At 50.8% G+C, this 94265-nt stretch carries 73 protein-coding genes and 2 tRNA genes; 32 read left to right on the top strand and 43 right to left on the bottom strand.

Annotation, left to right across the window (positions count from 1 at the left end; translation table 11 throughout):
- The 3 genes from HOK28_18215 to HOK28_18205 form a co-directional block, all read right to left on the bottom strand.
- Positions 1–5891 (bottom strand): tetratricopeptide repeat protein (locus tag HOK28_18215; protein MBT6435038.1); only part of this gene is annotated, 5891 nt, incomplete at its 3' end.
- Complete coding sequence (locus HOK28_18210; protein MBT6435037.1) at positions 5875–6435, bottom strand: hypothetical protein; 561 nt, start codon at positions 6433–6435, stop codon at positions 5875–5877. The genes HOK28_18215 and HOK28_18210, both read right to left, overlap by 17 nt.
- The gene (locus HOK28_18205; protein ID MBT6435036.1) at positions 6422–9910 is read right to left on the bottom strand and encodes a hypothetical protein; all 3489 of its coding nucleotides are present in this window, start codon (positions 9908–9910) and stop codon (positions 6422–6424) included. Before HOK28_18205 ends, HOK28_18210 begins: the two co-directional genes overlap by 14 nt.
- Positions 9911–10044: 134 nt before the next feature.
- Here HOK28_18205 and HOK28_18200 point away from each other — a divergent pair, with 134 nt between their 5' ends.
- Positions 10045–10797: a hypothetical protein gene (locus HOK28_18200; GenBank protein MBT6435035.1), complete on the top strand. Its 753-nt coding sequence runs from the start codon at positions 10045–10047 to the stop codon at positions 10795–10797.
- Between the two features lie 19 nt (positions 10798–10816).
- Here the strand turns inward: HOK28_18200 and HOK28_18195 are convergent, their stop codons facing one another.
- The 11 genes from HOK28_18195 to pilM form a co-directional block, all read right to left on the bottom strand.
- A complete protein-coding gene (locus HOK28_18195; GenBank protein MBT6435034.1) occupies positions 10817–13414 on the bottom strand; it encodes a tetratricopeptide repeat protein in 2598 nt (865 codons plus the stop codon).
- Between the two features lie 63 nt (positions 13415–13477).
- Positions 13478–14038 carry an elongation factor P gene (efp, locus tag HOK28_18190; GenBank protein MBT6435033.1) on the bottom strand — a complete coding sequence of 187 codons (561 nt, stop codon included), beginning with the start codon at positions 14036–14038 and terminating at the stop codon, positions 13478–13480.
- Positions 14039–14077: 39 nt separating this feature from the next.
- A complete protein-coding gene (aroQ, locus tag HOK28_18185; protein MBT6435032.1) occupies positions 14078–14509 on the bottom strand; it encodes a type II 3-dehydroquinate dehydratase in 432 nt (143 codons plus the stop codon).
- Between the two features lie 4 nt (positions 14510–14513).
- Positions 14514–15056: a tetratricopeptide repeat protein gene (locus HOK28_18180; GenBank protein MBT6435031.1), complete on the bottom strand. Its 543-nt coding sequence runs from the start codon at positions 15054–15056 to the stop codon at positions 14514–14516.
- A 49-nt stretch (positions 15057–15105) separates the two neighbouring features.
- Positions 15106–16266: a hypothetical protein gene (locus tag HOK28_18175; GenBank protein MBT6435030.1), complete on the bottom strand. Its 1161-nt coding sequence runs from the start codon at positions 16264–16266 to the stop codon at positions 15106–15108.
- Entirely contained in the window at positions 16263–18047 is a 1785-nt protein-coding gene (gene aroB, locus HOK28_18170) for a 3-dehydroquinate synthase (GenBank protein MBT6435029.1), read from the bottom strand. The genes HOK28_18175 and aroB overlap by 4 nt, the downstream gene beginning before the upstream one ends.
- Positions 18048–18082: 35 nt before the next feature.
- Complete coding sequence (gene pilQ, locus HOK28_18165; protein MBT6435028.1) at positions 18083–21184, bottom strand: type IV pilus secretin PilQ; 3102 nt, start codon at positions 21182–21184, stop codon at positions 18083–18085.
- Positions 21185–21202: 18 nt separating this feature from the next.
- On the bottom strand, positions 21203–21793 hold the full coding sequence (locus HOK28_18160; protein MBT6435027.1) for a hypothetical protein: 591 nt from the start codon (positions 21791–21793) through the stop codon (positions 21203–21205).
- Between the two features lie 30 nt (positions 21794–21823).
- Positions 21824–22396 carry a type 4a pilus biogenesis protein PilO gene (gene pilO / locus HOK28_18155; protein ID MBT6435026.1) on the bottom strand — a complete coding sequence of 191 codons (573 nt, stop codon included), beginning with the start codon at positions 22394–22396 and terminating at the stop codon, positions 21824–21826.
- Positions 22397–22399: 3 nt separating this feature from the next.
- Positions 22400–22957 carry a hypothetical protein gene (locus HOK28_18150; protein ID MBT6435025.1) on the bottom strand — a complete coding sequence of 186 codons (558 nt, stop codon included), beginning with the start codon at positions 22955–22957 and terminating at the stop codon, positions 22400–22402.
- Positions 22957–24015: a type IV pilus assembly protein PilM gene (gene pilM, locus HOK28_18145; GenBank protein ID MBT6435024.1), complete on the bottom strand. Its 1059-nt coding sequence runs from the start codon at positions 24013–24015 to the stop codon at positions 22957–22959. The genes HOK28_18150 and pilM overlap by 1 nt, the downstream gene beginning before the upstream one ends.
- 281 nt (positions 24016–24296) lie before the next feature.
- Between pilM and HOK28_18140 the strand changes: the two genes are divergently transcribed.
- Genes HOK28_18140 through HOK28_18130 form a run of 3 tightly spaced genes read left to right on the top strand, consistent with a single transcriptional unit; the run spans position 24297 to position 26445 of the window.
- The gene (locus tag HOK28_18140) at positions 24297–24722 is read left to right on the top strand and encodes an Rrf2 family transcriptional regulator (GenBank protein MBT6435023.1); all 426 of its coding nucleotides are present in this window, start codon (positions 24297–24299) and stop codon (positions 24720–24722) included.
- Positions 24722–25699: a hypothetical protein gene (locus tag HOK28_18135; GenBank protein ID MBT6435022.1), complete on the top strand. Its 978-nt coding sequence runs from the start codon at positions 24722–24724 to the stop codon at positions 25697–25699. Before HOK28_18140 ends, HOK28_18135 begins: the two co-directional genes overlap by 1 nt.
- A gap of 11 nt (positions 25700–25710) precedes the next feature.
- On the top strand, positions 25711–26445 hold the full coding sequence (locus HOK28_18130) for an NAD-dependent epimerase/dehydratase family protein (GenBank protein MBT6435021.1): 735 nt from the start codon (positions 25711–25713) through the stop codon (positions 26443–26445).
- Here HOK28_18130 and HOK28_18125 read toward each other — a convergent pair.
- The gene (locus tag HOK28_18125; protein ID MBT6435020.1) at positions 26442–27323 is read right to left on the bottom strand and encodes a response regulator; all 882 of its coding nucleotides are present in this window, start codon (positions 27321–27323) and stop codon (positions 26442–26444) included. The genes HOK28_18130 and HOK28_18125 overlap by 4 nt on opposite strands.
- Positions 27324–27431: 108 nt before the next feature.
- On the bottom strand, positions 27432–28601 hold the full coding sequence (locus tag HOK28_18120; protein MBT6435019.1) for a protein kinase: 1170 nt from the start codon (positions 28599–28601) through the stop codon (positions 27432–27434).
- 145 nt (positions 28602–28746) lie between these two features.
- On the opposite strand from HOK28_18120, the gene HOK28_18115 reads away from it, so the two are divergent.
- From HOK28_18115 to HOK28_18105, 3 genes are read left to right on the top strand one after another with little or no spacing between them, the layout of a single operon-like run.
- The gene (locus tag HOK28_18115; GenBank protein ID MBT6435018.1) at positions 28747–31848 is read left to right on the top strand and encodes a hypothetical protein; all 3102 of its coding nucleotides are present in this window, start codon (positions 28747–28749) and stop codon (positions 31846–31848) included.
- A 3-nt stretch (positions 31849–31851) separates the two neighbouring features.
- Positions 31852–33270 (top strand): trypsin-like serine protease, encoded by a 1419-nt coding sequence (locus HOK28_18110; protein ID MBT6435017.1) that lies wholly within the window; start codon positions 31852–31854, stop codon positions 33268–33270.
- A gap of 18 nt (positions 33271–33288) precedes the next feature.
- Positions 33289–33822 carry a protoporphyrinogen IX oxidase gene (locus HOK28_18105; protein MBT6435016.1) on the top strand — a complete coding sequence of 178 codons (534 nt, stop codon included), beginning with the start codon at positions 33289–33291 and terminating at the stop codon, positions 33820–33822.
- A gap of 6 nt (positions 33823–33828) precedes the next feature.
- On the opposite strand, the gene HOK28_18100 is transcribed toward HOK28_18105, so the two are convergent.
- Entirely contained in the window at positions 33829–34218 is a 390-nt protein-coding gene (locus tag HOK28_18100; GenBank protein ID MBT6435015.1) for a hypothetical protein, read from the bottom strand.
- 447 nt (positions 34219–34665) lie between these two features.
- A tRNA-Ser gene (locus tag HOK28_18095) sits at positions 34666–34757 on the bottom strand.
- Between the two features lie 72 nt (positions 34758–34829).
- Between HOK28_18095 and HOK28_18090 the strand changes: the two genes are divergently transcribed.
- Positions 34830–34917: transfer RNA gene (locus HOK28_18090), tRNA-Ser, on the top strand.
- 157 nt (positions 34918–35074) lie between these two features.
- Here the strand turns inward: HOK28_18090 and HOK28_18085 are convergent.
- Positions 35075–37384 (bottom strand): FdhF/YdeP family oxidoreductase, encoded by a 2310-nt coding sequence (locus HOK28_18085; protein MBT6435014.1) that lies wholly within the window; start codon positions 37382–37384, stop codon positions 35075–35077.
- Here HOK28_18085 and HOK28_18080 point away from each other — a divergent pair.
- Both HOK28_18080 and HOK28_18075 read left to right on the top strand, forming a co-directional pair.
- Positions 37374–37886, top strand: a complete 513-nt coding sequence (locus tag HOK28_18080) for a hypothetical protein (GenBank protein MBT6435013.1) — start codon at positions 37374–37376, stop codon at positions 37884–37886. The two genes, HOK28_18085 and HOK28_18080, sit on opposite strands and share 11 nt — an antisense overlap.
- A 431-nt stretch (positions 37887–38317) precedes the next feature.
- On the top strand, positions 38318–40402 hold the full coding sequence (locus HOK28_18075; protein ID MBT6435012.1) for a hypothetical protein: 2085 nt from the start codon (positions 38318–38320) through the stop codon (positions 40400–40402).
- 9 nt (positions 40403–40411) lie between these two features.
- On the opposite strand, the gene HOK28_18070 is transcribed toward HOK28_18075, so the two are convergent.
- Genes HOK28_18070 through HOK28_18060 form a run of 3 tightly spaced genes read right to left on the bottom strand, consistent with a single transcriptional unit; the run spans position 40412 to position 41400 of the window.
- A complete protein-coding gene (locus tag HOK28_18070; protein MBT6435011.1) occupies positions 40412–40582 on the bottom strand; it encodes a hypothetical protein in 171 nt (56 codons plus the stop codon).
- 57 nt (positions 40583–40639) lie between these two features.
- The gene (locus HOK28_18065; protein MBT6435010.1) at positions 40640–41206 is read right to left on the bottom strand and encodes a helix-turn-helix domain-containing protein; all 567 of its coding nucleotides are present in this window, start codon (positions 41204–41206) and stop codon (positions 40640–40642) included.
- On the bottom strand, positions 41203–41400 hold the full coding sequence (locus tag HOK28_18060; GenBank protein MBT6435009.1) for a hypothetical protein: 198 nt from the start codon (positions 41398–41400) through the stop codon (positions 41203–41205). Before HOK28_18060 ends, HOK28_18065 begins: the two co-directional genes overlap by 4 nt.
- 266 nt (positions 41401–41666) lie before the next feature.
- On the opposite strand from HOK28_18060, the gene HOK28_18055 reads away from it, so the two are divergent.
- The 4 genes from HOK28_18055 (at position 41667) to HOK28_18040 (ending at position 47093) form a co-directional block, all read left to right on the top strand.
- Complete coding sequence (locus HOK28_18055) at positions 41667–42557, top strand: hypothetical protein (GenBank protein MBT6435008.1); 891 nt, start codon at positions 41667–41669, stop codon at positions 42555–42557.
- Positions 42558–42680: 123 nt separating this feature from the next.
- Complete coding sequence (locus HOK28_18050; protein ID MBT6435007.1) at positions 42681–44363, top strand: hypothetical protein; 1683 nt, start codon at positions 42681–42683, stop codon at positions 44361–44363.
- Positions 44364–44558: 195 nt separating this feature from the next.
- Complete coding sequence (locus HOK28_18045) at positions 44559–45305, top strand: hypothetical protein (protein ID MBT6435006.1); 747 nt, start codon at positions 44559–44561, stop codon at positions 45303–45305.
- Positions 45306–45533: 228 nt separating this feature from the next.
- Complete coding sequence (locus tag HOK28_18040) at positions 45534–47093, top strand: sulfatase-like hydrolase/transferase (protein ID MBT6435005.1); 1560 nt, start codon at positions 45534–45536, stop codon at positions 47091–47093.
- Positions 47094–47112: 19 nt separating this feature from the next.
- Here the strand turns inward: HOK28_18040 and HOK28_18035 are convergent, their stop codons facing one another.
- From HOK28_18035 to HOK28_18025, 3 genes are all read right to left on the bottom strand, one after another.
- Positions 47113–47373 (bottom strand): SUMF1/EgtB/PvdO family nonheme iron enzyme, encoded by a 261-nt coding sequence (locus HOK28_18035; GenBank protein ID MBT6435004.1) that lies wholly within the window; start codon positions 47371–47373, stop codon positions 47113–47115.
- Between the two features lie 160 nt (positions 47374–47533).
- On the bottom strand, positions 47534–48682 hold the full coding sequence (locus HOK28_18030; protein MBT6435003.1) for a hypothetical protein: 1149 nt from the start codon (positions 48680–48682) through the stop codon (positions 47534–47536).
- A 106-nt stretch (positions 48683–48788) separates the two neighbouring features.
- Positions 48789–51770 carry a tetratricopeptide repeat protein gene (locus HOK28_18025; GenBank protein ID MBT6435002.1) on the bottom strand — a complete coding sequence of 994 codons (2982 nt, stop codon included), beginning with the start codon at positions 51768–51770 and terminating at the stop codon, positions 48789–48791.
- A 603-nt stretch (positions 51771–52373) separates the two neighbouring features.
- Here HOK28_18025 and HOK28_18020 point away from each other — a divergent pair.
- Positions 52374–53012, top strand: a complete 639-nt coding sequence (locus HOK28_18020; protein MBT6435001.1) for a methyltransferase — start codon at positions 52374–52376, stop codon at positions 53010–53012.
- 1 nt (position 53013) lies between these two features.
- On the opposite strand, the gene HOK28_18015 is transcribed toward HOK28_18020, so the two are convergent.
- Both HOK28_18015 and HOK28_18010 read right to left on the bottom strand, forming a co-directional pair.
- Positions 53014–53547: a response regulator gene (locus HOK28_18015; GenBank protein MBT6435000.1), complete on the bottom strand. Its 534-nt coding sequence runs from the start codon at positions 53545–53547 to the stop codon at positions 53014–53016.
- A 75-nt stretch (positions 53548–53622) separates the two neighbouring features.
- Positions 53623–54030, bottom strand: coding sequence for a hypothetical protein (locus tag HOK28_18010; protein MBT6434999.1), 408 nt, complete (start codon positions 54028–54030; stop codon positions 53623–53625).
- 159 nt (positions 54031–54189) lie between these two features.
- Here HOK28_18010 and HOK28_18005 point away from each other — a divergent pair, with 159 nt between their 5' ends.
- Positions 54190–54687: a Cys-tRNA(Pro) deacylase gene (locus HOK28_18005; GenBank protein ID MBT6434998.1), complete on the top strand. Its 498-nt coding sequence runs from the start codon at positions 54190–54192 to the stop codon at positions 54685–54687.
- 3 nt (positions 54688–54690) lie between these two features.
- Here HOK28_18005 and HOK28_18000 read toward each other — a convergent pair whose 3' ends face one another.
- Positions 54691–54942 (bottom strand): hypothetical protein, encoded by a 252-nt coding sequence (locus HOK28_18000; GenBank protein ID MBT6434997.1) that lies wholly within the window; start codon positions 54940–54942, stop codon positions 54691–54693.
- 132 nt (positions 54943–55074) lie between these two features.
- Here HOK28_18000 and HOK28_17995 point away from each other — a divergent pair, with 132 nt between their 5' ends.
- From HOK28_17995 to HOK28_17965, 7 genes are all read left to right on the top strand, one after another.
- Complete coding sequence (locus HOK28_17995; protein ID MBT6434996.1) at positions 55075–56469, top strand: zinc dependent phospholipase C family protein; 1395 nt, start codon at positions 55075–55077, stop codon at positions 56467–56469.
- Positions 56470–56532: 63 nt separating this feature from the next.
- The gene (locus tag HOK28_17990; protein MBT6434995.1) at positions 56533–57780 is read left to right on the top strand and encodes an adenylate/guanylate cyclase domain-containing protein; all 1248 of its coding nucleotides are present in this window, start codon (positions 56533–56535) and stop codon (positions 57778–57780) included.
- A gap of 54 nt (positions 57781–57834) precedes the next feature.
- Entirely contained in the window at positions 57835–58740 is a 906-nt protein-coding gene (locus HOK28_17985) for a bile acid:sodium symporter family protein (protein MBT6434994.1), read from the top strand.
- A 68-nt stretch (positions 58741–58808) separates the two neighbouring features.
- Positions 58809–60701 (top strand): hypothetical protein, encoded by a 1893-nt coding sequence (locus tag HOK28_17980; GenBank protein ID MBT6434993.1) that lies wholly within the window; start codon positions 58809–58811, stop codon positions 60699–60701.
- Positions 60702–60840: 139 nt separating this feature from the next.
- Positions 60841–61329, top strand: a complete 489-nt coding sequence (locus HOK28_17975) for a hypothetical protein (GenBank protein MBT6434992.1) — start codon at positions 60841–60843, stop codon at positions 61327–61329.
- A 282-nt stretch (positions 61330–61611) separates the two neighbouring features.
- A complete protein-coding gene (locus HOK28_17970; protein MBT6434991.1) occupies positions 61612–63159 on the top strand; it encodes a hypothetical protein in 1548 nt (515 codons plus the stop codon).
- A 130-nt stretch (positions 63160–63289) separates the two neighbouring features.
- Complete coding sequence (locus tag HOK28_17965; protein ID MBT6434990.1) at positions 63290–64285, top strand: hypothetical protein; 996 nt, start codon at positions 63290–63292, stop codon at positions 64283–64285.
- 111 nt (positions 64286–64396) lie between these two features.
- On the opposite strand, the gene HOK28_17960 is transcribed toward HOK28_17965, so the two are convergent.
- Together HOK28_17960 and HOK28_17955 are read right to left on the bottom strand one after the other, a co-directional pair.
- Positions 64397–64690: a hypothetical protein gene (locus HOK28_17960; GenBank protein MBT6434989.1), complete on the bottom strand. Its 294-nt coding sequence runs from the start codon at positions 64688–64690 to the stop codon at positions 64397–64399.
- An 11-nt stretch (positions 64691–64701) separates the two neighbouring features.
- Positions 64702–65580: a TIGR02147 family protein gene (locus HOK28_17955; GenBank protein ID MBT6434988.1), complete on the bottom strand. Its 879-nt coding sequence runs from the start codon at positions 65578–65580 to the stop codon at positions 64702–64704.
- A gap of 315 nt (positions 65581–65895) precedes the next feature.
- Here HOK28_17955 and HOK28_17950 point away from each other — a divergent pair, with 315 nt between their 5' ends.
- From HOK28_17950 to HOK28_17940, 3 genes are all read left to right on the top strand, one after another.
- On the top strand, positions 65896–66465 hold the full coding sequence (locus HOK28_17950; protein MBT6434987.1) for a hypothetical protein: 570 nt from the start codon (positions 65896–65898) through the stop codon (positions 66463–66465).
- A 26-nt stretch (positions 66466–66491) separates the two neighbouring features.
- On the top strand, positions 66492–67280 hold the full coding sequence (locus HOK28_17945) for a hypothetical protein (protein ID MBT6434986.1): 789 nt from the start codon (positions 66492–66494) through the stop codon (positions 67278–67280).
- A gap of 213 nt (positions 67281–67493) precedes the next feature.
- Positions 67494–68177, top strand: coding sequence for a hypothetical protein (locus HOK28_17940; protein MBT6434985.1), 684 nt, complete (start codon positions 67494–67496; stop codon positions 68175–68177).
- A 6-nt stretch (positions 68178–68183) separates the two neighbouring features.
- Here the strand turns inward: HOK28_17940 and HOK28_17935 are convergent, their stop codons facing one another.
- Positions 68184–69197, bottom strand: coding sequence for an amidohydrolase family protein (locus HOK28_17935; GenBank protein MBT6434984.1), 1014 nt, complete (start codon positions 69195–69197; stop codon positions 68184–68186).
- A gap of 76 nt (positions 69198–69273) precedes the next feature.
- Between HOK28_17935 and ylqF the strand changes: the two genes are divergently transcribed.
- Both ylqF and HOK28_17925 read left to right on the top strand, forming a co-directional pair.
- Complete coding sequence (ylqF, locus tag HOK28_17930) at positions 69274–70167, top strand: ribosome biogenesis GTPase YlqF (protein MBT6434983.1); 894 nt, start codon at positions 69274–69276, stop codon at positions 70165–70167.
- Between the two features lie 156 nt (positions 70168–70323).
- Complete coding sequence (locus HOK28_17925; protein ID MBT6434982.1) at positions 70324–70842, top strand: hypothetical protein; 519 nt, start codon at positions 70324–70326, stop codon at positions 70840–70842.
- A gap of 64 nt (positions 70843–70906) precedes the next feature.
- Here the strand turns inward: HOK28_17925 and HOK28_17920 are convergent, their stop codons facing one another.
- The 6 genes from HOK28_17920 to HOK28_17895 all read right to left on the bottom strand — a co-directional run bounded on the left by HOK28_17920 (position 70907) and on the right by HOK28_17895 (position 78705).
- A complete protein-coding gene (locus HOK28_17920) occupies positions 70907–72277 on the bottom strand; it encodes a DUF1501 domain-containing protein (protein ID MBT6434981.1) in 1371 nt (456 codons plus the stop codon).
- Positions 72278–72290: 13 nt separating this feature from the next.
- The gene (locus HOK28_17915) at positions 72291–72917 is read right to left on the bottom strand and encodes a hypothetical protein (GenBank protein MBT6434980.1); all 627 of its coding nucleotides are present in this window, start codon (positions 72915–72917) and stop codon (positions 72291–72293) included.
- The gene (locus HOK28_17910) at positions 72914–74521 is read right to left on the bottom strand and encodes a DUF1585 domain-containing protein (protein ID MBT6434979.1); all 1608 of its coding nucleotides are present in this window, start codon (positions 74519–74521) and stop codon (positions 72914–72916) included. The genes HOK28_17915 and HOK28_17910 overlap by 4 nt, the downstream gene beginning before the upstream one ends.
- 12 nt (positions 74522–74533) lie before the next feature.
- A complete protein-coding gene (locus HOK28_17905) occupies positions 74534–75712 on the bottom strand; it encodes a hypothetical protein (GenBank protein MBT6434978.1) in 1179 nt (392 codons plus the stop codon).
- 79 nt (positions 75713–75791) lie between these two features.
- Positions 75792–77387 carry a murein biosynthesis integral membrane protein MurJ gene (gene murJ / locus HOK28_17900; protein MBT6434977.1) on the bottom strand — a complete coding sequence of 532 codons (1596 nt, stop codon included), beginning with the start codon at positions 77385–77387 and terminating at the stop codon, positions 75792–75794.
- Between the two features lie 136 nt (positions 77388–77523).
- On the bottom strand, positions 77524–78705 hold the full coding sequence (locus HOK28_17895) for a hypothetical protein (GenBank protein MBT6434976.1): 1182 nt from the start codon (positions 78703–78705) through the stop codon (positions 77524–77526).
- Between the two features lie 110 nt (positions 78706–78815).
- Between HOK28_17895 and HOK28_17890 the strand changes: the two genes are divergently transcribed.
- Genes HOK28_17890 through HOK28_17880 form a run of 3 tightly spaced genes read left to right on the top strand, consistent with a single transcriptional unit; the run spans position 78816 to position 82957 of the window.
- Positions 78816–79331, top strand: a complete 516-nt coding sequence (locus HOK28_17890) for a YkgJ family cysteine cluster protein (GenBank protein ID MBT6434975.1) — start codon at positions 78816–78818, stop codon at positions 79329–79331.
- Positions 79332–79389: 58 nt separating this feature from the next.
- A complete protein-coding gene (locus HOK28_17885; protein ID MBT6434974.1) occupies positions 79390–81867 on the top strand; it encodes a hypothetical protein in 2478 nt (825 codons plus the stop codon).
- A 58-nt stretch (positions 81868–81925) separates the two neighbouring features.
- Positions 81926–82957, top strand: a complete 1032-nt coding sequence (locus tag HOK28_17880) for a radical SAM protein (GenBank protein MBT6434973.1) — start codon at positions 81926–81928, stop codon at positions 82955–82957.
- 102 nt (positions 82958–83059) lie between these two features.
- Here HOK28_17880 and HOK28_17875 read toward each other — a convergent pair whose 3' ends face one another.
- The 6 genes from HOK28_17875 to recA all read right to left on the bottom strand — a co-directional run bounded on the left by HOK28_17875 (position 83060) and on the right by recA (position 93706).
- Positions 83060–84385, bottom strand: coding sequence for a hypothetical protein (locus HOK28_17875; protein ID MBT6434972.1), 1326 nt, complete (start codon positions 84383–84385; stop codon positions 83060–83062).
- Between the two features lie 13 nt (positions 84386–84398).
- The gene (locus HOK28_17870) at positions 84399–86687 is read right to left on the bottom strand and encodes a hypothetical protein (GenBank protein ID MBT6434971.1); all 2289 of its coding nucleotides are present in this window, start codon (positions 86685–86687) and stop codon (positions 84399–84401) included.
- Between the two features lie 408 nt (positions 86688–87095).
- Positions 87096–88391, bottom strand: coding sequence for a serine--tRNA ligase (serS, locus tag HOK28_17865; protein MBT6434970.1), 1296 nt, complete (start codon positions 88389–88391; stop codon positions 87096–87098).
- Between the two features lie 38 nt (positions 88392–88429).
- Positions 88430–91759 (bottom strand): tetratricopeptide repeat protein, encoded by a 3330-nt coding sequence (locus tag HOK28_17860; protein ID MBT6434969.1) that lies wholly within the window; start codon positions 91757–91759, stop codon positions 88430–88432.
- A gap of 106 nt (positions 91760–91865) precedes the next feature.
- The gene (locus HOK28_17855; GenBank protein MBT6434968.1) at positions 91866–92588 is read right to left on the bottom strand and encodes a CPBP family intramembrane metalloprotease; all 723 of its coding nucleotides are present in this window, start codon (positions 92586–92588) and stop codon (positions 91866–91868) included.
- Positions 92589–92695: 107 nt separating this feature from the next.
- Positions 92696–93706 carry a recombinase RecA gene (recA, locus tag HOK28_17850; protein ID MBT6434967.1) on the bottom strand — a complete coding sequence of 337 codons (1011 nt, stop codon included), beginning with the start codon at positions 93704–93706 and terminating at the stop codon, positions 92696–92698.
- A 235-nt stretch (positions 93707–93941) separates the two neighbouring features.
- Between recA and HOK28_17845 the strand changes: the two genes are divergently transcribed.
- On the top strand, positions 93942–94265 hold a 324-nt coding region (locus HOK28_17845; GenBank protein MBT6434966.1), incomplete at its 3' end, for a DNA primase.

Genomic DNA, 94265 nt, shown 5'->3' with positions numbered 1-94265 from the left:
GTTTGAGCTTTTTCGGGTTGGTCCATTCGGGCGTAGGTTAGGCCCATGTTTCGTAAAGCATAGGCGCGGCCCTCTAGGTTTTTCGCCCGGTCTTCTATGTCCAGAGCCGTTTCGTAGTATTCGATGGCCTCTTCATATTGGCCGCGTTCCCGTAAAACATTGCCGAGGTTGTTGGCCTGGATGGCAACCTCGCTCAGGCGGCCCGTGCGTTTGGCTAAGCCGAGTGCATCCATCATCGAAATCCGCGCCGTGTCGAGGTCTCCTAAGTTCATGGCAATGAGACCACCGAGGCTTCGTGCCTGTATCTCTTGAAACGTCCAGCCGAATTCCAACGCGATTTCGAGAGCATGGGTTTGTTCTTGGCGTGCCTTTGCGTAATTGCCCTGGTACCAGGCGACCTTGGCAATTTCGAGACGCAAGGTGAGCTTCTCGGCGGCGCTTAGATTTTCTTGTTTCGCCATGGCTGCAGTCAGTGCTTCCATGGCCTTGTCGTACTGACCTTTTGTGTAAAGCAAACGAATGAAGTCCAATTGGAGGCTACGAATCTGTTTCGGCTTTTCGCGCTCTTGAGCCATTGAAAGGGCCTGCTTGAAAATCTTCTCGGCGGTGTCGTAGTCGCTTAGAGAGGATTCGTATAAGTGACCCAATGAGCGGCGTGTGGAAATCTCCTCATCACTGTTTATGGCTCGAAAAATTGAAATAGCCTTCTCGTAATCTTTTCGAGCCAATCCCGGCTGCCCACCACGGTTAAGCGTTCGGGCAGAGCGAGTAAGGCAGCGTGCTTCTTGTTTTGGTATTTTTGCCAAGGCGCTAAACGCCGCACATTCTTGAAATGAACGTGCCGCCTTATCTGGTTCGCCGTGAGTTAAGTAAACATTACCCTGCTCCTGCATACTTTTAGCGGCTCGCTGGTGCTCTCCGCGGGAGGCGTAAGCAGCGGTAAGCAGTTCTCGAAGCGCAATTGCTTCTGGGTAATTTCCTTGGGCAGCCCGGATATTGGAGAGTTTATCCCGGGCAACGAGCTGAAGTTCGACCCCTTGCGTGGGAAGCACCCGTGCAATTTTTTGAAGGCGCGCCTTGCCAGCGAGTTCTGGCATCAAACTTGAGTCTTTTAATAATCTCTTTGCTTCTCGAGTTGTGAGCACATTGAGCGTGGTTAAAAGGGTCTCAAAATGACCTCCAGCCGCGGCCCAGTCTTTTTCAGATTTGGATTTCGTGGCGGCTTTAAAGGCTTGAAGGCCTTTGCGAAATGCGACATTGAACGCAGCAACTGCTTCGGTGACTACTTGGTGTGCCTCAAGAGCGGGTGCGCCATAAACTGAAAGCCCAGGTATGCTTAAAAGGGCCGCACTAAGGCCTAGGGACCCCGCGTCTTGTAGGCGGCTCATTAACTCTTTGCTTTGTTGTACGGAGCTGGGAAAAATGACGGCCACAGCGCCGCTAAGGTGGAGGTGCATGGCTATCGTTTGCCGCAGCTCCGGGGCATCTGGTGCGTTGTTAACGAGAACCACCTGTGAGCGTAGGCTATAAGCCACGAGGTCTTGGAGGGTGACCAAGTGAAGCGGGTTGTTGCCCAGGACGATTTGAAGCTCTGAGAATCTTCCTCGAGGAGCATCTTTACGAACGCTGAGTTGAAGTTCTACGACAGGGTGTAGCGAGCGGTGTTCGGCTAAGTCCTCCAGCCCGATGGTGATCCCCGTGGCAGTCATTCCCATATTGGTTCGGTCTTCTTCGACAGAGAGCGCGAGACCTTGGGCGATGGCACGAATATTTTTATTCAGCACGAACCAAGTTGCCGATGCAACGTATACCATCTGCAGCTTGGGGATGGCTTGAAGTTGATTCATCGTTGATTGACGTGATTGTGGTTCGGCGGAGGCGATGTCTAGATAAACACGTTGGACCTTTGCACGTGCAAGCCATGTCGGCAACGCTCCCAGCGCCTTAGAAACCATAGTATGGGCTTGGTGGTGCCATATCCATAATGGTTGTTGCTGAGGCCCTTTAACCAACTGCAAGAGTGCCTCCTGAGGGCCAAGCTTACTTAATACTTCCTGAGATGAAGCAATTTGCTGTGTCTTGAGTTTCCCTAGTACCAAGTGATGGTCGGTGGAGTAATACAGGGCGTCGGAGCTTAGAGGGGAAGGGAGGTTGAGGAGTCGCCATTTTTCCCCCAGCTGATAAAGTAACGTGGCATCTTGCTCGGCGGATAAAGTTTGGTAGGCCCGGTTAAAAAGGTGGCGGTGCTTGTTGGTGCGAGCCGCACTGGGCTGGTCGCTTAGAAAATTGGTGATTTCTTCTTTTAGTGAAACGGGTTCAGTGCCCAGCTTCTTAAAGAGGTCACTCACTTCCGGGCTGTCTGTACCGGTTAACTTCTCATGCTGTTCCGCTGATATTGAAGCCTCGCCGCGCTGAGTAAGCTCCATGAGGCTTTGCAGCACTTCAGACGATTGAGGCTTAGCCAGCTTGGGCGTGACGCCGAGCGCTTGGCGACTGTAAGCCAGAACCAAGAAGCGAGAAAAGCCTTGGCGGGTCTTCTCGCTGAGGCCTTCACGCTTGAGCTCTCTTTCTGCGGACCCAATCCATAACGAGTTTTGATTGCGTGCTACACCCGTGCGAACACTCAATGCTTGCAGGGACTTTAAAATGACAAGCGTCTTATCCGAGAGCTTAAGGCTCTGGGAGAGCCGAAGTGCCCGCGCCCAAAGCAGTGCGGCTTTTTCGTAATCTGTGTTCATCGCTTGAAGCTGAGCTTCAGTGTTTAGTGCAAAGAGTAACTCCAAGCGGATTCGCACGCCGGTGGATGAATCTTCTAGGGTTTCTTGCAGGGTTTGCCGGGCCTGAGTTGCGTATTGAAGCGCCGACTCAAAGCGGCCGCGCTCTTTGGCTATCTCCGCCAGTCCAGAATGAACCAGTAAAGACTCTTGTTGGCTATTAAAGCCGCGAATCGCAGCCGTAACGTCCTCAGGATTTCCAGGGACTTCTGTATAAAACCATGGGAGCTTTTCAGAATCGGCGTTGAGCGCTTCCTGATTGGCACGAATGATTTCGAGCGCCTCAGCAAAGATGGCAAGAGCACCTTGAGAATGACCTTGAAGAATTCTCGCGCGGGCTTGTCCGCGCATTAATGCAAGTTGGCGTTTGATGCTAAGGTTTGTGCCGTCAAGACTCTGAGCAAAGAGCTGCTCCGCGGTCTGATAATTCCCCAGCATCATTTCTATGCCTGCGAGGCGACTGGTTAAATCAAGACGTCTGGGGTTGCCCGGAAGAGTTTGAGACAGCTCCAGTGCCGTTTGTGTCATATCAAGTGCAACATCCCAGACTTCTTCATGCATGGCGGCGCGGCCAAATTGCTCACGAAAGAGAAGCTCTCTAAGCGGGTTTCGAAATGGGAAACCGGTTTGCTCTCGTTTTAGAAAGGCGGCGAACGCGGCATCGGTTTTACCGAGCGCCATAAGAGCATTGCCTTCGTTGAGTTCCAGTGCACCCCATAGCTCTGGGTTGGTCTCTGGATCCACGAGATCTTTGGCGGTCTGGAAACTTTCAATGGCTTGTTCAAGAAGACCCTCACCCGGCTGCGAACGGTCAAGTTGCATGCGTATCCAGCCGATAGCCAAATGAGCTTCAGGGAAACGGGGGTACAGCGTCAGGGCTTGTTCAAGTTGTTTTTTTGCAGGGTCGAAGTTTCTGGTAGCAACGTAGGTTAGGACCATGCCGAGCCCATATCTTGCGAAACGATCTCTCGGGTTCTCTTTCACCGCGGCGAGATAAAAACGCAACGCACTTTTGATTTCGCCAGTCTCGGAGCAAAGCGTAATATATCTTCTATGGGCTGTGGCGTTTGCGTTGGCTGTTTTGATTAAGCGGCGGTAGAGCTTACGGGCCAGCTCTTTGTTTCCCTTGCGTTCCGCTTCTTCGGCTTCCCCTAACGAGATTCTAGAAATAACTTGGCGGGCCTTCCGGGTGGAGGCGCGGTGACTTGGAAATTTTTCCAGAAGTTGACCAAGAGCATGGAGCGAGGCATCGAAATCTCCATTGGCGATGGCCGCATCGGCAAGTTTTTCGAGCACTTCTTGCACAATCATTCCGGCATCGGGCCAAGTGTCGGCCAGATTCTGCAGTCGCCGCTGCGCACTTTGAGGGTTGTCTTGTTTGCGTTGTTGTTCTGCTTGAAGAATCGCAGCTCGAAGAGCAATGACGGGTCGGCTCTGGTGCTCTTGGACAATCGTTTCGAGGGCGCCATAAGGATTTGTTAAGGACTGGCCTACAACGGCTTTGAGCCAGCGGTTAATCGCCTTCTCTCGAATAAATGACTCGGCGGCGTATGATGGTGTTGATAGCCGGGTGACTAATTTTTGAGCAGCTGCGAAGTCGCCCACTTCAAGTGCGAGTTCAGTCAGGCCCAAGATGCTTTTGGCTCTCCATTGAGCAGGGATTTCTGGGTCGTCACTCAGGCTTTGCCAAATCCTAAATGCGGAGAGAGTATCGCCCTGGACTCGCTCAACGGTGGCCTTTAAAAGTGATGCTCGCTTATTCAACCCAGCGTCTTTGACCGCGCGCACTTGGCCCAAAGTAGAGTAGACTTCGGCGAGCTTTTTCCGAACGGCTTCGGTGCGAACCATAGTGTCGTTGCCAAGTTCGAGTCGGAGTTCAAGCTCTTTGATGTCGAGCGTTAGGAGCCAAGCGCCTACTTTATCATTGTTGAGCTCTCGGGCCTTGTTGAGAATCCGAATGGCCAGGGCGGTGGAGCCAACATGGACGTATTCCGCAGCGAGAAGCGTGTAGGCCTGGGCGCTGAGTTCAGGTGCTGTGGCGATGATGTGACGCAACATAAATCTGCGTAAAGCCGGTTGGGGCTCAGTGGTCGCGGCGGATAAAAGCATTTTGGGATCGAGCTGAGGGGAGAGCATGCCGTCGAAGGGAAGTGCGAAGATGTCCAGGTCGCCGATACCTGCTGCGGTATATACGAGCCAAGCGTCGCCGGGTCGCACAAAAATTTCTCCGTCCATCACGGGAGTGAGGGGGCGAGCCGGTGGGGGAGGGCCCGCGCTTTGCGGTTCGCGGTGGTAGGGAATACTCCAAAGGCTCGGGGTATCGTTGGCGTCGATGCTGCCGTCGCCATTGATGTCATCTACAAACCGAACAAAGACAAGTTCTTCAACCCCCGTTGGACGCATCACGAAGGTCGGTAGACCCTCCGCGTAAACAGTTTGTGTCATCGGCCTTGTTGAACCTGTTTCCAGGTTCCGTTGATAAAGGCGAGGCAGGCCCTCTCCGGGTTCCATCGCCACGTAGACCATGGTGCTGCCATCGGCGCTGATGGTTGGGTCCCAGCCGTTTTTTTCGACGAGCTCACTGTGCATGCTGCTTAGATTTAGTTTTCGGATGCCCGGGCGCCGGGCCCGTTTGGACTTGGACGTAAAAAACACGTGCTCGCCGTCGGGGTGAAATACCGGAGAGCTGTCGGCTGTGTCGCGCGTTGTGAGTTTGCGCTGGGCGCCGCCTTTTCGATTCATGATCCAAAGGTCGCCTTTTACATCCGCTCTTTTCGAGACCCAGATAATACTTTGAGCATCGGGAGAGAAAACCGGCGAGGTGTCGTCGGTGGAGTGTTCGGTGAGGCGGCTGGCTGCATCTGCTTGCGATGCTGATTTGAGGTAGATATCCAGATTGCCGGCTACCCGGGCGGCGTAGACAAGCTGGTGGTTACTCTTTGAAATCGAAGGCTGTAACTGGTCTTCGGTGGCGGTAACCATCGGTACAGGTTGCGTAAGGTAGCTGGAACTCTTCTTATCAAATGCAGGCGCAAAGGTGGATGCGGTGGTGGAGCTACACCCAGCAAAGCACGATGTTAAGAGTGCGAGGCTATATACTTTAGTTCTGACCTTCACTTGATTCCTTGAGTAGCCAATCGCCGTTTGAGTCTTGAAAAGGAGTCCCGCTGGGGCTGCGACTTAGAATAAATTGTCGATAAATCTCTTTGACCTGTCCGCGTTGGTCTTCTTGGAGATGGTCGTGTTGGCTGATCACCCAGGTTATGATGGTTTCACGGTCACGACTTTCCTCAGTGAGGATTCGTTCAATGATTGTCTTTGAACCCGTAGACTCGTCATCGCATGTTCTAGCGATAAGCTGATTGGAGAGGGCCTCTCCCAAACAACCGAGACGTTTAAACCGCTCAACATCGTCCCGGTTAAACAGCTGCCGGCGACGAGCGGCCAGCGCAGCCTGGTCTTCATTGAGCTCTTCGGCGCGTAACAACTGAGCCTCATCGCGAACCGAGCTAAGAAGCATCTCTTCTTCGGTAAGGGGCTCAAAGCTACCCATGAGCTGGTGCTCTAAACTGGTCTTCTGGCTAATGTTGACGGTTTTGATTGTAAGGCACCCGCTAAGCAGTAGGCAGCCAATCAAAACTGGAAGATTAAGGTGTTGCATGATTCCATCCCAATGTTTTTGAAAGGTATCGGTCTACATAACTTTGGAAGAAAGGGTCGATGACTTGTTCCGTGAGCGTGTAACGCCGCAGAAGCTCTCGGTCGATGGGTCTAAAGCCAATATCAGTGCCCGGAATGCTTAAAAGTGTTCTGTAATCCAGGTCCATATTGAGATTTTCGTGTCGTATCCAAGCGGTGACTTCCTGGATTTCGATGATTTTCAAATTACTTCGGGTCTTTTGTATCTGTGGGTTCTTACCCTCGGGATCTAGGAGCTGAAGAAAGCGGTCGAGGGTTTTTTTACCAATTTGGGTAACATTAACATCAAGATTGATATCTCGCTGGCTAGGAGAGACAAAAATCCCCAAGCGCATATCGGCACTGAGTTCTGAGTCGGGGCCGGCCTCGAGGTTGAGTTTAGAGAAGTGACTGGCATCTATGTTGGATGCTTGCACCGAGAAGGCACCTTTAAACTCACGAGCTGCGTTAAGTCCGATTCTAAGATTCCCCAGGACATCGCCCCCGAGTAGCTCCGTGCTAAAGTGGTCGGCGCTTAATGTACCATTTTGAATCCGGGCATCGATGGTGACACTGTTTAACTCGTAATCACCAAATTTGAGGCGGCCAATTTCCAGGCCGGCTTGAGGTCGGTACGGTCTTAAGTCTTCATAGTAGACTTGCCGTTGGTCGTCGTCTTCATCGCCAAGGTCATCTGTGCGAAGGTACAAAGCACCGCCGGCAAAACCCAGGTCGCGTACGATGCTCATATTCTGGTCGCTCTGGTAGCTTTCGAATATCGCTTCCACGGGAATCTTTCCGTTTAGCCTTGAGAGCAGCATGGTCGGGTCTTCCACGGTAAATTCCGTGCAGTCCATCTCGCCTTTAAAGGAGAGCTCGCCATTTTCAACGGCAATATTGGTAGCCACCGTAAGCTCCCCGCGAAGCGTTGGGCTTTTAGGAAATAGCTGGCTCGGTTTGGCCGAGTTGATTTTTATGCTGCTGGTGAGGCCTGCTTTCACACCAGGGAGGCGTTCTTCAAGTAGGGCCCCCGATGTTACTGTTCGGATGGGGTGATAGACAAGTCCGTTGAATTCGAGAACGAGGTCCTCCCCGTTGGCGCTGAAGGTGGAGTTTTTCACATTAAGGTCTTTGCCAAATCGATAGGCCGCCTCTTGCGTAAGAGAGATGTGATGGAGGGCCGATAAAAGGCTGGGGTGTGCAAGCGAGTCCATCTCAACGAGGTTTGTAATCTCTAACTCATCATTCCTAATTTTTATTTCAAAGAGACCATGTGCGTTGGTTAGCGATGCGCCACTTTCAACCTTTTTCGCGAGCCACTCGATGTCGGTCTGTGTACCGGTGGGACCGGTAAAGAATTTTGAATGAAAGTCGAAGCCTTCTACATGGCTCCCTTGGTGGGTGACTGAAATGTTTGTGAAGTCGGCTTTGAAGATTGTCGTTAGGTCAAGCCCTTCACTGAGTGAGCGCATCCAACTGCCCACATAGTCGACCAGTGGTTCGGCGTCGGACTCCCATTGCTCCGGGGTTACAAACTTAGGAACCGGTGGAGGGGTCGCCTGCGTTATCAGGCGCTGGATAGGAATGGTGCCACTGACTTCTGCGTGAAGAGCGGCACTGCCGGTCAGCTCTTGGGGCAAGGCTGGGTTGGGCGGTAGCCTATTCTTTAGAGCACCGAGGTCTGAAAAGTCGGCATGAAGTTTGAGGTCTTTAGTGCTGACGAGTTTACTCGAGTGAAGTGTGAGGGTCCCATCAAGATTAAGCTTGGCGAGGGTGTCGAGTTCAAGAGTTGATTGTGTGAATTTAAAAGTGTTGGCTTGTTTGCGAACCGAAGCATGGGCGCTTAATTTTTTAATCGACATCGGACCGTCGATGGGCGTGAGCTCTATCTGGCTGGCAATGATATCGAGGTCGGTCTGCAGAGATTTCCCGTTGATGTCAAAGAAGGAACCTTGAGCCTGCACACTAACGGGGCCAAGGCTTGCGGCGGCTTGGTCTACAGCCTCGGTTTGTACACCCAGCGTATATGTAAATGGGGATGGGCTCACTTGACCGCGTAGAATCGCAGTGGGTCCTTGGGTTTGAAGCTCGAAGGTTAAATTTTGAATGGCGGCTTCGGGGTTTTTGATTTTACTCAGTGCCCCTTGAAGGTTGAACACCGTTTGGTTGCTGGCTGATTTTAAAACCCAGTCATCGACATGTGTATCGAGCGATAGCTTAAATTGAGAATATGCTACTGAGATGCTGGGGTTGTCGAAGCTTAAATTCAGTGAAGTAGAGGTGGCGTGTAACCGGCCGTCTTCATAGTGGATTGCAATATCGCCATTGAATTGTTGTAGATGGTTTGGGCCAGAGCTTACGTGAATGTTTTCTAGCTGAACCAAGCCTGTAAGGGTGGCGGTCTTGGCGGCTTCGGGGTCAAGGGTTTTGAGGTCTACCGGATGAAGCTTCACTTTCGCAAGGCCTGTCATTTCTACAGGGATCTCAAAAAGGTCAAAGAACGGTTGAAGAGCTTGGAAATTGGCCTGAGCGAGAAGCTGCCCCGTTTCAAGAGTGGGCTTGGTATACGTTGATGTGAGCTTGGCACTGGTTTTGAGGTGTGAGTGCTCATCAATGGAAAACTCCACCAAGCTGGCAGAGAGTTGGCCGAGTGGAAGGCTGAAGGCAGTTTCATTCTGAAAACGAAACATTTGCTTATGCACGGGTATTTCTACAACCGTGGAAAGGTTAATTTCAGAACCGTGACGAGTTGTGAGGTTGATCGAAATATTGGGAGCACCATCAATGTGAACTTCGGATGGCGTTTTGACTTGAAGATGTGCCAGCTGTTTGTGAGTGTGAATGGTTACGTTCGCGTCAGCCAGCCCGCCACCTAGGGTGAGCGCGCCTCGGACAAAAACGCCTTTCAGGTTTACTTTATTTTCACCTTGTTGAAGGTTCAGCTCTTTGAGTTCGATATTGAAGTTTTCGAGGCTTGCCAGCATTGGCCATTGCTGAAGCGGAATTTGAGGCAACACAAAGGGAACCGGTTTTTCACTCGGTTCAGCCGCCGGTTCCAGAGAGGGTTCGGGCGCGGGTTGTGCATGACTTTTTTGAAAGATTTCTAGTCCTTCGATGTTTAGCTGCTGAAGGCCCACATGACGGGTGGATTGATTTTGCCAAGCCCAGCCGAGTTCAATGAGCTTTGCGCGCACCGCCAGAGAATCTGTATCCGGGTTACCGAGTGAAAAAGCGTTGAGTTTGAACCCGCCCAGTAGGGATAGCTCAAGATTTTCAACCGATACTTTTTGACCGAGGGCTTCGCTACCGCGCTCTTCAAGCATGGTTTTGAGCCGGTCATCACTGAGGTAAGCTCGGGCTCCCACTGCGAGCAGACAAACCACGGCGGCAAAAAAAGTGCTCACTTGGAGAGCACGGCGCAGGCGCGTGGGTTGAGGCTCTGGAGGAGATTCGCTCATGTGCTTTCACTACCGGATTTTATCAAGAAGTGCACACCTTCTATTCGGGTTTAAAAGAGCTATCATTTGAGCCTTTCTGTCATTTGCCCCGAAGCGAGAGCACTGTATAGATAGGAACACCTTTGGAGGCGAACATGCGACAGATAGCCATTTATTCCGCAATTCTGACAGGATTTTTAGTTTCTGCAACGTACGCAGGGGCAGAAACTCTGGTTGTTGAGGCTGAAGACGGGAGCTACGGCCCGGGGGTCGCGTTGGAGCACCGTATTGAGGAAGACCGTTTGGTGCTGGTTGTACGAGAGGGCGTAGATCTTACGGAGTTGGCGACGCTTCTTAAGGAACGCTTGGCGCAGATCGAGGTGAACATAGAAGGGCAACTTTTAACGCTTAGCGGAGCCGCCCCGGCAACCCTACTGAGCCAACTGGTTTTGGTCGACGTGACAGGGGATGAAGAGTCAAGCAACCCACTTGGAGAGCTTAGCGCCCTGGGTGGAGCGATTGCCATGGGCGAACAAGTTGATGAGGGAAACTCTATTCGAGCCGGTAAGCCTTCGCAGGTCGCACCGGTTGTGGCACCGCACGCAAAAGCTGAGCGGCTTGTGGGTCAGATAACGAAGGCCACTCGAGGTTCATTTCCTGAGGTAACGCTTGAGTTTCGTGTGCGCTGGCCGATTCAGTCAGGGCCACTCAAAGGTAAATGGAAGAAGGGTGTTATTGTTCGAGCTCCTGTTTTAACGAGCACGGTACTGGAGTCCGAGGACATGCAGCGCAATTTAGTGGGCTACTATTTAAAGCCGGGCGATCGTGTTTGGATTCATTTGCTTGTAGATGAAAAGGGCGCAGCAACGATTGATTGGCTGGAGCGACGTGGTCTTAAGCGTAAGTGAGATGCCGCAGGTGAGGACTTTAAAGAAAGATGGTGCTGCCGTTACTGGATGAGCCACCAGAGTCTGAACCGGGGTCAGCCTTCTTGAGCGCTTTGAGCTGAGCATCAACATCGCGGTAACCTGGAGCCGTTCCACTAACCTTTTCAAAGTAACTTTGAGCTTCTGTCTTAACGCCCATTTTTAAATATGCCGTGGCAATTTCGTAGTGCAATGAGATTTGCTCATCACCGTGAATGTTCTCACTGTGAAGGGCCTTAAAATAGGTAGCTAGAGCTTCAGCAGCTTTGTCGCCCTGCATCTTGCACTGACCAAGCATGGTAAGAGCTGAAATCCTGTAAGCCGGTGACTCGGCCGCCAAAGTAAGCTCTCGGGTGGCATCATCGAGCATTCCCATTTCTTTATAAGCGATTCCGAGATTGTAGTGAGTATCGTAGTCGGTATCGGCCAATTCACTTGGTAGGTGCTGGCGTAAGCTCTTGAATTCAGATGCTTGCAGAAGCGGTGGCAATTCTGAGGTTTGCAGGGGATCAAGTGCAGCCACACCGGTTGGGCTTAGGAGCTCTTCCAGCATCATTTCGGTTTCATCGATTTCAGGCTTGTCGCCTTGTGCTTCTGCGGCCTCACCGGTTTTGGTGCTGAGTTGCTCGAGCAAGGGGTGAGAGCTTGCGAGATGTAGCAGTCCGGGATGGTTGGGGTATTTCCCAAGGAGTGTTCGAAGTACATCCAGAGCTTCATCAGGTAAATCGTGCTGCAAAAAGAAGCGAATTTCGTCCATCTCTGATTGGAGTGGAGGGTAATCACCGTGGTCAACAGTGGTAACCGGGGGCGGTGCCGTCATGGTGTGATCTAAGTCGTCGGTTGCGACAAACGGCGGCGGCGTGGCGATGGTGTGATTTAAGCCAGCGGCTGCGACAACCGGCGGAGGTGGCATCGAAGCTGTTCCCGTAGGCGTAGGGGCGAGCACCGGCGGTGTAATGGCCGGCTGTGTGACGGGCGGCGGCGGTGCCAGAACCAGCCCAAAGCCTAACTCTGTGGGTTCGTCTTCTTCGCCATCGATATCAAAATCAAGGTCAATCTCGTAATCACTTTCGGAAGCATCGAATGCGGCTGAGGCCTCATCATCCTCTTCAACACTTTGCAGCAACCATTCCGAAGGTTCGGAAATGTTGATTTCATCCAGTGTTTGAAAACCGTCATGGGTTGAGGGCGGCGGTGGAGGCTGAGGGGTACCTTCATCAAGGTCGTCGAGATCGATACTCGCAGCCTGCGGAGAAGGGCTGTAACCCAGTTCGTGTCCAAAGGGCTGCGAAAAATCGGGTGGTAAAGATATCGCCGGGCTCTCGAGGGTAGGTTCGTAATGAGCAAGTGGGCCGTAGTTTTCAAGGAGCGCATTGCCATCGATGTGCTCGGGAGCATGATGAAGAAGCTCTTGAAGATCGGTGAGTGCTTCTTCTCGTTGCCCGGTTTGATGGGCAGTGCTTGCCATGGTCCACAGCGTGTTGAGTGCGTCGCTGGTTTTACCGGCTTGAAAAAGCCAGTCGCGTTTACGGCTTAATACGTCGCGGTTGTTGGGCGATAGAATCAGAGCATCATCGAGATGTTCCAGTGCTTTATCGAGCCTTTTATAGCGAGCGTAAACATCGCACTCTTGAATGATTTTTTCGAGCGCAGACATTTGTGGTTTTTGCGGATCGATCATCGCGGGGTTCACACCGGTATGACTTCGCTTGGCCAGCTCTTCTTGAGCTTCGGGGTTACTCGGATCCAGATTAAGAATCTGCTCGAGAATATTTTTTTCTGAGGCCATGTCCCCTACAGCTTTCAAATGCTTAAACAAATCCCACAAGACTTCGAGTGCTCGTGTTGGTTCATGCATTAAAATGAAGCTCTTGGCGAGCATTGCCAAGACATGACGGTTATTTGATTCGATCTCTCGGCAAGTCTCAAGATTTGCCAACGCTTTTTCTATCTCATTGTTCTTTATACAGGCTTGAGCAAGCTGAATTCGGGTTTCAAGATCGCCGCCGGTGAAGCCGATAAGGCGCTCCATAAGCTCGATGAATCCACTTAAGTTGTCCTGTTTTTGATGAAATTCACATGCTTCGCGCAAGACTTTGATAGCCCGCGGTTCATAGCCAATGTGGCTTAAAGCATTGGCGAACTGAATCTGATTGCCCACATCCAGAGGGTCAATTTTCACAATCTTTTCGAGGACTTCAGCTCTTTTTTGATGCTTTTCATCACGCAGAAGAATCTGGCATACCCGCCTATACTCTCGGGATGCATCTCGGCTTAGACCCAGCTGTTGGTAAGTGTCGGCGAGGGTGAGGGCGGTTTGGACATGCTGGGGAGCCATCTTCATAATCTGCTTATGAATGGCACAGGCTTTGAGTAAAAAGCCCTGTGCATCGTAAAACGTGGCGACGGACTCATATATCTCGACTGCGTCGTCGATATTACCCATTCGCTCGTGTAAATCGCCGAGCTTGAGCATGGTTCGCATATCGTTGGGATCAAGATTGACCAGACGCTCAAATTCCTTGACCGCTTTGTCTAGGCGGCCTTTTTCAAGGTGTTTGAGCGCGTTGGCGCGAATCTTTTCTTTGGGGAGGGCCATTGGCTCTCTCCGGGCGCAGGGCCGGGCAGCCCTGAGTTGTACGGCTAATCAAGCCCTACAATCTTAGTTGGATCGTTCGAGGTATTGACCGGTACGTGTATCCACTTTGATGGATTCACCTTCGTTGACGAAGAGGGGAACGTTCACGATGGCACCGGTTTCCAGCGTTGCTGGCTTGGTGGCACCTTGAGCTGTGTCGCCTTTAACACCAGGTTCACATTCCGTGATTTTAAAGACAACCTGCTTTTCTACTTCCAATGTAATGGCGCGGCCATTCCAGAAGAGAACAGAAACTGTGGCATTTTCAATCACCCACTTGGCCATATCGCCTACGGCATCTTTATCAACAATCACTTGTTCGTAAGTGGTATTGTCCATGCATGCGTAGTGCTCACCGTCGCGGTAGAGGTACTGCATTTCTTTTTCTTCAATGTCGGGCTTTCCGATTTTTTCACCGGACTTGAAGGTCGGATCGAGTACACGACCACTGATCAGGTTTTTGATCTTGGTACGTGTGAACTGGTTACCCTTGCCTGGTTTTACGTGTTGAAAATCAACAACGACATAGGGCTCTCCCTGGTACTCAATCTTTAGGCCATTACGAAAATCTGAAGTATCAAACATATTTGGTCGCTCCTCGGCGGGCACACCTAACACATGAAGCTAGCTTGGTAAACGCAATACCGCCTCAAGTGCCAACTCGTAAGATTGAACGCCAAATCCGCAAATAACGCCTTGGGCAATCCCGCTTAAGTATGAGTAATGACGAAACTTTTCACGTGCATGCACATTGCTAAGGTGAACCTCCACAAAAGGGATGGCAACGCCGGCTAAAGCATCCCGAAGGCTCACAGAGGTGTGGGTTAGTCCGCCAGGGTTGATGATGATCGCATCACACCGACCCATCAGTCCATGGATATGGTCGATGATGGCGCCTTCATGGTTACTTTGAAAGCAGCTCAGGGTGGCTGAGCGTGCCTCGGCTCGCTTCGCTAAGCCTTGGTTGATGCTTTCTAGAGTATCGGTTCCGTAGACCTCGGGCTCTCGTATTCCCAGAAGGTTTAAGTTTGGCCCATGGATGAGTGCGATTTTCATGAATTCAGGCTCCGCTTAACGCTCTGGCGATTTCAGGTGCCTGAATACGCAGCTCAAACCGGGCGCGGCCGATGATGGCATCGCTTTCTACGATGGCCGCCATGAAGTAATCTTCGTCGACTGCTTTAAGAAGTGTCGTAAGCTTGTCGTGGCTTAGGGTCCATTCCTGCATTTGGCCAAGGCCGGGGTGTTCTTGTCCAAGCTTCATAAGACCAGCAGCGGCGGTTGCGACTTCGGTAAAAAGTGCCTCGACGTCAACATTGAGGCCTCCAATAGTATGCGTGGCGATGGCGATTCCATCAAAACCCATCACGGAGCAAGCAATAGCTCCAGGAACTTTGTTGACGAATTGCCGGGCTTGTTCTTCGAAGACCATGGCTTGTTCTCCTGCCAATCCGCCCACGAGCTCCCGAAGCCGGCTCTTGGCCTGCTCATGATTCGGAAACTCATCGATTACGGCTTGGTAAATTTGAACTGCGCGTTCTTTATGCCCTTGCTCTAAGTAGAGCTCTGCCATCGTTGGCGTATCCCAGCTGACCTTTTCCATAACTCCAAGCGTTAAGGAAACCCAAGCGTTGAGTCAAGTAGCATTGTGATCATTGAGTGCTTGCGCCGGTATTACCTGTGCAAGGATCGATTTCCTGGCAGGACTCAACAACGTTGGTACCGAGGTACTGTGAAATGTCACAGATACCATCGTATGTAGGAACGTAGGTCACGATTTCGCTTTGCCAACCGGAACAAACCGTGGTCCCATTAGCCGTTGGTCCAAGCTGCGTCTCGGGGCAACCTGTTTGGCCATCGGGCTTACCTGCAGGGCTGACACACTCTTCAGTGACTTGCTCATTGGTATCGGGGTTGAGGTAGGTGCATGACCCAAAGCCGCCGTCACAAATGGTATTTTCATAGGCGTAAGGGCATTGCGTATTGGCCGTTACCTGGGTGCAACCGGCACATAATTGTACTGAGAAGCTATACCAATTTGTTTTCACAGTTGAGCCCGCCGCGGTCACGCCAACACCTTGCATCACGACCAGTACATACTGGCTAGGTCGATCATCTGCGCTCCAGTCTCCCCAAGGAAAACCATCGGGAATGCCCGTATCTAAAGTTGTTACGGCCACGGTATCTGCTGCGCTACAGGTCGAATCAGCTGTGCCGTTGGCATTCACGCCAACTGCGGCGCATCGCGCAACACTGGTTGGACTTGCACGAAGAAGTAGGTCTTCGGGAATCATTGCATCACCGAAAATACCTTGGAGTGCCGCTTTAGAGAAAAGCTTCATGGTCACAGGCGCGCCTTCAGACTGACCTTTAGGGTCGGCTTCAACTGTGCCGCCGCCTGTTAAATACTCTTTGTATTCGCCCGATGTGGCATTGATGACTGAATCACATTCAAAGGCATGGCCTGAATCCGCAGCACCAAACTCGCTGATTCCGCTTTCGAGCTTATAGCAAACATTAAACCCGGCCATTGAAACGTCATTGCCTGAAAATTTAATATTGGTGTTGTTGTCGTTGCTGCGAGGATCGGAGTCCTTGTCATTCATGCTGTTGTTAATTCGAACAACCACATTCATATCGGCGCCGGCAGTTGGGTCATAGAAACCCTTGAGGCGGGTTTCTTTACCTTCGGGGCTGTAAACACATTGCTGATCAGGCGCCATGACGTTGACCAATTGAATGCTCCCGCCGGGCTCTGCCGTGCAGCTTGCAGTTAGAGAGAACAATGCCAGTAAGCTAAGTTTACGCATCATATTGTGCTCCTACGCTTGACGAATTCCGCCAATGCCGACACCGGCACCGTACGAAAATCAAATGAACCAATTTGCGAGACAATCGGGATCTTAACACCAGATCCGATCCGCTTTTTATCGACGCTCAATGCATCGATATCGATTTTTTTCTTACGCCACTCAGGAATAAACCCGAGAGATTCTACCGCTTGGCGCAGGCTTGAACTCACCTGATTGCCATAGCCTTCCATCTCGGCCCATTGCGCTTCTGCAATCATACCAAGGGCTACCGCTTCGCCGTGAAGCATTTGAAAGTTTTCCCCAGCTTCAATGGCGTGGCCGACGGTGTGGCCGTAATTGAGAACGGCTCGAAGACCGGCTTCTCGCTCATCTTCGCTTACAACTCGTGCTTTAATGGCAACGCTTGCTCCGAGGATGGAAAGTAGAGTTTGGGGTTCAAAGTCGAGAAGAGCTTGCGCGTTGTCAACAATCGTCTCGAAGAGTTCGATGTCGAGCGTGGCTGCCATCTTTAAAGCTTCAATCAAACCGGCTGCATTTTGACGCGGGCTTTGAGTGGCTAAGTGGCTTGCAGCGATAAAGACTTTTTTAGCAGGGTAGAATGTACCGACGAGGTTTTTCCCACGCGGTGTATTGACTGCGGTCTTCCCGCCAACGCTGGAGTCCACTGCCGCAAGCGTTGTGGTAGGGACTTGAAAGAACCCAACACCTCTTAAGAACGTTGACGCAACAAAGCCGCCAAGGTCACCGACGACGCCTCCACCAAGTGACACAACAGCGTCTTGGCGGGTCATACCATGTTCTAGAAGTTGTTCGTAAAGTCTGCTGGCAGTTCCCAGCGTTTTCGATTTTTCACCAGGCTCAACTTGAATGAGCAGGACGTCTTTGCCCAGCTTTTTCAAAGAATGAACGAAGTCGTCCGCGTGAAGCCGTGCAACCGTTGTGTCTGTGATAACCGCCAGCTTGGAGCCTTTGCATCTTTCAGCGATGCCTTCGGCTATCCATGGTCCTGCGGTCGGGCGCAGTTCAACTTCGTAATCACCTGAAGAGGCGCTCACGTGGATGGTAATCGCCTCACCTTTTTGTGTGGCCCGTTTGTGCATGCTTGTTTGAGCGACTTCTTGCTCTGCATGAGGCGTTTCTGCGCGCGGTGTACGTTTTGCTCTTTCAAGCTGCAAGGAACGCATGATCTCTGCGACCACGTCTTCGACACTGCGAGCTGTCGTTGTGACGCTTTTTTCGCATTGTTCATAAACGGGAGTACGCTTTTTCAGAAGCCTGTCTACCGTACTTGCAGGGTCTGGACCTGTGAGAAGAGGGCGTGATTCGATTTCACCTGAATTGGAAAGTCGTCCCATGAGCGTCGCGACGTCAGTTTTTAAATAAACTGTCTGTGCTCGTTCATTTAGGTTCTCGCGCATGGTGTCATCCATGAAGGTGCCGCCACCGGTTGCGAGAATACAAGGCGTGTCACTTTGCAATACATTGCGCAGTGCTCGGCGCTCTTTCGCGCGAAATGCAACCTCACCACTGTTTTTGAAGATGTCGGGAATACTCATCCCGGCCTCTTGCACAATGACTTCGTCCAAATCGATGAATGGAACCTTGAGGCGTTGACCAAGCGCTTTACCCACAGCAGACTTTCCCGCGCCCATGAAACCAACAAGCGCAATATGTGGCTTACCAGTGTCTTGGGTGGAGTCTTTACTCTCACGCGCACCGGTCTGCAGGTTTCTGCTGCTGGTTCGAGTTTGAATATCTGTTGTGGTCTTGGTCTTCATCATCACGCCATTTCCCTTGTTAGGATTCAGGCGTCTCCCTACATCTTCTCGGGTTCAGTGGACAAGGAAGAAGCTTGAATTCTTGATTCTCTTCTATTCACGATTCGAGGCGTGATGAAGATCAAGAGCTCTGCTCGCTTGTCTGTTTTTTGGCGCTTCTTAAAGAGCCACCCGATAACTGGAATATCACTGAAGAAAGGTACACCAGCGTAGGTTTCACTTGTTGTCCGGGTATAGATACCACCGATAACTGTAGTGTCTCCGTCTGCTACCAATACTTCTGTCTCGGCAAACTTCTTCAAAATTGTAGGATCACCTTGAGCGCCAGTTCGCGAGAAGTCTGCTTCGTTCTTCTCAGTCTTCACTTGCATCAAGATGCTACCGTCGTTTGTTACGTGAGGCGTAACTTCAAGTTCGAGGTTAGCCGGTACAAACTTCGTGTTTGTGCCACTGGCTGAGACAACACTGATTGGAATATCAAGACCTTGCGCGATCTTTGCCGTCTTGTTGTCCAATGTGGTGATTCGCGGTGAGCTGATGATACGACCCGTACCGCGTTCTTCCATGGCGGTTAATCTCAGAGCAAGCAACTGACTTCCGCCAGCTGAGCCGAAGATAAAGCCTAAACCACCGCCGCTGCCCGAACCGATGGCCGCGGGAAGGTTTACTGCGTATTGGGCAGGAGAATAAGTACCTTGAGTAAGCGTACCTTGGTCACTTGCAGCGCCGCTTACGGTGACATCACCTGGGAATTGAAGACCCGTTGGGTTGCCCTCATTGGCGGTCATCTGGCCCACGCCGCCCCATTGAATACCGAGCTCTTGAAGTTCATTGCTGTTGGCTTCAACGATACGCGCTTCAATCAGAACCTGTGGTGTTTGCTTATCGAGTTTGCGAGTAAGCAACACCAGCCGATCAATGTTTGAAAGTACGTCTTCAACAATTAAAGTATTGGTACGTTCATCTGTTTGAACACTGCCGCGTTCGGTCATCAGCGGTTCAAGCTGAAGCTTAATGTCGGCAGCAATCGCATAGTTTACCGTAACAAGCTTGATGGCCGTGGGTTCAGCCTTGGCCTTGAGTTCACGCCGCTCAAGTTCAGCTTTACGCTCTTCTTGAATGACCGAAGCAGGTGCGATTCGGATGATGTTGTTTTGACGAACTCGGGAATAGCCCTTGGTTCTCAAAATAGTATCCAGCGCTTGGTCCCATGGAACGTTGCGCAGTCGTAAGGTGATGTTGCCTTTAACTTCATCGCTGGCGATGATGTTTTCACCAGAAATCTCTGAAAGAAGTCGTAGCACGTTGATCATATCAGCGTCTTGCAAGTCCAGCGTGATTGGCTTTTTCTTCTTACGCTTCGAACGTGTTGTTGCTTGTACAGCTTTGGATGTGGATGCAGCTTGTGAGACGAACCCTGCTGTTTGCGGAGCGCTTGAGCTTGCAACCCGTGCAGGCTCATTGCCGTCGCCAGTAATTTCCCAAATCAGTTTGCCGTTTTCTTTTTTCAGGCGGTGCTTGGCAGGGCCCGTGATGTTGGCAACCACTTTTACAACCGGTGGATTCTCAGATGCTTGATACGTTGAGACGAGACGGACAACGGTATCGTAGGCCGTTGTGTCGAGGCTCTTCTCGAGTGCCTTGGAAATTGTTGCGCCCTTGATGTTTAGGATCCATGCCTTTTTAGATCGAGTATCAACCCGTGGCATTTCTTCTGGAGCGATGCCCAGTTCAATGCGAGCAATTTTTCCTTGGCGATTAAATTGAACGTCTGAAAGCTCGAGGGCCTTTTCTTGTTCAGGGCCACCCGTCGCGATTTCCGCTTCAGGTTCCACCCGAGACATGCTGATCAAAATACCTTCAGGCACTTTTTTCACATGGTGCGTGGAATTGCCGTCTCTAAGGTCGAGAACGGCACGTAGATTTTTGTCGTGTTCTCCAAGTCGTACTCGGCGAACATACGGGCTTTTCACACCATAGACGCTGCGAGCACTATCTCGCGTGGTTTCCATCATATCAATGACGAGGCGAGGTGGATTTTCAATACGTTCAACTTGAAGTGAAGGGTTGCCTTTGACCGTGAGTAAGACGGCGGTATTTAAACCTTTTCCGTTTTTCTTTACGCCGGTGAGAGTCGCTTGCTTGACTTCAGTTTGATGACGAGCTTGAGCCTTAGCGGCTGCCTTTGCCTGAGCTTCTCGGCGCATGATTTCTTTTTCACGCTTAGCCAGCTCTTGGGCTTCAGCTTGGTTGCGTTTGGCTGCTTTCTCGGCTTTCGCTTGGCGGTTTTTAAGTTCGTTTTCCTGCTTAGCCAGACGCTCTTGTCCTTGACTCTGCTTTTCTTCGAGGGCCTGGTTACGCTTCTCAATCTGCTTACGCTGGCGATCTAGATTTTGTGATTCGGCAGCTATCTTTGATTCTTTAACGGAAGCCGCTTCTAGTTTTTGATTGGCCTGAGCAATGGCTGCGCTTGCTTTCGCGCGTTCTGCTTTGGCGTTTTCTTGTGCTTGGCTTGCTGCCACGCGGGTCTTTTCAGCCTGGGCTTTGAGCTCTTCAGCTTGGCGCTGATTTTGAGTCGCCTTCACCTGGGCTGCTTGAGCCAGCTTTTTGGCCGCGGTAATTCGCTCGAGTTCTTTCGGGTCAACAGGCCGTTCCGGTGCGGGCAACGCTTGCTGAACGTCCATCGACGCGGTTGATGCACGGATAACTAAAGCATCGTCCTCAGCTTTTACATTGTAAGTAACATCGGTTTGGAAGCCGATGATCACGCGTCCAACATAAAATCCATTTGAGCTAAACTGCCGTGTGGCAATTTGCTCAACGATGCCGTCGTCGATATCCAAAGGTCCATCGACAGCGCTCACATCACCACCGGAGACGTCTATGACAACGCGCATTGGATTGGTGAGTTTGAAGACTGTAAATGTCGGTCTGGTACCCGTATGAATACGGATGATCCGATCTTGATCGTCACCGACCACGTCGACATTATCAATGACGTTACGCACGGAGGCGCTGGCGACGGTGGTAAGTAAGTAGGAAAGAACCAAGGTAATGCCCATCAAAACAAGAGTTTTGGGACGGTTACGAATGGTTTTCGCTGTAGACAAAGTGGTGTCCAATGAGCGTAGGGACATCATGGATTCGCTCCTTTGCCCTTAAGGGCGCGCCTTAAGAGTAATTTCTTCACGTGGAAGTTCTATAGTTATCGGAACCCGTATGCGTTCACCGGTCGGGGCTCGAAACTCCTCGATAACTTCAACGGTATTATTGGATATGCGAGTAACACGGCCGCCATTACGTCCAAGCCGTGTTCCTATTTTTATAACATGCCCGGCACCCTTGGGATCTGAAACCAGGGCACGTGGCTGACTGGTTCCAGACAAGAGGCCAGTCAATTTATATTGATCAAGCTCGTATTCTTCGGTGGGTGAAGTCTCTTTATTCTTATTTCCATTAGGGTCTTTAACGAGAACGCTAATGTACGACTTAAAGGGGTCGCGTTTACCAATGGGAGAATAAGAGAAGACCGCAGTCTTTTGCGCTGTGGCTTCGTTGGTAGCCTCGGCAGTTTTCGTTTTCGCACGTTTCTTCTTAGAGGCTCTTCGTACCACTCGGTAAGACTCATCGTCTTCCTCTCCGATACAACCGGTGCACATCGCGCCTGCGCCTAAAACAGTAAGGAATAAGCCGAGGCGAAGCCGCCCGAGCCTTTCCAAAGTTCCTGCTTTTTTATTCGTTACAATCACACGTTACTCCTTAACGAGAGCCTGGGTTGGCTAACCATCTTTCTTGAACCGGTAAGTCTTGATGGTAAAAGCGCCCTGAACGAGAATCTTTTGATTAATGGATTTCGGATTGGTCATGCTCACACCCGCGACGTTTACGATTCGGTCCATTTTACCAATGGCATCAACAAACGTTGCGATTTCGTGAAACGAGCCACGTAATTTCATCCCGAAAGTAATCTCAGAATAAAACCCTTTGTCGGACTCTTCTTGCGGCTCGAAGAAATCGATCTGAAGTCCAGTCTGCTGCGCCTTGTTGCCAAGGTGACTCAAAAGCTGCGGCACATCGGCGGTATCAGGAAGAACACTTCGGGCGTGAGCGAGTTCCTGCTGGAGCTGCTTAAACCGGGCTTCGTACTTGGCCATATTCTGGACGTACTCGCGCTTCTTCACGACCTGGGCTTGCTGCTTTTTAAAGTTCTGGTTGGCGTATTGGAGTCTATCTTCAGCATCTTGATGCATCAGAACGTAATAGAGCCCGCAGAGCACCAACGCTCCAAGAAATGCCATCGAATACCGCTTACTAGGCGGTGTACTGGCATACGTTTCTACCCAATCTTCCATCGATTACCCCGCTGAAAAGTCCGCAATGCAGTTGATTTTCCATTTGAGATAGCGGACGCCGTCAAGCACCTTGGTTTCCACTACTTTCAGTTGGACTTTTGTAAAATACTTCGATCGTTTTTCCAGACCAATTTGAAATTCGGAGATGTCCTCATGGTCCATCGCTCCACCTTCAAATTGAATCACTTGCTCGTTCTCAGTAATACTGGTCAACCAAACTTTATCGAGTTCGGTAAGAAGAGTTGCCAGGTCATGCAGAGCTTTGGCCGGACCTCGTTTTTGACGCTTGAGCTTTTCAATGATGCCTTGTTTGTCTTCAAGAATCTTTGCTTTCGCTTCGAATTCCTCTACGCGCTCGGCTTCTGCGCTGAGCTCTTTAATCTCTTTGGCCATCTTCGAGATACGCGACTTTGTCTCCAGAACATCTTCATCAAGAGAGGTATTCCAAGAATAGAGAACAAATACGAGTCCGGCAAAAAGAACCAGCATACCCAAGAGTTCATTGCGGGCTGTCTCAGACCGTTTGGCGGCTTTGATGGGGAGTAGGTTAATCTTTGGCATCAATTATCTCCCGGGAATCGGAGTGCTAGACCCATAACAACGCCGGCTGTAGCCGCTTGGTCACTGATGTACTTTGCATCGTGACTGCCGGTATTGATCCGTCTAAATGGATCGGCAACCGTAACGTTGACTCCTAAGCGTGTCTTAATCGTCTGCTCGAGCACATTGAGCTTGGAAGACCCGCCCATCAAATAGATGTGCGAAGGTTCGGGCTCGGCGCTGGTCGCGGTGAAAAAGTCGAGAGAGCGCTGAAGCTCTGTAGCAACGTTATCACTGACTGCCTGAAGTGAGCGCTGCACCTCTTCAGGTACCACTGTGTCGGCGCCAGTACCTTGGGTACCACCGAACTTCAGTGCCTCAGCTTCCTCGCGGGTGACCCCGAGTTGCTTTTGAATCTCTTCACTGAAGTTGTTACCGCCAACATTGAGATCTCGTGTGAAGCTTGAGAGCCCATTGGACATAATGTTGATGTTGGTCTTTGAGGCTCCCACATTGACCAAGGCAATGGTTTGGCTTGGCGGAGCTTCATAATTTTGTAGAAACATATTTTCGATTGCGAATGCATCAACATCGCACACAACAGGCTCCAAGCCTGCATCTGTAACAACAGAGGTGTACTCGTCGATGAAGTCTTTTTTGGCCGCAACCAACACAACATCCATCTGACCTTGTTGGCCAGAGTGCTCGTTTAGCACCTGAACATCGATATTAACGTCGGCGATGTCGAATGGGATGAACTGTTCGGCTTCCCACTGAATGGATTGCTCGAGTTCTTGCCGGGTCATTTGTGGCAAAGAGATCTTTTTAATGATCACCGAGTGTCCCGACACAGAGAAGGCAACGCGTTTGTTACGGATACGGTGCGTTGAGACGAGTTCCTTGATGGCATCTACAATACGTGCCGGATTCATCATAGCTCCGTCAACGATGGTCGCAGGTGGCAATGCCACGTGACCGTAGTGCTCTAGGATAAACTCATCCTTTTTGCGCCTGAGCTGGCAGAGTTTGACTCCACTGGCTCCAATATCAATTCCGACACAGAATTTTTCTCGTGCCATGGGCACGCCCCTTACCGTCATGCAGGTACGAATACCGGCTTAGACTTCTCCAAAATTAAAAATCGTTTTCAGTTTAAAGCGAATGGGAACTCTCGCAAGAAACTCGCGTTTTTAAGGACATAGAGATGAAACGAATCGACCGGTAAGAGGGTGAAAGTGGCCGTAGAGCTGACTTTAAGTGACCCAAAGTTCAAAAATACGCCCGTGCGCCCTTCTTTGATTGCGATGTAGCTATCCTATCGTTTGACTCTGAACCGGCCCATCCATAGTATCGAAGCCTTATGAAAGATGGTTCTAGGGGTGATTACGGGCTTCGGGCTCTGGTGTATTTAGCTGCACGTGCTGAACATGGGAAACCTGTTCAAATTCACGCGATTGCGGAAAGACAGCAGATTCCAGAAGACTATCTCCGGCAGCTTTTGGTTCAGCTACGAGCTGCGGGACTGGTTAAAAGCGTGCGTGGACCACATGGCGGCTACCTCTTAGCAAAAACGCCACTCGAAATCTCAATGGGCGAGGTCATCGAAGTGCTGGAAGGCGCGCCGGAACAGATTCATTACCAAAACGAGCGCTTAGGGGAGGCCGACCGACTTGATATCGTGGGAGCCGATCATATCCGCACCCGATTCAATCATGCGCTGAGTCAAATGCAGGCCATTCTACACCAGACAACCCTCGCCGATCTGGTCGCTGAGTCCAGTGATTGATGGATTTAGCTCGATTTCACCAGGAAACCTCGCGATTAGAACCCGGTGCGGCGCTTGGACAGTGTTATAGCCAAGGCGAGTTAGACTGCGAGACTCTTCAACGCTACTACGAAAACCTGAGCCGCCGCGCGGATGAGGCATCCGTGGTGGCCTCTGCATTGATATGTTTTGATTTAGCCGCGAATCACGACGAGGCCCAGGCAAAATCCCAGTATCCCTATATTTTGGAAGAGCTCCGGGCAGCGGGGCGTTTCACAGCCTTTCGAGAGCAATTGGTCGGCACGGAGCCAGCGTTGGTGGCTTTGTGGAAAATTTTCGAAATGTCGATTCTTCAGGCCGATCCACGATTTGAGCCGGGACGAGACGAAGTATCGATCGACGATCTTTCTGACGTAGAAATTGTCGAGGAAGAGCCAGAGCTGCAGGGTGAACCGCAGCTGGAAGTAGAACCGCCTTCTGAAATTGATTTTCGGCGCTACGGTTTAGCTCTTCAAGATTTCTTTGGGGATAATTTTATGTACCCCCTACCGAGCCCATCCGGTGGTTTCAGGCTCGATACCCGGCGCGATGTACAGCGGGTGGAGACTTTTATCTCTGAAATGACTGCGCTGGTTGGAGCTGTGCCAGGTGCCCGTATTTACCGGGCCTGGGCTTTGATTTTTTACGGTACCCACATGCGCTCGAGAGGACTTTTTGGGCTCATCAACACCCGGAAACAACAGATTTTACGTGAAGGTTTGAAGGAATTCGGGCGGTTGGCTCCAGGTATTTGGGAAGTGGCGGAAATGTTCACCACGGCCTACAGCGAGATGAGCGCTTGGGAAAAAATGATGGAACTTATTGCCGATTATACAATTTGGCTTGCCCATCACCCCCAGTCAGGTGCTGACGGTTTAGAGGCTTACGACCCGGTTGAGCGGCTCAACGAGCTTTATCGACGACGTAATCAAAACGACCGCCGCCGCGGTATGCGCTAGAAGTTATCTAGATGGGAAACGATTCTCCGATACGTGCTTTTGTTGCTGGGGCCACAGGTTACACGGGCCGTGAAGTGGCTCGTTTGCTTGGCGAGCAAAACATCGAAACTTACATGCATGTTAGGCCAGACTCGCGGCAGCTCGAGCGCTGGAAAAGTTATGCAGAAGACGCTGGCGTTTATCTCGATACGACCTCTTGGCGAGCCCAGGCTTTTGAAGAACGATTGAAGGAATTAGAGCCCACGCATGTGTTTGGCTTACTGGGAACAACCAAGGCACGGGCAAAGAGAGTGGGGCGATCGGGTGGCGATGCTTCACTGAACACTTACGAAACAGTCGATTACGGTTTAACGATGGAGCTCCTGGTTGCTGGGCAGAAAATGACTTCGCAACCTCGTTTTGTCTACCTCTCTTCGGCGGGTTCTGGGCCGAAGGCCAAAGGTGACTATCTCAAAGTGAGACACCGCATTGAAGAGGCTCTGCGAGAGTCTTATGATAATTTCGTTTCAATTCGCCCCTCGTTCATTACGGGAGAAGGTAGAGATGATGCGAGGCCAATGGAGCGCATAGGAGCAGGTCTAAGTGACGTTTTGCTGGGCACCATGGGTTTGATCGGGGCAGGGCGTTTAAGAGACCGATACCGTTCCATCACCAACACGGAGTTGGCACGAGCTGTTATCCACCATGGGCTATTAGGGAAAGACTCTCCACGTATTGTTGAAGGAGAGTCATTGCACGGCCTTTAAGCCGCCTGCATCTGATCGGGTGGTACCACCGTCACAACGATTGGGAAGATCCAGTTTCGAGTTTTTACGTCAACCTTGAATTTATGCCGAGCGGTTTGTTTGTAAGGAATTCCGCAGTCTTGTCCGCCCGAAGGCAGTGAGAGTTTGACGGGGAATGTTTTCCCGATGATTCGAACTGCTGACCCAAGAACCATATTGAGAATTTCTTGCATGCTGTCGAGAATTAAATCGTCGTCCAGCTCGCTTGGGTCCATTTGCATGAGGGCGCAGGCTGCGGACGCCGCGAGGTCACGTGACCAACCCATGCTGATCTCAATATCGGCCACGCCTTCTGCGGGTATCATGCCGGCGAAGTCCCAATTTCGGTCCTGGATTTTTGCGTCGAGATTGTTCACCTTCAAGATATGGGTTTGAGCTCCAAGCATCAGGTTGAAGGTTTGCTTGGTTGCCTCAGCAACTTGTTTTACGACCATGTTGATTTCAGGGGTGGTCGGCGCTTCATGCTCCTGGGCATTGAAAACGGCATCGAGTACTTCGCTTACACCTTCACGTGTATAGGGCTTTTCGAGATAAGAGTGAGCACCCAGTGAAATACCGCGTTTGATATTTTCACTGCCGACCAGCGCGCTTTGAAATACCACTGGGATTTTTTTCCAACGTTTGACGTTGTTGATGATTTCGCACATCAACCAGCCGTCCATTCGGGGCATATCTACATCTAAAAAGATAAGGTCTGGCGTGTGGTCTGTGAGGTAATCGAGCGCTTCGAGCCCGGTGCCAACGCAGTGGATATCCTCATATTGGAGGGACTTCAGAAGCTGTCGCAGCAGCGTTTGAATGTTTTCATCGTCATCAATCACTAGGATTTTCTTGTTCATAAACAATCCATTGGCACGTGCCGCCACACTTTGACGTCTCTTACTTCAAATGATGACTGGTTTGCCTAAGTGACACAATAGGCATCTGTGGGGCGGAGCTGTCTTGACTCAGTGGTACTTTAGATAGTGCTCAATGATGTCGCGAAGTACTTCTTCACGGCTAAGTTTTCTCTTGCCAGCCAGGCGCTCTAGGCGCTCAAGGGTATCGTTGGGGACCGTAAGCTGAAGTTCGGCTGTTCCGGGTGTGAGCTGACGGGCCAGGCGCTGGCTCGAGGGTGTTGAGTGGGATGTGACCGCGGAAATACTGGGCGGCGGTGGGGGACTGTTTGGCTGCTTGGACGATGTTGGAGTGTCCATCCGCCTACGTTGTTGCTCGTCGGCCAGTTCCTCCTTGAATTGCTGCTTGAGAAAGTTGGCCAAGTGCATATTCGACGGGGTGAACTCGTTTTGGGCTAGAAAGTCATCGATATCCATCTGCATTTCTTGTGCAGTTTGGTAACGCTTCTTGCGATCCTTCTGAAGCGCTTTCATGATAATTTCTTCGGCTCGGGCCGGGATTTCATCTCGGAAGTAGCTCGGCGGGTAGATTCGGCCATCGATGATCTGATTCATAATATCGAGATCGTTACTGCCAGAATAAAGTTTAAAACTTGTAAGCGCTTCGTAAAGAACGCAGCCCAATGCAAAGATGTCCGAGCGCTTGTCGACTTCTTTTCCCAGCACCTGTTCGGGCGACATGTAACAGAGCTTGCCTTTGATTTCCCCGGCCTTGGTTTCGTGCATTTGAGTGGCCGCTTTGGCGATGCCGAAATCGAGAATTTTGACGGTTCCAGTCCAGGCGATTCGGATATTTTCCGGTGAAACATCGCGGTGAACAATTTGCAGCGGCTTGCCTTGGGTATCGTTTTGGTTGTGCGCGTAATTAAGGGCCTCGCACACGGAACTACCTATTTTTAATGCATATTCTACAGGTAGATGAATGCCCCGCTCTTTGATTTTGGGGATGATGGCGCTCATATCTTGCCCGGCTACATACTCCATGGCGATGAAGTAACTGTCCTCGATCCGGCCGAGATCATAGATGTGCACAATGTTGGGGTGGATGAGCTGAGCGGCAAGTTTTGCCTCGCCAAGGAACATATTGACGAAGGCTCTTTGCTCGGTGAGGTGAGGTCGAATGCGCTTGATGACGATGTCTTTTTCAAAGCCCGCCATACCCGTACGGCGCGCCAAGTAGACCTCAGCCATGCCGCCGATGCCGACCTGCTCCAAAAGCATGTAATCACCGAAATTTTCGTTCAATGGCACTAACTTAGCTCTCCTTCATGGGCAGAAAAGCAAACACGCCCGCCGGGGTCAAGATGAACCTGTTTTTGACGCGGCGCGGCATGCCCAATTAGATTCTGTTCGTTATGGTCTTATCATGTTGAATAAATACCTCCCCATAGTATCGATTTTAGTTTTGGCCGGGTGCGGCATACGTTCGCCCGGGATGGATATTCCTGATGGTTACACCGTGCCGTTGGACCGCAGCAGCTGGAGCGTGACAACAACGGTCCTGAACCCTTACGTCCAGGCTGGCGACGTTGTGCAGGTGCAATGTGAGCTGCTGGGTGTGCAGGATGGAGTGGCCGCGGCTGCGCTGGAGCTAACCGCTCGTGTGGCACCAGTGATTGAAGTCCTGAGTGAATCGAGTGACCGCTTTACGATCACGCCAACCGCGGTGGGCGAATACATCGTTTTTTGCGGAACAAGCGATGGTGCAGTGACCGATATCTCGGGTGATAAATTCACCGTTGAGCCGGGCGAGCCTGTGGCGGTGGAAACTCGGCTAGATGCGACGAGTGCAGTTGCGGGCGTAGCCGTCGGTGTGGATTGCCAGATGTTTGATGCTTATGGCAACGAAACCTCTCTGAACGTACGCGATATTGAAATTGCGACGGACCCAATTGTTGAACGCCATCTTGGAATCGCCAGCCAGTATGTTTTGCGCGGAACCCTCGTGGGGACTTATCCGGTGGCGTGTGAGCTTGCCAATGGTGTGGTTGATGTTACGCCAGAGCAGCTTACTGTTTTGCCAGGATTCCCGGCGCAAAGTCAGACGACGATTACCGCAGATGTTGTTTCTCCCACTGAGGTCGTGGGCGTGAGCTGTACCTATACCGACTCATACGGCAACCCGCTTGAGGGTGTTACAACGAGCGTGACCGTGGTGCCTTCGGCTGCGATGGGTGCTTCGTATGACGGCCTCGTGATGGGTGACATGGATTTCAGCGCGACGGTTACCGGACAGTACTGGGTTCACTGTACAACACCTGGTTATACGGGCGGGGATGAGTCTCCGGCGATTGTGACGGTCGTTCCCGGCCTTCCTTTCTCGTGGGGCGTGGATGCTCTAGACCAAGACTGTTTTTGGCAAGACCGCAATATCCCAATTGATTGGGTTGTGTACGATTACTGGGGCAACGTTGTTCCCAACGTTTCGGTGCAAGTCACATCGGTTCCCGAAGATGGCTTTGTAGCCATGGGAGACGGTACCTACCGGCTTCAGGCAGAAGCGGATTACGACTTAACGGTTGAGGTCCTAAGCGAGCAGCATCCAGAAAGTACCATTGAACCCTTCGCCCTGAACGTGCGGGTTGATTCAACCCCTCCGAGGATTGTGGTGGACTCACCGAACCGCGCAGAAATGCTGCAGTCTGGTGGAAATGGCGATCAACAAATTTGGGTTAACGGTAGCGTCAATGACTCTCTAAGTTTCGTGACCGCACTTTCCATCAACAATACTGATTTGAGCGTCAGCGGTGCGAGTACGTCGGAAAACTTTTCGCAGCCACAAGACAGCCGCTGGGGTCTTACGATTGTTAATGGTGAAGCGGTAGATGAATGTGGCAACAGGCGTGTGATTGCTCAGTCGTATTTGCGAAGCCCAGAGTATTACCCGGCGTTGACCTCTACGAGTAACAGTTCGGTGGCTGACCAAGGCATCATCGCCCACATGAACCAGCCAATCATTGATGACTACGACCGAAGCGATGTCGACGATTTGGCGACCTTGGGTGAAGTGGTTCTTCAGTACATCGACTTCAACGAGATTGCGCCTCCGGGAACAGCCTTCGCGCAAGACTCCTTAAGCCCATCTTCATGCAGCTGGTTCGAGTTTACGAGTGATACAGGCTATTGGGTTGGGCGCGACCCCAACGCGAATCGCCAGATCAATGTGGCGGGTCCTTGGATCAATTACATGAAGGCCATCGATGGCGGCATGGAATTGAGTATGACGGTTTCCGATTTTGACTTTCCAATTTATGCCTATGGCGCACTTATTGTGTGTGCTGGAATCAGCGGCGTTGGACCTGCAGAAATCGGTGTGAACGGCTGGGTTGGCCTAAGCAACGCCGATGTGGACGCCACGCTAAATATTGATGTTGTTAATGGGCAGCCTCAAGTTGAGCTGAGCTCTCTTAACGTTCAAACCTCTGGTCTTTACGTAAACCTTGATTGCGGCATCTTAGATTTCCTCTGCGATATTGTTACCGACATTGTAGTTCCACTCGTTGAAGACCAGTTGGTGGATGCCATTTCCGATGCCCTACGCGACACGCTTTCAGACACGATGGAAGATTTACTGAGCGGTTTTATCTTAGACAACGGTTTCGACATTCCTGAGCCGATCGACATGACGCTTAACGTGGCAAGTGCTTTGGACCACGCGGAGTTCCAAGGTTCATTCAACGGTCAGCCAGGTTACGGCGAAATTGGTCTCGGTACTCAGCTCTATCCAAGCACTCAAGGCGATATGATTGCCAACGATGCACGCGGCTCACTTAAACGAGAGAGCACCATGCCTGCCTTTAGCCGAACCGATTATAACTTCGGGATTGGTTTGAAGGATGAAATGGTTAACCAGGTACTCTGGGCTATGTGGTATGGCGGCGGTTTAAGCTTTGACAACTTGATGGAAACGGTTGGCCAACTGGGCTCTGGCGGGGACGATGACTTCAGTGACGTGGTGAGTTTATCGTTTAATGCGGAGCTGCCTCCTGTGCTCATGCCAGGGCGTTCTGGTTACGAAGTGGATATTGGTCTTGGTGATGTTTGGATTGAAGCTCAGATTGATATTGCGGGCCTACTCGGCTCTGAACCATCGACCGATGGCGTGGGCGTACTCAATATAGGTGCTTATCTCTCCACCATTGTTGGCGGGTCCATCGATATCGATCCAACCACGAATCAGTTGCAGCTGCTCGTTAACGACGATTACAGCGCTTACATTGAAGTGGTTCAAATTGATGACGTAGGCTACCAAGGTGTGATGAGCGACTTACTCGCCAAGATCTTGGAGCTTTTGATTCCGAACTTACTCGGTGAAACATTGGGAGCATTCCCGATTCCAGCATTTGACCTTGCCGCTTTAGCGGGCGAGGGCGTAGTACCGCCTGGAACGATCTGGGAACTTACCAATTCATCTATCGAGCGTGACCCAGGTGACGGCTATCTCTTGCTCACAGGAAGCTTGGAATAGGCATTGTCAGTTGCTGGCATTCACACTAAGCTCCATGGAATGTATCGATTTTTAGCTGTATTTTTTATCGGTTTTCTGGGTGCTTGCGCACCCTTAGATGAGGTGTCTTTGGATGACTCATCGCAGTGGTGTGAAGAGTCCATCGTAAACGGAACCCGTGAGCCACAGAACACATTTCTAACGCAAGGGCAGATCAATGCGATTGGCTACTTAGCGGGTGAAGCCGGCACCGAGTTTTGTTCAGGAACTTTAATCTCAGATCGAGTGGTCATTACTGCCAGTCACTGCACAGAGGGTGAGCAGGCGTACCGTATATTTTTTGGCTTCGGCATGTTGCCTCTTGAACCATTGGCTCTTATCCCAGTTGCTCAAATTATTGAGCACCCCTCGGTGGATTTTGCGGTCTTGATTTTAGGTATCAACGCCTCAGAGCTTGTCGCCGATCTTACGCCGATTGCCATGAACCGAGAGAGCCTAGAAGGTTGGGAAGACCGATGGGTAGATGCATCGGGATACGGAAATACCTATTCAAACGATACTGGGCAGTTCTTCGCATCGGTAAAAATCACTTCTTTTGACTCCGAAACAGTCACTGTAGATGGTCAGGGTGAACAAGGCATTTGTTACGGCGACTCTGGCGGTCCAATTCTTTGGCAACCTTCAGCCGATGTGGCGCCGGTTGTTGTGGGAACGGAGCAGTGGGGCGATTCAACCTGTGTTGATGTCGATCATCTCACGCGTGTTGATTTAATGGCCGATTGGGTCGACGAAACTTTGGCAATGGGCCTGCCTCCGGTTTTCGAAAAATGTGAAGACGATACCCCGAGGGCTTGTGAAGAGGATATTCTGGTTCAATGCGTGGATGGCTACAAGCGGATTGAAGACTGCAGAGCAACCGATAGGTACTGCGGCTGGTGGGGTAACTCCCGGGGTTGGGCTTGTCTTCCTGAGGAATGTGGTGAGATCGATTTTTACGGAAGTTGTGATGGCAATGTTCTCACATGGTGCGCCCGCAATGGCTTGCGCAACAGGGACTGCGGGGCTCAGGGTGAGTTATGTGTCTTCCAAGGCCCGGACGAAGGTTACGACTGTGCGGAATGCGTAACGTGCGACGGTGTTTGCACCGATGTTTCTTTTTCGATGGAGCATTGCGGCGCATGTGACAGCCCATGTGCACCGGAAAACGGTTATGGTCTGTGTGACCTTGGGCTTTGCAAGCTTCAAGGCTGCCAAACTGGGTTTTACGACGTGGACGGAGATCCTGCGAATGGTTGCGAGTTTGATTTTTTACAAAACGCAATCGACAATGGTTTTGAGCCCGGGGAAGAGGGCTGTGCTGCAGCCGGATTGCCTCTTTGGTGGCTTTTGGCTTTCGTGGGTGTGCTCAGGTTTCGAAAACGCTCTCTTGATTGTCCCAGCTGAAACCTTCAAAAGGTATTTATGACCTACGGTATCGTCAAAGCTCTTCACATCATCGCTTTTACTTGCTGGTTTGCGGGCCTTTTTTATGTGGTTCGGCTCTTTATTTACAACACCGAGGCCCGAGCGCGAAACGACAACCCGGAACTTATTGAGCAGCTAAGCACCATGCAGAGGCGTCTATGGAATGGGATTACCACTCCGGCCATGGTCTTCACGATGATTTTTGGTCTCTGGCTTGCTCATCTCTACGTACAACTCTTCGGGAATGTCCCTGCGTGGTTGATTATCAAATTGAGTTTGGTGGGATCACTTTTAGGTTACCATTACATGCTGGGAATTATTCACCGCCGTTTAATGGATGGAACGAGTACGTGGAGTTCTAAGTCGCTTAGAATGGTAAATGAAGTGGCCACCTTGTTTTTAGTGGCCATCGTTTTTGTCGCGGTTTTGAAAAGTGCGCTCACCTTAAGTGTAGCTGCAACAATATTACTTGTTTTCAGCGTTCTCTTGGTTGGCGGATTTATGCTTTATCAAAAAGTGCGCAAGGCTTGATGCAGTTTATGCAACCCACCTGTCTATTTGGTTAGCCGCAATTTGCGACTTCAGAGCGTCTCTCTGGGTGGCTACGTTTTCTAATTTCTCTAATTTGTTATCCGCCGAACGAATCATGTCTTTGTTGGAGTCGAGCATCATGACGCCAATAAGGGGTCCGAAAGGTGGGACAAAGAAGACAGCCTTCTCATACCACTTAAGGCCAGCCCAAGTATCTGCACCTTTTGAAGAAGCTACGTCGGCACGGGCCTGCTCCAGGCTCTGGTCGAGGTTGGGATATTGCTGGTTGAGGGCTTCGAGCTGCGCTTGGGGAGAGGCTGGAGCCCTAGATGGAGCTGAAGCAGTGTTACTGAGGTAATTGTGTGTGATGGGCTGATTGTTTGTGATGGCGGGCATGCTGATATCCTTGGTCTAAAGTTCTCTTGGTTAGTGAGAGTATCGCTTCAGCTCTTAGACAGTTGCTTGTTTGAGCCGAAAATGTGGCTCATAAGGAATTCTTTGAATTCCTTGGTCAGAGCCCAGTGAAAACAGGGTCTTAGTGGTTCAATGCAGAGAAATTTTTGATCGTGATTGGTGAATCCGATCAGAAATCAGATCATTTTCTAGAATTTTAACTCTCAAAAATGCATTTCCACGGCCCGGCGATCTGAAAAATAGGCCTTTTGACGGCTGTTTCAGAGGTGCTTTAGGAGATTATTTTGGGTCGGCGTACTTTTTTAACGCTCTGTATTGAATCGGTTGGAAGTGGGCGGGGGGCGAAAAATCGGACGCAAATTCCCGTTGCCCTTGATTAAAAAGGCTCTGTCTTATTGATTTAACAGGGGAATTTACAAGATTTGCAAATGGCGGAGTGGGGGGGATTCGAACCCCCGGTACCGGTCTCCCAGTACAATGGCTTAGCAAGCCACCGCCTTCAGCCGCTCGGCCACCACTCCACCAAAGGCGAGGCGGGTAGTAGCGCAAAGAGTTGAAAGTTTCAAGCACTTGGTATAGATCCGGCCTCGGTTGGAGGAATGGCCGAGCGGCCGAAGGCACTGGTCTTGAAAACCAGCGTAGGGCGACCTACCGGGGGTTCGAATCCCTCTTCCTCCGCCACTTCTTTTTTATCTCATCTCAAATTTTATGAATTCATTCAGACGGCTTGGATAAGTCGTTTGTACTCAGCTGTGTTCGCTTGGGAGAAGCTTTAGCTCCAAGCCAAGTTGAGTGTGTGGGAGTTCGTCGGGCGGGGCAGGTATCGTAGGAGCGTCTCTTAATTTTTAGGCGCCTTCTCCAGGCTTACAACCACTGATTTACTCGCAGGTGTCAGACTCTTCTTGGCAAACTTATCAATCGGAACCAAAACATTCGCCTCTGGAAAATAGGTTGCGACGCATCCTCGCGGGATGTCGTAAGGCACCACCTTAAAGGCTTGTGCCACACGTTCACGGCCGCCAAATGTATTGTGGATGTTGACCATATCCTCGTCCTGTAGCTTCTGCTCTGCCATATCGTCGACATTCATTAAGATAACGCGCCGTACCTGTAAGATACCGCGGTACCGGTCGTCCAAACCGTAAATCGTTGTGTTGTATTGGTCGTGGCTGCGAATGGTCATCATTAGGAACTGATGCGGATTAAGTTGATGCTTCGGGATTGGGTGAACCGTGAAGGCAGCCTTTCCAGAAGGGGTTGTAAAGTTTCCTTCCCGAGGCCCGTTGGGTAACGAAAAGCCATGGGGGTTGGCCACCCGTTCGTTAAAGTTTTCAAACCCGGGAATGCACTCCTCGATGAGGTCGCGAATAATATTGTAATTATGGCTCAGGGAGTTCCAGTCGGTTCCCGTTTTGGTTTTAAGGGCTGCCTGGGCCATACCGGCAACAATGGCCGGCTCCGACAGCAGATGCTTGGAGGCAGGGTTTAGGTGCCCCTGAGACCTGTGCACAATGCCCATGGAGTTCTCCACCGTGACAAATTGACGACCGCTAGGCTGCTGGTCAATTTCGGTGCGGCCCAAGCAGGGAAGAATCAGCGCTCTGTGCCCAGTGATTAAGTGACTTCGGTTGAGCTTGGTTGAGATTTGAACGGTGAGTTTACAGGTTCTCAATGCATCGGCTGTGTACTCGGTGTCGGGGGTGGCGCTGATAAAATTCCCGCCGAGACCTACAAAAACTTTAACCTCGTTGCGCTTCATAGCTTCTATCACTGGCACCACTGCAAGTCCGTGTTCACGAGGAGGCTCGAAGTGAAAGACCTCGCCGAGTCGATCGAGAAACTCCTTAGGAGGCGCCTCCCAAATACCCATTGTGCGGTCGCCTTGAACATTGCTGTGGCCGCGCACGGGGCAGGCCCCAGCTCCAGGCTTGCCGATATTTCCGCCCATGAGAAGAAGATTTAAAACCGACTGAATATTGGCCACACCATTGACGTGCTGAGTAAGCCCCATGGCCCAGCAGATAATGACACCGTCAGCCTCTTGGTAGAGCTGAGCGGCTTGCCGAATATCTTTTTCGAGCAGGCCACTAACTTCCACAATCTCGTCCCAGGGAGTTGCTTCGATATCAGCCGCGAATGCTTCAAAGTCTTCAGTTTTTGACTCAATGAAGGCTTCATCCAGTACTGAGCCAGGGTGTTTCGCTTCGTTTTCTAAAAGGACTTTCATCATTCCTTTTAAAAGAGCGATGTCTCCGTTGATTCGAACTTGAAGATACAAATCTGTGAGTTCACGCCCACCGACTAAAAAATCCCCCACCTTTTGAGGGTGAGTGAATCTTTGAAGCCCAACTTCTTTAAGTGGATTGACGGAGACAATTTTTGCTCCGGCAGCTTTGGCCTCTCGTAACGTGGAGAGCATCCGGGGATGATTGGTACCGGGGTTTTGCCCAAAGATGAAAATCGCTCCCGCTTTTTCGAAGTCTTCTAGGGTGACCGTACCCTTGCCGATACCGATGATCGGGACCATGGCAAGGCCACTGGACTCGTGACACATGTTGGAACAGTCCGGCATGTTGTTGGTGCCAAATTGCCGAACAAAGAGCTGGTAGAGAAACGCAGCCTCATTGGAGGTTCTGCCCGAAGTGTAAAACGCGGCTTCGTCTGGGTGTGCGAGCTGGTTCAGCTCGGCGGCGATAACTTTGAAAGCTTCTTCCCAACCAATCGTTGTATAATGTGTGGCGCCGGGCTCAAGCACCATCGGCTGGGTGAGACGCCCGGCATGACCCAGTTCATAATCGGTCCACTGGCCCAGCTCAGCTACGCTGTGTTTCTTGAAAAACTTAGGACCGGCGCGTTTTAAGGTCGCCTCTTCGGCCACTGCTTTGGCCCCATTTTCACAAAACTCGAATTGACTGCGGTGTTTAGGATCTGGCCAGGCGCAGCCAGGGCAATCGAAACCTTCAGTCTGATTGACTTTGAGTAAGGTTTGGCCGGTTCGTATGGGTCCCATTTCCAACATGCCATGACGCAGCGCCTCAACAACTGCTTTAACGCCGCCGGCAGACGTTGATGCGGCAGTGCGCAGCATCTTCTCTTTACGAACAGGGGGCTGAGCATTTGATTTAAACAATGGGTTCTTGGACGACATACTATACCTTATGGCTAATCAGCGTATTTCTAAATTTTGTAGCCTTTACGATACTATCAAGTTCCGCACCAGTTGGCAGGGGCTCTTTACCAAATCGATGGAAGTCGCGGATGTATCTGGCGTTAACAAGGTTTATCTCACGATTAAAAGTAATGACGCTGAACTTTTGGAAGCTTATTCACCTGCGGTCTTTAAGCTTACGGCGCTCTATGAACGCAGCCCTCTAACGGTTTTAGAGAATGAGGTAGAGCCGAGCGACTTGGGTGCAGCCTCCTTAGAGCCTGAGCCGGAGGATGCGCCCTTTTTAGAATATGAAGTGACTGAAACAGATCTTGTTTCGGAAGCTATGGGTTTTCGGTTGGAAGAAAATGTGCCATCCGGTCACCGGCCATTTTTCATCTGGCGTTATTCTGTTTGGAGCCGGGTCTATCTCAAGGCTTGGACTCAGGCAAAACCCGATTCGGCATGGTTGCCCTGTTTAAACAAGCGCGATTTGAAATAAAGCGAAATGTTCACTGGCTCCATGCCTTCTTCTCACCAGCTAAAAGTAGGCATCAAGGAGCGCAGTTCCGCAGACTACGTTCTTGAGTTTCCCCATCCCTGAAGCCTCACCTTCGCTTACAAAAGTAGATCTTACGATTTGATTTTGGGACAAATAAGCGTACCAAAATGGGCCATTTCTCGGCCAAGCATCGAGTACGCCGCCGACTTGTTAGCATCTTACTGTGGGGTAGATTTTTAAGTGGTCGAAATGCAACCGATTTTAGAAAACGTTGAATTTGTGGCCGCAAAAAACTAGGGCGAAAACTTCTGTCCTACTTATCGTTTCGTCATTTTAGGATCTTGCGAAGATGTTGAGAGGTGCGCAATTCCAAGACTCCTCATGACATTTCTGGATTGACTAGAACGTGTTCTAACTTAGATATTCCGCCCATGAAAAAGTTACACCTGAATCTATCAGTCGTTCTCTTGTTGGTTGCCTCATGCGGGCTTCTTGGCGCTTGTACTAGCTCTGAGCCAAGTCATACAGGAGAGCCGGTGGGTGACCCATCGACCACAACAGAACCCTCCGAGCCACAAAATAATGGTACTACGCCCGGTGATGATACTGAAACTGAGCCAGAGGTGGAGCAAGCCGAGCCCATCGAAGTGAATGTTGAGCCAGGCTGTAACCCCATCGCGTCGACTCGTGAATGTTTGTTTCCTATCCCGAGCCGATTTTTTGAGCGAGAGGATATCTCGTCACCCACAGGTGTTCGCTGGGACTATAAGCAAGAGGGCCTCGCGCTTCCTACCGGTGAAATGCCGGTCAACTTTGACCGCTACAACCGCGCAGATGGCGCCTCGCCGGCCATGCCGATTCTTCTGCACTTTGGTGTCGATGTTGCGCCTGAGTTTTTGATTGATCAATCCAATATTGGAGACTCTCTCTCCGATGAACAGAAAGTCCACCTGATCGATCTGACCACCGGTGATTCACTTCCTTTTATGTTGGAGATGGATGCGAACCTGCGAGACTTAAGTGATGTTGAAGACCGCTTTGCCTTGATTGTTCGTCCCATGAAGCCAATGTCCATGGGTCACCGCCATGCAGTGGTGATTGAAAAAGGCTTATTGGATGTTGACGGCCAGCCGTTGCCTGAGTCACCTGGCTTTATCGCGCTAAGAGATAATCGCCCGTCGAACAATGAAGCGCTTGAAGCACACCGCGCATCTTACGAAGAGCTTTTTACGACACTTGAAAACTACGGCCACGAGCGCTCCGGCTTATTCCTAGCTTGGGATTTTGCTGTAGCAAGTGAAGAGCATCTTCTTGGTCCTGTTCAATCGATGCGCGACCAAGCACTCGCTTATGTCGATGCAAACGGTTTCTCTTATCAAATCGAGTCCATTGAGCGGGACATCAACGAAAATATGTCGATGATTGTTAAAGGCACGTTTGATGTACCGTGCTTTCTCACAGAGACCAACGAGCTTGTTTATGCTGAAGACGGTACCCCCGTGATGCAGGGCATGTGTAATTACCCCTTCACGATGGGTGCGCCGGCCGTTGCCAACGAAAAAGGAAACTTACGATTCACGTTGATTGGTCACGGTATTTTTGGTGAAGGTTGGGGCTATATCAGCGACCACCCGAATGCTTACGAGCGTACTCACCCAATGGCTCAGGCAACCGAGTCTGTGGTGATTGCTACCAACTGGATCGGTCTTTCTGGCGGCGATCGCAACTTGATTATCAGCGAGGTCGTTGGAGATTTAAACCGCTTGTCGGTGGTTACAGACCGCTTGCAACAGTCTCTTATCAATAACGTTATTTTGATGGAACTCACGATTCGCGCTCTTCAGTTTGACCCAGCACTGGAGGTTGCCCACGCGCCACTTATTGGCGACGAGAAGGTTGGATATTACGGAATCAGCTTAGGCGGGATTCAAGGAACGTCTCTCACGTCTTTATCCGATCGCATCGACCGAGCGATACTCGCGGTACCAGGCGGGGCTTGGTCAACAATGCTTCCGCGTTCGGTTGTCTATCAGCCCATCAAAATGTTTGTAGATCAGCTTTACCCAGATCCACTCACTCAGCTTGCCTTTGTTTCGTTTCTGCAAGGTATGTTTGATTTTACAGATCCTATCAACCTCTCGCATATGATGAAGCAAGAGGATGGTTCTTTGAAAGCGAAAGTAATTTTGCAAGAAGCCATTGGCGACTGCCAAGTGCCCAACCTAAACACCCGCATGTTGGCGAGAAATCTCGATTTGGTACAACTTACGCCGGCGGTTGAAGATGTTTGGGGGCTGGAGCAGTCTGATACTGGCCGCGGCGGGGCTTTGGTGCAGTTTACGTTGCCGGAAAATCTTGCTGAGTATTATCCACCAGATGAAGCAGTGGTTCCAGCTCAAGACAATGGCACCCATTCGGACGCTACATTCAGTGAGCCTGGTTTTAATCAAATCATCACTTTGATTCGTGATGGTGTGATCAGCCAAACTTGCGATGGTGCCTGCGACCCGGATTGATGCGGCGCTTTATTGCTCGTCCCAGAATTCTCGAAGGACCGCCAGAGGCTTTGCACCTTGGGGATCGAGGCCCTTCTTTTGGCGCAGGTTCTCCTGGGGCATGTTGCTGCCGTATCCGAATTTCCAGACCAAGTTGCCCTGGCTGCGTTTTGCCTCAACTCCGGCAGTGATCGTGGCCATCCTTTGCCTCCTCGCGCCTTGAAAAACAGATTAAGCAGGAATGTGTATAGACCAGGCTTATTCTTCAATACTTGCCGCCGCGGGTGTGCTCTCTTGCTCGGTGGCCAACTCGTGCCAAACCAGCAGCCAATTTGTCTGTGTTACTTGGTGACGAAAGAGGTGCAAGCGTACATTCGTAGGGCGCATCACATAGGTGAAGGTGTAGCTTACTTCCATGTTCAGCACGCCTTTAAGAATACCTTCTTGAAACGGGCGGTAAACAATGCGGTTGTTGGTGCAAGGCGCCACGTCGGTAAAAAAATGCCGACCCATGACTTCTTCGGCTTTGTATCCAGAAAGTTTCGACTCACCCTTTGAGTAGAAGATAATATTACCCTCGTCATCAAGCTCAATCACACCCAGTGGTAAATCGTGGATTTTATCCTTATCCATCATGGGAATCTCGTCGGCAATGCCTCCTTGCAAGGATGAAAACCGTTCAAGATCGGATAGGGCATAACGCCGGTGACCGCCTGCAGTCTTGACGCAGGGTAAGAGTCCTTCGTCGGTCCAGCGCTTTACTGTGGATACCGCGACTTTAAGAATAGCAGCGGCCTTTTGGCTACTAAGAAGCTCTTCACTCATGATGACTCTTTTTCATTGTTTAAAGACTCTTGGCGTTCGGCGTAGAGAGCGCAGAGTTGTTCTTCAAGATTGCGAACCATGAGGATGATATCGCGCGCATCACTGACGCCCAGAGCCTCTTGCAGCTCCTCTTTCTCTTTGTACAAAGAGTGGAGCTGTGCGTTGAGCTCTTCAATGGTCTGCTGCTTCTTCATCGTACTTCAGTCACCATGCTTACGTGTTTAACCCCAATTCAAGGTTTTATAGCGGGGAGTGCTTGTGGTTCCAAAGGAAAAGATGTTCCTTGAATTCTCGCTTCAATGCCTCCTGGAAGAGAGCTGAAAACCCAATGATTACAGCTGCTTGGGTTTGGGTGTGATTTAGACGAAACACCGCTGCACTTTTCCCGATAATGCCAGCGTGTGGAGGAAATCTTGTAGATGAGCCCGCCGCCCCTTAACCGTCGACCCTGGAGAGTAGGATGCGTTTAGCCAGTGCACATGTAGCCACCGAAACAAGAGCCTTACCTGTAGCTCCCCAGTCAACTCTGCCGGGGGTTGCTAGCCAAGCTTCAGAACCTTCTTTCAGGGCCGCCAACGACAGCTTTGAACGCGTAGGTCGTATCAATTATAGGTCAACCAACGGCTTTGGTACCGAGCAATTGCAAGTGATTGCCGACGGTGCACCCCAACCTATTCGAGGCGAGTGGATTTATGCATCCGATGTGAAACCAGCACTGGCTCTAATCGACTCGATATTAAGCGGCGATACATCGCTTAGCGTGGAAGAAACGACGAAGCCTTGGTTCTGTGGTCTGTTTTTCAAACGTTGCCCCGGGTTTCGGGAGGCTATTCGCGGCGACTTGCTGAAATTATCTCGCAGTCCGCTTGGCCGACAACTTCTGCGTGAAATAGCTGAGCATACTAAGCCCGTTGTGATTCGGCCCACCACGAGCACCAAGGGCGGCCTGGTAGAGCCACTCAATGAAAGCAAAGCACGTCGAACTCCTCGCAAACAAGGCGAAGGGTCCGGCTCGGTGGTGCATATTCCAAACGACCTTAAAGATGACACCTTTGTGGTTTATCGGAGCCCGGGGTTTGACTATGACACAGGGCGCATGCGCAGCGGCATGGACCCATCCACCGACGACGAAATCGCACAGCCGCGATTTATCATCTTGGGACACGAACTTGTGCATGTTTACCGAGCACAGCGGGGGCAGCTCACACCTAAAGGTTACCACCGAAGAGATGCCTACCATAATCAAGAAGAGTTCGAGACCATTGCCGGTGAATCGAGGTTCACAGAGAACAGATTGAGAAGAGCTCATGGATTACCAAATCGCTACGGTCATTTTCATCACCGCCAATAAAACGAACTCCGCTGCTCAAGCTGCGGCAGTCCGTCGTGCGTGATTCTAGATTCGCCTCCCGTCCGGGTTCGATGTAAGAATTGAACCCAATAAATCCAACTGAGGATTTTGGGGAGATCTCGAATGCATCATTCTCTTTATCTGCTGGTCGTATTAGCGTTTACCCTTTGTACTGGATGCAGTGAGTCCGGTACTGCCCAAGCAACTGATCCAAGTACGCCCGCTGATCTGGCCGACCCCTCGGACGTAACAGAGGCGAGTGCGCCCTCCGATGATCCCGAGCTAGACAGCGATGGCGACGGCCTATCGGATGAAGATGACCCATGCCCGGAGAGCACCAACAATTCAGACACGGATGGAGATGGGGTGTGCGATACCGATGATGCCTGTCCAGAAAACGCTGAAGAATCTGTAGACAGCGACAATGATGGCTTTTGCGATGGTGAGGATGATTGCCCCCAAGACCCAGCCGGTGCAACCGACTCCAATAACGATGGAGAGTGTAACGAAAACGATGACAGCGATGGCGACGGTATCAGTGACGGCGAAGAGCTTGTCTACGGTGAAGATTGCGGCGTTTCCAACCCTTACCAAGCCGACACCGACTTGGATGGCATCAACGATATTGATGATCCTTATCCACGGGACCCTTGGCGCGAGTTTATCTTGTTTCGCAATGATGCCGGCACCATCGACCTGATGCTTTCTAACCGTGATGGCACTTTTGAAGAGCCTGTTCAGGTGGGGCTTGAATATGGCGGCACAGGAATCGACACCTACCGTTATGTTCAATTCGCAATTTCAGATTTTGATGACAATGGTCGAATGGATTTCATTGCCCTTGCAGATCCAAATCCAAACGACGACATCACGGTGTATGATGTGTGGTGGTTTTGGAGAACGAAATCAGATGAGCTAGAGCAGCGCCTTGTTGGGCAAACGCAACGTGTCCCTTTTAGCACCATTGCAGACTTGGATAATGACGAGGTTGTCGACTTGATAGGCTTAGAAGTAAGCAGGCCAAATTTCATCGAGTCCATTGTTCAGCATTTTTACAGCAACCAAAGAAACATCGATACGGCGACGTGTTTTGCTACCGACGAGCCTCTAAACCCCGAAGGCTGTGCTTTCGTGGTTCGTGAAGCTTTGGATGTGACTTCTTGGGTGGAAGGGCAGTGGAGCTATCGCCAATCAAGAGATGCGGTGGATGTAAATGGCGATGGTAACCGCGATATTGCTATTTTGAGAATCAGCAGCGGCGGCAACTCGGCGAATGTACCTATTACGGTATTGTTTGGGCGAGGCGATGGTACCTTTGAACCGCCATCTGATCCTCTCTTTACCCACAATAGCCAAACCTGTGGCGCTTCGCCCGCGAATGCCATTCTATTTGGAGATTTCGATCTCGATGGGGTCGGCGATATTATCACGGGTCTAGACGATGATGGAGATGCCGGGAGCGCTTGGTTTTACCCAGGCACCCAGCTCAATTCTATTTACGGAGTAGACCTGGAAATGTGCCGCGAGGCATTTGATATTAATCCGGCCGAGGAATCAGGCGGAGAGCATGCGGGAGTAGGCGGTTCTGCCCAGAACTTCGATTTCGATTTCGACGGTAAACAAGATGTCATTGTGGGGTACAATTATCTCTTGGCATGGTCGGCGCCGTCGAAGACTGTGATCCTCTTCGGTACCGGCGATGGGTATTTTAGCGAACCGGTGTTGGTGCGTGATTACCCAGCCAGCAATTATGCCAATGCCTTTGCTGTACCTAAGCGAGTATGCGCCCGCTTTCCCATTGACTGAAGGCCGGGCCTCCTGGAGCAAACGAGTACCTACCCGTGAGTCGATGCTTTTCGCTATACATCTTCCAAAGCTTCTGGTTTACCCCGCCTGCCCTAATAAAAAAATAGACAAGGTCCTTCTACCCCGAGACCACGCTTGAGAGCTGGCTTTGGGAGGTTCAACTTAGAGATGACCTTGTGTTTTGGAGAATTCAAAATGACTCGTTCTGCGCTTTCTTGTGTGTTGCTCACACTTCTTACTGCCGGTTGTGCCAAAGATACCCTGCAGCAGTTATGCGTCTCTGAAGAAAATACTTTCGATATTGAACAGGTTTCAAACCTCGAAGATGCTTGGGGATGGCTCGGTTTACGAGATGCCATCAATCTGGAATTCGACACATCTGCTTTGGACCAAACAGGCAGCTGGAGAATCAGCTCGGTGGAGGTGTTGGTCTTGGTGGCGGAATCAGAGTTCAACTCTTTGCCGGCCCAACTGGACCTTGAGCTTGAAGTTTATGATGCTCCAGATCCTGCAGCGGCGACGCCATGGGCGGTTCGACAAGTGCTCGATAAGAATGCTCTTGAATGGGAGCGGGTTGTTTTACCTGCACCGCCTAGCGGACCCGTGGACGAACTCAGCGGTCTCTTTCCCACGGAGCAGGTGCAGTATCAGGCTTGGTGGTCATTTGATTTTTCGTCGATTATTCCGGAGACCGGTATGACTTCGCCATCATTCAGCGTTGCCGTACACTGGCCAACTTCTTCTTACCCAACGCTTGGTTATTCTGAGTTCAACCGGCCCTGTAGCGGGAATTGGACCAACTATGACCGTTCGCAACCAACTCACGGCTATACCGGTGCAGGATGGGGCAACAATGGGGAGCGATTTGGCTCCGATGTTTGTAACTGGCCCATGTTTAAGGTCAACGTTGAAAAAAGAGAGACGTCCAACGTCTGTCCTTAATCTCTCTCTGCAAATCCCCCGGCGAATCCTCCAAGCACCCTGGCTTGTCTGACTGCTTTGTGATGTTTATCCACTGAGGATCTGTTACGAACGATGACCTCAGGGACCACGCCGCGGTTCAGTATGCGGCTCATGTTGTGTATTCCCATTTTGAAGGCAACCCAATCGATGGGTGCTCTCTCAAATTAGATGTTGAATAGATAAATTTACGAGCTGGGGAGATATTGAATGAATCAAGTTATGTCTATTGTGTTGTGCTTAGCTATGGCTCTTTTGGCCGCTTGCAAGAGCGCTGACGATGCTGGCGTCGATCAGACGGTAGACACTCCCACAGCCTTTGAGTTACCGGTTGTTGAACACGTGGTGATCATCGGCATCGATGGTATGGGCGGACTCTTCTTTGAAGGGCCAACAACACCCACTTTGGATAAATTGATGCTGGAGGCTGCCTATTCGTTAACGATGCAAAATGTCTTACCGACCTCAAGCAGTACCAATTGGATGAGCATGGTTAATGGGCAAGGCACCGATGGTCATGGCGTCTATTCGAATGGTTGGTCGGTGGGCGAGTCAGCTCCAGAGGATACCATTGTAAAAATTCTTAGAGATCAACGCCCGGACTCAACGATTGGTGTGTTTCATGACTGGGGCGACTTTGGGCGGCTCGTTGAAGACAATGTTGCCGATATCAAAGAAGATCCCGGCGATGAAAATGAAACTGCTGCGGCGGCTATCGACTTCATAAAAAACACGAAGCCCACCTTGACCTTTATCCATTTAGACCACGTTGACCATGCCGGCCATGCTACCGGGTGGGTGAAGAACAACGACGATTGCTTGATTCCTGGGGGCTGTCCTTACGTCGAGGCAGTAGAAGACGCAGATGCATTGGTTTCGGAGATTCTTACGGCCATTGAGGATGCTGGAATTCAGGATAAAACCGCGGTTCTCATTTCCGCAGATCATGGCGGTATGTTTTTAGGTCACGGTGGAGACACTTACGATGAGCGCTGTATCCCGTTTATCGTCATGGGCCCCGGGGTCAAGCCAGGGCTCATCACCAGGACGCCGCGCATTTTTGATATCCCAGCCACGGCCGCAGCTTTGTTGGGCTTAGACACCCCGGATGCGTGGGTGGGTCGCCCAGTACTAGATGCCTTTCAAGGTTACGTCTTGCCGCAGTCTCAAAATGAACTGATAGACTATCAGTTGATTCAGGATTACACCCGTCTCTACGATGATACCGGAAGCGGGGCGAACGAGGACTTAAGCCTTTGGCGCCCAGTTGTGCCCGATGGTTACCATGCCTTGGGCGATGTAGCGGTGTCTGGAAGCCGTGACGCGCCTTCTTTTAGCGTTCCGGTGATCAAAGAGAGCGCCTTAGCATTGGTAGAGCCTATCGGTTACGAACTCTTATGGAGTGATGAGGGCAGCGGGAGTGATAGTGAGGATTCAGGTAAGGGAATCTCTTTGTGGCACGGCATCGCGCCGGCAGGTTATACCTGTTTAGGAGTTTATGCTTTCACGGGATACACACAAATACCCAATACGAATGCTACGCGATGCATTCACGACGATTACTTGGTTGCAGGTGAGCGCAGTATGATTTGGACGGATGCCGGATCGGGTGCAGACCTTGATGCAGCGATTTGGTCCTGCCAGGCCAATACAGATGAACAGGTTGCTACCCACACGTTTATTTCACGTCGCAGCGCTCTAGATGGCGGAATGGATTTGTGCCGCAGTTTGACGGCCTCAGGGTTACGTTTGGTGTCCGGCGCGCAATAGCACCATTGGATTTCGTGGCTTAAGGAAGAGTGCGAACCACTCGAAAGCCCAACGCATTGTATTTTCCATCCGGAGAGTGGGGAGAGCGGCTGGCCGAGCGGGCATCGCGAACGAAAGAGTTTTCATCGCCGCCTCTTTTGACTCGGTCATCTCCTCGTAGGGGCCCTTCAATCTTGGACGATCGAGCTATTTGGTTGCAGCCGTTGACGACATCACCGTTGTTGTTTATGAGAAACGAGTTGTACCAATCCCAAACCCACTCCGCCACGTTCCCATTCATAGCGTAGAGACCCCAGACGTTGGGGGTCTCTGTCTCGGGGCTGGATTCGGACTGTGTTTAAACTCTAATAATATTAACAAAGCACATCTCATGCTTGATACAAGGCTTTCGCGGATAAAGAGACTGCTGAAAGCGTTGACAATACAAACAGGATTGTCGGCTACTTCATATTCAGCTCAACCGCAGGCTCGCCAGACGCAAACTCGGCCCCGAGATACGATTGGAAGGCTTCGTCACCCATAAGCTCCAATTTAAAAAATGAAACAACAAAAATGTTCAGTAAACGATTGAACTCCGCCATGGGAAATACCTCTTCGGTGCAAGTAGCATTGTAGGGGTCGATTAAGTCTCCGGCGCCCATGTTTTCCCAGTTCTCCTTGGCGAAGCCCGTATCAATCAAGAAATCACCAATGTCGCATACATTGGTAAAATGTGTGTGGTTTGCTCCGCTAATAGCAACTTTATAGAGAGCGGGGGCTTGCGTGATTTGTGAAAAGGCAATGTCGTTATTTTCTATAGGCACCGAGATATCCTCTGTGCCTCCGACAAGCATGGTGGGTATGGTGATATTGCCGAGTTGCTCAGCCGAGAACCCGCCATTTTCGCTTTCGCGCTCATCCTCTTGGATCTCTCTATCGATTACAGCTGACATCGGTACGATAGCCTTCACACGGGGGTCGGCTTCAGCGCCAGCCCAGCCAGTAGCAGAGCCGATTACGGTCATGCCACCAAAAGAGTGGCCTAGAGCGCCAAGCAATTCGGGATCGATTCGATTGTAGAAAATGTCATCGGCGTCTGCGCTGCGGTTAAGCATGGTGTCGATCACAAAACTTAAGTCAGGTACCCGGTTGCTTGCCGCTGCATCGAATGTATCGGTGAACGAGTTTTGTGCATTTCCTGTGTGCTCGGGCGCTGCAACAATAAAGCCGTGACTTGCCAAGGCTTCCATTAAAGCAATCGACTGCCGATTGATGCCCCCATAACCATGCGAGAATATCAGAAGTGCAAGAGAGTCCTGCCGCACTGCTACTTGGTCAAGGGCCACATCCGACTCCATGCCAAAAATTGCAGAAAGAGGATAAGTGGCGGCGGATGCGCCAGTCGTGGAAGCAGGGTCGGCTGGATACCAAACATCGATCACAAGGCTTCTGTCATTACGACTGGCATCGACCGCTTCGAACGTTAGGTAGCCCACTTGATTTGGGCCCAAGTCATCTGGTGTGTATTCAGGAAGCGAAGGTCCCGACGAACAAGCCGAAAAACTCAATACAAAACATAGAAGGATGGTCTGCGTAAGCATGCGTGTCATAAATGGAGGCTCCCCGATATTAAGCAGCGATGGTAGGCGACTTTGCCTATCAACGCCGTAAACATCCGGCAAGTACCCTTGTATGAATTCAAATGGAGGCGTTGGTTTAGAAAATTGCGGAAACCTCAACGGTTGGGTCGTTGTCACCTTGTCCGGAAAGTGCACCATGCAGACGATGAACCGCTTGTGAGACCGACGTAGCTGGAATGGTTCCCAGTACCCCGCTTTGAATGGCAGCTTGGTCAAGGCTGTCCCATGCCTTTGAGCACTCGCCGGTTAGCCGGTCCAGCTCGCCCCGGTAGGCTAAAACGAAAGTGAACCGGTGAGGTGTATTTAGATCCTCGAGAATGGTCGTTGCGCGTTCAATTTTGGCGCGCGCACTGGAGAGGTCTTTGAGCAAAAGCGATGTTGCGCCCATTAAGCCCAAGATGCTGGCCTCCCACTGAGGTGACTGAAGTGTCTTTGAAATTTCTAATGCTTCTTCAAGTGCGGCTAGGGCCAAATCGATCCGGCGCTCTTCATAATAAAGTTCTCCGCGTGAAAATAGGCAGGTCATCTTGCCCGGTAGATGACCTGCCAGTTCAAAAATGTCCTGCGCCTCGTCTAGGAGTGGCCTTGTTTGAACGTAACGCCCTTGGCGTAAATGAAGGATCCCAAGTTGCAAAAGCGTTGAAGCTTCAGATAACCGGTCTGCGTGCTCGCGGCTCACATGGAGTGAACGCTCAAGCGTTACGGATGCGAGTTCGTACTCTCCGCGTTGAATGAGTGCTTTCCCTAAAAGTGTTAGCGACCGGGCGGTGCGAAGAGGCAGGTTAAGTTTGACGAAAGTTTTTTCGGCAAGCTCTAAGCAATCCTCGGCACATTGGAGTCGCCCCTCTTCAATACGAAGTTGAGCTGCTTCCAGCAGTGCCTCAGCGTGCCACCGTTTGTCGTTGCACTTCTCGGCCGAGCCAAGGGTCCAATTGGTGGCAATGTTAGCGCGGTGAATTTGTCCTGTAATGCGAAGGGCGCCAGCTCGAATAATCTGAACCCGTAAGCGATTGATAGGGTTTAAGTTAGACTGCCTTAAAATCAGTTGTGCGAGCTCGATGATTTGTTCGGCCTGACCCTTTGTTTTTAATACCGTCACCGCGGCAAAGAAGGCTTGGCATGCCATTTTATTGTTGCCGCAAACCAAAGCGCGATTCATCGCTGTCATGAGATTCCCTATCTCTTCGGCTAGCCTTTGGAGTTTCAACTCAGCCTCTGGTTGGCTGAGCTGGTCAAGAGATTGCCGGCTCCCAAACTGTGCGTAATGATTTACAAATCGCTCGGCGACACTGTTGAAGGTTTGCTCATCGGTTTGAGAAATACCCTCTTCGTCTTGAATTGAATTTGGCTCAGATAGTTTATTCATGACAAAAAGTCTTACGGATTCAAACATGAAGAACCGGTTTTCACCATTTGGAGATTTCTCCATAAAGATGAGACATTTATCTTGTAAAGCTTGAAAGATATCTAGGAACCAAGGAGCTTTGCCCCACGCCTCAACGTCTACAACGGCTTCGGCAGCATCTAAGGTAAAACTGCCCGTGAATACGCTGCACTGGGCCAAGGCCATTTTTTCCCAGGGCTCCAAGAGCTTCCAAGACCAGTCAATGACACCGCCAAGTGTTGCTTGGCGTTCGGGGGTTTCTTGCTGAGGGTTTTGCAAAAACTCAAATCGTTCATTGAGCCGTGAGGCGATTCGAGCCGGTGAAAGAACGCGGATTCTTGCTGCTGCAAGTTCAATTGCCAAGGATACACGGTCGAGCTTTTCCACGATTTCTTCAACGTCGGCACGATTCGCTGGCGTTATCTTAAAGTCAGGTCGACATTTTTTTGCCCGGCGTTCAAAGAGCTCAATGGCATCTTCTTTGGTAAGTGGCTTGAGGAAGAATACATTTTCGCCTTCGATCTTCAGACGCTCCCGGCTGGTTATAAGAAAACGAGTGTTGGGGGTTTGGTGCATCCAGTTTTTGAGCGCCGTGGCTAAAGTCTCTACGAGTTGCTCCACGTTATCCAAAATGACCAAGCAATCACCCTTGGCTTTGAGGAGTTTGCAAATCGTATGGTCACTCTTGTCGCTGCCTGGTCTTGCTCCAAAAGTCTCGCCAAGTTGCTGATACATCTCTTCTGAACTCTGAGCCTTTGAGAGGTCTACAAACCAGACTCCACCGGTCCAAAGACCAAGTGTTTGACGACCGATTTCCTGCGAGAGCCTCGTCTTTCCAATACCTCCAGCTCCGAGAAGAGTTACGAACCCATCCGTGTTCTGGAGGGAGTCGATGACGGTCTCTTGCTCCTGGCCGCGGCCTACAAAGTCATTAAGTCGTGTCGCTAGATTGGTTTGTTTACTTTGGGTTGTGCGTGCCCCTGGGAAGGCGCGCGGTGCATGAGTTTGGAGGTTGAGTTGAATCAATTCCTCGCGTTCACGCATGCCTTTGAGCTGGAATTCACCGAAGCTCTGGTATTCAATACCGGTCAGTTCGTGTTTGACCAGACCCCACGTTGCTCGTGAGAGTAAAATTTGACCTCCGTGCGCCGCATCTGAAACCCGAGCCGCTCGATTCACCGATGGTCCGAAATAATCCATTCGTCCCGTTGTAGGATCTCGGTGGCTGCTTACGGGGCCGGTGTGAATTCCCATTCGAACGCGAAGGCCACGGATGGGAGAGCTGCAGTGGGAAAGGTCCTGATAGACGGTGTCGCCGATGAGGCGATGGGGCCAGGGCGCGCGGTCGAGTTTGTTTTGAATATCCATGCAAAACTCCGCAGCTTTGGCGGGTTGAGAGAACGCAACCATAAAGGCGTCCCCCTCAGTCTTCACTTCATAGCCACTAAATTTCGCGATGCCGCGACGAAATATTTCTTGATGCATATTGAGAACCGGTGCGAAGTCTTCGCCGTACCGTTCCCATAGAGCGGAGGATCCTTCGATGTCAGTAAAAACCAGGGTCACGGTTCCGGTGGGGGCAGCTCCGCGGCAATCATCATGACTTGCCAACTCACCCGCTGAATAGTTCCATGGCGTAAGGCCGGACTCCGATTTGTTCACTCTTGCTGACATCACTCTCTCCCCTGGTGCGTCGTGGTTTCTTGTCTTCGTATGAACTACTGCAAGCCTGATGCCATAAGGCTTTGAACCGTTTTAGGTCAAAATGGGACGCTGAGTGTGATCTGGATCACGTGTTGCGGTCGTTAGGGTAAATGGATCGTCAGGACTTCGTCGTCTTAGAGGCGCGGTGTCGGGATGACCAAGGTTTGCGACCTATTTTGAGATTTATAAAGTAGGCGCATGTCACACGGTGTCGGTACGATGAAGATAGGAGCTGATAGATTTCGGAGAAAGATGGGCATAATGCGTGAACGATTGTTTCTTCGAAAACCTCCAGAATACTTCTAAGGCTCTAACATTACTGTGTTTTCGTATCTGTCGTGCGAATCATTGATTTCCCCGCAGGTAAGAGCTTCTCTCGTCGGAAATCTGACGGCGGACGGACTAATCGTTTAGAATGAAATGATTCGTTTTGGGAAGCGGGGACTTAATAGGGAAGTAAATACAAATACGAGAATTTAGCTCAGCTATACAATTGGTGATTTATTGTTTTTCCTACTTGAACTTTCGGGTTGAGCTGATCAATAAGGGCGCTCACATTCAAGGGGGTTTTACGTGCCAAGATTAGTAGACGAAAAGATTGAAGAATACGCGTTGGCTCACTCAACCCCGGAGCATGCTCTCTTTAAAGAGCTTCGCGACGAGACCTACGCGAATATGGAATGCCCTCAGATGATTGCGGGCCACTTGGTGGGCAGCTTTCTACAAATGATGATTCGCAGCAGCGGTGCAAAACGAATCGTCGAAGTAGGTACGTTTACGGGTTACAGCTCCATGAAGATGGCAGAGGTACTCCCTGAAGACGGCGAATTGATTACTCTTGAGTATGACCCAAAGCATGCAGACATGGCGCGCCGGTATTTTCAGCGATGCCCATGGGGTGACAAAATCACTTTAATGCAGGGAACCGCACTTGAGTCATTGCCACAAATTAAAGGCCCTATCGATCTCAGCTTTATTGATGCAGATAAAGTGAACTACATGAGTTACTACAATCACCTTGTAGAAATAACGCGGCCGGGCGGCTTCATCATGCTTGATAACGCGCTCTGGAGTGGGGCGGTTTTAGAGCCCGTTGAAGAGTCTGATCACGCGTTAGCACGTATGAATTCGCTCGTATTCGATGACCCACGCGTTCATAACTTACTCTTACCGGTTCGCGACGGAATCATGATCGCACAAAAGCACGCCTGACTTATTCTTCGTCAGTGGCGGTGAGTGATTTGACCAAACTGACTAAAGCTTGGTGCTGAGACTCGTCTAGGTTCGTCGCATCCTCAAAAAGCTTTCGTAGATGTGTTCGTTGTGTGTCGGTGAGTGAAGCGGTTTGCAATGCCATCTTCATCCGCACATCGCTTAATAAAAAACGGTTAAAGAGTTCGGGGTCGGCCGGCTTAAGTATCCATGTGGGTGTTGGAAAGTCGGGTGATTCATGGTGATGGTCGTCTGAATCCGAGCAACTCATAAAAACAGTGGTCTGATTGAATCTGTCGAGGTCGAAACGTCGGCAGGCGTTAAGCATTTCAAATCCGTCTATTCCAGGCAGGTGAACATCCACGACCGCGTAAAGAATGCCAGGGTGCTTCTTAAAGAGCTCCAGCCCCTCTTCGCCGGTTTTGGCTTCTAAGACCTCTACCAAGATATTACCTTGTTTATCTGTTCCCACTTTGCGAAAAGGTTGGCGGCAAATCTCGGAATCATCAACAACAAGCAGTTTCGGCTTAGGCATAGTTCTCCCCAATCACTGAGGGTCTATTGAATCAGGGTTTGTCTATGGATGGTAGAAATTTCTAAGAACCGATTGTTACCAGCGCTGACCTTTGGACGCGATGGAATTTTTTTCTTGAAGGGCTTGTGGGCCAAGTGTCGAGCGTAGGTGCTCAAGGCATGGGTGCTTGAGTACATCTTGTACAATCTTGAGGGTGTTTGAAAATGGCTCAGCTCCGTTTAGCAGTACTGTAGGGTAATGTTGTCCGTGAAGTGTACCCAGCGGATTTTTGTCGCATTCCCAGCTGTGGCTTGGAAGGAGGCCCTGCTTGCGAACCCATTTTACGATGCCGTGTTCGGATGAATAGAACTCGAGGGAAACAACTTCCTGCCCTTTTTCTAGTTCAATTGTTAAAGCTTCACCAACAAAGTCAGGCCGCCAAGTGTGTTCGTAAATGACACGTTTGCGACCTTTGGGGAGCATGACCTCATCTAAACGTTTCATGCCCTTACTATGACCTTGTCGAGCATAATCTGATGTGATCTCGGTCACAGGCCGACAAAAAAATGTACATTCGCGCTTGCCTTAAATGTTCGATAGTACGAGACAAGTTGAATGATAGCAGCGGTTTATCGACTAAGAATGAACGTTGCTGAGGAGATCATGGGAAAGCAGAAAATGCCAAGCACAGGTGCGTTGCGTATGCTGAAGGCTGCCGGCGTGGATTTTGAAATTCATCGGTATAAATATGAAGCCCGTGGGGGTACTCAGGTGTCGGCCCGAGAGCTGAAGGTAGAGCAACACTCAGTCATCAAAACCTTGGTCATGGAAGACCATCTCGCCAATCCAATGATTGTCTTAATGCATGGGGACAAGGAAGTGTCGACCCGTGCGTTGGCGCGCCATCTCGGGGTAAAAAATGTAAATGCCTCAAAGCCGGAGACAGCTCAAAAGCACAGTGGCTATCTCGTTGGCGGAACGTCTCCTTTTGGAACTCGAAAGAGGCTGCCCATTTATACGCAAGAGAGTATCTTCGAGCTTGGCTTGATTTACATCAATGGCGGTCAGCGAGGACTCTTGGTTTCCATCGACCCGGCGGTTTTGGAGTCTCTTTTAAAGGTCGAACGCGTCTCGGTGGCGCAAGGAGCAAGCCCTGACTGAAGCTTAAGGCGAACTGGGCTCCATACACTCCACCCGAGCATAAGTGACTCGATTGGCCATGACTTCAAATGACATTGAGCTGGCCTCGCCCCAACCAAGCATGGGTGTACAGCTCTGGGGTAAGTTGAGATGGTTGAGTGTGTAGCGGCTGGGAGCAAGATTTACAAAGACCCCGCCGCCATTGACACCATTGCTGATTGAAAAAGCAAAATCTCGGCTGACGCATAAGAACTCCTTCAAAAACGGGGCTAACATGATCGTGGTGCCAACTATTTTTACAGCACCTGTGAGAGATAGAGAAATGGGGTTCCAAGGATTCGGTTCTTTGTTGCTCTTGGGGCGTTGTTCGATAAGATCTCTAATGTGGGCTAGGTGATAAGGAATTTTATGACAACACTTCGTAGCACTTCGAATCAGCTCTTGATGGCATCGGTATTGTTTATGTCGATAAACTTTAGCGCAACGCGTGCCGAGGCGCATGGGGGACTTGGACATATCCAAGTGACCGCGTGGGCGGCCGAAAACTTACCTGAAGGGGAGCTTCGTACTTTCCTTGCCAATGAGCATGTTTTTAACTCTCTGCTCTTTGGCGCGGCCTACCCCGATATTGGATATTATCCAGGACTCAAATACCCCGAGCTGGCGCGGCAGTTTGCAGAGTATAGCCACTGGCCACCTTTTATCGAATCCTTTGCTCAGTGGGTCCGCGAGAATGATCCGCCGCCTTGGAGAACCCTTGAATCACGTAAGCGCATCGCGTTTTTACTGGGTTGCGCTGCTCACGGATACCAAGATGAGGTCTTTGACTCTCTCTTTTTGGACCAAGTTGGTCATCACGATGGCCAGGGGCAATCCGAGGCAGATCCAGCCTCCGATGGCTTTTTGGTGATGGACCTTTTGCTGGCTACCGTCCCAGATGGAGACATTCCAGTAGATGCGCTCATAAGCCTTTACAATGCTTCGGGTGTGTTTGACGAAGAGATTGTTGAAGACCACCTTCTATCATCTATGAAGACCATGACCGATCTATACATCGATGAAGACGCGGGTCCTCTCTTAGCAACAGTTGCGACCAACGGCCTACTCGATGATCTGATTTGGACACGAGACAACTATATGAATCCGGATATTCCCGGCAGCCTGCATTCAGAAATTTATCCAACCATGTTTTATATGGAGGGCCTCTGGAAGAGGATGCACGGGGATTACTCCGATTCGGATGTCGTGATGTTTTCTTTTCCAGAGTCTTCGAGAAGACTTCGTAGTCATGATGCCAGCGCTCCCGACAGTTGGGTGTCGTATTTGTTTTCAAGTGGCATTGCCCAGGAAGAGTTGACAGCTACATGGAAAGACAGCTCCGGCGATGAAGTCGGGTTTGACCAGCGAAGTCACGCATGGGGCGGCAATTGGACACGTCTCATGCGCCTGAAGCCTACCGAGAATCTTGTACCGGGCGGGTATTATACGAGTACTATCAGCGGGACCGTAAGCGGCGTGGGTGATAAGAGCTGGAGCATCGACCACAACATTGAATTCCAAGTGAACTGTAGAGACGACAACATGGACCTTTGTGGGGATACGCCTGTGCTTGAACCGGCAAAGCTTGACGGTGCGGAGGCTTTCCGCGCTGAATGGGTGGAGTTTGTCGAAGACGCATCTGACTCTGCCGACGATCTTGACGAGACCTCGGGTTGCTCGGCCTCAAATCGGGCCCCTTTGGAACTTCTTTTACTGGTATTCACGGTTTACCTCTTGAGGCGCAAGCAAAGATTACTTGATTAGATTGACCAAGATTTCGTCTTTCCAACCAACTTGCCTATAGTTTAGAAGTAAGGAACTAAGCGAGTGAACTGGTCGAATCGAAAAACAACAGAATTCTCCGAGCAAGTCCGGCAAGCCATCGACCGGCAACGCCAGACGCTCGCTGATACAGTCCTTAAGATACGGGTGATTGGGGCTCTGGTGTGGTTGGGCTTGAGTCTTCTCTTCAGTGCTCTCTCCGAGCTCTCCAGCTATCGCCAACAAATACCTTACCTACTGGTCTACCTTGCGCTCGCAGCAACTGTTTTATTTTGCTACCGAAAATATTCAGGCATCCGAGTTCCGTCGACTCTTTTTCTCGCGGTGGTGGACCTACCTTTTGCACTTTGGATGCAGTACGAACTTGCGATTGAAACCGGTCGGCACGTTCGATCATTTGGCGTGGCCATGGCGCTTATTCTCGTTATTTTACTCATCGCGATATTAACGCTTCGGCGCACGACGATTGCCGCAGTGACCATTGCGGGCATCGGCTCGTTGGTTTACCTCGAAGCTGCTATCGATTTCCCCACCCAATTTATTTTAACAGATGCCTTACTCATCTTTTTTGCTGGCGGCATCGGTATGATGACCGTGGCCTATCAGCACCGTTTGATTCATCGGATTCACTTTGAGGAGGAGGCGCGTTCACGACTTGCGCGCTATTTTTCTCCGGCGGTAGCGGCCCAGATTGCCCAGGAGGGTACTGAAAGTCGGCGGTGTCATATCACTGTTCTTTTCGCGGATATTCGGGGTTTTACCAAGCTGGCTGAGACCATGGATCCTGGTACTTTGGTGACTCACCTCAATGAGTACTTCGAAGCGATGGTCACTATCATTTTCGCCCACGGGGGAACCTTGGATAAATTTATGGGCGATGGAATCCTGGCTTATTTTGGGGGGCATAACGAAGACCAGAACAGCGCCACATCGGCCGTAGCTTGTGCCATGGGCATGTTGAACGAACTTGCAGAACTCAACACACTTAGGAGCAGTCGCGGTGAAGCAGAGTTTTCGGTGGGCATTGGGATTCACAGTGGCCCTGCGGTCCTGGGGGATGTTGGTTCAGCTGAGCGCCGGGATTACACGGTGATCGGTGATACGGTCAATCTGACGGCCCGCATTGAGCAGTTGACGAAGGATCAGAAAACACCGATCTTGGTCTCTGATGAAACGAGGCTTCGTTCTGGTGAAGCTTTTCATTGGCGCTCGGTGGCAAAAGTTCCGATTCGAGGCCGGGAGCAACCCGTGGTGCTTTATTGCCCGCTGGAAGAAGCACCCAGCGAGTCGTAGGCTAGATCCGCCAATAGCGCTTTTCATTGGCCGTACCTTGCGCTAATTGCGGGCATGGCAAGAAACCTCTTTTTACCGACTGCTCTTTTGATGTCGGCGGCTGCATTGGCGGCGCCTTCTCTCTTCATTTGGGCGAAACCATCTATCGTTTGGCTGCTCGGCGTCATCATGTTTGGCATGGGGCTAACCCTTGAGGTGGATGACTTTAAGAAAGTGTGGGAGCACCGGCGGCTGGTACTGGCTGGGCTGACGATGCAGTACACGCTTATGCCTTTGCTTGCGGTCGCCTTGGGAGCGGCGCTTGGTTTACCCGATGAGATGGTTGTGGGGCTGGTGCTAGTGGGGGCTTGTCCGGGCGGGACCGCTTCCAATGTGATTGTCTATTTGGCCGGCGCTAATATCGCTCTTTCTGTTTGCATGACTCTTGCCTCAACCGTTCTTGCGCCGTTTCTCACGCCCTTGTGGGTCGATGCACTCGTTTCCCAAACTGTCGATGTGAATATGTGGGGCATGATGAAATCAGTATTCTGGATTGTCCTCTTCCCCGTTTTTGATGGTATTGTATTACGCCGATTTTTGGTTGGCCGCATCGACTCGGTGCTCCAGGTCTTCCCAGTGATCTCGATGGTTGCGATTAGTTTTGTGATCGGCATTATCGTGGCGCTTAATCAAACGATGCTTCTGACTTTCCCGTGGCTTGTGATGTTGGCGGTTATTCTACACAACCTCTCGGGACTATTTTTGGGCTACACAGCTGCAGGATTTCTTGGCTGCACTGAGCAAGACCGGCGAACCTTGGCCATCGAAGTGGGCATGCAAAATTCTGGCCTTGGGGTCTCTTTGGCGACCTCCTTTTTCAGCGCTGCCACCGCTTTACCTGGGGCAATTTTTAGCCTCTGGCACAATCTTTCCGGTATTGCCCTTGCGGGTTACTGGAGAGGGCGTGGCAAAGAGGGCTGAGAATCAGTTAATAGGTCAATAGATTCTTGTTCTCTTGGGATCGACTCGAAAAATCAATAAGCTCAAGTGTGAACCCAAGACAGACAGTTTGTGAACCCAGGAGTACCAATCTCTATCTGCAGCTTTTAGTTGTCGTATGGGCAGCTTGTGCTTTGCCCGGGCAGGTTTTCGCCCAAGCTCTGGTTATAGATGGTTCAACGGAGCAGCAAACGCTCTTGGGGCATCTCTACACGCTCGAGGACGAAGAAGGTCTCTTCACTCTTTCAGATGTCCAGTCACCCGTGCGTTCAGGGCTTTGGAAGATCGCTGACAAAGAGGTTCCCCAATTTGGGCTCAGTGAGTCAGCATACTGGCTACGTTTTGACTTTCGCGTAAGGACACCCTTGGCCAAGACATGGGTCTTGGAGTTGGGGCACCCTTATTTAGACCAAATTGATTTTTACCAAGTCGATGCGGATGGCGGGGTGCTGCACTTAGGCGGCGGCGATATACTGCCGTTTAACAACCGAGCAATTCTACATCACAATTTTGTTTTCCCACTCGAGACCTCCTACGGAAAGACCTCCACTGTTCTTTTAAGGGTTGAATCCTCAAGCTCCATTCAGCTCCCATTAGCGGTTCTTACCTTGGACGCCTTGCGCAAGTCTGAGCGGGACTTTCGGCTGGTCATCGGCATGTTTTATGGGATTGTCTTACTCACTTTTTTTTACAATCTCTTTATTTATCTTCTTAATCGAGAGCGAAGCCATCTCTACTATTTGTTCTACGTACTCTCGCTTGGATGGGCGGCGGTCTGTGGCAATGGTATCTGGAGTGAGTTCTTCGTGCCGGACTCTCCTTACTGGGTTAACCAAGGCCTCTCTCTAGCTCTCATTACGCTTTCACTATTCGGAAACTTATTTACCTATTCTTTCTTGCAAATGCGTGAGCGCCTGCCTCGCTTGGCTCTAATAGCACGTGGCCTTACCTATTTGTCTTTGAGCCTTTTGGTCGGGGCCTTCGTTTTATCAAACCGCGTGGTTCTCATAAGCACCGTTGTGTTGGCTGTTTGTATGATTGTTGTTTGGATAACAGCGGCGCTCTGTGTGGTCCGGCAAGGGTATCACCCTGCACGTTATTACTTAGCATCGTGGGGCATGTTATTGATTGGAGAAGCTGTCCTCGTTTTAAAGACCGTAGGTTTGGTAGAGGCTAATGTTCTCACAAATTATGCATTTCAATTGGGAGCTGCAGCGGAAATTGTTCTGCTTTCCTTTGCCTTGGCAGACAAACTGCAGGTTCTCGAAAAAGAGAAAGACCATGCCGAAGCTGAGCAGCTCTTATCTGCCCATATTATGAATCGCTACCTCCCGCCTCAACTCGTAGATGAACTCTTGGCTAAAGAGATTACAATGGATGAAGCACCCCATAGCCGTAACATTACCATCCTATTTTCGGACTTGGCAGGATTTACGTCCACCTGTGAGCAGTATGGTGCAGAGGTCATCACGGAACTCTTGAATGATTACTTAAGTGTGATGAGTGATGTGATTTTTGAGCATGGCGGAACCATCGATAAATTTATTGGCGACGCGGTGATGGTCATCTTTGGGGCGCCTAAATCGATGAGTACTCAGGAGCAACGTGAGCGCTCGGTAAGCTGCGGTTTAGCGATGCAAGAGAAGATGCAGGTCTTTACAAAACGGTGTGCAGAGAAGGGTTATCCCGAGCTTTCGATGAGAATTGGGATTCATCAAGGCCCGGCGGTTGTCGGTAATTTCGGCTCAGACAAACGCGCCGACTATACGGCCATTGGTCACACTGTGAACATTGCGGCTCGGATAGAATCAGCGTGTGAGCCCGGTTCGGTTTATGTCTCTGGAGCCGTGGCTGAGGGTTTACTTCAAGAGACGGAATACGCCGGTGATTTTGAGCTTAAAGGGGTTAAGTCTCAAAAGCCGCTTTTTAAAGTTTTAGCCTAAGGGTTTGACGAGTGCGCAGGCGTGCGTAACTTTGAAATTGTTGCAGACAAGGCATCGCTTCTTGAATGCCTCCCATTGAAGCCTCAACACACTTCCTCTATAAGCCGCGACCCTTTCATAGAATATAAATGGAACCTGAATGACCTCTCTAAGCCCAGAAAATAAAATACACCTCAAAACACCGAGCGCCGAAGTGGTGTCGTCCTACCAAGTTCGCGTTCAAATTCCGCCTGAAAATGTTGATGAAGTTCTCCAAGCTGTTTTGCAAGTAGACTCGCTTCAGTACGGGGACTATCAAAAAGTTGCCTTTCGCCATCGTTCAGGAACGCAGCAGTTTGAGCCCATGGTCAATGCATGTTCGGGAAAGCTCGGATTGATTGAAGTTCCGTGTGATGAGGTCTCCTTTGTGGTGCCTCAAAATGACTCGGTCCTCTCTACCGTCGTAGAAGCTCTATTTTGCGCCCATCCTTATGAGGAGCCGGTGATTCAGATTCAACCTATTTTAAGTACTCGCTTGCGGGCAGGCGCCCAAAAAGACAATCCTCAAAAATGGTGGAATCGTTCGGCTTTACAGTGGGTTTCTCCAACTCAGCGGGCTGCTATGGAATCGCTGGAAGAGTGCCCATAACGCTCCTTAGAGGGCGACCCCTGTCGATTTGTTCATAAAGATCAGAGAACGTATCGGTAAAAACACAGTCCATGACGGCTAAACCATTGATTTGAAATAACTAATCAGTTGGTCTTAATTTGTTCAGTTAAATTGAACAGTGGGTTCGATTTATTCCGCTATTTTTTTAGAACGTCTCGTGGTGTTGTGCCCCCACATCGACCGGGTGGGGCGGTTTCGAAGCTTCCATTTTCTCGATGCAAAATGATTGAACCCGTTCTTGGTTAAAAGATGGAGACAGCTATGCCCTCTCGTTGTACCGTTATATTTTTCTCGTGTTGTTTGGCGATTGCTTTGATGGGCTGCGGCTCTCCCGCAGGAACTTATGGTTATTCGGGCCCAGAAGGATCTGAGTTACCCACCGGGGACACTGCTCCCAGTGGCGAGGCCGGCTCAAGTGACACCGCCGCCGGTGCCAGCTGTTTGGAAATCTACAATGCCGTGTCGGTCTGTTATTCTTCTTACTACGAGTGTGCAGGAGCGTGTGAGGATCAGACATGCGCTGACGCTTGCCAGGCGACCTATACCAGTTGTTACGACGCAGAGCTTGCGCAGGGTAGCGGCGCAGGCCAGTCAGAGTTTGAAGCTCTGCGCGCTTGCGAAGAAGAAGTTTACCAGGGCTGCTACGATCAAGGCCTGGAACTCTATAACCCATGTGCTGAGGCCTGCTCAGATGATGCGTGCTTGCAGCAGTGCGGCGCTCAGGCAAACGATGCGCTTCAAGGATGTATGGTTGAGTCCTGCTATGGGGAGTACTCAACATGCGGGGTTGCGACCGAGCCAGAAGAGGCGGGGAATGGCTCTTCGGGCAATACGGGCTCAGGGTCTGATACCGGTGGCTCAAACTCAGAAAGTGCTCCATCCAATCTTTCGTGCTCACAGCTCTACGAATGCGAAGACGCATGCAATGGCAACCAAAGTTGTGGCCAAGATTGTTACGACCGAGCAACGGGCCAGGCCCGAGGTGAATGGACTTCCCTCATTCAGTGCGGTCAGCAAATGTGCGATGGACAGGTGGTTGATGCAGCGGAGTACCGCGATTGCCTCGCTCGTTCTTGCGCGGCTGAGTACAATGTATGCTTCGGCGGCGGTTCAACATCTGGCGGCGGCACGAACCCCGGCGGTTCTACCGGTGGTACGACCTGCGGCGAAGGCTACTCGTGTGTGCAGGGTTGTTACGCAAACTCAACGGATGAAACATCCTTCTACAGCTGTGTTGATGGTTGTTACAACGTGATGAGTTCGCAGGGCACTGCTTTGATGAACAGCCTTGTAGCGTGTAGCAATGTTCAATGTGTAGACGTGCCGGGCTCTCTTGAAAACTATTACCGTTGCCAGCAAGATTTTTGCCCCGAAGAATACGCCGCATGTATTGAGGATACGGCTACGGCAACCGCGGGTACCAATACAGCGCAAGCTCATGCAACCTGTGTGGAAATACACGAGGGCATCCTAGCGGTTTGCGTCCCTGTTCACAGTGAGTGTGTTGCCGCTTGCACCACTGATGATTGCGCTCAGGCATGTGCTCAAACCATGGAAGGTTGTATTGATACTCAGCAGGTAGGTGCACCAGGTACGGCCGTAGCTTCATTTCAGGCGATGTATGGATGCCGAGTGGACAATTACCAATCCTGTTATGATGAGGCGAATGCCTTTTTCACGGAGTGCACCGGTAGCTGCGGCTCAGGAGACACTGCCTGCCAGAATGCTTGTAATACCGGCGCAGGCACCACGTATGAGCAGTGCTTTGAAACATCCTGTGCCACTGAATATGCGGCCTGTGGAATGTAGTGTCTTCATTTGAGACTCTCCGTCATCCAAACGTCTATCTTTACTGCGGCCGATAATGGGAGAATAATATTTGCCCAACACCCGCGCCGGCGGGTCGTAGGGTACGAATCCATGATGACGAGGTTGGACAATGAAGCAGGCTTTACGAAAATACATATGGCTAAGCGCAGTGGTGCTCGGCGCGGCCGTGCCGAGCGGCTGCGGGACGGCGAACCAAGAATCGCCTGAACCCATTACAGGGGGCGACAACGCGGACACAGGTACCACGAATACCTCCAGCGACGAGATAGGCGAGAGGGCTGAGGAAGCTCCAGATACCGCCGCGATACCAGCCCCTATTGGCGGCTGCGTGATCTCGAGTCCCTCGGGAGAGGTACCCGAGAATCTTTATGAAAATAGTGGCTTGGTTCAAACCGATGCCTATCTTCCGTTTACCAAAATCATTCGCGTTCGAGGCATCACGCTTATGGGCCAGGATGATAATACCGATGCGTTCATGCTCAAGGTGGCGCAGGCGGTGGAAGAGATGTTTCCCGAAAACGATTCCAGTTTGGATGCTGAACTGCAGCGCAAAGTGATTCGTTCGATGTATGAACGCAAAACTGTGATTCCATTTTTTAAAGGTGACGTTGGGGTAGAGTTTAGCGGCGAAGCGGAAACTCAGTTTGACCGGGTACACGACAACAACAGCTTGTGCGATGCTATTTTTGAAATAGGCGGAGAAGGCCAGACCATGGAAGTGGTAGAGCATATCCTCCACCATGTCACTATGGTGGGCTTGCACTATACATTTTACGACGATTGGGGTGTTAACCGAGAGTCCACCCACCACACCCATATGCTGGATGCTCTTAGTAGCGGTTATTACAATGCCGATTACGGTCCGCAAAGCAGCGACGAAAGAATGCGTATTTACCTTCAGGAATATGCTTATTGGGTGATCAGCAGTGCGTGGGATATCCAGGAATCTTACGGCGGCGACCAAGGCGGCGGTGAATGGACGTTGCCTTCGAGCCAAGCACTTAGTAGCGGCTCACTTGAGATGTATTCGATTTATTTAGCAACGGCCGCCAAGGTGATGAAAGCCCCGAGTTTAGAAACTCTGTCTTGGTTTCGAGATCTCTAGGGCCAACGCATGTGGATTTTGGATGTCGAAAGAGTCTGAGCGCCGCCCCAAATTCAGCGCCCAGACTCTGATGTTCCCCCCAGATGATCTAGCGATAAAACCGAGCTTTACTTAGCGCACAAGATAAACGAGTGCGGTCGCCACTGCGGTTAAGAGCCCCACCAAAGCGATATTAAGTGCATAGGGCGCGTTGAGCCAGGCATTGATACCGGCCTGTCGGTATAGGATTTGTGTGTTTTCTCGATTGCTCTCTCGCAGGGCGTTGGTTGCGGTAGTGGGACCTTGTTTACCGTGAGCCATATCTTGTTCAACGACATCGCGCCGACACATCGTGCTGCCGGTGGGCTGTCCAAGTAGACTGGCGAAGATGGGCATAGAGATATTAGTTGGGGAGGGCTTTCTCATTTTGTTTCCTTTTAGGTTTTAGGGTTCGTATTTTTATTCGATTCACTATTGCGAAGCGTTGGTTGCGTTAATGGGATGACTTCAAAACCCACAAAATACACTTGTGCGTCCTCGTTCTGGGCGGGTACGTCTTCCATGATTTGCAGTAGGTCTTCACGAAACGTGTCGATTCTTTCACAAATGTCTTCGTACTGAGCGCGTGTTAAGGCCTGGGTGAGCGATGAGACATGCCGTTCGCGGGTACTGAGCCCATCGAGTGATTTCTGAGTATGTTCTAACATCGACCTATGAAAGTTACGCACGGCCAGCGGTACCTCGGCGCCCGTTTTTAAGCGTGCAGCAGCAGCTCGCAGATGCCCGGCTGCATTTCTGATCAAGAGCCCAACCTTTTGTAAGAGGTCTAATGCGTGGCTCGCTTCATGAGCGGTAACGTTTTCCCGGAATTGTGATGCTATCCATTCAGGGTCTTCTTTAAACCCGGGTATCGTCGACAGTTCACGAATTGGCAGGGCATACCATTTTGAGTAAATATCGTATTGGGCAGAATGAAGTTCTGCAGTTGGGCCAGGGCGGTTGCGTTTCAAGAGTTGGTAATTTTTGTTGCGTTCGACATCGGTCTTCGATTGGTTAAATCGAACGAGGTGCCCAAAATCTTTTTCTTCACCGGCACTAAGTTCAAAAGCTTTTGCAAACCGTCCGATGGACTCTTCGGAGATATTACGTTGGCCTTCGATGACCAGCTTCAAAAAGTTTGGAGATTGATACCCTGCTTTACGCGAAAACTTTCGAAATGAGAAACTTCGCGAAGATTCCCGTAAATGAGTGACGAGCTCCGTCAGGAATATTCGGTAGTCGTCATAGTCTGTTGTTTGAGGGCGTATTGTTTTCATGAGATGTCCGTGGATGAGAGAATGGCAGAAGTTTTCTCTGCTTAAAACATTAAAAAGTGCTCCATTTGCCATTTTTAGAATACACCTGATGCTTAATTGACTCACGGCCTAAGTTTCCTGACCACTTACTGCGCTGATATTGCTGGCCTATTTAACCTCTGGGTTCATTGGAAGGAGTTGGTGTTGAGGTGCATTCTCTCAGAATACACTAATTTAGAATACACCTTGATGAATCAATACCACTATGGTTTGTAAATGATAAGCCACTCTTCAGTCTCGTTGAACCTATTAGGCTTGGTTACGGAATACGGAAATATGCGGACATTAATGCGCTCCAGAATCATTCTTAACCCTGGCCTTGCTGGGTTGATACTCGCTTTCTTGGCTTCAGGCTGCGGCAGTCCTGTGGCGGTTAGTGATTATATCTCCCTCAAGCTGAGCGGCATTAAAGAAGGTGATGTGCGCAACGGGTATGTCTCAGAATCAAAGAATGTAAATACAGAAGAGGGTAACCCTTATGCCGACTTTCTCCGGGTTGTTGATGAGCACCTCGAAGGAGAGTCCCCCTCGTTGATTGAAATAGACAGCGTGGCTTTACAAGTTCACAGCGAGAGTAAGGGCATTGTCGATTTTATTACCGTGTTTGAAACTTTGGAAATATTTATATCGACAAGTGATACAACCGCGAGTTTGGGAAATGTCGAGTTAACATCAGAGAGCACGTTAACCTTGGAAGATGTCACCAATGAAAACTTAGTGACGGTTCAAGAAGCTCTAAGAGAAGGCTCGTTTAAGCTGGGGGTTCGCGGTGGCGCACAGGAGAATCTACCCGATGATTTCGAATTGCGGATCAGTCTGGATGTTCAGTTCAGCGCGTACCCTTAAAGCAAACGTTTAAAGAGAGTCTAACGATGCATTTTACCCGGCTTCCTATATTTTTAGTTTGTATCACCGCTGGATGCAGCGGGACCAGTACGGGCAATGGCCTTGGTACCAGTACCGGTAATGGCCTGACGTCCGTATCGATGACGATGCAGAACTCACAGTCTCTTACGGAGACAGAGTCGATAACGGTTCTCGATGAAGCCGACGCAGCTTTTACGTTCACCGCGGCTAAGGTTGGCGTTAGAGACATAGACTTCCATCTTCAAGAGGGTCTTAGCTGTGCAGACGTTGCTTTAGAACTCGAAGAACCTGTCGTGTGCGATGAAGATAAAATTCGTATTGAGGGGCCCTTTGTTGTGGACCTTTTCAGTGGAGAGGCTACACCGAGCCTAGCAGGTTTAACCATTCCCACGGGCGCCTATCGCCGCGTTGATGTTCGGTTTGACGATGCTCGCAGTGACTGGGGGTTATTAGAAAGTGACGACCCACTTTTGAATAATTCGTTTCTATTGGAAGGACAAATAGAGAGCACTGGGGACTCTTTTAGAATAACCATCGACGTAAACGTTGAAGCTCGTTACCTTAACGAACAAGCGCAGCTCTTATCGCAAGAAGCTGCCGAATCAGTCTTTTTGAATCTCGACCCATCCAGCTGGTTCAGCGCGTTACCGATTTCTCAATGCATCCTCGATGGCGAATTTGATCAATTAGACGACCTGATTTTGATCCAAGACTCGGGAAGTAACTGTCAGGAAATAGAGAATGCGCTCAAGCAGGCCATCCGCGATTCAGGTAGTCTAAATATTTCACCATAGTCTTGGTGCCCGAAACCACGAAGCACTTCGACTTATTTAGATGAGTGAACCCTCCCCTAAGAGACCAAACTAGATTGTAACGATTAGATATTTTGAGATTGGCAGGAAGATATTCAAGCCTCTCCCAGATTCTCGCAACAATTCACGCGTTTCCCCGATAATAGGCAGTGGCGGATTGTCCCGCTGAATAAAGTTCTCAGCAAGGAGAAAAATATGCCTATCGTCTCATCCAGTTCTACGGCCCACGCCGCCTCTTTTATACCAAGCGCAGCAGCGGCCGAACCTTCAGTCAGCTCGGCATCGCCGGCATCCACCCCGTTCGACACCTACGAAGGCCCACGCCCATCCCCGGGTAAGCATCAAACGACGGCGTTGGCTAAACACGTTGGATTTTTTGATGCCAATGGCAACGGAAAAATCACCGTAGGGGAATCTCGCGAGCGTCTCGCAGAGCTCGGAGTGGATGGCCTCAAGGGTTATGCCGGAGCCGCTGCGGTTAATTTTGTGATTGCGTCGATGGTTGCTGGTTATCCTGCGCTCACCATCGATTTAAGCCGAATTCAAAAATCGAAGCACGATTCAGACTCAGACGTTTTCGATGCCAATGGCGAGTTTGATCCCAAGAAGTTTGAAGAGCTGTTTACTCGTTTTGATAAAAACAACGATGGTGCGCTCGACGGCGATGAAATCTCCGACTTTCTGACTCGTAATCGAGAAAGCTTCTTCGGCAGCGCGCTGGCGCAGCTCGAACTACCTATTTTGTTGAAGATTGCTGGCGAGCCGATGGAAGTAAATGGAACAGAGACCCAAGTACTCACCCGGGAACGGCTTGCTAAGTTTTATGACGGGTCGCTTTTTTATGAGCTGGCGGGAAGACCGGTTCCTAATTGGGATTGAGCCCGTTTAGGCTTCGCCCAGAAAAAATTTGGCGTTGTGCTCAGTGAGCTTTTCAAACACGTGGTCACTGGTAGCGCTTCGCATTTCGCGAATAGCATTGGTTTGAAGGTCATCGTTTAAAAGCGGCCAGTCCGACCCCAGAAGAATTCGGTCGCTGCCTATTTCGTGGAGCGCGCGGGTGATGTTGGCAGAAGGCTGCCAGCTGGTATCGGTGTAGAGTTGTTCGTGGCGTTTCATCATGTCCCAGGCCCGTTCAGGATGGTCGCGGTTCATATGAGCCAAACAGATTTTCACATCAGGGTAAGCCGTAAAGAGATGAGAAAAATCCTCGGGTTCACTTGGTTTCATCGACTTGTAGCCCGGTACCGTAAAGCACCCAGTGTGAAGAATGATGAATAGGCCGCGCTCTTGAGCCACTTCAAACATGGCCTGATAGGCTAAATGGTGATGATGATAAGGATCCATATTGGGGTGAATCTTAAAACCTCTTGCCCCAAGGTCGGCCAATTCTTCGTAGGCAGCACGCCAGGCCTTTTCTCCTGACTCTGCCGCAATCGGTGGAACGTTTAGAACCGGGATAAAGCGTCCGGGATGCTCAAGCGATGTTTTTAAGATCCAGGGCGCATCGGCTAGAGGCGGCGCGCCGATGAGTACGGTCTTTTTAATGCCGTTGCGGTCCATAGAGGCGATAAGCTTCGAGACAGTCCCGTCGAGAAGAAGCTTGGGGCCCGTACCGGCGCTTAGGAAAAACTCGAGACTTTTATGTACATTCCCGGGAAGTTTGTCGCGCAGCTGAGCCAGCTGGGACGAGTCTTTGGGCAGGGAGGCCGGGATAACGGAAGAGATCCCTCGAGCAATTTTTCCAAACCGCGAGCTTTTCGGTAGCTGCGAGAGCACATTTTTACCAACGTCTTTAAGTGTTTGGCCGGTGCTGCTGGTCAAAAAGGCCTGAGCTGTGGCGGGCAAATGGGAACTAAGTTCCGCAACGGTTGGAAATGCGTGAGCGTGACAATCGATCATAGAACACAGCATGCCTGAGCTAGGCCAAGGATTCCAGTGCTTGCGTTTTTGGGGTGGGATCCCATAAGAGCAGCTCATGACGATTCAGTGGTTTCCCGGACATATGACAAAAGCCAAGCGCATGGTCGAAGAAAACCTGCGCCGCGTGGATATTATACTCGAACTCTTAGATGCCCGGGTGCCGGCGGCGAGCCGTAATCCGCTTATAAGTGAGCTGACTTTAGGCAAGCCGAGGCTCATTTTACTCAATAAAAGCGATTTGGCCGACGTTAAAGAAACCGACCGCTGGGTGAACCATTTTAAAGCGACCCAAGACATTCAAGCGATGCCCATCGAAGCCATGCGCGAACACGGTGTGAAGAAGATTGAGGGTGCGGTTCGAAAAGTGGTGGATGCTCATCGCAAAGAAAACGGTCAGCGTCCGCTTGATAGACGCTACCGGGCGATGGCGGTGGGGATTCCAAACGTGGGTAAATCTTCACTGATCAACCGGTTGGCGATGCGAAAAATTGCCCGGACAGGTGATGAGCCGGCGGTCACCCGAAAAGCCCAATGGGTGCGCATGAGTAAAGAGATGGAACTACTCGATATGCCCGGAATTCTCTGGCACAAGTTTGAGGACCAGCGTGTTGGGGCCTATTTGGCAGCCACGGGCGCCATCAAAGATGCCGTGATTGATATCCACGACATTGCTTGCTTTGCGATTCAGACCTTGGGGCGCATTGATCCTGAACACATTAAAGGCCGCTACAAACTCAAAGAACTCAACGAAGACCCACGGATTACACTTGAAGACATCGGCCGTAAGCGGGGCTGCCTGCGACCTGGCGGGGTGGTGGATGTTGAGAAGGCCGGTCAGCTCGTCATCAGGGAGCTGCGTGGTGGAAAACTGGGGCGCATCACCTTGCAAACCGTCGCGGCATTTGAAGACGAACTTCGCTTTGCCCGTGATGAATATCACAACAATTGAGCCTCATTCAGGCTCGCCCGAGATCTGAGGGCTAAAAAAAGAGTATAATCACTGTTTTCATTGGATTTTTTTTCTAACCGAAGAGAGCCCTCTCGGTTTAGAATGAATCAGAGGTTGGAGATACCAACCCAGCTGGAAATATGAGGAGACGAGAATATGAGTCAGCAACCCATCGATGGCATTGGCGGCGTTAAAAAAGCAGGCCCTGGCGGAGACCAAGCCGCAACATTAAAGCCTGGTGAATTTGTGGTCGAGCAATTGGCCGATGGTGATATCGAAGGCCGAGCCATGGGCGACGGTATCCTCACGCCTCAGCAAGTTGTAGCGCGTTTTATGTCATTAAATGCTGGTAAGGATGCTGAGATTGCTCAGTTTGCGGGCAGCGATAATGCGGCGATGTTTGGCGCAGAGATGGCTCTTCGAGGCAACGCGAATAACCGTCACTTGCTTGCAAAGCGGCAGTCGGCCGAGAGCTTGATTCCACAAGGCGAAGAATTCTCAGTACGACAAAATGACCTCAAAAAAGCGCTCGCGCCTTTTAAAGGGAAGCTCGATGAACTACGGCAAGTGGTCGCCAGCTTACAACCCGGAGGCGATAACCCAACCGCTCAACGCAAAACATTAGGCCGAGTGCCTACCCCTGGATTGGGGTTACCGACCGATCCAAACGTATAAAGCCGATTGGTGCTTTTTGCAGAATAGAATTAAGAAAAGGGCCTGGAGGGGCCCCTTTTTTTGCCTAGTTCTCGCTCGTATCCATCAAGCAAGGCAGGCCTTCGGTCCGAAGATAGTCCGTATCAAAGCCAGCTGCTTGCATAATCGAAGCATGAATATCGGTTGGGGTCAGAACGTGACCACCGTCCACAACAGCTCCGGTCTCGGGATTGATACCGTAACTGCCTAAGCCATTGTCTGAAGTGCCTCCAATAACAACGCCTTTTGGAACGCCAGCTCCGAGCATCAATGCGGCGGAGTTCAAGTTGTGATCTCTGCCTCCCCGAGCATTGATATTTGCCGTTCGACCAAATTCGCTGAAGCAAAGAATGGTGGTGTTATCCAGCAGAGTTCCGCCCTCTTGATTGGGCGTATTTTCTAAATCAGTAACCAGTTGGCTTAGGGCATTGAAACCTTCTTGAAGATTGGCCGGGTGGTCTGTTGCCCAATCTTCGTCGTGGGTGTCTAAACCACTGGCAAGCTGAATGGTCACCGATTGAGCGATATCGTATTTGATAGCTTGATAGGCCAAGGCTGCCTGGGCTCCAGACCCGCTCATATTCCCGGGGATACCGTAGCGGGCCCGAATGCCTACCATTTCAGGGTCGCTGCCGTTGGTGAATTTAAAGCGGCCGCTCAGCTCTTGGGCCACCAGTTCTCGCGCTTTGGTTTGTGTATCACGGATAAAGCCGAGAAAGCCTTTACGGTCATAAAGCGCCGGGTCACAGTCCACCGCAGTGCTGCGGTATCTGTCTAGAGCTGCACGAATATCCCCAGCCGGTGCATCGGGTCCATCGTCCAGCACCGCAATGAGGTCGGATACATTGTTGACGCTTAAAGGGCTTGCCCATTTGGGTTCGGCTTCATTGTACGCAGATACATTGGCTGCAAGGTTTGGAATAGGCAGCAGTTCGCCTTGAGCGCTTGCGGTATGCGTTCCCAGGCTTGAACCATTGGCGGCTAACCCTCGAGGTTCTTTTCCGGTTAAAAAGAAATTTCTACCGACCCCGTGGGTAAGCGTGTTCATACTGACACCACGTACAATACAGCTTTTTTGATAATGCGCGGCAGCAAAGTTGCCAATGGCGGGACCAAAAGTCATATGTGGGTAGCTTGCGGCATCTGGCATGACAACATCGCTGGGATAACTCCCATCGAGCATTTCATAACCGGGGTAGACGGTCTGGCTTCCTGGATTAAAGGTTGGAAAATCAGCAGGGCTACGAGGATCTAGGCAAAGTAAAGTGTCCCACCCGCCGCTGAAGTAGCAAACAATAAACCGTCTTGAGCTTGCGGTTTCTGCCCATGCTTGAGGCATCCACTGCGCGTTGAGTGAAAACGCTGCGGTGCCCAGGCCCAATGTTTTGAGGAATCTTCTTCGTGTCCAATGCATCATCATGATTCCTTTCTTAGTACGCCATAAGTTCTGGAGCAGTTAGAATAGCGATACATACGCCATACCAGGCCTGCTTGGGTTCATCGGTGAGGGAGAGAATGTCTTCATAAAGCGCCCGCAAATCTGTGAGGCTATCGTTCGAGCCTTCTGGTACATAGATGCCATGGAATTTGAGTCTTAAAAATCTCAAATTGGCATTAACGTCATCTGGGTACATCACAATGTGTTGACTTGTTCCCTGGGCGTCACCGTCGAGAGCTTTTTCACATACATGACCAGCCATGTCGTCCATAAATTTGGCAAAGAGCGGACTGGGCTCAGTGTTTTCTTGGGTTACATTCAGGTAATCGGCTTCACCGAGTGTTCCGGAGAGCTGGTCGAATTGATTCCGGCTTCCGTTTCCATTGGTCCAGCTGATTCCATCAAATAGCTGGGGAATGGACTGCCTTAGATTGTCCACTGAGATGCGTCTGGCGCGCTTACCGAATATTTCTTCCTGAGGATAAACATCGACCGCTCCGTGGTCTGTGGGCAAGAGGTCATTCCATTGGTTCGGATGCTCGGTGAGGCTGTCGTCTGAACATCCGCTCTGAGAAAATCCGAATAAGAGAATTGCGTATAAGATACAGAGGTTTTTCATGATGGGTCCTCCATGCCGAATCGCTCGGATTGAATGTATTCGTCTCGGGTGATGATTCGCTTAACAAGGTTGCGAAAATTGTAGTTGTCACCGGCAAAGTCATTGGCCAATGCGCTCATAAGATCTGCTTCAGAGTCTAAGGGCGGCCTTTTCATGAAATAGTTCCAAAGTTTCTTCACCGTGCATTCGGCGAAGTCTCCTCGGTCGATGGCTTTCTGGGCAAGTTTGCGTGGCCCTTGAGTGATGTTGTCTTGGCTTTCGGTGTCAGTGAAAACATAAGGGTAGAGAGTGCCAATGTAATCTTGGAGTTTGCTATCCACATCACCGGCTTCATTGGGCTGCAGGTAAAAGAGGCGGCAAATGGCATTGTTACGACCCTCGGCGCAATTTTGGTCGAAAACGGGAAACTTATCTTCGTTCATGGCCATCATGCCGGCTTCCGCCCAGCGGCCCCAGTGAGCAGCATCAGGCTCAAGCATGGCGTGGCAGTATTTACATCCGCACCGCTCCTGAAGGTCGGGTTCATCGTTACAGCTATCCTCGGCGGTTGGGATGCCACCTTCCGGTGCTTGGAAGCTTTGGCACAAAAACGCGTTATGAAACCGGTTGGCCCGGCTGCGGTCCGTTTGGTACTTGAGCAAGAAGCCGGGCATGGTGAGCACGCCGGCATGTCGCTCGTAGCGGTTGATGGTTTGCCAATTATAAATTTCGTTCGCAGGTATGGTTAAAACGTCGTGGTTTTGCTCACTGCTGGTAATAAAAATATTGCCACCGTTTTGCGTCTGGTGTTGCAACCAGTGGGAAATGGGACCGTTGATTTCAGCATCCGTTCCCAAAAGGATATCGGTGTAAGGACGGTCGTTTCGAATGATGTTGTCGATGTAACGCAGCATTTGTTCTGCCATAGAGATGGCAAGGATTTTATCGGTGGCTGGGTTATTTGCGTGGCACCACTGAAGATTCTCGCCGCAACCACAGGTTTCTACAACCTGGCTTGAGCAATTGGCCACACGGTCGGGGTTGTTGTTGCTTGGGTTTGCACCTTCCAGGTTGGTTTGAGCATCAAAGGCACATACTTTGACGGTGGTTCCCGGAGCCCACCAGGGTTCCACTTCGACATAGCCTTCTTGCTGCATGGTGGGGTCACCTGGGTAGGGGGTTGTTAGAATATTTCCCTCGGTATCAAATTCAGCAGGCTCATCTTTGCAGGGAATTTGACCACCCCGATAACGCGATGAACGGCCATTGGCTCTGAGCCAATAGGCGTCGGTTCCATCTGCGGCGTTTCCTTTGCGTAAAATCCAGACACCGGGCGTAAATCTCTGGGACAATATATTCGTCCAAAGCAGTTGGAGGTGGTAGTTACGCATCTCTTGGATAAAGGCGTCGGAATTGAGTAAGTCGTCGACCAAGGAATCTGGTACCATCGTGGCATTGATGACTTCTTCCAATTGATTCAGGTTCGGAAGGGTCCCCTTTAAGTCGATACTTAGACGCCGCAGGTGTTGCAGGGAAGATTGCAGTGCATCTTCTTCGCACACTTGAGCCAGGCATGGACTGCTAAGGGCTGTGCTCAATATCAAAATGAATAATGTGAGCCGCATATTACTCTCTCCTTATGGCCGTAGGCCATCCTCCATCCATTGATAAAGAAGCTGGACCGTTGCGCCTTCGAGTTTGTTTCCTCCCGCTGGCATGGTTCCACTTTCAATGGCTTCAATAATTTCGTCGATTTCTGCTACCCATTGTTCATAGGTATGAATTTCATGGGCCGGGCCGCCGGGTGCATGGCATTCGGCGCAGTTTGTTTCATCGAATGCACTGATGTTTTCAGCAAAGGTTACCGGTTCATTATCACCTTCGAGTTTATAAATGGCCGTGTTGTCGGAAAGCCAAACACTTGCGTCGTCGGCCACACCAATCAGCATTGCACCCTCGGAAGGCAGCTCCATGGTATAGACCCTGTCTTGCTGGAGTCGTTTGAGCTCGCTTTCGGTTCTTAGCCAAGTAGCCCCTGTTTGCGGATCACTTAGCATTTGCAGCACGCCTTGCTCACCGGGATCTTCTTCATTGGTGGTCAGAGCAACCGGGTGCCAGCTCACCGTATCTTCCGTGGTGCCGGGTAGACGCTGCATCAGCGCCCCATTGTCGTGAGCCAAGATGCTATTTTGAGTTCCAATAAGCGCTTTGGAAATGGGCTCATCCGCGAGGCTTTGCCCGTAGTAATCCCCATTTGAATGTTCGATGAGATAAGTGGACCCATCGCTGCCGGAAAGAACAAGTTGGTTGGAGCTGGAGAAGCTAGAGAAGTGACTGACATTGCTTAAGTCGGGGAATTCAATCATGGCACTGCTTTGATGCAAGAATACGCTTTGAGCCGTGGCTATCCAGATATCTTGACCAAATACCGCAAGGCCTGTGAATTGAGGGTCAGTGAAAAAATCATTGAGCCCGGAGTCAACCATGAAGCCGTCCCAAATTGAGATGGACGAGCCTGTGGCGTAAATGAACGCCTCTCCATAGGAAGCCAAGCCTACAATCGGACTCTCTTCGATGAGGGTGATGCCGGCGGTGTTGAGCTGATAAAGCCCCGTGTCGCTGGCTAGCATCGTTCCGAGCGCTGTGGACGACGCAACGGCGTGAGGGCTGAGGCTTAATCCGTGGTCATAGGTTGATTGGGAGAGCGACAAACTTTCAGTGCTGCTTGGCCGAATGACAAAGTCTTGGTCATCGCCGCAACCGCTGCCTGCCAGCACGAGCCATGCTGTCAGTAAAATTGTTTGAGCCCGCTTCATTCCCAGTCTCCCACTCAGATGTTTGAGTCCCACAGGAGGTTAACAGATGAAAAGAGCTACCGTTGCGGTAAATTTCACACTATTTTCGTCGGCGGCGAGCAATGCCTGCGATTTCGGTCAGTTCCGGATGTTTAACAAAAACGCAGGTCGCAGCGAAGACAGTAATAGCTGTGATCAAGATCACACTGTAAGGAAAGAGTAAGCTTTGGAAGCCGGCCAGAGAGGTGGTCTGAAAATAATTCTGGAGGGCGAACACTGCAGCAGCCATGGTGGCAGTCGCAATCAGAGAGCGGACGATACTCCCACGGGTTTTGCGGTCGATACCCACTTGAATATGGCTACCCATCAGCGCCATTAAAACCACAAGATGCGCACCGGCTGAGAGCGTGTTGGCCAGCGCGATGCCGCCTTGGTCCAGATAAGGGGTGAGCAGATAACAGGCGGCAATATTCACGACCATGCTGACCACAGCTGCCCAAAGAGGACGCCACGTGTCTTTGTAGGCATAGAAGACCGGTACAAAGATTCGCGTGAGAGCGATAAACGTAAGCCCTACAATGTGAAAATTGAGGGCGAAGGCAGTCATGCTTGTGGATTGTGTATCGAAGGTTCCTCTTTCGAACAAAAGCGAGATGGTTTCATTGCGCATCAGCCAGAGGCCGGCAGTAACCGGAAAACAGACAAAGCAGGTTAGGCGTATGGAGAACCCGATGGTGTCTTTGACTTCTTGAGTCTCTTCTTTGGCCACATGGGTGGCCAAGGCTGGAAGAATCACGGTGGATAAAGCCACGGCAAACACGCCAAGAGTCAGTTCTAAAAGCCGGGATGAATATTGTAAGCTTGAGACAGCACCGTCTCCAACGCCCCACGCAATGGCTTGTGAGACGAGCACGTTCACTTGGTAGACACCGGCTCCGAAAATTGTAGGTACGAGGAGAACCAAGACCCGCTTGACACCGGCGCTCATGCGAAAGTCAGGTCGCCACCGAAAACCAAGTTTGTAAACGAAGGGGATCTGGAATCCAAATTGAAAGACCCCGCCGATTAAGACGCCAATGGCAAAGGCGAAGGCGGGCTGGTCCATTCCGGAGGCCAAGATGAGAGCTGCACCAATAATGGCGATATTGAGTAAAACAGCGGTGGTGGCGCTTACCCAGAAAATTTTGAATGTGTTAAGGATGCCTTGAGCAATGGCAGCCCAGGAGACAAGCGCAATATAGGGAAACATCCAGCGGGTTAGGTCGGTGGTAAGTGCGAGTGCTTCGGGAGCAATAGGCTCTCCGCCCAGCCATGCAAAGGCACTGACAATGATACCCGCTCCAAGAGCACCCAGGGCGCTGACGACAACCATCAAGAGCAAAGAGAGGTTAAAGAAATTCCGCGCAAAGCTCAGCGCTTTTTCGTCGCCTTCTTTGGCGCGGTATTCGCTCAGCACGGGAATAAATCCAGCGCTCATGGCACCTTCTGCTAAGAGGCGCCGAAGTAGGTTTGGGATTTGAAAAGCGATACCGAAGGCATCGGACCCCATGGATGTACCAAGGTAGTGGGCTCGAACCTGTTCACGAATCAACCCGAGAACGCGGCTGACCATGGTAATCACACTCATGCTCATCGCGGCTTTTAAAAGCCCTTTTCGCGCTTTTTGTTGCGATTGTGCGGAGGTGTCATCAGCCATAGAGAGCCTTGTTTAACCCATTTTTAGTGGGTTGCTCAAACAATACGCCGCAGGCAAGGAATATTCCCTGGGGGCGACCTGACTTTAAGGGTTGCTGGACTCGGCGGGTTTGTCCAATTTGTGGCGCTGGTTGGCCTTATTTGAGGACAGTTCTCTCAAAGTTCATGTCGCCATTGATATCGAAGAAGCGGCCAACCATCAGGTTGGAGTCGATCTCAACGTAGAGAAAACCAGGTAGTTCGGCATCGTTGTACAGGGTCGGGTTGTTGTCACGGCCTTCGATTTCAGAAGTCTTCGAGCCCGCTCCAGACACAACGAACTCAGTTCCACAGGTATTGTCGAACCATTGGCGGCTGTGGTCGTGCCCGGAAAAATAAATATCGATTTTTCCGCAGACGGACTCTTCAATGAAGTCTTGGATTTTATCACCGTTGACGATTGGAATCAGTGAGGCCGGCAAGCCTTCGTAGTTGCCAGCATTGCCGTGTGGTCCATTGGACAAGTAGGGATGGTGACCAAATGCAAATTTCCACATTGAGTTGTTCTCGGCCACAGATTGGTTGAACCAAGCTTTTTGGTCGTCCGCATCGACATCTCCAATGATGAATTGGTCGACCATGAGAATATTGGTGTCGACAGCAAAGAGTGCCACGTCATCTACTTCAACGGTGTAATAGCGATCTGGGAAATACCATTTTTCTGATACTTGGTGGTATTCCACCTCACAGGTTGTTTTATCCAAAGCAATTGGCAGCACGCCATAGTCGTGATTGCCGGCCACTACATAAAATGGAAAATCTAGATTGGCGTAGGGGTATTCGAATTTTTCTAAAAACTGTGGGTCGTCTAAACAAAGGTCTGTATTGATTCCGTCGTCATAAAAGTTGTCGCCAAGATAAAGCGCAAACTCGCACCCCCCTTGAGCAGTGCAAAGCTCTTGGATGGCATCGGCAACGTCATATTGATTTTGGTTTCCTTCACCGGCATCGCCAAGCACCACGAAACGAAGAATACCATCGTCGACAGGTTCTTCAGGGTCTGCCGCGTCACTTGCGTCGCTGGTTTCGCTCGGGTCTGCCGCATCTGTAGGGTCTGCGGAGTCGGCAGCTTCTGTAGAATCGGAGCTCGGGTCTGGGCTCACTGAAGCATCGCTTGCGTCACTGGACTCAACATCATCACTGGCATCAGCCGCATCGGTGGTATCAGCTGGGTCAGCTGAGGCAGGTGCGGAAACGTCCGTAAGATCTGTTCCGGGCGTTGATTCTGAGCCGCACGAAGAGAGAAAAGCTAATAAAATCAGTATACTTAGTGAGCGCATGTTCCACCTCGGGTTGGGCATCGTGGCCGTGAATATCGGTCTAGGATGCCTAGTTTGGCTGGATCTTGCAACGTGATTGTGTAAATCCATGCTGCACAAGGAGCTCACACTTGAATAATACGCTATTACCCATCATCGAGCAGTACCACCGCGACGTGGATTCAGCCTTAAACCCATTGAATTGGGAGCACGAAAACCAGCTCAAATGCGGGGACGGTTGCAGTGATTGTTGCCAAGACGAGCTAACAGTTTTTAAGGTAGAGGCGGTTGTTATCAAGGCGCATTACGGTGACCTTCTGACGTCCGGCACCCCGCACCCGGTCGGTAAGTGTGCATTTTTAAATGATGCAGGCAGTTGCCGAATATACGAGCACCGGCCCTATGTATGCCGTTCTCAAGGGCTACCGCTACGATGGATCGATGAAGATGAAGCGGGCGAGCTTGGCGAGTACCGAGATATTTGTCCGAAAAATGATTCACCAGATTTTCTTGAAACTCTCGAAGTTGAATCCTGTTGGACCCTGGGCCCTGCAGAGGAGGCGTTGCAGCAAGTCCAGGTTGAAAACCAGAAACCTGGGACAGAGCCAGAGAGGCTGATGCTCCGCGACCTTTTCACGCAAAAGTAAGTTATAAACACACTTCTCTTACCTTTATTTTTTCTAGCATGTCGCGGTAACTTTACGCATGCACAAGACACCGACTTATCTGCCTTTTGTTTTTATCCTCTTAGCAGCTTGTTCTTCCGACCCGGTTTTAGAGAGCGGGGACATTCGTGTTGAACTGACCGATGACCGTGGCCTCGTGGTTAGCCATAGTGGCAACGAAGTCCTCGTTTCCAACAGCGGCGTTACCACGTTGGACGCCGATGAGCGCCCAGGCGAGGCTTATGCACCTTTCGCTGCAGCGCTTACGGATCGAGTCCGGATTGAAGAGGTCTACGGGACTTACGCTTTTAACGATCTCTTTGGTGATTACAGCGCTCTGACCGTGACGGACCATTCTGTAGATGATGATGTACTAAGCTTTGAGTTGGGCGACGCTGCATCCGGAAGTGTAGCCATTGAAGACGGCCATGTCGTGATTACTTGGACGCACGAGACCAACGACCGCTTGGCGATGACTTTCAATTGTTTGGAGGCTGACAAATTCTTTGGCTTGGGCGCTCAGGTAAGCATTGAACACCGCGGCCATCGGGTGCCGGTGTGGGTTCAGGAACAAGGTAACGGTAAAGCAAACCGGGGTGAGGAGCCCGTGGTTTTCGGTTTAAGCGGCAGCCATTATCAAAGTTATGCTCCGGTGCCGTTCGTGATGATGAGCCGGCCTCTTGGGGTGCAGCTTGATACCACTTGGCGCAGTGAATACGAGATGTGTGAGAGCGCAGGTCATTTCCGCCTTGAGATTTTTTCCAAAGAATTCAAAATGAGAATTTACCCAGGTGACTCGGTTAAAGAGGTGATGGAAACGTATACTGCGGAAACAGGAAGGGCACGGCCGGTGAACCGCTGGACATACGGTCCTTGGATTGACACCTTCGGCAGTCCTGAAATTCTGATTGATGCGGCCAGAATGGCTCGTGAGAATAATATCCCGGCAAGTGCGCTGTGGGCCGAGGACTGGATTGGTAAGGAAATAGCGATGGGTGGTGAACACCTGACGTACGATTGGGAAGAAGATCCCGACCTCTATCCAGACATAGAGGGATTGGCGACAACTCTACACGATATGGGCTTTAAGTTTTTAACCTACATTAACCCAATGGTGGCCAGCGATACCCAAGTCTTTGTTGAGGGCGTTGAAGGCGGCTTTCTAGCGAGTGATGAAGACGGTCACCCCATTGAACTAGAGTTCCCCTTCGGTGAGCCACCGTCCTATTATGATATGACGGTTGATGGGTCGCTAGATTGGTTTTGGGGTTATCTAGGCCGAGCTGTAGATAAGGGCATCGATGGCTGGATGCATGATTATGGTGAGTCCTTGCCGCTGGATGCAGTCATGGGGGATGGCCGTTCCGGGTTTGAAGTGCATAACGAATACCCCCTTTTGTGGGCGGAAGCGGGAAGAGCATTTTGGGAAATGAAACGACCCGGTGGTGATTTCGCAATTTTTAATCGTTCTGGTTACACGGGTATCAGCGCTCATACGCACATCATGTGGCTTGGGGATCAATTGGTTACGTTTGACCGAAATGATGGTTTAGGAAGTGTGCCACGTTTGTATCTTTCTGCTGGTCTATCAGGCATCGCTCTTACGCATTCGGATATCGGCGGGTACACAAGCTTTGGTTCTTCGATCCGCACTTATGAACTCTGGGCGCGTTGGGTAACGCTTGAAACGTTTACTCCGTTTATGCGTACGCATCATTCAGGAACACCGGCCCCGAATCTTCAGTGGAGTTCGAACGAGGATACGTTGAATCATTACCGTAAGTATGGCCAATGGCACCAAAGACTCTTGCCGTATTGGACGCAAGTTGTAGACGAAGCGGTCAACAAGGGGGCACCTGCAGTGCGCCCAGTGTGGTGGAACGAAGTCGACCCAAGCGCGCTCTTTGATGTGGATGACGCATTTTTGGTTGGTAATAATCTTTTGGTGGCGCCGATAGTTGAAGAAGGTGTGACAAGCCGGAGTGTGAAGCTTCCCAGTGGTACTTGGCATCGCTGGAACTCTGTGGATGCACTCTCGCCGGTGGCTCAAACAGGAACCGTTACGGTCAGTGATGTTGGAGCCGAGGATGCCATTGTTTTTATTCGGGGCGGTTCGGTGCTTGCCTTGTTAAGCGAGAATTATGACACCACCGCGCAATTTGCCGATGGGGTGGCGGCTGACATCAATGCTGCGCCCGCGGTGATGGAGGAGGTTACCCTGAGACTGGTTCCAGGCGGCGATGATGCGGGTACTCTCTCGGAGCCAAGTTTTGGTCAGATCTCCTATGTGTTTTCCGGGTCGGCACTGGGAACCGGAGCCATGCAGCTAGGCGGCGCGGCTCTAGGAAACTGCGCCAGTGAATCTGACACCATGTGCATGGATGGAAACGCCCTTTATCTGGCTCTTGATGAGGCGGGCCAAAGTATTGAACTGAGCTCTGGCGACGGCACAGGAAGCCTGCAGGTATCCGGCTCTTTTTCAGGCCGGTTGCGTATTGAGCTCTTTACCGGGGAATGACGGGTAAAGAGGTCGAAAAGCCTTCATCTTTTGGTGTGTGTCTTGTAAGGGCGCTTCTATGCCGACATATCCAGACAATCGACCTTCGCTCTTAAGCTGTGGTCCAGAGAAGCTCTCAGCGCTTCTGGGGGGCCCGGGTAGGGCCAGAAATGTGTGGAAGGCTCTCCAAGATGGAGAAACTCTCGAAAATACTCTGACTGCCGGAGCTCTTAAGCGTTTAAAGCAGAAGGTCTCAATCGATTTATTGGAACCTGTTAAAAAAAGCACCGCGGCCTGTGGTACCCGAAAGCTATTGTTGCCACTTCATGATGGTCATTTCATCGAGTCTGTTGTGATCCCCAATCCGAGCCGCACCACAGTATGCGTATCTTCACAAGTTGGTTGTGCACGTGGGTGCCGGTTCTGCATGACAGCCACGATGGGAATCATCCGTAATCTTCGTGCCCATGAAATTGTGGGCCAGGTGGTTGCTGCGGTGGCTGAGGCAAAAGCTGCGGGAATGGCACCTATTCGCAACGTTGTTTTTATGGGGATGGGTGAGCCGCTCGACAATCTAGCAGAGGTTGAAAAATCCCTGGATATTCTCACCGATGGCAGAGCTATGGGGCTGAGTTCCAATCATATTACTGTTTCCACAGTAGGTGGTTCCGCTCAAAAGCTCAGACGGCTCGGTAAACTTCCCGCACAGATTGCCTGGAGTGTGCACGCTGTGGAGGAAAATCTACGCAAGCGCTTGGTACCCACCACACAAATCTCCATGGAAAGTATGCGAGATGTGTTTTCTGAGATTTTGGAAGCACGTAGCGACACAATTTTTGTGGAAGTGACCTTAATGGATGGCGTGAATGATAGCGACGTCTGTGCACGTGAGCTTGCTGAGTTCTTAAAGCCATGTCCAGGCGATGTGCGGGTTAATTTATTACCGCTCAATGAAGGCCGGGAAGGGCTCATGCCAAGCGGGAAGGCACGGGTTGAAGCTTTTGCAAAAGTAATTGCCGCCAGTGGTCTTCGAACGCTTGTGCGAACGCCGCGTGGGCAGGAAGAGAATGCGGCTTGCGGTCAGCTGGTCGTCCTTGAGCAGGGCGGTTGATATCAAGGATTAGATTGTTGGGTTTTCGTTAGAGCAGAGTAGGCAAAAAAAAACGGGCTCTTTCTTTCGAAAGAACCCGCTTTTAATCTCTTATCTTAAAGCTTATTCAGCTTCGGCCTCAGCAGCTGCTTCCTCGCCGCCGCCGCCGCCAAAGTCAAATTGATAACCCACGTGCAGGGCAACCAGTAAAACTTCGAGGTCATACTCAGCCAAGTCGCCACCGAGTCGAGTACTTGACCAGCGCTTTCCGGCTGGAATCTTGTACATAGCCGCAACATCGAGGGTGATACCCGCGAATGTTGTACCAGCACCTGCCGTTACAAAGTGACGGTCTACATCAATCAACGAAGAGTTGAGTGTTGCTGCTGGAATTGGGTTGGTATCAAAAACATAGCCACCCCTAATAAACGTTTGCTCAGCCACTTTGTATTCGGCGCCGATACGGTAGCTTACAGTGTTGTTCCAATTTTTTGGAGAAACACTTTCGGAGCCGTCGGGGAGTGCCAAGCGAAGCTCGTCGTATGACTCAAAGTTAACCATCGCGATTTCACCAGAGAGTCGTAAGTCACCTTCTAGAAATACATCGGAGATGCCAACGTTGATAGCGAGCGGGAGTGTGAGGTCACCGCCAGCAGCACCATCCGGAGGCAAAGAGCCTCGGTAGTCGGCGAGGGTAGCACTGTCACCCATCATGTCGAAGTCAGCATTTCCTTCAAATGCTAGCTTCATGGGAAGTTTTATGGACAAACCCATGGAGAGTCCTTCTGAATCTGGGGAATCATACTGAATGCCCATCCGGCCGCCTACTGCAATTGCGTCTGCGCTTAGCTCAACTTTACCAAGGTCTTCACCAAAGTAGAGGTTGCGGTAAACGTAAAGGCTGCCCATCATCACATCCACACTGGCTCCAAGAGCGAGTCCTTCAATGATGTCTCCGGCGTTCCAGCCAAAACCAAGGCTTGCGGTTGGAGTTTTGAGGGCTGTCTTACGGTTAATGTCTGCTTGTGGGTTGGGAACTTTTTCGCCCGCACTGTTGGTACCATTCTTCGGCATGTAGACTGTGGCGCCCCATGTATTAAAGAAGCCAAAACCAACCGAGAACTCATCCGAGAGCTGATAGCCAAGGTAGAGCGATGGTACGATTCCGGCGGGGTTGTTTGATTCCACTGAAACCAAATCACCTGCCACTGATTGTTCAAAGGTATGCCGAGCAAGAGCTACGGAAGCACCAATGGTGAGGTGAAGATCTTTGATCTTCGTAAGCCCCGCCAAGTTGTAGTACATCGCGGCGCTATCACTGGTTGTAGCGGTGATTGCACCGCCTTGACCCGTGGCTTTACCCGATTGTTCACTTACGGAAAATCCGCCGCCGAAAGCCGGCGCTGCTACCATGGTAGCGATCACAAAAATTGCTGCTGAATATCGCATCGAATTTTCCCCCTTATTCGCCGCTTGTCAGGTGATTGACCAAGAACTGAATGTAGTCTGCTTGCATTTGTCGAACACCTTGTTTGGATGCCTCAATGTTTGCAAGTTCCTCAACCGAGCATGCTGTAACCGCGGTGTCCCACAGGCACGTTGCATAGGGCTCCGGTACTTTTGCTGAGGCATGCGTAAAATCGGCCACACCTTGCTCAGATTGGTACTTCAGATAGAGCTGATTTTGTTCCAGCGCGCTGTTTGCTTCAGCAATCGCATCGGCGGCAACAGTTGTTGGTTCAATTCCTAGCAGACTCGCCATTTCCTCTGTGACTGAGTTATCAACCGTGGCATCAGAAACGCTCTCTTGAATAAGAATCGTTGAATGACGACTGGTGATTGCGTCAGCAAAGATTCCAGGCTCAGCAGCATCGGCTAGCCAAGAAAACGGTGTGAGGAGCGCGTTTACAGCAGGATCTATTTGCCACTCTTCCGCCACACAGAATGCTGTGACGTCGTCGTTGCCATCCCACACTTCTCCTTCGATGGTTCCAGCGTCAATCAAGGCGTTGATGAGAAAGCAGGGCCATTTTTTATTGGTCATGCGCTCAAGAACATCTCTCCAGCTAACACCTGTAACATTGAGGACCACTGATTTGAATTCGTATCCCTCTTTAAGAGTTCCCAGGAGAGGCTGCCCAAGGTAGCCGCCGAGGGAGTGACCGAAGTAACCCATGTTGTCTGTGTCGATTGCGAGGTTACCGCACCCGCCGTTGTCTGCATCGCAAGACGTGCGCAACGCGTGAATGAACGCGTGACCGTCAACGACAGACTGACGCAGGTTATCGCGAAGTGTTCCGGGGTTTCCGTCGATTGTTCCGTTGAAGCATTGGTCTTGTCCGTTGCCTGGGCGAACAAGGCCTGGAGGACAGCCCGCAGCTTCGTCAACCACAACTTGGTCTGCTCGAACGCCTGACTTAACCCAGTCGGTTGCGACCAGCGCAATACCCGCTTTGTTAAATACCGATGCGACTGTGTAGGCCTGCTCTTTAGAATCACCGATTCCGTGTGCCCAAATAACAGTTGGCCACCCACCCGCTGGTGCTGTACCCGCGGGGATAAAGCCCACCATCTCAATGTTTTGGTACTCCATGATCGGTGGATTCAAAGCTGGTATCCAGAGGTCAAAGAGTTCTGGGTTTTGAAATTTAGGTGATCTGAAGTTACCGTGAACAATGGCTCCGATGGAGCTACATGGCGTTGTCCACGTATAAGTGCCGTCGTCGTTATCACCACAAGCCCATGGAACTTTGGCTGCGGCGTCTTGGCCAATCCAGCGATCATCGGTTCCGTAATTATTTTGATTGCGCGCCCATGTTCCCCAGTACCCGTCGAGCTCAGCGAGCAAGTGTTGCTCAATGGCGGCGGGGCTGTTGATTTCGGACGTAATGTTCATCGCTCCAGCCTGGGCGACTGCTGTGTTAGCAGGACTGCCGGGAACGTTGGCGTCGAGTGCCACATCAGCTGATTGAGTTTTGAAGCCCCAAGCAAGGATGATGTCTGAGCGTACATGACCCATGCTGTCTACAGCAAAGCTCATGAGTTGGCTGTGTGTATTCCACAGTAGGTCGATGCCTTCGATGCTAGCCATGCCTTCGGCATCTGCTGGGTTGAAGGGCGTGTGATTCTTCACGACCGAACGGCTCATTGTACCGTCTTCCGCGGTGACGTTCTCAATTTGCACAGGGTTGGTTGCTTGTCGAACGAAGCCCCATGTCGCGCTTGCTTTGAAGCTTTCGCCGCTTGCTGCCTTCAGACCCGAACCGATGACCACTGCGTAGTATGTATCGTCCTTAAGCGGTTTGACTGGACTCATCATCAGGCGGTCAACTGCACTCTGCATGGAGCATGTGGAATCCCAACGCAACGTCGTATCCGCAAGAGCGTAGACGTCGAGAGTCGAACCATCGCTCATGTCGTAAAGCTTGACGTTGCCGGCTACTGTGCTGACGTCGACGGGCTGGTTGAACGTTGCATAAATAGGTGCGTTGTTCATGGCAAAGCCATCGATGCCGTTTAGCAAAACGCTACGCAAGGTCGCGGTGGTTGCAGTTTCATTGCAGCCAGCCGGGATGTTGAGCAAACCCGTCTCACTAAATAACAGATTATTCGGAAACGGAATAATGCTGTTGGCCGGGTCGAACTCTGCAATCGATGATGCAGTAAGTTCGAGTTCATTCTCATCTACTTCGACTTTGGGTGCGCACCCGACCATGCCTACAATTAGCAGTGGTACCAGTACTCTATTCATGGATAACCCCCATCCTTTGTGTACGAAATTTATAAGCCATTCTAGAGGGGGTCTCAAGCTTTGTGCATTTGTAACTCGCCAGGAGGGGTACGGAATACAGTTGTCAGATTCACATCTTACGCCGACCGGTTAAAAGTAAGTATTTCTTCTTTTGATCTGATTGGGCTGATTTTTTCACTTAAGTTGCCCTAAATCCCGGCGATGACTTCAATGCCTGGCCTGGCTAGTTAGGGCTTTTGCGGGGGGCTGAGGAATTGGGGCCTCGGCCCCTTGCCTAAATGAGCTCTATGGACAGGCACACCAAACGCGGCGCTCGGTAGGATTTTCGAATCTCACCGGGCGTTTGCGCGTTTTGGGACCACTAGGGTGTCGTCTAATGTAAGTTCATATGGGTAAAGCACCCAGCTCTTAAATAGAATCGATGCGATCTGCGCCAAAAAATGGGCGCAATGCTTCAGGGACTTCGATGGAGCCATCGGCCTGTTGGTAGTTCTCTAAAATTGCCAAAAGAGTACGACCCACAGCAAGACTGGAACCGTTTAAGGTATGTACGAGTTTAGGCTTGGCTTTTTTCTTCTGTCCGCCAGATTCCGGGCGATAACGAATTTGCGATCGTCTTGCCTGAAAATCACCACAATTCGAACAACTTGAGATCTCTCGGTAGTGGTTTTGCGATGGAATCCACACTTCAAGGTCATAGGTTTTAGTCGCTGCAAATCCCAAATCGCCAGTTGCCAAGGTAACCACTCGGTAAGGTAGCCCAAGTTCTTTCAAGATTTGTTCGGCGTTGCCAGTGAGTCTTTCGAGCTCTTCGATGCTGTCTTCTGGCGTGGTGTAGCTTACCAACTCAACTTTATTAAATTGGTGTTGGCGTAAGATACCTCGTGTATCCCGGCCTGCCGCACCTGCTTCTCTTCGAAAGCATGGCGTGTAAGCAGTGTACCGAAGTGGGAGCTGCGCTTCTTCTACGATTTCTTCACGGTGCAAATTCACAAGGGGAACTTCACTGGTTGGAATCAAAGCAAATTCGCGATCGAGGGTTTCGTAACTTTCACCAATAAACTTTGGGTATTGACCGGCGGCTTGCATCGATTCGGGGCGCACCAAAAGAGGCGGCGCAATTTCTTCGTAGCCATTATGAAAGGCACGATCGAGCATGAATTGAATCAACGCGCGCTCCAACCGGGCCCCGGCTCCTCGGTAGACCACAAACCGCGATCCACTGATTTTCGCTGCACGCTCAAAATCTAGAATACCTAGCTTTTCACCAACTTCCCAATGGGGCTTCGGTTCGAAATCGAATGCTCGTTTTTCGCCAACTTCACGTTCAATACGGTTATGGCTTTCATCTGCTCCAACGGGGACAGATTCGTGAGGCAGGTTGGGCACAGTAAGCAAAAGCTCGGTCATTTGCTCTTGAGCCTGATTGGTCAATTCTTCCGCATCTTTGATTTCAGACTTGAGCCCTTTGAGTGAGGCACGGGCCGCAGCTACGGCATCCATATCCCCAGCTTTGGCCTTTTGCTGAACTTCACCGGTTGCTTCATTAAGCTTGTGGCGCAGTGCTTCGAGGTGGCCAATGGCTTCGCTGCGGTTGCTAACCAGTGTTTTAAGTTGCGTAATGACTTCAGCAGCCACGCCTCGGCTTGTTAAGCGTTCAAGTACGGCGTCTGCTTCATGATGAAAAGCGCGGTGGTCGAGCATAGTGGGTCGCTCTATTTCAATTAAATAGTTTGCAAAAATTACCTGGTGCCGAGGTTAGCCAGCTCGCTGCGGACTTCCTGGGCAAATTCACCATTGGGCGCCAGTGCCAGGTAGCGGTTAAAGTGCGCCTTGGCCGCTTGTAGTTGGTCCTGGTCCTTAAGCGCAACCCCTATGAGGTAGTGAGCTTGCGGATTATCGGGATTGATTTGCAGGACTCGGTTTAAAGTACGGGTTGCCGGGGCCAGTTGTCCAAGCTCGTAAAGCTGCAGACGAGCTGCTTTCACAAAGATCTGCTCCGATGTGTAACCGTAACGGATGGCATTGAGATAGGCTTCAAGAGCGAGTTTGGGGCGACCAATATCGGTGTAAATATCACCTAACTGTTCGCGAGCGTTAGCATTTTTCGGCGAATGGGTCGTTACAAACTTCAGCTGGTTGGCAGCCTCTTTGAGCTGACCGTTCTTGATGAGCAAGCCGGCCAGCTTCTCACGGATGTCTACAAGCTGAGGATTGAGTTGAAGTGCCTCGGTGTACGCGTCAATTGCGTTGGATCGGTTGCTACGCTGTTCTTCGAGATTTCCAAGCAAAATATAAGTATCCGGGGCAGGTTTGCTACGGATCGATTCCTTCAAGAATGCTCGCGCCTTCACTCCGTCTTCTGCCGTCCAGCTGCGTGCGAGCTGTTTAGTGATTTCAGCAGTGCGCCAATCCGGCTTTTCTTTAAGAAAGTCCTCAATGTTGATTCGAGCTTCCACCTGGCGATCCAAATCGAGCAGTGCACGGCTTCGAGCGAGAACTGTTTTGTGGGTGAAGGGGTTCACTCTATCGATTTCGGTATGCCAAAAAAGTCGTGCATTCGGCTCGCCAGACGTGTCGGCGATCTGAGCCATCTTTTCGGCCATCTCAATGGTTTTGCCCGTGTTCATGTATCGGGCTTGGCCAATTTTAAGGGCGCGATTAAATCGCTTCGCGTGGGTAAGGGCCTTGAGCATGTTGTCGACAATCTTATTGGGATTGTCAGCAGTAGGCGCTTTCCACAGGACTTCCTCATAAAGAGAAACTGCGCCGTCATGATTTCCTTTTTGCAACATAGCATCAGCCAGCGCGAGGGTAATCACGGGGTGGCGGTTGTCTCCACGAACGCGGCTCAAGCGAGCCAGGGTCTCTTTCAACTTACGGCCGGAAGACAGTTCAAGTGCGATATTTGCCTCAGGAAAAGCGGCTCTAACTTTCAAGCCCGCTTTATAGGAAGCACGAGCTTGCTTGGGTTTACCGGCAGCCATGGCGATATCGCCGCGAGCCAGCTGGACCCAACCTTGAGTAAGTTTCGGGGGAAGTGAAGCAACTTGTTCAACGTATTGTTTGGCTGCCGCTGCGTCTTTGGCCGCCAAAGCAAAGCTGGACAGCAGGTAGGCGACGCGCGCTTTTTGCACCGAGGCATCGGCTGGCAAGCTTGCGGCAAAAGTCTGGAGCTCTTCGATGGCTTTACCACCGGTCATATGGGTGAGCTGAGCGAGGGCCAACGCTTTTTCAAGGGCGCTCTTTTTCGACGCCTCGATATGTTTGCGGGCGGCATCGGTTTTGCCAACTAAAAGCTCCGAGTACGCTTTGGCATTTAAATGAGTTGTTTGTAGAGCCTCTGGGAGCGTGTTCTCTTGGACGGGCTGAAGAGATTCAGCCAACGTGGATGCTTCTGAAAAGCGCGCCTTCTCCAAGAGGGCATCCATCCGCACGAGAATATGGTCGGCTGAGGTTTTATCGTTTACACCTTCTGTAAGAAGCTTTGCGCCGCCAGCTGGGCGATTGCCACTCATAATCAGATTTGCGAGGTCAATGCGTGCATCCAGCATCGAAGGGTCAGCTTTAACGAGACTTGCGAGAACCGTTTCTGCCTTCTTGGTCATATCTCGTTCTGTGTAAAGCCGCGAGAGAACAAGGCCTACTGCGGGTGCAGCAGTTTTACTCTTGCGCCAAGTTCCTTCTAGAAGAAGCCTTGCGGGCTCACCTTCGCCAGCTTTGAGAAGACGTACTCCTTCAAGAGCTACGGCGATGTCGTCACTTGAGTCTACAGCCTCAAGGGGGGTTTGTTTGGGATCGGTGGGCGTTCCGTAGGATTGTTTAAGCCGGTAAGCGGCCCATGCTTTCAAGGGTTTATCGGCGATGGTATTTTTCATTGCCGCTGAGAGCTCGTTGAACCGAAGTTGATTGACGTTGTCGCGAGCCAACGGCCGGTTTGCTTTACGCGCTTTTTCTTCTTGTGCGAGCTTGGCGGCCGCTGCTTTTTTCTTGGCTAAAGCTGCACGAATTTTTTCTTGTTTGGCGTCTTCGAGCTTTTGCGCTTCGGGAGTCACCGTCGCTGAGCCAGAGTCCAGCAAGCTTTCGAAGTCTAATGTGACGGCTGCGGCTACGCCGGCTAAACCAATTAAAACCAGAAACATAGCAATTTGGCGTGAGCTGGAGGGTTTCTCCGGCTTGCTTGATTCGAGGGCTGGTGTTTCCGCAATCGCATGAGCTCTGGTTCCCGCGATTTGATTTGAGTCGGATGGAGGCGAAGCCAAGGGTTCGCTGAATTCATCGAAGTTGAAATCCAAGTCGTCGGTTATGGCTTGCTGTATTCCGGGCGTAAAATCATTGAGCGATGCGCCAAGGTTATCGGCGGTGGGTATCTCTGCGCTGAGTTCGTCCATCAGGTTTGGAATAGACTCGTCACCAGCTGGTCCCATTGGGCTCATACTATCATCGAGCAGACTGGCAGCATGAAGATCACTCGTTAAATCGATGGCAGAGTCTTGGTCACCCAAGTCCTGTCCAATGGATTCGAGACTACTTTCGCCTGGGGAACTTGGCATCAACTCATCTAAGAACGAAGCATCCAATGCGCCACTCATGGACGTCGAGGGTGGGAGCGGGTTCTTATCACCTTCACTGAAGTCGACGGTTGAGGGCCCTTCGTCGTCGAATGGGTCTATTTCCATATCCAAGTCGACGTCCAGGTCGACATCCATACCGAGATCGATTTCTTCCAGCTCTTGCTTGGGCGTCGTAAACTCAACGGAAGGCGAGGACGGAAATATATCGTCCAGAACAGCTAGACTTTCCTCGGCCTCTTGTTTGTCCGCTTCATCATCAAAGACGTTTAAGCTATCGCTGATAGAGCCAGCGTCACTTTCTTTGAAGTCGATGGTGGGAGAAATTTCTTCCTCTAAGCCTTCAAGGATGGGCATCTCGTCTTCTACTGCCTGAGCAGCGGGCGCGGCAGGAACCGTAACGATGGCCTGACAACCAACACACTGAAAAGAGGTACCAGGCGTATAAACGTTTAAGTCGACGTCGTATGTTGTTCCGCAGCTCGGACAGGGTAAATGCATGCTCTAATGGCCCCGATGATTAAAATCCCTAAAAGATTCAGGCTTTTAACTTCAAATATCATTGCCCCTTGGAGACTGGCAAACAAATCGCGTTTTTGAGGGTGCGTTAGATGGTCCGATAAAGCGTAAAAAGAAGCGCGCCAAAGATATTACACAGAGCGTGATAGCTGATGGCGCCGTAGATTGAGCCGGTCGCATTGCGGAGCCAAGCAAAGAGAAGTGCGGGGAAAAAGGGGCCAAGTCGCATGGGGTTCCACTCCCCAAGGAAGTGGCCCAAAGCGAAAAGCAGTGCAGTGATCACAGCTGCTTTTCCTAAAAGTACGCCAAAAACAGCTGTTTGGGGTGGCCAAAGTTGCTCGAGTCGGGGCTGAAGGTAGCCGCGGTAAAATGTTTCTTCAGGCAGCGCCACGCCTAAGAAGTGCGTAGCACTCAGGCTCAATAGCCATCCCGTACTGCTAAGCCACTCGGCCATGGTACTTGGAAGTTTTGGGGACCAAGTGCGATTGGGGATGTAGCTGGCGATTTCAGAGAACCCAAAGCTTTGAACCCAGTCGTGGCCCTCGGTAACGAAGAGGTGGTAGCCAAGCGCATAGGGTATGAAAGTGATGGCACATAATTTTGCAGTAAGTTTAAAGTCTGCGCCTAATTGTTCACGATGCAAGCCAAGAAAATCGTAGTCTCGTTTTAGGCTGTCCATGCGCCAGATCGGCAAATAAAGCTGGAGCCCAGCGGCGATGGTAAACGCTATGGCACCAACATAGGCGATGCCACCCAGGGGTTTAACCAGGAGAAGAGTGAGTAAAATCAAACCAACGAGGCGCCAAGCCATCTTGATTTCAGCAACGTTCTGCTCGGATTGGCTTTTGGCGTGTGTATTCATCTTGGTTTGAGTTCTCTTTAAATGTTCTTACCCTGAGTGGCATAGGTTTTACAAAATCACGCAGCCTTTCTTTCGGACCTGGCGGCCGTTTCAATGGCCTCGGTCAGCGAAACCAGCTTGTCGGGCTCTGTCTCAAGCTTTTCAGCCACTCGCTCTCTACCTTGACCAAGGCGCTCTTCGCCCCAAGATAACCACGAACCGTTTCGCGAGAGCACTTCGTATTTGAGCCCCTGTTCAACTAGGTCTCCTGTCTTCCAAATTCCTTTACCGTAGTGAATTTCAACTTCTAATTGACGAAAGGGTGGCGCCAGCTTGTTTTTTACGATTTTGATTCGGGTGCGGTTTCCAATGACCTCTTCACCTTTTTTAATGGGTCCAATACGTCTGACTTCCACTCGCACGGATGCATAAAACTTAAGCGCGTTACCACCGGTGGTAACTTCAGGGTTGCCGAACGTCACCCCAATTTTGTGTCGCAATTGGTTGATAAATATAAGAGATGACCCGGTACGGTTGGCAATACCTGTAAGTTTACGCATGGCTTGGCTCATGAGCCGTGCTTGAAGGCCCATATGAGAGTCGCCCATCAAACCTTCAATCTCTGCTCTCGGTACCAGGGCGGCGACGGAGTCTAGAACAATTAAATCAATGGTTCCTGAGCGGACCAACATTTCACAAATTTCAAGCGCTTGTTCCCCGCAATCTGGCTGAGAAAGTAGAAGTTTGTCGGGAACGACCCCAAGTTTTTGCGCGTAGTTTAGATCCAGAGCGTGCTCTGCGTCGATAAATGCGCAAACACCACCTTTCTCTTGGCATTGGGCAATGGCTTGTAACGCGAGGGTGGTTTTACCACTGGCTTCCGGTCCAAAAATCTCAGTGATCCTTCCTTTCGGAAAGCCTCCGGTCCCCAAAGCGAGATCTACGCCAAGACTGCCGGATGAAATGGTTTCAATTTCTTGCTGAGGAAGTGTGTCACCCATGTGCATGATCGCGCCTTTACCGAATTGTTTTTCGATACTGGCTAAGGTGGCTTGTAGTAATTGGATCTTATCTTTTGCTTTTCCCATGAAATCTCCTGAGTTGGACGGGTTTTGTTGTCTCAGGTCTCAGGCAAAATGGGTGCCAGGATATTTATCAGGAATTACTTTATGATTTTCTGTCTTTGGTGTAGCGATTAGTCAATCTGATACACCCGCGCCAAGAGAGCGCGACACTTTGATGGGATGAGGGACCAGCGTGTCTAGAGATGACGACGGGACAATCGATTCGGGCAACATAGAGCCTCAAGCCACACCCGGACCTATGGGTGATGGCAAAGCCCCGTACAAAGCCGATGATGGAAGCATTGATGAAATCAAACGGCGCATCGACCTTTCGGAATATATTGGTCGTTATGTTGCGCTGAAAAAGCAGGGCCGCGACATGACGGGACTCTGCCCTTTTCATGGTGAAAAAACGCCTTCGTTTAGCGTGTCGCCCAAAGGGTTTTATTATTGTTTTGGTTGTCACGCCAAAGGTGACCTTTACGCTTTTGCCATGGCTTACCATGGTTGGGGATTTGGTGAGGCCAAGCGAAATCTTGGCGCCGAGGCTGGTGTGGAAGTTGCTAAAATTTCGCCGGTTCAG

The sequence above is a fragment of the Deltaproteobacteria bacterium genome, assembly GCA_018668695.1.
In the GTDB taxonomy this organism is placed as follows: domain Bacteria; phylum Myxococcota; class XYA12-FULL-58-9; order XYA12-FULL-58-9; family JABJBS01; genus JABJBS01.
The sequence above is the reverse complement of the archived record's forward strand: the minus strand, read 5'-3'. Positions and strand labels throughout refer to the sequence as shown.

Bases quoted from the DNA above. Each gene is read 5' to 3' on its own strand.
- HOK28_18210 (MBT6435037.1), bottom strand. From the start codon at position 6,435: ATGCAACACCTTAATCTTCCAGTTTTGATTGGCTGCCTACTGCTTAGC.
- HOK28_18205 (MBT6435036.1), bottom strand. From the start codon at position 9,910: ATGAGCGAATCTCCTCCAGAGCCTCAACCCACGCGCCTGCGCCGTGCT.
- HOK28_18200 (MBT6435035.1), top strand. From the start codon at position 10,045: ATGCGACAGATAGCCATTTATTCCGCAATTCTGACAGGATTTTTAGTT.
- HOK28_18195 (MBT6435034.1), bottom strand. From the start codon at position 13,414: ATGGCCCTCCCCAAAGAAAAGATTCGCGCCAACGCGCTCAAACACCTT.
- efp (MBT6435033.1), bottom strand. From the start codon at position 14,038: ATGTTTGATACTTCAGATTTTCGTAATGGCCTAAAGATTGAGTACCAG.
- aroQ (MBT6435032.1), bottom strand. From the start codon at position 14,509: ATGAAAATCGCACTCATCCATGGGCCAAACTTAAACCTTCTGGGAATA.
- HOK28_18180 (MBT6435031.1), bottom strand. From the start codon at position 15,056: ATGGAAAAGGTCAGCTGGGATACGCCAACGATGGCAGAGCTCTACTTA.
- HOK28_18175 (MBT6435030.1), bottom strand. From the start codon at position 16,266: ATGATGCGTAAACTTAGCTTACTGGCATTGTTCTCTCTAACTGCAAGC.
- aroB (MBT6435029.1), bottom strand. From the start codon at position 18,047: ATGATGAAGACCAAGACCACAACAGATATTCAAACTCGAACCAGCAGC.
- pilQ (MBT6435028.1), bottom strand. From the start codon at position 21,184: ATGATGTCCCTACGCTCATTGGACACCACTTTGTCTACAGCGAAAACC.
- pilO (MBT6435026.1), bottom strand. From the start codon at position 22,396: ATGGAAGATTGGGTAGAAACGTATGCCAGTACACCGCCTAGTAAGCGG.
- HOK28_18150 (MBT6435025.1), bottom strand. From the start codon at position 22,957: ATGCCAAAGATTAACCTACTCCCCATCAAAGCCGCCAAACGGTCTGAG.
- pilM (MBT6435024.1), bottom strand. From the start codon at position 24,015: ATGGCACGAGAAAAATTCTGTGTCGGAATTGATATTGGAGCCAGTGGA.
- HOK28_18140 (MBT6435023.1), top strand. From the start codon at position 24,297: ATGAAAGATGGTTCTAGGGGTGATTACGGGCTTCGGGCTCTGGTGTAT.
- HOK28_18135 (MBT6435022.1), top strand. From the start codon at position 24,722: ATGGATTTAGCTCGATTTCACCAGGAAACCTCGCGATTAGAACCCGGT.
- HOK28_18130 (MBT6435021.1), top strand. From the start codon at position 25,711: ATGGGAAACGATTCTCCGATACGTGCTTTTGTTGCTGGGGCCACAGGT.
- HOK28_18125 (MBT6435020.1), bottom strand. From the start codon at position 27,323: ATGAACAAGAAAATCCTAGTGATTGATGACGATGAAAACATTCAAACG.
- HOK28_18120 (MBT6435019.1), bottom strand. From the start codon at position 28,601: ATGCTTTTGGAGCAGGTCGGCATCGGCGGCATGGCTGAGGTCTACTTG.
- HOK28_18115 (MBT6435018.1), top strand. From the start codon at position 28,747: ATGTTGAATAAATACCTCCCCATAGTATCGATTTTAGTTTTGGCCGGG.
- HOK28_18105 (MBT6435016.1), top strand. From the start codon at position 33,289: ATGACCTACGGTATCGTCAAAGCTCTTCACATCATCGCTTTTACTTGC.
- HOK28_18100 (MBT6435015.1), bottom strand. From the start codon at position 34,218: ATGCCCGCCATCACAAACAATCAGCCCATCACACACAATTACCTCAGT.
- HOK28_18085 (MBT6435014.1), bottom strand. From the start codon at position 37,384: ATGTCGTCCAAGAACCCATTGTTTAAATCAAATGCTCAGCCCCCTGTT.
- HOK28_18075 (MBT6435012.1), top strand. From the start codon at position 38,318: ATGAAAAAGTTACACCTGAATCTATCAGTCGTTCTCTTGTTGGTTGCC.
- HOK28_18070 (MBT6435011.1), bottom strand. From the start codon at position 40,582: ATGGCCACGATCACTGCCGGAGTTGAGGCAAAACGCAGCCAGGGCAAC.
- HOK28_18065 (MBT6435010.1), bottom strand. From the start codon at position 41,206: ATGAGTGAAGAGCTTCTTAGTAGCCAAAAGGCCGCTGCTATTCTTAAA.
- HOK28_18060 (MBT6435009.1), bottom strand. From the start codon at position 41,400: ATGAAGAAGCAGCAGACCATTGAAGAGCTCAACGCACAGCTCCACTCT.
- HOK28_18055 (MBT6435008.1), top strand. From the start codon at position 41,667: ATGCGTTTAGCCAGTGCACATGTAGCCACCGAAACAAGAGCCTTACCT.
- HOK28_18050 (MBT6435007.1), top strand. From the start codon at position 42,681: ATGCATCATTCTCTTTATCTGCTGGTCGTATTAGCGTTTACCCTTTGT.
- HOK28_18045 (MBT6435006.1), top strand. From the start codon at position 44,559: ATGACTCGTTCTGCGCTTTCTTGTGTGTTGCTCACACTTCTTACTGCC.
- HOK28_18040 (MBT6435005.1), top strand. From the start codon at position 45,534: ATGAATCAAGTTATGTCTATTGTGTTGTGCTTAGCTATGGCTCTTTTG.
- HOK28_18035 (MBT6435004.1), bottom strand. From the start codon at position 47,373: ATGAATGGGAACGTGGCGGAGTGGGTTTGGGATTGGTACAACTCGTTT.
- HOK28_18030 (MBT6435003.1), bottom strand. From the start codon at position 48,682: ATGACACGCATGCTTACGCAGACCATCCTTCTATGTTTTGTATTGAGT.
- HOK28_18025 (MBT6435002.1), bottom strand. From the start codon at position 51,770: ATGTCAGCAAGAGTGAACAAATCGGAGTCCGGCCTTACGCCATGGAAC.
- HOK28_18015 (MBT6435000.1), bottom strand. From the start codon at position 53,547: ATGCCTAAGCCGAAACTGCTTGTTGTTGATGATTCCGAGATTTGCCGC.
- HOK28_18010 (MBT6434999.1), bottom strand. From the start codon at position 54,030: ATGAAACGTTTAGATGAGGTCATGCTCCCCAAAGGTCGCAAACGTGTC.
- HOK28_18005 (MBT6434998.1), top strand. From the start codon at position 54,190: ATGGGAAAGCAGAAAATGCCAAGCACAGGTGCGTTGCGTATGCTGAAG.
- HOK28_18000 (MBT6434997.1), bottom strand. From the start codon at position 54,942: ATGTTAGCCCCGTTTTTGAAGGAGTTCTTATGCGTCAGCCGAGATTTT.
- HOK28_17995 (MBT6434996.1), top strand. From the start codon at position 55,075: ATGACAACACTTCGTAGCACTTCGAATCAGCTCTTGATGGCATCGGTA.
- HOK28_17985 (MBT6434994.1), top strand. From the start codon at position 57,835: ATGGCAAGAAACCTCTTTTTACCGACTGCTCTTTTGATGTCGGCGGCT.
- HOK28_17975 (MBT6434992.1), top strand. From the start codon at position 60,841: ATGACCTCTCTAAGCCCAGAAAATAAAATACACCTCAAAACACCGAGC.
- HOK28_17970 (MBT6434991.1), top strand. From the start codon at position 61,612: ATGCCCTCTCGTTGTACCGTTATATTTTTCTCGTGTTGTTTGGCGATT.
- HOK28_17965 (MBT6434990.1), top strand. From the start codon at position 63,290: ATGAAGCAGGCTTTACGAAAATACATATGGCTAAGCGCAGTGGTGCTC.
- HOK28_17960 (MBT6434989.1), bottom strand. From the start codon at position 64,690: ATGAGAAAGCCCTCCCCAACTAATATCTCTATGCCCATCTTCGCCAGT.
- HOK28_17955 (MBT6434988.1), bottom strand. From the start codon at position 65,580: ATGAAAACAATACGCCCTCAAACAACAGACTATGACGACTACCGAATA.
- HOK28_17950 (MBT6434987.1), top strand. From the start codon at position 65,896: ATGCGGACATTAATGCGCTCCAGAATCATTCTTAACCCTGGCCTTGCT.
- HOK28_17945 (MBT6434986.1), top strand. From the start codon at position 66,492: ATGCATTTTACCCGGCTTCCTATATTTTTAGTTTGTATCACCGCTGGA.
- HOK28_17940 (MBT6434985.1), top strand. From the start codon at position 67,494: ATGCCTATCGTCTCATCCAGTTCTACGGCCCACGCCGCCTCTTTTATA.
- HOK28_17935 (MBT6434984.1), bottom strand. From the start codon at position 69,197: ATGATCGATTGTCACGCTCACGCATTTCCAACCGTTGCGGAACTTAGT.
- ylqF (MBT6434983.1), top strand. From the start codon at position 69,274: ATGACGATTCAGTGGTTTCCCGGACATATGACAAAAGCCAAGCGCATG.
- HOK28_17925 (MBT6434982.1), top strand. From the start codon at position 70,324: ATGAGTCAGCAACCCATCGATGGCATTGGCGGCGTTAAAAAAGCAGGC.
- HOK28_17920 (MBT6434981.1), bottom strand. From the start codon at position 72,277: ATGATGCATTGGACACGAAGAAGATTCCTCAAAACATTGGGCCTGGGC.
- HOK28_17915 (MBT6434980.1), bottom strand. From the start codon at position 72,917: ATGAAAAACCTCTGTATCTTATACGCAATTCTCTTATTCGGATTTTCT.
- HOK28_17910 (MBT6434979.1), bottom strand. From the start codon at position 74,521: ATGCGGCTCACATTATTCATTTTGATATTGAGCACAGCCCTTAGCAGT.
- HOK28_17905 (MBT6434978.1), bottom strand. From the start codon at position 75,712: ATGAAGCGGGCTCAAACAATTTTACTGACAGCATGGCTCGTGCTGGCA.
- murJ (MBT6434977.1), bottom strand. From the start codon at position 77,387: ATGGCTGATGACACCTCCGCACAATCGCAACAAAAAGCGCGAAAAGGG.
- HOK28_17895 (MBT6434976.1), bottom strand. From the start codon at position 78,705: ATGCGCTCACTAAGTATACTGATTTTATTAGCTTTTCTCTCTTCGTGC.
- HOK28_17885 (MBT6434974.1), top strand. From the start codon at position 79,390: ATGCACAAGACACCGACTTATCTGCCTTTTGTTTTTATCCTCTTAGCA.
- HOK28_17880 (MBT6434973.1), top strand. From the start codon at position 81,926: ATGCCGACATATCCAGACAATCGACCTTCGCTCTTAAGCTGTGGTCCA.
- HOK28_17875 (MBT6434972.1), bottom strand. From the start codon at position 84,385: ATGCGATATTCAGCAGCAATTTTTGTGATCGCTACCATGGTAGCAGCG.
- HOK28_17870 (MBT6434971.1), bottom strand. From the start codon at position 86,687: ATGAATAGAGTACTGGTACCACTGCTAATTGTAGGCATGGTCGGGTGC.
- serS (MBT6434970.1), bottom strand. From the start codon at position 88,391: ATGCTCGACCACCGCGCTTTTCATCATGAAGCAGACGCCGTACTTGAA.
- HOK28_17860 (MBT6434969.1), bottom strand. From the start codon at position 91,759: ATGCATTTACCCTGTCCGAGCTGCGGAACAACATACGACGTCGACTTA.
- HOK28_17855 (MBT6434968.1), bottom strand. From the start codon at position 92,588: ATGGCTTGGCGCCTCGTTGGTTTGATTTTACTCACTCTTCTCCTGGTT.
- recA (MBT6434967.1), bottom strand. From the start codon at position 93,706: ATGGGAAAAGCAAAAGATAAGATCCAATTACTACAAGCCACCTTAGCC.